Annotated in this window: 80 protein-coding genes and 1 tRNA gene; 42 read left to right on the top strand and 39 right to left on the bottom strand. The window is 66.2% G+C overall.

From position 1 onward, the window contains the following. Positions 1-290: 290 nt before the first annotated feature. Entirely contained in the window at positions 291-1,079 is a 789-nt protein-coding gene (locus HNO88_RS16890; RefSeq protein WP_312857100.1) for a tyrosine-protein phosphatase, read from the bottom strand. 249 nt (positions 1,080-1,328) lie between these two features. On the opposite strand from HNO88_RS16890, the gene HNO88_RS16895 reads away from it, so the two are divergent. Beyond that, complete coding sequence (locus HNO88_RS16895) at positions 1,329-2,030, top strand: TolC family protein (protein WP_246381920.1); 702 nt, start codon at positions 1,329-1,331, stop codon at positions 2,028-2,030. 28 nt (positions 2,031-2,058) lie between these two features. On the opposite strand, the gene HNO88_RS16900 is transcribed toward HNO88_RS16895, so the two are convergent. Continuing rightward, on the bottom strand, positions 2,059-2,250 hold the full coding sequence (locus HNO88_RS16900) for a hypothetical protein (RefSeq protein ID WP_184248263.1): 192 nt from the start codon (positions 2,248-2,250) through the stop codon (positions 2,059-2,061). Between the two features lie 249 nt (positions 2,251-2,499). Here HNO88_RS16900 and HNO88_RS16905 point away from each other — a divergent pair, with 249 nt between their 5' ends. Then, the gene (locus HNO88_RS16905; RefSeq protein WP_184248471.1) at positions 2,500-2,931 is read left to right on the top strand and encodes a winged helix-turn-helix domain-containing protein; all 432 of its coding nucleotides are present in this window, start codon (positions 2,500-2,502) and stop codon (positions 2,929-2,931) included. A gap of 450 nt (positions 2,932-3,381) precedes the next feature. On the opposite strand, the gene HNO88_RS16910 is transcribed toward HNO88_RS16905, so the two are convergent. Continuing rightward, positions 3,382-4,155, bottom strand: a complete 774-nt coding sequence (locus tag HNO88_RS16910; RefSeq protein ID WP_312857101.1) for an enoyl-CoA hydratase/isomerase family protein — start codon at positions 4,153-4,155, stop codon at positions 3,382-3,384. 232 nt (positions 4,156-4,387) lie between these two features. Here HNO88_RS16910 and HNO88_RS16915 point away from each other — a divergent pair, with 232 nt between their 5' ends. Next, on the top strand, positions 4,388-6,157 hold the full coding sequence (locus HNO88_RS16915) for a putative bifunctional diguanylate cyclase/phosphodiesterase (RefSeq protein ID WP_184248266.1): 1,770 nt from the start codon (positions 4,388-4,390) through the stop codon (positions 6,155-6,157). A gap of 131 nt (positions 6,158-6,288) precedes the next feature. On the opposite strand, the gene HNO88_RS16920 is transcribed toward HNO88_RS16915, so the two are convergent. Beyond that, positions 6,289-6,564 carry a hypothetical protein gene (locus HNO88_RS16920; RefSeq protein ID WP_184248269.1) on the bottom strand — a complete coding sequence of 92 codons (276 nt, stop codon included), beginning with the start codon at positions 6,562-6,564 and terminating at the stop codon, positions 6,289-6,291. Positions 6,565-6,750: 186 nt separating this feature from the next. Here HNO88_RS16920 and HNO88_RS16925 point away from each other — a divergent pair, with 186 nt between their 5' ends. The 3 genes from HNO88_RS16925 to HNO88_RS16935 all read left to right on the top strand — a co-directional run bounded on the left by HNO88_RS16925 (position 6,751) and on the right by HNO88_RS16935 (position 8,417). Continuing rightward, on the top strand, positions 6,751-7,632 hold the full coding sequence (locus HNO88_RS16925; RefSeq protein ID WP_184248272.1) for a hypothetical protein: 882 nt from the start codon (positions 6,751-6,753) through the stop codon (positions 7,630-7,632). Positions 7,633-7,737: 105 nt separating this feature from the next. Then, positions 7,738-8,076: a type II toxin-antitoxin system RelE/ParE family toxin gene (locus HNO88_RS16930; RefSeq protein WP_184248275.1), complete on the top strand. Its 339-nt coding sequence runs from the start codon at positions 7,738-7,740 to the stop codon at positions 8,074-8,076. Between the two features lie 47 nt (positions 8,077-8,123). After that, complete coding sequence (locus HNO88_RS16935) at positions 8,124-8,417, top strand: helix-turn-helix domain-containing protein (protein WP_184248279.1); 294 nt, start codon at positions 8,124-8,126, stop codon at positions 8,415-8,417. Positions 8,418-8,465: 48 nt separating this feature from the next. On the opposite strand, the gene HNO88_RS16940 is transcribed toward HNO88_RS16935, so the two are convergent. From HNO88_RS16940 to HNO88_RS16950, 3 genes are all read right to left on the bottom strand, one after another. Further along, a complete protein-coding gene (locus tag HNO88_RS16940) occupies positions 8,466-10,313 on the bottom strand; it encodes an NACHT domain-containing protein (protein ID WP_184248282.1) in 1,848 nt (615 codons plus the stop codon). Between the two features lie 297 nt (positions 10,314-10,610). Continuing rightward, positions 10,611-12,413, bottom strand: a complete 1,803-nt coding sequence (gene lepA, locus HNO88_RS16945) for a translation elongation factor 4 (RefSeq protein ID WP_184248287.1) — start codon at positions 12,411-12,413, stop codon at positions 10,611-10,613. Between the two features lie 31 nt (positions 12,414-12,444). Further along, a complete protein-coding gene (locus HNO88_RS16950; RefSeq protein ID WP_246381922.1) occupies positions 12,445-15,228 on the bottom strand; it encodes an EAL domain-containing protein in 2,784 nt (927 codons plus the stop codon). 190 nt (positions 15,229-15,418) lie between these two features. On the opposite strand from HNO88_RS16950, the gene HNO88_RS16955 reads away from it, so the two are divergent. After that, positions 15,419-16,726 (top strand): FAD-dependent oxidoreductase, encoded by a 1,308-nt coding sequence (locus tag HNO88_RS16955; RefSeq protein WP_184248290.1) that lies wholly within the window; start codon positions 15,419-15,421, stop codon positions 16,724-16,726. An 867-nt stretch (positions 16,727-17,593) separates the two neighbouring features. Here the strand turns inward: HNO88_RS16955 and uvrC are convergent. Next, a complete protein-coding gene (gene uvrC, locus HNO88_RS16960; protein WP_184248293.1) occupies positions 17,594-19,537 on the bottom strand; it encodes an excinuclease ABC subunit UvrC in 1,944 nt (647 codons plus the stop codon). A gap of 79 nt (positions 19,538-19,616) precedes the next feature. Then, positions 19,617-22,229 carry a TonB-dependent receptor gene (locus tag HNO88_RS16965; RefSeq protein WP_312857102.1) on the bottom strand — a complete coding sequence of 871 codons (2,613 nt, stop codon included), beginning with the start codon at positions 22,227-22,229 and terminating at the stop codon, positions 19,617-19,619. A 221-nt stretch (positions 22,230-22,450) separates the two neighbouring features. Here HNO88_RS16965 and infA point away from each other — a divergent pair, with 221 nt between their 5' ends. The 9 genes from infA (at position 22,451) to HNO88_RS17010 (ending at position 32,409) form a co-directional block, all read left to right on the top strand. Beyond that, positions 22,451-22,702 carry a translation initiation factor IF-1 gene (gene infA, locus HNO88_RS16970; RefSeq protein WP_159869383.1) on the top strand — a complete coding sequence of 84 codons (252 nt, stop codon included), beginning with the start codon at positions 22,451-22,453 and terminating at the stop codon, positions 22,700-22,702. Positions 22,703-22,761: 59 nt separating this feature from the next. Next, on the top strand, positions 22,762-23,361 hold the full coding sequence (locus HNO88_RS16975) for a Maf family protein (RefSeq protein WP_184248299.1): 600 nt from the start codon (positions 22,762-22,764) through the stop codon (positions 23,359-23,361). A gap of 28 nt (positions 23,362-23,389) precedes the next feature. Next, complete coding sequence (locus tag HNO88_RS16980) at positions 23,390-24,370, top strand: Rne/Rng family ribonuclease (protein WP_184248302.1); 981 nt, start codon at positions 23,390-23,392, stop codon at positions 24,368-24,370. Then, positions 24,367-24,534, top strand: a complete 168-nt coding sequence (locus HNO88_RS16985; protein ID WP_184248306.1) for a DNA gyrase inhibitor YacG — start codon at positions 24,367-24,369, stop codon at positions 24,532-24,534. Before HNO88_RS16980 ends, HNO88_RS16985 begins: the two co-directional genes overlap by 4 nt. A gap of 135 nt (positions 24,535-24,669) precedes the next feature. Beyond that, positions 24,670-24,745, top strand: a tRNA-Phe gene (locus tag HNO88_RS16990). Between the two features lie 227 nt (positions 24,746-24,972). Beyond that, positions 24,973-26,268: a cation:proton antiporter gene (locus tag HNO88_RS16995; RefSeq protein ID WP_184248309.1), complete on the top strand. Its 1,296-nt coding sequence runs from the start codon at positions 24,973-24,975 to the stop codon at positions 26,266-26,268. Positions 26,269-26,523: 255 nt separating this feature from the next. Continuing rightward, positions 26,524-27,708: an efflux RND transporter periplasmic adaptor subunit gene (locus tag HNO88_RS17000; RefSeq protein WP_184248480.1), complete on the top strand. Its 1,185-nt coding sequence runs from the start codon at positions 26,524-26,526 to the stop codon at positions 27,706-27,708. Positions 27,709-27,715: 7 nt separating this feature from the next. Then, positions 27,716-30,946 carry an efflux RND transporter permease subunit gene (locus HNO88_RS17005; protein WP_184248313.1) on the top strand — a complete coding sequence of 1,077 codons (3,231 nt, stop codon included), beginning with the start codon at positions 27,716-27,718 and terminating at the stop codon, positions 30,944-30,946. Continuing rightward, positions 30,943-32,409 (top strand): efflux transporter outer membrane subunit, encoded by a 1,467-nt coding sequence (locus tag HNO88_RS17010; protein ID WP_376768784.1) that lies wholly within the window; start codon positions 30,943-30,945, stop codon positions 32,407-32,409. Before HNO88_RS17005 ends, HNO88_RS17010 begins: the two co-directional genes overlap by 4 nt. Positions 32,410-32,434: 25 nt before the next feature. Here the strand turns inward: HNO88_RS17010 and HNO88_RS17015 are convergent, their stop codons facing one another. From HNO88_RS17015 to HNO88_RS17025, 3 genes are all read right to left on the bottom strand, one after another. Next, positions 32,435-33,481, bottom strand: a complete 1,047-nt coding sequence (locus HNO88_RS17015) for an NAD(P)H-dependent amine dehydrogenase family protein (RefSeq protein ID WP_184248316.1) — start codon at positions 33,479-33,481, stop codon at positions 32,435-32,437. 150 nt (positions 33,482-33,631) lie between these two features. Then, on the bottom strand, positions 33,632-35,980 hold the full coding sequence (locus HNO88_RS17020; RefSeq protein ID WP_184248320.1) for a TonB-dependent receptor: 2,349 nt from the start codon (positions 35,978-35,980) through the stop codon (positions 33,632-33,634). A gap of 129 nt (positions 35,981-36,109) precedes the next feature. After that, a complete protein-coding gene (locus HNO88_RS17025) occupies positions 36,110-37,765 on the bottom strand; it encodes an MFS transporter (protein ID WP_184248324.1) in 1,656 nt (551 codons plus the stop codon). Positions 37,766-38,023: 258 nt separating this feature from the next. Here HNO88_RS17025 and HNO88_RS17030 point away from each other — a divergent pair, with 258 nt between their 5' ends. After that, positions 38,024-39,277: an acetyl-CoA C-acetyltransferase gene (locus tag HNO88_RS17030; RefSeq protein ID WP_184248327.1), complete on the top strand. Its 1,254-nt coding sequence runs from the start codon at positions 38,024-38,026 to the stop codon at positions 39,275-39,277. Continuing rightward, positions 39,274-39,795 carry a MarR family winged helix-turn-helix transcriptional regulator gene (locus HNO88_RS17035; RefSeq protein ID WP_312857103.1) on the top strand — a complete coding sequence of 174 codons (522 nt, stop codon included), beginning with the start codon at positions 39,274-39,276 and terminating at the stop codon, positions 39,793-39,795. Before HNO88_RS17030 ends, HNO88_RS17035 begins: the two co-directional genes overlap by 4 nt. Positions 39,796-40,069: 274 nt before the next feature. Here HNO88_RS17035 and HNO88_RS17040 read toward each other — a convergent pair whose 3' ends face one another. Continuing rightward, positions 40,070-40,381: a hypothetical protein gene (locus HNO88_RS17040; protein ID WP_184248330.1), complete on the bottom strand. Its 312-nt coding sequence runs from the start codon at positions 40,379-40,381 to the stop codon at positions 40,070-40,072. A 331-nt stretch (positions 40,382-40,712) separates the two neighbouring features. Here HNO88_RS17040 and HNO88_RS17045 point away from each other — a divergent pair, with 331 nt between their 5' ends. The 5 genes from HNO88_RS17045 (at position 40,713) to HNO88_RS17065 (ending at position 46,774) form a co-directional block, all read left to right on the top strand. Beyond that, the gene (locus HNO88_RS17045) at positions 40,713-41,942 is read left to right on the top strand and encodes a CaiB/BaiF CoA transferase family protein (RefSeq protein ID WP_246381946.1); all 1,230 of its coding nucleotides are present in this window, start codon (positions 40,713-40,715) and stop codon (positions 41,940-41,942) included. Positions 41,943-42,110: 168 nt separating this feature from the next. Next, complete coding sequence (locus HNO88_RS17050) at positions 42,111-42,401, top strand: hypothetical protein (protein WP_184248333.1); 291 nt, start codon at positions 42,111-42,113, stop codon at positions 42,399-42,401. Positions 42,402-42,438: 37 nt separating this feature from the next. Further along, a complete protein-coding gene (locus HNO88_RS17055) occupies positions 42,439-43,938 on the top strand; it encodes a class I adenylate-forming enzyme family protein (RefSeq protein ID WP_184248336.1) in 1,500 nt (499 codons plus the stop codon). A 221-nt stretch (positions 43,939-44,159) separates the two neighbouring features. Further along, positions 44,160-45,353, top strand: coding sequence for a CoA transferase (locus tag HNO88_RS17060; protein ID WP_184248339.1), 1,194 nt, complete (start codon positions 44,160-44,162; stop codon positions 45,351-45,353). Next, entirely contained in the window at positions 45,347-46,774 is a 1,428-nt protein-coding gene (locus tag HNO88_RS17065; RefSeq protein WP_184248342.1) for an amidohydrolase family protein, read from the top strand. Before HNO88_RS17060 ends, HNO88_RS17065 begins: the two co-directional genes overlap by 7 nt. Here HNO88_RS17065 and HNO88_RS17070 read toward each other — a convergent pair. Then, a complete protein-coding gene (locus HNO88_RS17070; RefSeq protein ID WP_184248490.1) occupies positions 46,673-47,650 on the bottom strand; it encodes an enoyl-CoA hydratase/isomerase family protein in 978 nt (325 codons plus the stop codon). The genes HNO88_RS17065 and HNO88_RS17070 overlap by 102 nt on opposite strands. A 256-nt stretch (positions 47,651-47,906) precedes the next feature. Here HNO88_RS17070 and HNO88_RS17075 point away from each other — a divergent pair, with 256 nt between their 5' ends. Then, a complete protein-coding gene (locus HNO88_RS17075; RefSeq protein ID WP_246381924.1) occupies positions 47,907-48,710 on the top strand; it encodes a helix-turn-helix domain-containing protein in 804 nt (267 codons plus the stop codon). Between the two features lie 218 nt (positions 48,711-48,928). Here HNO88_RS17075 and HNO88_RS17080 read toward each other — a convergent pair whose 3' ends face one another. Next, positions 48,929-50,269 (bottom strand): amidohydrolase family protein, encoded by a 1,341-nt coding sequence (locus HNO88_RS17080; RefSeq protein ID WP_184248345.1) that lies wholly within the window; start codon positions 50,267-50,269, stop codon positions 48,929-48,931. Between the two features lie 31 nt (positions 50,270-50,300). Further along, positions 50,301-51,113, bottom strand: a complete 813-nt coding sequence (locus HNO88_RS17085; protein ID WP_184248348.1) for a DUF2889 domain-containing protein — start codon at positions 51,111-51,113, stop codon at positions 50,301-50,303. A gap of 153 nt (positions 51,114-51,266) precedes the next feature. Here HNO88_RS17085 and HNO88_RS17090 point away from each other — a divergent pair, with 153 nt between their 5' ends. After that, positions 51,267-53,456 (top strand): acyl-CoA dehydrogenase family protein, encoded by a 2,190-nt coding sequence (locus HNO88_RS17090; RefSeq protein ID WP_184248351.1) that lies wholly within the window; start codon positions 51,267-51,269, stop codon positions 53,454-53,456. 100 nt (positions 53,457-53,556) lie between these two features. Then, positions 53,557-54,378: an enoyl-CoA hydratase/isomerase family protein gene (locus tag HNO88_RS17095; protein WP_184248354.1), complete on the top strand. Its 822-nt coding sequence runs from the start codon at positions 53,557-53,559 to the stop codon at positions 54,376-54,378. A 191-nt stretch (positions 54,379-54,569) separates the two neighbouring features. On the opposite strand, the gene HNO88_RS17100 is transcribed toward HNO88_RS17095, so the two are convergent. The 10 genes from HNO88_RS17100 to cysD all read right to left on the bottom strand — a co-directional run bounded on the left by HNO88_RS17100 (position 54,570) and on the right by cysD (position 66,146). After that, positions 54,570-55,307, bottom strand: a complete 738-nt coding sequence (locus HNO88_RS17100) for a TetR/AcrR family transcriptional regulator (protein WP_184248357.1) — start codon at positions 55,305-55,307, stop codon at positions 54,570-54,572. A gap of 17 nt (positions 55,308-55,324) precedes the next feature. Beyond that, positions 55,325-56,815 carry an aldehyde dehydrogenase family protein gene (locus HNO88_RS17105; RefSeq protein WP_184248361.1) on the bottom strand — a complete coding sequence of 497 codons (1,491 nt, stop codon included), beginning with the start codon at positions 56,813-56,815 and terminating at the stop codon, positions 55,325-55,327. 61 nt (positions 56,816-56,876) lie between these two features. Then, positions 56,877-57,614 (bottom strand): SDR family oxidoreductase, encoded by a 738-nt coding sequence (locus HNO88_RS17110; RefSeq protein ID WP_184248364.1) that lies wholly within the window; start codon positions 57,612-57,614, stop codon positions 56,877-56,879. A 136-nt stretch (positions 57,615-57,750) separates the two neighbouring features. Further along, positions 57,751-58,224 (bottom strand): nuclear transport factor 2 family protein, encoded by a 474-nt coding sequence (locus tag HNO88_RS17115; protein WP_184248496.1) that lies wholly within the window; start codon positions 58,222-58,224, stop codon positions 57,751-57,753. A 68-nt stretch (positions 58,225-58,292) separates the two neighbouring features. Next, positions 58,293-59,999: a class I adenylate-forming enzyme family protein gene (locus tag HNO88_RS17120; protein ID WP_184248367.1), complete on the bottom strand. Its 1,707-nt coding sequence runs from the start codon at positions 59,997-59,999 to the stop codon at positions 58,293-58,295. A gap of 250 nt (positions 60,000-60,249) precedes the next feature. Further along, positions 60,250-61,245, bottom strand: coding sequence for an acrylyl-CoA reductase (NADPH) (gene acuI / locus HNO88_RS17125; protein WP_184248372.1), 996 nt, complete (start codon positions 61,243-61,245; stop codon positions 60,250-60,252). A gap of 135 nt (positions 61,246-61,380) precedes the next feature. Continuing rightward, positions 61,381-62,061 carry a TetR/AcrR family transcriptional regulator gene (locus HNO88_RS17130; protein ID WP_184248375.1) on the bottom strand — a complete coding sequence of 227 codons (681 nt, stop codon included), beginning with the start codon at positions 62,059-62,061 and terminating at the stop codon, positions 61,381-61,383. A 150-nt stretch (positions 62,062-62,211) separates the two neighbouring features. Continuing rightward, positions 62,212-62,964 (bottom strand): 3'(2'),5'-bisphosphate nucleotidase CysQ, encoded by a 753-nt coding sequence (locus HNO88_RS17135; RefSeq protein ID WP_184248378.1) that lies wholly within the window; start codon positions 62,962-62,964, stop codon positions 62,212-62,214. A gap of 142 nt (positions 62,965-63,106) precedes the next feature. Then, complete coding sequence (gene cysN / locus HNO88_RS17140) at positions 63,107-65,029, bottom strand: sulfate adenylyltransferase subunit CysN (protein ID WP_184248382.1); 1,923 nt, start codon at positions 65,027-65,029, stop codon at positions 63,107-63,109. Between the two features lie 205 nt (positions 65,030-65,234). Continuing rightward, positions 65,235-66,146: a sulfate adenylyltransferase subunit CysD gene (gene cysD / locus HNO88_RS17145; RefSeq protein WP_246381927.1), complete on the bottom strand. Its 912-nt coding sequence runs from the start codon at positions 66,144-66,146 to the stop codon at positions 65,235-65,237. 74 nt (positions 66,147-66,220) lie between these two features. Between cysD and HNO88_RS17150 the strand changes: the two genes are divergently transcribed. Next, complete coding sequence (locus tag HNO88_RS17150; protein ID WP_184248388.1) at positions 66,221-67,318, top strand: helix-turn-helix transcriptional regulator; 1,098 nt, start codon at positions 66,221-66,223, stop codon at positions 67,316-67,318. Positions 67,319-67,325: 7 nt separating this feature from the next. On the opposite strand, the gene HNO88_RS17155 is transcribed toward HNO88_RS17150, so the two are convergent. Further along, the gene (locus tag HNO88_RS17155; protein ID WP_246381930.1) at positions 67,326-70,205 is read right to left on the bottom strand and encodes a DUF2339 domain-containing protein; all 2,880 of its coding nucleotides are present in this window, start codon (positions 70,203-70,205) and stop codon (positions 67,326-67,328) included. A 121-nt stretch (positions 70,206-70,326) separates the two neighbouring features. On the opposite strand from HNO88_RS17155, the gene HNO88_RS17160 reads away from it, so the two are divergent. Together HNO88_RS17160 and HNO88_RS17165 are read left to right on the top strand one after the other, a co-directional pair. Continuing rightward, entirely contained in the window at positions 70,327-71,466 is a 1,140-nt protein-coding gene (locus tag HNO88_RS17160) for a sterol desaturase family protein (protein ID WP_184248391.1), read from the top strand. Position 71,467: 1 nt separating this feature from the next. Further along, the gene (locus tag HNO88_RS17165; protein WP_184248394.1) at positions 71,468-72,073 is read left to right on the top strand and encodes a TetR/AcrR family transcriptional regulator; all 606 of its coding nucleotides are present in this window, start codon (positions 71,468-71,470) and stop codon (positions 72,071-72,073) included. A 7-nt stretch (positions 72,074-72,080) separates the two neighbouring features. Here the strand turns inward: HNO88_RS17165 and HNO88_RS17170 are convergent, their stop codons facing one another. Beyond that, entirely contained in the window at positions 72,081-72,734 is a 654-nt protein-coding gene (locus HNO88_RS17170; protein ID WP_184248397.1) for an alpha/beta hydrolase, read from the bottom strand. Next, positions 72,735-74,213, bottom strand: a complete 1,479-nt coding sequence (locus HNO88_RS17175) for a protein adenylyltransferase SelO (RefSeq protein ID WP_184248400.1) — start codon at positions 74,211-74,213, stop codon at positions 72,735-72,737. A gap of 130 nt (positions 74,214-74,343) precedes the next feature. Between HNO88_RS17175 and HNO88_RS17180 the strand changes: the two genes are divergently transcribed. Continuing rightward, positions 74,344-74,646 carry a hypothetical protein gene (locus HNO88_RS17180; protein ID WP_184248404.1) on the top strand — a complete coding sequence of 101 codons (303 nt, stop codon included), beginning with the start codon at positions 74,344-74,346 and terminating at the stop codon, positions 74,644-74,646. Positions 74,647-74,895: 249 nt separating this feature from the next. On the opposite strand, the gene HNO88_RS17185 is transcribed toward HNO88_RS17180, so the two are convergent. The 4 genes from HNO88_RS17185 to HNO88_RS17200 all read right to left on the bottom strand — a co-directional run bounded on the left by HNO88_RS17185 (position 74,896) and on the right by HNO88_RS17200 (position 79,551). Next, entirely contained in the window at positions 74,896-76,341 is a 1,446-nt protein-coding gene (locus HNO88_RS17185; protein ID WP_184248408.1) for a M48 family metalloprotease, read from the bottom strand. A 125-nt stretch (positions 76,342-76,466) separates the two neighbouring features. After that, positions 76,467-77,702, bottom strand: coding sequence for an MBL fold metallo-hydrolase (locus HNO88_RS17190; RefSeq protein WP_184248411.1), 1,236 nt, complete (start codon positions 77,700-77,702; stop codon positions 76,467-76,469). Next, positions 77,702-78,709, bottom strand: coding sequence for a zinc-dependent alcohol dehydrogenase (locus HNO88_RS17195; protein ID WP_184248414.1), 1,008 nt, complete (start codon positions 78,707-78,709; stop codon positions 77,702-77,704). The genes HNO88_RS17190 and HNO88_RS17195 overlap by 1 nt, the downstream gene beginning before the upstream one ends. 50 nt (positions 78,710-78,759) lie before the next feature. Further along, entirely contained in the window at positions 78,760-79,551 is a 792-nt protein-coding gene (locus tag HNO88_RS17200) for an SDR family NAD(P)-dependent oxidoreductase (RefSeq protein WP_184248417.1), read from the bottom strand. A 165-nt stretch (positions 79,552-79,716) separates the two neighbouring features. Between HNO88_RS17200 and HNO88_RS17205 the strand changes: the two genes are divergently transcribed. The 3 genes from HNO88_RS17205 (at position 79,717) to HNO88_RS17215 (ending at position 82,730) form a co-directional block, all read left to right on the top strand. Continuing rightward, positions 79,717-80,595 (top strand): helix-turn-helix transcriptional regulator, encoded by an 879-nt coding sequence (locus HNO88_RS17205; RefSeq protein WP_184248420.1) that lies wholly within the window; start codon positions 79,717-79,719, stop codon positions 80,593-80,595. 330 nt (positions 80,596-80,925) lie between these two features. Beyond that, the gene (locus HNO88_RS17210; RefSeq protein WP_184248423.1) at positions 80,926-82,092 is read left to right on the top strand and encodes a sulfotransferase family protein; all 1,167 of its coding nucleotides are present in this window, start codon (positions 80,926-80,928) and stop codon (positions 82,090-82,092) included. Between the two features lie 167 nt (positions 82,093-82,259). Continuing rightward, positions 82,260-82,730, top strand: coding sequence for a VOC family protein (locus HNO88_RS17215; RefSeq protein WP_184248427.1), 471 nt, complete (start codon positions 82,260-82,262; stop codon positions 82,728-82,730). Positions 82,731-82,770: 40 nt separating this feature from the next. Here HNO88_RS17215 and putA read toward each other — a convergent pair whose 3' ends face one another. Then, positions 82,771-86,370 carry a trifunctional transcriptional regulator/proline dehydrogenase/L-glutamate gamma-semialdehyde dehydrogenase gene (gene putA, locus HNO88_RS17220; protein WP_221420080.1) on the bottom strand — a complete coding sequence of 1,200 codons (3,600 nt, stop codon included), beginning with the start codon at positions 86,368-86,370 and terminating at the stop codon, positions 82,771-82,773. A gap of 107 nt (positions 86,371-86,477) precedes the next feature. Between putA and HNO88_RS17225 the strand changes: the two genes are divergently transcribed. The 3 genes from HNO88_RS17225 (at position 86,478) to HNO88_RS17235 (ending at position 88,274) form a co-directional block, all read left to right on the top strand. Next, positions 86,478-86,936 (top strand): Lrp/AsnC family transcriptional regulator, encoded by a 459-nt coding sequence (locus HNO88_RS17225; protein ID WP_184248434.1) that lies wholly within the window; start codon positions 86,478-86,480, stop codon positions 86,934-86,936. A 63-nt stretch (positions 86,937-86,999) separates the two neighbouring features. Continuing rightward, a complete protein-coding gene (modB, locus tag HNO88_RS17230) occupies positions 87,000-87,683 on the top strand; it encodes a molybdate ABC transporter permease subunit (RefSeq protein ID WP_184248502.1) in 684 nt (227 codons plus the stop codon). An 81-nt stretch (positions 87,684-87,764) separates the two neighbouring features. After that, positions 87,765-88,274 carry a CinA family protein gene (locus HNO88_RS17235; RefSeq protein ID WP_184248437.1) on the top strand — a complete coding sequence of 170 codons (510 nt, stop codon included), beginning with the start codon at positions 87,765-87,767 and terminating at the stop codon, positions 88,272-88,274. A gap of 252 nt (positions 88,275-88,526) precedes the next feature. On the opposite strand, the gene HNO88_RS17240 is transcribed toward HNO88_RS17235, so the two are convergent. Further along, on the bottom strand, positions 88,527-88,775 hold the full coding sequence (locus HNO88_RS17240; protein ID WP_184248441.1) for a hypothetical protein: 249 nt from the start codon (positions 88,773-88,775) through the stop codon (positions 88,527-88,529). A gap of 320 nt (positions 88,776-89,095) precedes the next feature. Here HNO88_RS17240 and HNO88_RS17245 point away from each other — a divergent pair, with 320 nt between their 5' ends. Genes HNO88_RS17245 through HNO88_RS17255 form a run of 3 tightly spaced genes read left to right on the top strand, consistent with a single transcriptional unit; the run spans position 89,096 to position 91,778 of the window. Beyond that, the gene (locus HNO88_RS17245) at positions 89,096-89,773 is read left to right on the top strand and encodes an SRPBCC family protein (protein WP_184248444.1); all 678 of its coding nucleotides are present in this window, start codon (positions 89,096-89,098) and stop codon (positions 89,771-89,773) included. After that, positions 89,773-90,954, top strand: coding sequence for a zinc-dependent alcohol dehydrogenase (locus HNO88_RS17250; protein ID WP_184248447.1), 1,182 nt, complete (start codon positions 89,773-89,775; stop codon positions 90,952-90,954). Before HNO88_RS17245 ends, HNO88_RS17250 begins: the two co-directional genes overlap by 1 nt. Positions 90,955-90,956: 2 nt before the next feature. Continuing rightward, positions 90,957-91,778: an SDR family NAD(P)-dependent oxidoreductase gene (locus HNO88_RS17255; protein WP_184248450.1), complete on the top strand. Its 822-nt coding sequence runs from the start codon at positions 90,957-90,959 to the stop codon at positions 91,776-91,778. Positions 91,779-91,972: 194 nt separating this feature from the next. Here HNO88_RS17255 and HNO88_RS17260 read toward each other — a convergent pair whose 3' ends face one another. Both HNO88_RS17260 and HNO88_RS17265 read right to left on the bottom strand, forming a co-directional pair. Then, positions 91,973-93,019: a glycosyltransferase family 4 protein gene (locus tag HNO88_RS17260; RefSeq protein WP_184248453.1), complete on the bottom strand. Its 1,047-nt coding sequence runs from the start codon at positions 93,017-93,019 to the stop codon at positions 91,973-91,975. After that, complete coding sequence (locus HNO88_RS17265; protein ID WP_184248456.1) at positions 93,019-94,617, bottom strand: alpha-amylase family glycosyl hydrolase; 1,599 nt, start codon at positions 94,615-94,617, stop codon at positions 93,019-93,021. Before HNO88_RS17265 ends, HNO88_RS17260 begins: the two co-directional genes overlap by 1 nt. A gap of 211 nt (positions 94,618-94,828) precedes the next feature. On the opposite strand from HNO88_RS17265, the gene HNO88_RS17270 reads away from it, so the two are divergent. From HNO88_RS17270 to HNO88_RS17280, 3 genes are read left to right on the top strand one after another with little or no spacing between them, the layout of a single operon-like run. After that, positions 94,829-95,017 (top strand): DUF3008 family protein, encoded by a 189-nt coding sequence (locus HNO88_RS17270; RefSeq protein ID WP_184248459.1) that lies wholly within the window; start codon positions 94,829-94,831, stop codon positions 95,015-95,017. Further along, positions 95,017-95,910 carry a glycosyltransferase family 9 protein gene (locus tag HNO88_RS17275; RefSeq protein WP_246381937.1) on the top strand — a complete coding sequence of 298 codons (894 nt, stop codon included), beginning with the start codon at positions 95,017-95,019 and terminating at the stop codon, positions 95,908-95,910. The genes HNO88_RS17270 and HNO88_RS17275 overlap by 1 nt, the downstream gene beginning before the upstream one ends. After that, positions 95,907-96,338, top strand: a complete 432-nt coding sequence (locus HNO88_RS17280) for a DUF6165 family protein (protein WP_184248462.1) — start codon at positions 95,907-95,909, stop codon at positions 96,336-96,338. The genes HNO88_RS17275 and HNO88_RS17280 overlap by 4 nt, the downstream gene beginning before the upstream one ends. Positions 96,339-97,181: 843 nt before the next feature. Here the strand turns inward: HNO88_RS17280 and HNO88_RS17285 are convergent. After that, the gene (locus tag HNO88_RS17285; RefSeq protein ID WP_184248465.1) at positions 97,182-99,914 is read right to left on the bottom strand and encodes a DUF3857 domain-containing protein; all 2,733 of its coding nucleotides are present in this window, start codon (positions 99,912-99,914) and stop codon (positions 97,182-97,184) included. A gap of 564 nt (positions 99,915-100,478) precedes the next feature. Continuing rightward, entirely contained in the window at positions 100,479-103,952 is a 3,474-nt protein-coding gene (locus HNO88_RS17290) for a class I SAM-dependent DNA methyltransferase (protein ID WP_184248468.1), read from the bottom strand. Between the last annotated feature and the right edge of the window lie 105 nt (positions 103,953-104,057).

A 104,057-nucleotide genomic window follows, 5' to 3' on the forward strand; every position in this document is an offset into this window, starting at 1 on the left:
GCCATCCGGCCACGGCTCGCTCGGGTCCACATCCCGAGCTTGAATCACGCAACCCGCTGTCGCTCAACCTTTTAGCAAACGGGCTCTAAGGCCTTGAAGAGCGCACACTAACGGCGGCAAAGAAGCGCAGGGACTTCGTCAGTTCGGAGCCGCCAGAAGGGACAGGCGGCTCTGATCAAGTTCCCGGTCGCAGGCCTGCTTGAGCATCCGGAAATCGACAAGACGCCCATTAGCTGACGGCTCGATATCCCCCGCTTGGTGAAACCTGAACGCACGACCGGTGCTGGGTATCACTCCACCAGTGCGCCCCGCAGCCGCTCGCGCTTGGCTCCGTCCGCGCCGAGGGCTGCTTCCAGGTACGCGTCGATCGAGCCATGGTCCCGCTCGATCGCGGCGAAGGCGGTTTCCAGGTACTCCGCTTCCACGCCCATCAGCACGCGCAGGGAGGCTTCGTCGACCTGGCCGGTGACCGCGCGGATCGTCTCCATGCCGGACGCGATGCGGGCTTCGACATCGCCCGCGGTGTTGGTCATCAGGTAGTCCTCGACCACGTCGTCGCGGTGGACGCCCGCGGCGAGTTGCAGCATCGCCACGGCCACGCCGGTGCGGTCCTTGCCGGCCATGCAATTCACCAGCGTCGGCCCCTGCCCGGACGCGGCGGCATCGATCAGCCGCGCGGTCATGTCCTGCAGCTCGGGGCGAAAGGCAATCCGCTCGTAGTTGCGCCGCAGCCCCTCGCGCGTGCCTTCGGGCGTGCGCTGGCGGGCAGTCTGCGCAGCGGCGATGTGCGGCGCGCTGACCCTTGCGGCATCGGGCGAGGGGTCGGGCGCATGGTGGATCCGGGCGGCGAAACCGATCGGCCGGCGACACGGGTGGCTGCTGCGCTCCCGGCCGGAGCGCAAGTCAAACACGGCGGCGAGGCCCAGCGCGGCGATCGCCTCTAGGTCGGCGTCGGTGGCGCCATGATGCTGGCCAGAGCGCCACAGCGCGCCCCGCTTCAGGCGGCCACCGCCGACCACCGCATAGCCGCCGTAGTCGCGAAAATTGTGCACGCCCTGCAGGGCCAAAACCCGATCCACAGTCACTCTCCCCATGGCCTCTTGCCGATGCTAGCCTAGCTTAGTATCGCCCGTCGAACCGGGACAGGAAAAAATCGATGAACGCGAAAAGCGCCATGGCCTTGGAGAGGTCGCCGGAGGTGGAGCCTCCCAGCGACCAGGAACAAGCGCGCCGGCACTGTGGTGGAAGTGCTGGCCGCGCAAAGCTAGCTGGCCCTCGACCGCCCGGACCTGCCCTCGCTGGAACAGGACATCGCCGAGGGCCGCGCCATGCTTTCGGTGCTGCTCGGCGTGTCGCCGGCCGAGCTCGGACCCGCCGACTTCTCGCTCGCGCAGTTCGCGCTGCCGTCAACGATCCCGGTCGCGCTGCCTTCGCAGCTGGTGCACAAGCGGCCGGATATCCTTGAGGCCGAGGCGCGCCTCCATGCCGCTACCGCCGAGATCGGCGGCGCCACCGCCGCGCTCTATCCCGACGTGACGCTTGGCGCATCGCTGACCCAGTCCGCGGCCAAGCCGGGAAACCTGGTCGGCAGCAACTTCAACGCGTTCGACGTGTTCGCGGGACTGACAGCGCCGATCTTCCACGGCGGCACACTCAAAGCCGAAAAGCGCGGTGCCGAAGCGGGCGCACGTGCCGCGGTGGCAGACTATCGGCAAGTGGTGACGGAGGCGTTCGCACAGGTCGCCGGCTTGCTGTCTGCGCTAGGCACCGACGATCGCGAACTGGAGGAACGGCAAGCGGCCGCTGAGATCGCAGAGCGTTCGCTTTACCTTTCGCGGCGCAGTTTCCAGGTGGGCAACAGCGGGGTCTTGCAAGTGCTGGATGCGAGCCGGGCCTCGCAACGTCCACAGCGCTCGCTCGTGGATACGCGGGCGCGCCAGTACCAGAACGCGGCACGGCTGATGATTGCGACCGCCGGGGGCTGGGAAACTGCGCCGGTCGGCGAAACCGGCGCGCATCTTGGCAGCTAGATTGCGGAGCCTGGACCCCGGCGCCTGATCAGAGCAGAAACGCGAGCGCGACCCCGGCCCAGCATGCCGCGCTCATCGCGACGGCCAGCACGAAACCACGCGCATTGTGCATCTGCAGCTGCGGCTGAACATGAGCCCTGGAGAAGGGCGGGCGGCGGTCGTTTGCGGCAACGGTTTCGGCAGTGGCGGCGAAACCTCTGAAATCGTTGATGGCCTTCATCTCACATCCTCTAACGTCGGCGTCCTTTGTTTCTACATCCTGAACGCGGAGTCACTTGGCTTGTTCCGGACACTCTGATCGGAAGACGTCAAATAGCCGTTAAACGTCGCGGGCTTGGCGGCTCTTCGGCAGCATCGGTCATCGTGGATCGAGCGACCTGCTATTCGTCCGGTATATCCTACCGTCCGCGCGAACATGCCGTACGCTGCGGGCGTTGCCCTTTGCACCATGCAGGCCAATGCTGACGACATGGCCGAAGCGGACTCTCTCAAGCTCAAGATCCAGCTGCTGTGCGGCGAGGAGATCGCCATGGGGCCGGGCAAGGCCGACCTGCTCGACGCCATTGTCGCGCAAGGCTCGATCTCGGGCGCGGCCCGGGCCATGGACATGCGCTATCGCCGCGCCTGGCTCCTCGTCGACGCGATGAACCGCTGCTGGCGCGAGCCCCTGGTGGAAACCTCGCCCGGCCGCGCCAAGAGCGGCGACGCCCGGCTGTCCGATGCCGGCCGGCGCGTGCTCGACCGCTACCGCGCCTTGCAAGCCGCCCTCGACAACACCGCGCATGGCGACCTGCTGGCGGGCTTGAACGCGGAACTGCGCCGGGAACCGCAGACGCCCGCGATCAAAGCCCAAGCAAGATCCTCCCCTGCAAGGGGAGGGGGACCGTCAGCCGCAGGCTGATGGTGGAGGGGTGTCACTCTATCGTTCGCACACTCCGCAGGCGGTGACACCCCTCCGTCACGCGGCTGACGCCGCGCGCCACCTCCCCTTGCAGGGGAGGATCCGAGGGGGGTGCGTGGGGCTATGGTCGTGAGCTATCGCCGAGCGCTTACTCGTGTGGAGCAGGTTGGCGAGTACGGCCCGCAATGCGCTGCCAGTCGCCCTCGATTGCACCGTGCGCCGACCTCGTTGCCCTGATTGAACCCGGGACTGCGCCCAAACCGAAGATGCCCGCGATCAAAGCCCAAACCAGGATCCTCCCCCTGCAAGGGGAGGGGGACCGCTCGCGTAGCGAGTGGTGGAGGGGTGTCACTCTATCGTTCGCAAACCACTCTGGCGGTGCCCCCGTCACGCGGCTGACGCCGCGCGCCACCTCCCCTTGCAAGGGAGGATCTTGTCGGCGGCGCTTCCTCAACGCCCCAGCCAACGCGCCTCCCGCCGCTCGAAGACCGACGCCACGCCCTCGGCGTAATCCGCGGTCGGTCGCAGTGCGGTCTGTTCGGCATGCTCGTGTCGCATGGCCGCGGCGACAGCATCGGCAAGCCCGGCGTTGGCGGTCGCACGCACGGCCTTCAACGCCAGCGGCGCATTGGCGGCGATCTCCGCGGCCATGGCCAGCGCCACCGCGCGCTCGTCGCCAGCCTGCGCCAGCCGGTCGACCAGCCCCCAGGCCAGCGCGACGTCCGGCTTCACCCGCTCGGCCGAGAGCATCATCCACGCCGCGCGCTGCGGGCCCAGCAAGCGCGGCAGGGTGTGCGTGAGGCCGAAGCCGGGATGGAAGCCCAGCCGCACGAAGTTGCTCGAAAGCCGCGCCGCCGGACCTGCCACCCGAAAGTCCGCCGCCAGTGCCAGCCCCAGCCCGGCGCCGATCGCCGCGCCCTGCACTGCCGCCACCATCGGCTTGACCCGGCGGAACAGGCGCTCGGCCTGCACGTAGAGACCGCCGATCGCGTCCATGCCGGCCTCCCCGGCAATGGACTCGTCGCCCGCCAGATCGGCGCCCGCGCAGAACGCCTTGCCCTCGGCGACGAGCACCGTCGCGCGCACCGCATCTTCGCCATCGAAGCGGTCGAGCGCATCGGCGATCCGGCGCAGGAGCTCGGGGCAGGCATAGTTGAACGGCGGCTTGGCGAAGCGGACCTCGGCCACTGCGCCATGAACATGCGTGCTGACTTCGATCGCCACGACCACTCTCCTCGCTACCATCGCCGGTACGCCGCCCATGCCTGCGATCGGCGCGCGCCGCCACGAGAAAGATGGTTAACCACGCCCCAAGCATCTGCTTGCCAGTCTTGCAGGCTTTCTTCGGCTATACTGCCCAAGCATGGTTACCATGACGTGCGGTTTGCCCTTTCGGACCGGAGGTCACCCGCCGAAACTTGAGACCTTGTTAACTGGCGGCTCCTAAGTCATGCCGATGCCGCGTCGTATCCTTCCCAAGGTTTCTCCGCCTCCCGAGACGGGCAGTGCCGACGAGGACGGCCGCGTCAGCCGCGAGCGCTCGACGCTGCACTTCGGCAGCTTGCGCGCGCGGATCGCCGTCATCCTCGCGTCGCTGTTCGGCATGCTGGTCGGGACGCTGGTGGTGCTGTTTGCCGTCGGCATCATGCGCATCGACAGCGACGCCATCGGCGCCACCGTCAGCCAGTCCGGCCTGCTGCTGTTCGTGATCGGGGCCGCGGAGCTGATGGTCGTCCTCGCGCTCGGCATCGCGCTCGCGCGCACGATCACCGCGCCGCTGGCGGACCTGCTGCGCGCCACCCGCAGCGTCAGCCGCGGCCGCAAGGCGCACGTCCAGGTCGAGAGCGGCGACGAGATCGGCAAGCTGGCGGAAAGCTTCAACGCCATGGTCGATGCGATCGAGGCGCGCGAGCGGCGCATCACCCATGTGGCGCTGCACGATGCGCTGACCGGATTGCCGAACCGCAAGTACTTCGTCGAGCAGCTCGACCAGGCGCTCGCCCGCCGGCGCGACGGTGCGCGCGTGCTGGTGGCCTATATCGACCTCGACGACTTCAAGATGGTCAACGACACGCTCGGCCACGCGGCAGGCGACCGCCTGCTGTGCGATGTCGCCCGCCAGCTCCAGGCCGAGCTGCCCGAAGGAGTGATCGCGCGGCTGAGCGGGGACGAGTTCGCCGCGATGATCCCCGCGATCCCCGCCCGCGCCGACCTTGCCGCCTTCGGCATGCGGCTGCAGGGCTGCTTCGCGCGCGACATCGTGCTGGACGGACGCAAGGCCGAGACGTCCGCCAGCATCGGCATCGCCGTCGCGCCGGAGGACGGGGCGGAGGCCAGCGTGCTGCTGAAGAACGCCGACCTCGCGCTCTATCGCGCCAAGCAGCAAGGCAAGGCCGGCCACCACTTCTTCGAGACCGCGCTGGACGAGCGCGCGCGCATGCGCCGTCAGCTGGAGCTCGACTTGCGCGCCGCCATTCGCGACGGCGGGTTCGCGCTGCACTTCCAGCCGCTCTACAGCCTCTCCGAGGAGCGGCTGACCGCGTTCGAGGCGCTGGTGCGCTGGCCGCATCCGACGCTCGGGCTCGTGGCGCCGGGCGACTTCATCCCGCTCGCCGAGGAAACCGGCCTCATCATGCAGATCGGCGAGTGGGTGATGCGCGAGGCGTGCCGGCAGGCGATGGCCTGGCCCGAGCCACTGTCGGTAGCGGTCAATCTTTCGGCCAAGCAGTTCCTCAGCCCCGCCCTGCCCGCGATGGTCGTCCATGCGCTCGCCGCCTCGGGCCTGCCGCCGCAGCGCCTGGAGGTGGAGATCACCGAGAGCGCGTTCGCCGCCAATGTCGAGAAGACGCTGGAGACGCTGCACGCGCTGCAAGGCCTGGGCGTGCGGATCACCCTGGACGACTTCGGCACCGGCTACACCTCGCTCGGCCACCTGCGGCTGTTCCCGTTCAACAAGCTGAAGATCGACCAGAGCTTCGTCCAGGACATCGCCCCCACCGGCAACGCCCATGCCGTGATCCGCGCGATCACCACGCTGGCCGACGCGCTGGGGATCGAGACGCTGGCGGAAGGGGTCGAGGAACCCTCGCAGCTGGCCGTGCTACGGCGCGAGGGGTGCCAGCAGATCCAGGGCTACCTGCTCAGCCGGCCGATGGACGGCGCCGAGGTGCGCGCCTTCATCGACGACCAGCGCGCCCGGGCCAGCGTCATCCGCCTGCGCGCCTGAGGCGCCCTCCCCGGACGAACCGCGCCCCCGAACGAACCGCACCCACGCAAGAACGCGCGGCACTCCAGCGAGTACCGCGCGTTCGTGATTCGCTAGCGAGAGGGCCCGGCCGCAGCCGAGCCCCGTCTCGATCAGCCCGGGCTGCCGTTGTTGTCGCCGCCGCCGCTCACCGCGGCGATCCGGCCGACCACGGCGATCAGGCCGACGATCGGCACCCAGATCGGCAGCGTGCCGAAGCTCTTGTCGCGCTTGGCGACGGAGGGCGTCGCCACCGCAGCCTGGGCGCTCGCCACGTTGGCGGCCGCCGGAGCCGAGAACGCCATGTAGGTGGGGCGCTGCTCACCCGCCATGGCAGCGGACGACATCAGGGTCGTTCCCACGACCAAACCCAGCATCAACTTCTTCATGACGATTGCCCTCACATCACAGGAATTCTGAGCCTCTCCTATCTCAGTACTTTCCCTGATCGTCAACTCACAAGACTCACACGTGCGACATTTCGGCACCAAGCGCATGAACAAACAAAGAACTTTCCTACACACCATCGCCCGAGCCATGGTGCGCGCCCTCTGCCCGCAAGGAGCGCCGCCCCCATGATCGACAAGTCCCGTCCCCCTCTGGACCCGAAGCGCCGTCGCAAGCGCCAGACCCTGCCCGCCTTCACCCCCGTCCCGCGCCTCACCACCCGCCACGACGGCTGGACGCCCGAGCGCCAGCGCGGCTTCATCGAGGCGCTGGCCGACACCGGCAGCGTCAAGCACGCCGCGCACGCGGTGAACATGACGCCGGAGGGCGCCTACCTCCTGCGCCGCCACCCGGAGGCGACCAGCTTCCGCCGCGCCTGGGAGGCCGCGCTCAGCCTGGGCGTGCAGCGCCTGGAGGACGTGGCGATGGAGCGCGCCCTTCACGGCGTCGAGCAGCCGGTCTACTCCTACGGCAAGCTCATCGGCACCCGCCGCGTCGTCAACGATGCGCTGCTGATGTTCCTCCTGAGGAACCGCGCGCCCCACCGCTTCACCGCCGACAGCGTGCAGACGCTCGACGCCGCCAGCCAGTCGAGCCTCAAGCGCCTCAAGCGCGAGTGGCGCGCCGAATGGGAGAAGGAGCGCACCGAGCAGGCCGCCCGCGAGCAGGCCCCGGACGCGATCGCCGACCGGCTCGACCAGCGCATCGCCGGCCTGCACACCCAATGGGTGCAGGACATGAACCCGGAGACGCTGCGCTACTACCTGGCCTTCCGCCTCGCCCTGCGCGCGCAGCGCAACGAGCTGTCGCTGGCCGAACTGGAGGTCGACCCCCTCGCCCCCGACTTCGACGCCGGCGCCATCCTGATGGCCAACGAGGCCAACCTGCCGACCCACATCCGCGAGCGGACGCAAGAGCTGGGCGGGGACATGGACACGGCGCGCTCGTACTGCGCGCCGCGGTTGAGCTGGCGGGATGAGGAGGATGATGATGAGGAGGAGGAGGAGTGAGCGGCCTGCCGTCTCGAAAGCGCACAAGCTTAGAAGGCTCGCGCTCTGTGCACCACAATAGCGCCCCTTGAATATCGTACGGCAATGCCGTACATAGATGCGTAGATGCAGACCGTCATCGAAACCGAAAGCTACCTGCGCGCTGCGAAAGACGCGGGCATGGCCGAGGACGAGCGGGCCGCGGCCGTCGATCTGATCGCCACCGATCCCGAAGGTGGCGACGTGATGCAAGGCACCGGCGGCGTCCGCAAGGCGCGGCTCGCCGGTCGCGGCAAAGGCAAGTCCGGCGGCTACCGCGTCGTCTGGTACTTCGGTGGCGGCGACATACCGGTCTTCCTGCTGACCGTGTTCGGCAAGGGAGAGAAGGCGAACCTCACCCAAGGCGAGCGCAACGCGCTCCGCTCGCTGACGGCGACGCTGCGAAAAAGCTTGGGCGCGAAGTGAACGGCGCTGGCGATTGAGGCCGGCCCGATGGTCAAGGACCGACGAAGATGAGCACAGCATTCGACAAGATCGCGAGCGGCCTCGCCGACGCTATCGCCTATGCGGACGGGGACACAACCAAGGGCCGCGTGGCCGCCGGGCCGGACGTGAAGGCGATCCGCGCCAAGACGAAGCTGAGCCAGGCGAAGTTTGCCGAGAAGCTGCGCGTGCCGGTGGCGACGGTGCGCGATTGGGAGCAGCACCGGCGCTTGCCGGACGCGCCCGCGCGGACGTTGCTGGGGATGGTGGATGCTGACCCGGTGGTGGCGTTGGGGTTAATTGAGATGATGGTATCTTCGTAGACTACTGAAGTGTCTTACGATGTTTGCGGAACTTGTGAGTAGACTACCCTAAATCAAGTCTTCATCTGCAACTTCATAAGCCTTCAACTGTGCCTCCAGTTGTAACTTCGCGCTTTCCGCTGCTGAACAAAGCTCATCCATAACAGCGACAATGTTTGTGTGAACTAGCCAGTAGTTATCTTCTTGATCAAACCGACAATTTATGACACCTTCACGTGCATTCAATTGCCTAATCCTTTGCCGATAATGACTTAACTTCTCAGGGTCAATTTTCGACTCAATCGCTTTTTGATCATCTTTGGAGCCAAAAAGTAGGTTAGATTTGAGAAAAACCGTAAGCCCGAGCTCATAGAACCGATTGAGATTTAGTATGTCGCGGCCAAGTGATCCAATCCCATATCCTCGGACTTCCCACGCGGTTTCAAAAAATAAATCACCACAGACGTTTGTTATGAACAAAGCGGGATCTGAACTTCCATCGAATACCTTAGTCCCATCGACAAGTGATCGTACTTTGGGAAGAGCCCAGTGCTTGAGAACAGCTATAGGAGCCATATCCTTGAGTATACTACCAGCATTTTCAGTCACTTGAGAAGACATTATGCTTAATGTATACTCTTCTAATCTGTCCCCTCGATAATTGGATACAAATAGGGCAGCAATGTACTCCTGGAATGATCTATGCACAAATGTGAACAGAAGCCCTTCTTCTTGTATTATACATACACTCTCGCGCAAGTCTTTAAGAATCAACTGCGAACTCACCACGATGCCGCAGTATTTTGATGCCTTATCGATGTAGCTTATTATCTCTTGTCTAGAAAACGCGTACTTATTCTTAGCGTATGTTGAGAAACAGAAAACCGAAAACAACCGCTTGAATTCATCTACCGCAATATCAGTGTAGCGCTTTCGCTCGTAAACCCCTTTTGATATATCGTGCTTAAAAAAGAGAGCCTCAAAAGCTTGATCATAGAAAATATGAATTTTGTGGCTGGCGTTTCCGAATTGATCATAACGCAGCAGCATAATAGTAGCCAACAGTGGATTTGTTAGGAAGCTTTGATGCTTTTCATACAAGCCCGACCCAAGGTCCTTTAAGAACTTCTGCTTAATCGCTTTGTCAAACTCAATTTTTCGTATGACAGATGATACTTGACGCTTATCAAGCGGAAGAACGCTAAAGTTATAAAACTGTGTCCAACCATCGAGTGCTGGATCCTCGCGGGAAGACAAAATCAAGACGTTTTCAGGATAGCGCTCCGGCATTTTCATAATTTGCCGGTGCATCTTTTCTCTGTGCTGTGGATCAACCTCGTCAAGCCCGTCTAATACAATCAAAAATATGCCAGCAGAAAGAGCCTTTTCAAACTGCTCAAAAGACAGACGACTTTTTTTTGATGCAGAGTCTTCATAAACTAGTTGCTCAAGGCTTTTTCCACTTGCGTAATCGATCGTTCTAAGTTCCACAAAGATCGGAATTCTGCCTCGAGGATTCTCGAAGCGTGACAAAGCAAGATACTTCATGAACATCGTCTTGCCAGACCCACCGCTACCTTGAACGATGATGTTCTTGTACTCGTCGAGTTTCTCTATTAAATAGTTATCTGTAACTTTAGATCGGCCCTTTTGTAGCTTTATTGAAACATATTGCGACAAAAGTTCGACAGGCTCATCACGATAGATAAGCGTCTTTATCTTATAACACTTACTAAATGTCGTTTGTAGATGATCGGTATATGCTAGGCCGAGCGCTTGCGACAGTCGCTCTGGTGCCTTCTTAACTTCAGTCGCTACCGAATTCGCTATTTTAGGTGCGGCTCCAGCAAGTGCCTTGGTGATGACTGAGGCGGCGTCAAAATGCGCTAACGCGTCCGTGAGAGCCTTCGCCACCATCTTGCTTGTCCCGCCCTTAAATCGCTAACGCACGGTGCCTACTTGAACGAGCTAGTCTTGAACCGCAAACTGCCTTTCGAAAGCTACGCTCATCTAGATTTCCACAGGTCTGCAGCAAAATGAGCGCATCGAAGCTTCCGCTGGCGTCGCGTGCTGGCCTTCCGCCCTCATGGCTGGCGCCATGACGTCGAACCTCGCCGGAGGCGAGGCCGGCCGGGTCGACCGCTGCGCTATGCGCACCGGCTTCTAAGATTCCGTTTGCTCTCGCAAACGTCGCTTAGGCGCCTGCGGTCTCCTCTACTCTTCACCCATCCTAAGCGCTGCAATGAATGCTTCTTGGGGAATAGAGACGTTGCCATACTCCCGCATCCGCTTCTTGCCTTCCTTCTGCTTGTCGAGCAGCTTCTTCTTGCGGCTGATGTCGCCGCCGTAGCACTTGGCGGTCACGTCCTTGCGCATGGCGCTGATGGTCTCGCGGGCGATCACCTTGGCGCCGATCGCGGCCTGGATCGGCACCTTGAACATGTGCCGGGGGATCAGCTCCTTGAGCCGCTCGACGAGGCCGCGGCCGCGGGCTTCGGCCTGGCTGCGGTGGACGATCATGGAGAGCGCGTCGACCGGCTCGTTGTTGACCAGGATGTTCATCATCACCAGGTCGCCCTCGCGCAGGCCGATCTGCTCGTAGTCGAAGGAGGCATAGCCTCGCGAAATCGACTTCAACCGGTCGTAGAAATCGAAGACGACTTCGTTGAGTGGTAATTCATAGGTCACTTGCGCCCGGCCGCCGATGTAGGTGAGGTCCAGCTGGATGCCGCGGCGATCCTGGCACAGCTTGAGGATCGAGCCGAGGTATTCGTCGGGCGTGTAGATCGTCGCCTTGATCCAGGGCTCTTCCATCTCGGCGATCTTGACCGGGTCGGGCATGTCGGCCGGGTTGTGCAGTTCCTTGATCCCGCCGTCGGTCATGGTCAGGCGGTAGACCACGGATGGCGCGGTGGTAATGAGGTCGAGGTCGTACTCGCGGCTGAGGCGTTCCTGGATGATCTCCAGGTGGAGCAGGCCGAGGAACCCGCAGCGAAAGCCGAAGCCGAGCGCGGCGCTGCTCTCCATCTCGAAGCTGAAGCTGGCGTCGTTCAGGCGCAGGCGGCCGATGGATTCGCGCAGCTTCTCGAAGTCGGCGGCGTCGACCGGGAACAGGCCGCAGAACACCACCGGCTGCACTTCCTTGTAGCCGGGCAGCGCCTGCGTCGCGCCGCCCTTTACCGTGGTGACGGTGTCGCCGACCTTGGCCTGTTCGACTTCCTTGATCTGCGCCGTGATGAAGCCGATCTCGCCGGGGCCCAGTTCGGGCAAGTCGATGCGCTTGGGGGTGAAGGCGCCGACGCGGTCGATCAGGTGCTCGGTGCCGCCTTGCATGAACTTGACCTGCAGGCCCTTGCGGATGACGCCGTCGATCACGCGCACCAGGATGACGACGCCCAGGTACGGGTCGTACCAGCTGTCGACCAGCATGGCGGTGAGGGGTTTGTCGCGCATCCCCTTGGGGGGCGGGATCTTGGTGACGATGGCTTCGAGCACTTCGTCGATGCCGATGCCGGACTTGGCGCTGGCCATGACCGCCTCGGACGCGTCGATGCCGATGATGTCCTCGATCTCGGCGCGGACCTTCTCGGGCTCGGCGGCGGGAAGGTCGATCTTGTTGATGACGGGGACGATCTCGTGGTCGTGCTCGATCGACTGGTAGACGTTAGCGAGCGTCTGCGCCTCGACCCCTTGCGCGGCGTCGACTACCAGCAGCGCGCCCTCGCACGCGGCGAGGCTGCGGCTGACTTCGTAGGCGAAGTCGACGTGGCCGGGGGTGTCCATGAGGTTGAGGGCGTAGGTCTGCCCGTCCTTGGCGGTGTAGTTCAGGCGGACGGTCTGGGCCTTGATGGTGATCCCGCGCTCTTTCTCGATGTCCATGTTATCAAGGACTTGCGCGCTCATCTCGCGGTCGGAAAGGCCGCCGGTACGCTGGATCAGCCGGTCGGCCAGCGTGGACTTGCCATGGTCGATATGGGCTATAATGCTAAAATTGCGGATCAGCGAGAGTTCGGTCATTGCGCGCCGTTAGCAGGCACTCGCCAAGCTGTCAGCCTGCCTTGCGCAAGCCCGCCGCTTCGGCCTTCTCGCGCACCGGTCGCGGCGGGGTGAACGAGACGGCACCGCTGGCATCGACCGGCAAGGGCTCGTCGAACCCCACGCCCATGCGGTCCTCGCTGCACCAGCGGCACGTCGCCCGGCGCCTGAGGCTGTCGGAAAGCTGGACCTCGAAGGTGGTGCCGGTCGGCACGTTCCACAAGCCCTCGACGAGCGCCCCGGAGCGCGAGATATTGCGGATGGTGCCGGCATACTCCTGCCCGCCATGCTCCAGCGTGACCTTGCGCAGCATCGTCTGGCGCGGCGCGCGGGCCGAGCGCGGGCCTTGCGCGATCGCGGTCAGGCCCCTGGCGAGGCGTTCCGTCGCGGCGGCTGGCGGCAGCGGCTTCTCGTAGATGTAGCCCTGTACGTGGCTGCAGCCGAGCATGCGGATGAGGTCCAGCTCGTCCAGCGTCTCCACCCCTTCCGCGGTGGTTTCCATCCCCAGCGCTTCGGCGAGGCTGACGATCGCGGCGATGATCGCGCCGTTGCGGCTGCCTTCCATGGTGGCGCCGCGCACGAAGCTCTGGTCGATCTTGATCTTGTCGAACGGCGCGCTCTGCAGGTAGCCGAGCGAGGAATAGCCGGTGCCGAAGTCGTCGAGCGCCAGGCGCACGCCAACGCCTTTCAGCGCCGCGAACATCGCCTCGGTCGACGCATCGTCGCCCATGAACACGCTCTCGGTGATCTCCAGCTCAAGCCGACCGGGCGCGATGCCGGCGGCGGCGATGGCGCTGGTGACGATCGCGGGCAGCGCCGGATTGGCGAACTGCAACGGCGAGACGTTGACGGCGACGCGCACCTCTTCCGGCCATTTCGACAAGTCGTGGCAGGCGGTGCGCAGCGCCCATTCGCCGATCTGCGGGATGAGACCTGCCTCCTCGGCCACGGGCACGAACTTGGCCGGCGAGAGATAGCCTTGGCGCGGATGCTTCCAGCGCAGCAGCGCCTCGAACCCGGTGATCTTCTCGGTCGTGACGCGGACCTGCGGCTGGTAATAGAGCTCCAGGCCTCCGTGCGCGATCGCGTCGCGCAAGTCCTGCTCCAGCTGCTGGCGCTCTTGCGCGTCGCTGTGCAGGTCCTGCGCGTAGAAGTGGTGGCGGCCGCGCCCCCCGTCCTTGGCGGCATAGAGCGCCAGGTCGGCGTTGCGGATCAGCGCCTCGGAGCTCGTGCCGTCATCGGGCGAGAGCGCGATCCCGACCGACGCGCCGATGGTCACCCGGCTGCCCTCGATCGAGTAAGGCTGCGACAGGTTCTCGATGATGCGATGCGCCAGGTACGCCAGTTCCTCGCGGGCAATGCGCCCGGGAAGCACGACCTGGAACTCGTCGCCACCGAGCCGGCCAACCTGTCCGCCCTCGCCCACCGTGCTGCGCAGGCGATCGGCGACTTGCTTCAGCAGCGCGTCGCCCGCGGGGTGGCCCATGGTGTCGTTGACCTGCTTGAAGCGGTCGAGGTCCAGCAGGAACACCGCACAGGCCTTGTTCTCGACGCGCGGCGCGCTCAGGATCTTTTCCAGCCACTCGGCCATCTGGAAGCGGTTGGCCAGCTTGGTGAGCGAATCGAAGCGCGCCAGCTGCACCACATGGCGCTGCGACTTGCGCGTCTCGGTCAGGTCCGAGCCCGAGCCGCGAAAGCCCAGGAAATTGTCGAACTGGTCGAGCACCGGGCGGCCGCTGATCGACCACCAGCGCTCCTCTTCCTCGCGGGTCGCGGCGCGGACCTGCAGCTCGTGGAAGGACGAGCGGGTCGAGAGGTGGAACACCAGCGTGCGCTCGCTCTCCTGCTCATGCCCGGGCTCCTGGCGGTCGAGCACGAAGAGGTCGGTAAAGGGACGTCCTTCGAGCTCGGCCTGGTCCTTGCCCAGAAGCTTGGCGATGCGACGCGAGACATAGGTCAGCTGGCCGCGGCGGTCGGTTTCCCAGAACCAGCCCTGCCCGGTCTCCTCGTACTCTGCGAGCAGTTCCTCGGCCCGGCGCTGTTCGTGCTCGCGCGCGGTGCGGGCCTCGGCCCTGCGGCCAAGCCGGCGAGCCTCTTGATAGGCGATGACGACAGCGATCGCAGTCCACAGCGCCATCATCGACTGGGCTCCCGGGTTGCCGCCGTAGAGGCATGGGCCCAGCCAGAGCCCGCCGGTCGCGGCGATCTTCGGGATGATGCGCCCGTCGAGAATGCAAGCGGCGTAGAACGTCATCATCACCAGGGCGGCGATACTGCTTGCCCAGGCCGAAGCAGGACCATGCGCCGCCCAACGCGCCAGCGCCAGGCCGAACAGGATCAACGGCAGGGTGATCGCCGCCGACATGATCACGTAGCGCGTCCAGATCGGTCCGAACGTGTCCTGGTAGCGCACGATGAACGGAGCGGCGGCACAGATCGCGATGGCCGCAGTCGCCAGCACGAAGCCGATCAGATCCGGAAGCGAGAGGGTGTTGAACGCGACAAGCCCGAACGCCAGCGTCAGAAAAGCCGCCATGAGGCGCCAGCGCGCGGGCACCAGGTGGCGCAAGGGATCCTCCACCTGGCTGCGTGCCGCGGCCGCGGCGCGCATGCGGGTGGAACGGCGGCGATCCTGCGCGGCGCGCTCTACCGTGGGGCGATCCGCGTCCTCGCCGCTGTCCGCCTCGGGACGCGGGCGAAATACCCCTGGCGCGCGCCGGGGCGCGCGTTGCGCCACGTCGTCCGGCACGTCCGCGTGTCCACGCCTGGAGATCGAAGCTGCCCGCCTGCTCTTCATGCCGGCTACATGCGCTGCGGGCCATTGCCAATCTGTTAAGCCGCGCGCCTAGTCACGAGGATTGTTGCACAATTCGCCGTGTCGCGCGTCGCGACTTCGTTTCTCCACGGCGATTTGACCTTGCTATGCCTGGCGGCCCTATGCTTGCTTGCGGACGAGAGCCGCAGCGCCCTCACGGGAGACAGGACAGATGAGGCACATCGCGATCGTGGGGTCGGGCCCGGCGGGCTATTACACCGCCGAGGCAGCGCTCAAGCAGTGGGGCGACGACGTGCGGGTCGACGTCTACGACAGCCTGCCGGTGCCCTTCGGCCTGATCCGCAGCGGCGTCGCGCCCGATCACCAGTCGATCAAGGCCGTGTCGCGCCGCTACGAGGCGACCGCGCTGACCGGCAACGTGCGGTTCCTTGGCAACGTGACGATCGGCCGCGACGTGACCATTCCCGAGCTGGAGGCGCTCTACGACGCGGTCGTGCTGGCCACCGGCGCGCCGCATGATCGCAAGCTGGGCTTGCCGGGCGAGGAGCTGCGCAACGTCTTCGGCAGCGCCGCCTTCGTCGGCTGGTACAACGGACATCCCGGGTTCGCCAGGCTCGACCCGCATCTGGCGCACCACACCGCGGTGGTGATCGGCAATGGCAACGTCGCCCTGGACGTGGCGCGCATCCTCGCCAAGTCGCAGGACGAATTCGCCGGCAGCGACATCGTCGCGCATGCGCTGGACGCGCTGCAGGAGGCGCGGATCGAGCGCATCGTCATCCTCGGGCGGCGTGGTCCGCACCAGATCGCGATGACGCCCAAGGAACTGGGCGAGCTCGGCCACTTGTCCCGCGCCTGCCCGATCGTCGAGGCGGCCGACCTGCCCGACGAGAGCGAGGACGCCGCGCTCGATCCCGGCCAGCGCAAGTCCGTCGCCCACTTGCGCGCCTTTGCCGCCAGGCCACCGGAGGACTGTGCGGCAAAGGCGATCCGGGTGGAGTTCGACTTCTTCGCCTCGCCGGTGGCGATCACCGGCGCCGAGCGCGTGGACGCGGTGCAGGTGGAGCGCACGAAGCTGGTGGATGGACGCGCGGTCGGCACCGGCGAGACGTACGAGATCCCCGCCGGTCTGGTAATCGCCTGCATCGGCTACCAGACCTCGCCGATTCCGGATGTGCCGTTCGACGAAAAGGCCGGCCGCTTCGCCAACGCCGAGGGCCGTATCAGGCCGGGTCTCTATTGCGTCGGCTGGTCGCGCCGGGGGCCGACCGGGACGATCGGCACCAATCGGCCCGACGGGTTCTCGATCATCGAGAAAGTGGCGGAGGACATCGGTGCCGGCACAGGCAAGCGTGGGGGCGAAGGCTTCGACGAAATCGCCCAGGCACGCGATCTCAAGGTGGTGCGCTATCGCGACTGGAAGAGGATCGAGGAAGCCGAGATCGCCAATGCCCGCGCAGGCTCCCCGCGCGAGAAGTTCGTGCTGGTGCAGGAGATGATCGCCGCCGCGCAGGGGTGAAGCCAATCAGATCCTCCCCTGCAAGGGGAGGGGGCCGCTCACGCAGTGAGTGATGGAGGGGTGTAACCCTCTCGGTCGAGCACTCCGGCAGCGGTGACACCCCTCCGCCAGCCGCTTCGCGTCTGCCACCTCCCCTTGCAGGGGAGGATCTGCGAGCTTGACATTTAGAACCACATCGGTTACTTGGCCTCGCAGGTCGGATGCAGACGAGCGGCTTTCAGGCCTGTCGCTCTTGCCCGCACCACCTGCGGCCGGCGCTCCAGACGGGCGTCTGCAACCATGCGAAGCCTTGCTCTCGTTCACCCGAGAGGCCGGCGGCAAGCTGCGAGCCCGTCTCGCCGGCGCTTCGCGTATCAGGGCCGAGCCGGTGGCGCTTACGCCTTCCCACGCCGGACGTTCGCAATACTGGAAGCTGCGAGCCAACCCTGTCGCGCCAGGGCTGCGCCGGCCGCTTACGTCCGACGTCGCGATCTCACCCGGCGTTATCCCGCACTCGCCAGCGGGGGATCAGCCGTGCCTTCCAGATCCTCCCCTGCAAGGGGAGGGGGACCGCCGCCGCAGGCGGTGGTGGAGGGGTGTAACCCTCTCGGTCGCGCACTCCACCAGCGGGGACGCCCCTCCGTCACGCCTTGCAGGCGCGCCACCTCCCCTTGCAGGGGAGGATCTGAGCGCACCTTGTCCTCCCCGGACCGGGGAGGGGGACCGCTCGCGCAGCGAGGGGTGGTGGGGACTCGGGTCCTTACCCGCGCTTGCCGGCAAGGTCAGGAGATGCCGAGATTCCCCTCCACCACGCTGCGCGCGGTCCCCCTCCCCGTGCCGGGGAGGACAGCCCGGATCCTCCCCATGTTGGGCAGGGGCAAAAACCCCTTACCCGCTTGGATGGTAGAAATCGTAGATCGCCTGCGCCACCGTGACGCTCACGCCCGGGGCGCGCTTCAGGTCGTCGAGGCTGGCCGCCCTGACCTTCCCCGCGGTGCCGAAGTGCAGCAGCAGCGCGCGCTTCCTTGCCGGGCCGATGCCTGGGATCTCGTCCAGCGGCGAGGCGCTGATCGCGCGGCTGCGCTTGGCGCGGTGGGCGCCGATGGCGAAGCGGTGCACCTCGTCGCGCAGGCGCTGGAGGTAGAACAGCAGCGGCGAGTTCACCGGCAGCATCTTCTCGCGCCCGTCGGGGAAGTGGAACACCTCGCGACCCTCACGCCCGTGGTGCGGGCCCTTGGCGATGGCGATCAGCGCGATGTCCTCGACGCCGAGTTCATCGATCACGCCCTTGACCGCGCTCATCTGGCCCTTGCCGCCGTCGATCAGCACCAGGTCGGGCCAGGTCCCGCCTTCGCGGTCTGGGTCCTCCTCCAGCACCCGGCCGAAGCGTCGCGCCATGACCTCGCGCATCATCGCGTAGTCGTCGTCGGTCTGGGCGGACTTGATGTTGAACTTGCGATACTGGCCCTTGATGAAGCCCTCCGGCCCGGCGACCACCATAGCTCCGAGCGCCTTGCTGCCCGAGATGTGGCTGTTGTCGTAGACCTCGATCCGCTGCGGGATTTCCGGCAATTCGAGGAACTCGGTCAGCTCAGCCATGACCTTGGCCTGGGTGCCGCGCTCGGCAAGCCGGCGATCCAGAGCCTCCACCGCATTGCGCGTCGCCTGCGCCAGCAGGTTGCGCCGGTTGCCGCGCTGGGGGACCGAGATCTCGACCTTGCCGCCCGCCGCCTCGCGGAACGCCTCGGCCAGCAGGTCCGCCTCGGGCAGCTCGCGATCGACCAGGATCGTGCGCGCCGGCGGCACCTCCTCGTAGAATTGCGCCAGGAAAGCGGTCATGATCTCCGCCTCGGACAGCCCCTCGGTGTGCGTGGGGAAGAACGCCCGGTGGCCCCAGTTCTGGCCGCCGCGAATGAAGAACGCCTGCACGCCGACATGCCCGCCCTTGCAGGCCATCGCGAAGATGTCGGCATTGTCCATGCCCTCGGCGTTGATCGCCTGGCTGCCCTGGATGAACGTCGCCGCGCGCAAGCGATCGCGCAGCATGGCCGCGCGCTCGAAGTCCAGGTTCTGCGCGGCCTCTGCCATCTGGCTCTCGATCTTCTTCTGCACGGCGTTGGACTTGCCGCCCAGGAAGTCCTTCGCCTCGCGCACCAGTTCGGCATAGCCCTCCTGGTCGATGCGGCCCACGCAGGGCGCCGAGCAGCGCTTGATCTGATAGAGCAGGCATGGCCGATCCCTCCGCGAAAAGAAGCTGTCGGTGCAGCTCCTCAGCAGGAACAGCTTCTGCAGCGCGTTGATCGTCACGTTCACCGAACCGGCGCTGGCGAACGGGCCGTAGTAATTGCCCACCGCCTTGCGTGCCCCCCGATGCTTGGTGATGCGCGGGAACTCGTGCTCCGAGCGCAGGAGGATGAACGGGAACGACTTATCGTCGCGCAGCAGCACGTTGTAGGGCGGGCGGAAGCGCTTGATCAGCTGCGCTTCCAGCAGCAGCGCCTCCGCTTCCGAGTTGGTGGTGACGATGGTCATCGACCGCGTCTGGCTGACCATGCGCTGCAGGCGGCCGGACAGGCGCTCCCACTGGGTGTAATTGGCCACCCGGTTCTTCAGCGCCCGTGCCTTGCCGACGTAGAGCACCTCGCCCTTGGCATCCTGCATGCGGTAGACGCCGGGGCGTGGCTTGAGCGTGCGCACGGTGTCGCGGATCACCTCGACGCCGGCCTTCAGGTCGGGCTGGTCGGAGCCGCGCACGGTGTAAGTGGCGCGCTCCTCGTGGAAGCGCTCGGTGCCTTTGGGAAGATCGGGACGGCCGGCAGGGGTACGGGGCATGCGCGCGATTTAGGAGTGCGGGATCGAAAAGGGAACAGCGCACGCGTCGTCCCGGGCCGAACCCGGGACGACGCTGACCCTAGAACATCTTGCGGAAGTCGATCCCGACCACCCGGCCTTGCGGCTGGCGATAGGCAGCCTGGTACGCCAGCGGCACCTGGCCGTTCTCGTCCGTCACCCGCTGGCGCTGGTCGAGCAGGTTGTCGACGGTGAACGACAGCCGCGCATTCTTTAAGAACGGCACCTTCTGCACCAGCGATTCCTGCTGCCCCAGGTTGACGAACGCCCGCAGGCTCAGGTCGAAGGTGCTGCCGAAGCGCAAGTCCGAGCTGCCGGGCAAGCCGCTGCCGTTGACCCGCGCCGGAGCGTTCCACTCGCCCTGGAGGCGCAGGCCGTAGCCGTTCTTGAACAGCCCGCCTTCGAACTCGATGGCGTGGCGCGGCACGCCGCCGGCGCCGATGGCGTTGCCGTCGAGCTGGTCGAGCTCGGCCGAGCCGGGGGCGATGCGCACCGTGTCGGTGAAGCGCCAGGTGTGGTAGACCGCGATGTTCCAGCGGCCTCCGCGACCGCCCGGCCCGCCGGGTCCGCCGCCGAAGCCGCCGCCAGGCCCGCCCCGGCCACCACCGCCGCCGCTCGCGTTCGAACCTCCGCTGGGAGGCGGGGGCGGCGGGGGTCCGCCAGCCCCCGGTCCCAACGCCTGGCCCAGCATCCCCATGGGACCGCCTCGCCCGCCGCGACCGCCGCCTTGCGCCTCCGCGCTGCCCAGGCGACCGCCGAAGTTCAGGCCCCAGCGCATGCGCGAGCTGGCGATTTCGTCGAAAGTCACCGGCCGGCGGTCGATCGTGACGAGCCGTCCCGAAGCGTCACGCGTCACCCGGCCGGGGAACGCCGCCTCGATCGCCGGCGTCAGCAGCGGGAACGACTGCGTCACGTCGCTCGAGCGATTGCGGAAGTACTCGACGACCACGTTCGACCGCTCCAGGAAGCTCGCGATCGGTGGCAGCTGCCAGTTGACCGAAAGCTTGATGTCGCGCTGCTTCTCCGCGATCAGGTCCGGATTGCCGCCCGAGACGATCGTCACCAGCGCCGTCTCGCCGCGGGTGAAGTCGTAGGTGCTGACGTTGTACGACAGCACGTTGGGACTGCCCAGCTGGCTGAGCGACGGCGCGGCCTCGTTGACGATGTAGCTGGCCTGGAAGCTGAGCTTGCTCGTGGGGTTCCAGGTCAGGCCCGCGCTCCAGTCCGTCAGCGTGCCGAAGTCGGAGAGATGGTCCAGCCCGCCCGAGAGGTTCAGCGTCCAGTCGCCGACCGCGCCCAGCACGTTCTCGCGCTTGCTGGTCAGCGGCAGCGAGAGGTTGACGCCGGCGGAGGCATCGCTGCGGTCGAGCACGAAGGCGCCCAGGTCGTTGCGGGTGTCGCGGTTGTCGCTGCGGCTATAGTCGAACCCGGCACGCACGGTCGCCGCTGCCTCGCCCGCGGGCAGGCGCAGCAGGTTGCCGGCCACGGTCACCAGCGAGCTGGCGGTCAGGTCTTTCGAGCGTGCGGTGTCGAAGCCGTTGTCGGCAAGGCTCGGCAGCGGTCCGGCAACCGCCAGCGTGCCCGCGGCTGCGGCGTTGCGCAGCCCGGCCAACTGGTCGGACGTCAGGCGACGGTCGACCTTGGTGGTCGCTTCGGTGTAGCCGGCATCCAGCGTGCCGGTGAGCTGCCAGCTGCCAAGCGGGCGGTTGTAGGCCAGGCCGGCCTGGAAGGCGTCCGAGGCCACCCGGGTGCGCAGCGGATCGTCCAGGCTGCGCAGCGCCGTGGAGCCATCCGGCGCGGTCAGCCGCACCGTGTCGAGGCCGGAGAGCGAGCGGGTGTCGGTGCGCGTGTAGGCGCCATTGACGGTCAGCGAGCCGCCCAAGCCGTCCTTGCCCAGACCCATCGCCGAAGTGCCGCCCAGCGTGATCACCCGGCTCGCGGCAGCCAGGCTGCGATTGCGCGCCGGATCGGGATCGCCGGCAACGGTCGGCACCGTCGCAGGGTCCTGGATCACGTTGCGCTCGGCTTCGGTGAGCAGCGAGGTGTCGGTGATCTTGGCCTCGATCGTGGTGCGCCGCTGGCCATCGATGCGGAAGGTGCCGGCCTCGACCTCGTAGTTCGAATATCCGCCCCGCGTCGGGTAATTGAACTCGCCCGAAGCCTGCTTGCTCTGGTACTTGTCCTTGAGGATGATGTTCACGACGCGCTGGTTGGGCGGATAGCCGAAGCGCAGCGCCACTTCCTCGGGCAGCACCTGCATGCGGCGGATCGCCTCGGGCGGGATCGAGCGCATTTCGCGGAAGCTGGAGATGCGCTGGCCGTTGAGCAGGATCACCGGGCGACCCTCGCCCCGCCCTCGCCCGCTTCCGGTCTGCGGTGAGATCGCTTCGAGCAGTTCGTCGATCGAGGCGGCGCCATATGCAGCGATCTCCTCCTCGTCGAACACGGCGACCGGCTGCTGAGGGGTCTGCACCTCGCCCTTGATGCGTCCGGCGACGACGACGATCTCGCCCGAGGCATCGACGCCGCTGCGCAGTTCTTCCTCTTCGTTTTCGTCCTCGTCAGCCTCGTTAGGCAATTGCGCCGTAGGCGGCGCCACCTTGGCCACCTCTTGGGCGAATGCCGCAATCGGGCTGACGCCGATCAGCAGGAAAGCGGTAAAAAGGGAACGCACGCCAGTTCTCCGAAGGTCTGCAGACTTCTCTGCGGATTTGCCTTGAACCAGCCCTTGCCGTGCGAGCCGGGCCAGCGACAAGCCGCGGAGTGCACCAAATTGTCGCAAGTGCGAACAAGTTCCCCTTAATACCGCAACTTTGCAGCGACACTTCCCTTTTGCACGCGTCATGGCTATGTCGCGCGCCGATGATGACCATGAAAAACGGAAACTGATCGCCGATGGCGAAAGAAGAACTCCTCGAGATGCGCGGCAAGGTAGTCGAGCTGCTACCCAACGCGATGTTCCGGGTGGAGCTGGAAAACGGCCACGAAGTGCTCGGCCACACGGCCGGCAAGATGCGCAAGAACCGCATTCGCGTGCTTGTCGGCGATGAGGTGCTGTGCGAGCTGACCCCCTACGACCTGACGAAGGCACGCATCACCTACCGGTTCATGCCCGGTCGCGGCGGCCCCGGACCTGGCGCCTACTGATCCCTGACGTCCGATCCGACGCCTGCGACGTGAACGCTCCCGCGGCAGCCGCGAACTCCATGTCGGCACCTGCATCGCCCCTCGCTGCGTCGCCCCGGCTGATCCTGGCCTCTGCCAGTCCGCGGCGGCGAGAGTTGCTGGGACGTCTCGGGCTGACGGCCGATGCAGTGTCCGCTGCCGACATCGACGAGACTCCCGCGCCGCGTGAGGAGCCCCGTGCCTATGCCCGGCGCATGGCACGCGAAAAGGCGGCGGCCGTGGAAAGCGAAACCGCGTGCGTATTGGCGGGCGATACCGTGGTCGCGGTCGGTCGGCGCATCCTTCCCAAGGCCGAGGACGAGGCGACTGCACGCGCCTGCCTGGAACTGCTCTCCGGCCGGCGCCATCGCGTCCTGTCCGCCGTGGCGCTGCGCGCGCCGGACGGCACCGTGCGTGAGCGTTTGTCGGAAACCGTGGTACGCTTCAAGCAGCTCAGCCGCGAGGAGATCGCCGCCTATCTCGCCGGTGGCGAGTGGGAGGGCAAGGCCGGTGGCTACGCCATCCAGGGCGCCGCCGAAGGGCTAATCGCCTGGATTTCCGGCAGCCATTCGGGCGTAGTCGGGCTGCCCTTGTTCGAGACGCGCGCCTTGCTGCGCGCCGCCGGGTTCGCGATCGCCTAAGTGACTGGGCCAGCGTGACGGGGCGAGCGTGACGGGGCGAGCGTGGCTGGTCGAACACGGCATCGGCGAGGATCGCGCGGTCCTGGTCGACGCGAGCGAGATCCTTGCCGCGCGCTGCCAGCGCCATGACGGCCTCACCGCAGGACTGATCGCCGAAGCCAGGCTGATCGCGCGCACCAGCCGCGCGAGGCGCGGCACCGTCCTGTTCGACACGGGCGAGGAGGCGCTGGTCGACGGCTTGCCCTCCGACGCCCGCGAAGGCGCCGCCTTGCGCGTACAGGTCACCCGCGCGCGGCTGGCCGAGAAAGGCCGGTTCAAGCGCGCGCAAGTCCGAGCGACGGACGCGCCGTCGCGCGCGGCGCCCACGCTTGCCGATGCCTTGCGCAACACGGGTGTTCCGGTGCGCACCGTGCGCCGCTTTCCCGAGGATCCCTGGCCCGAGCTGCTGGGCGAAGCACTCGATGGCATTGTGACTTTTCCCGGCGGCAGCCTCGTGCTCAGCCCCACCCCGGCGATGACGCTGATCGATATCGATGGCACTCTCCCGCCCGCCGCGCTGGCCCGCGCTGCAGTCCCGGCGATCGCCGGTGCGATCGGCCGGCTCGACCTCGCGGGCTCGATCGGCATCGACTTCCCCTCGATCGAGAGTCGCGAAGATCGCCGCGCGCTCGACGAGACGCTGGCCGATGCGCTGGCAAGCTGGCCGCACCAGCGCACGGCGATTAACGGCTTCGGCTTCGTGCAGATCGTGTCGCGGCTGGAGCGCCCCTCGCTGCTGGCCATGGTCCAGCACGACCCCTGGCGCGCGGGCGCCCTGCTCCTGCTGCGCCGCCTGGAGGACGAAACCCGCCCCGGCTTGCTCCTGGCGCTGGCGCATCCGCGGGTGATTGCCGCGGTCGAGCCAGGCTGGCGCGAGGAGGCCGCAAAACGCACCGGTCGCACCATAACGTGGCAAGCCGATGCCACGCTTGCACCGCTCGGCGGCTTCGCGCAGGCACTTGCATCATGAGTCGCACCGATCGCCCCTGCCCCATCTGCCGCAAGCCCCGTGTGCCCGAGCACAGCCCGTTCTGCTCCACCCGTTGCCGCGACCGCGACCTGCTGCAGTGGCTCGACGAAGGCTACGCCGTTCCCGGCCGCGCCGCGCCGCCGGCCGAAGCGGACGAAGATTGAAGCGGCCGCCCGGCAATCCCGCGATCAGGTGCGAAAGATCGAGTGCCGAAAATCGGGGTTGCCAAGCTGGATCGCCTTCGCCATAGGCGCCTCTCCAATCGCTCGCCGGCCTCTCGGGGCCGCCGCCGAAGCGATGCCCGGGTAGCTCAGTTGGTAGAGCACATGACTGAAAATCATGGTGTCGGCGGTTCGATTCCGTCCCCGGGCACCACTTCCTTCCAGCTTTCGCGTCTTTCCTTGAGCTCCCGCTTCGGGGAGATCGCGTGCCGGACAGCTCTCGAGTTCGCCATTCCGCAGTGATGGAAGAACAGTCGCGGCATCGGCGTCTGGCCGAAGTTGGCGACGGAACTGCTGAGCGCACCACCGCGCTCCCGGCCGCCGGTTCATCATGCTGAAATAACTTCGGAACGCTGCACTGCGGTAGCCGTTGCGTCTCACATGCTCGGCTTGTCGCTGCCCGAACCCTATATCCTCTGGCTGGCCGGCGCGGGCTTTCTGATCGCGCTGGTGGCCTGGCTGCCACTCGCGTTGAAGCGGCTGCCGCTGTCATTGCCGATCATCTGCATCGGCATCGGCGCCCTGGTCTTCTCGCTTCCCGCAGTCGGCTTTCGGCCGATGCCGATGGACATGCCCAAGGTCACCGAGCGGCTGACCGAGTTCGTCGTGATCATCGCGCTCATGGGCGCCGGGTTGAAGCTCGACCGCACGTTCAAATGGCACCGCTGGGGCGTCACCTGGAGGCTGCTCGCCGTTACCATGCCGCTGAGCATCGCCGCCATCACCCTGATCGCAGGCTGGGGCCTGGGCCTGAGCTGGACCGCGGCGCTGCTGCTTGGCGCGGCGCTTGCGCCGACCGACCCGGTTCTTGCCGCCGACGTCCAGGTCGGCCCGCCCAAGTGCGGCGAAGAGGACGAGGTGCGCTTCGGCCTTACTTCCGAAGCCGGGCTGAACGACGGCCTGGCGTTCCCGTTCGTCAATCTCGCGCTGGCGCTCGCACTCGCGGCCAGCACAGGCAAGCCCTGGCTGCAGGAATGGGTCCTGCACAGCGTGATATGGGAGATCGCGGTCGGCATCATCGTCGGCTGGCTGATCGGCAAGATGTTCGGTTGGCTGACCTTTCATGTGCCCGCCGAAACCAAGCTGGCCCAGACCGGCGACGGGCTGATCGCCATCGCCGCCACCTTCATCTCCTATGGTGTGGCGGAGATCCTGGATTGCTACGGCTTCCTCGCCGTCTTCGTGACCGCTCTGGCGCTGCGGCGCTCGCACCGCGATCACGACTTCAATTACCAGATGCACGCGCTGACCGAGCAGGTGGAGCGCATCGCGATGATGGTGCTGCTGATCCTGTTCGGCGGGGCGGTGGTCGGTGGCATGTTGGCGCCGCTCCGCTGGCAGGACTGGCTCGCCGCGATCGCGATCATCCTGGCGGTGCGGCCGATCGCCGGCATGATCGCGATGATCGGCTTGAAGGCGGACCTGTCGGAGCGCCTGACCCTCGCCTTTTTCGGCATACGCGGGGTCGGCTCTTTCTATTACCTGGCCTATGCGCTCAACCACGGCAAGTTCGCGGAAGGCGACCGGCTGTGGGCGATCGTCGGACTGGTCGCGCTGCTTTCGATCCTGCTGCACGGGCTGACGGTAACCCCGATCATGCGCACGCTCGACCGCTTGCACGGGCGCGACCCGGACGAAGATGAGGCGAAGCCCGAACCCGCCGGTGCGCCGGCTTGACGACCCGGCCCCGTTTCCGAGCCCCACAGCACCCGACGGCGACACCGGTCTCCTTCAAGACGGCCGCACTACGTCCCCGAAGGGCAATCCCGTCGCAAAATGTCGCGTTTGCGAGATCGCTTCTTGCCGGTGTGAACAAAGGTCGGATAGTCCGCATCGACCATTAGGACCAAGGCGATAGATTTGACGTCAGCTTGCCCAACCCTCGGCCCGCGCCGGAACACCGTGCGCGGCCTCGTTCCCGTGCTTGCTCTCATGGGCGCCGTGCTGCTCGCGGGCTGTGGCAAGTCGGAGGATGAGGGCAAGGGCCAGCGCCCACCGCCCAAGGTCGGCTTCATCGTCGCCGCGCCAAGCGCCGTGCCGCAACCGGTGACGCTGGGCGGCCGCACCGTCGCCTTCGAAACCAGCGAGGTGAGACCGCAAGTCGCCGGCGTGATCCAGCGGCGCCTGTTCACCGAGGGCAGCTACGTGCGCGCCGGGGAGCCGCTGTTCCAGATCGATCCCAGCCTCTACCGCGCCAGCGTGAACCAGGCGCAGGCGAACGTGGCCAGCGCGCGCGCCAGTGCCGACGCGGCCGTCGTGCGGGCGCAGCGGCTCAAGCCGCTTGCCGAGATCCAGGCCGTGGCCGCGCAGGACTATACCGATGCCGCCGCGCAGGCCCGCGTCGCCCGCGCCACGGTGGCGCAGAACGCCGCGGCGCTGGAAACCGCGCGCGTCAACTTGCGCTTCACCACCGTGCCCGCGCCGATCAGCGGGCGGATCGGCCGCTCGCTCGTCACCGTCGGCGGGCTGGCCAGCAACAGCCAGGAAACCCCGCTGGCGATCATCCAGCGCACCGATCCGATGTTCGTCGACATGCAGCAGTCGGCCGCAGACCTTTCAACCCTGCGTCGCAAGCTGCGCAGCGGCGGGCTCGACGCCGGCAGCACGCAAGTGACGCTCAAGCTGGACGACGGCAGCGACTATCCGCAGACCGGCACCGTCCAGTTCTCCGAAGTCACGGTCAACCAGGAGACCGGCACCGTCACCCTACGCGCCCGCTTCCCCAACCCGCAAGGCACGCTGCTACCGGGCACCTTCGTCAACGCGGTGTTCAACCAGGCGATCGAAACCAACGCCTTCCTCGTGCCTCAGCAGGCCGTGCTCCACGATTTCGACGGATCGGCTTACGTGATGCTCGTCGGCCCCAAAGACAAGGCGGGGGGCAACAAGGCCGCGCGCCGCAAGGTTGTCGCCACTCGGACGTATGGGGCGAGCTGGGTCGTCACCTCGGGCCTCGCCCGCGGCGACCGCATCATCCTGCAGGGTCTCAATGGCCTGAAGCACGGCGCGCCGATCGTGCCGGTGCCGGCCAATGCGCCGCAGGATACGACCAAGGCACCGCGCGGTGGCGCGGGCGGCGGATCAGGCCAGGGCGCGAACCCCAAGCAGGGTAGCTGACCGCCCGATGTCACGCATCTTCATCGACCGGCCGATCTTCGCCTGGGTGCTCGCCATCATCGTCATGCTCGCCGGCGCCGGCGCGCTGACGCTGCTGCCGAATCAGGAATATCCGGACATCGCGCCGGTGCAGGTCAACATCCAGGCGACTTATCCGGGGGCCCAGGCCGAAGCGATCGAGAACAGCGTGACCCAGGTGCTGGAGCAGCAGCTCTCCGGCATCGACGGCCTGCTTTATTTCAGCTCGCAATCGTCGAACCGCGGCCGGGCGACGATCAACGTCACCTTCGCCAAGGGCACCGATCCCGATATCGCCCAGGTCCAGGTCCAGAACCAGATCCAGAGCGCCATCGCCCGGCTGCCGCAGCAAGTGCAGCAGCAGGGCGTGCGCGTCACCAAGTCCAACCCCGACCAGCTGATGCTGGCGGCGGTCTATGATTCGACCGACACGCGCTCGAACCAGGACGTCTCCGACTATCTCACTTCGACCATCCAGGACCCGCTTTCGCGCGTGGACGGGGTGGGCGAGGTCAACGTGTTCGGCGCGCCGCACGCGATGCGGATCTGGCTCGACCCGCGCAAGCTGGCCGCCGTGGCCCTGATGCCCGGCGATGTCATCACCGCCGTGCAGGCGCAGAACACCGAAGTCGCGGCCGGCGAAGTGGGCGGCACGCCATCCCCCGCGGAGCAGGCGCTCAATGCCACCGTGACCGCGCAGTCGCGGCTGCAGACGCCCGAGCAGTTCCGCGCCATCGTGCTCAAGACCCAGCCCGACGGCTCGACCGTCACCGTGGGCGATGTCGCGCGCGTAGAGATCGGCGCCGACAACTATGGCGTGGTCAGCCGGGTGAACGGGCACCCAGGCGCCGGCATCTCGATCTCGCTCTCGCCCGGCGCCGACGCGCTGCGCACCGCCGAAGCGGTCAAGGCGCGAATGAACGAGCTGACCCGCAGCATGCCCGAGGGCCTCAAGCACGTCTACGGCAGCGACACGACCGCGTTCATCAAGCTCTCGGTCGAGGAAGTACAGAAGGCGCTGCTGGAGGCGATCGCGCTCGTCGTGGTCGTCATGTTCGTGTTCCTGCAAAGCTGGCGCGCCACCTTGATCCCGACGATCGCGGTTCCGGTGGTGCTGCTGGGCACGTTCGCGGTGTTCTATGTCGTCGGGTTCTCGATCAACACGCTGACGCTGTTCGGGCTGGTCCTCGCGATCGGCCTGCTGGTCGACGATGCGATCGTCGTGGTCGAGAACGTCGAGCGCCTGCTGGACGAGAACCCCGGCATGACCCCGCGCGAAGCGACCATCAAGTCGATGGACGAGCTGACCGTGGCGCTGGTCGCCATCGCCCTGGTGCTATCGGCCGTGTTCCTGCCGATGGCGTTCTTCGGCGGATCGACGGGCGTGATCTACCGCCAGTTCTCGCTCACCGTCATCACCGCGATGGTCCTGTCCGTGCTGGTCGCGCTGATCCTCAGCCCGGCGCTGACCGCGACGCTGCTCAAGGCCAAGAGCGAGGAAAAGCGCCCCGGCCTCCTGCGCCGGCGCTTTCCCGCGGTCGGAGATCGACTGGTCCGCCTGAGCGAATGGTTCAACCACGGCTTCGATCGGTTGAGCGATCGCTACGCCAACACCGTCACCCGCGTGGTCGACCGCAAGTGGATCTTCCTGCTGATCTACGCCGCGATCGTCGCGATCATGGCGATCCTGTTCTTCCGCCTTCCCAGCGGCTTCCTGCCGACCGAAGACCAGGGCACCGTCAACGTCCAGTTCCGCTTGCCCGCCGGCACGACCCTCGGCCAGACGCAGAAGGTGCAGCGTGAGATCGAGCGCTATTTCCTCACCCAGGAAAAGGCGAACGTCGATGTAATGTTCACCGTGGCGGGCGGCGGCCAGGGTGCGGCGGGGCAGAACACCGGCAACGGCTTCGTCAAGCTCAAGGACTGGGCCGAGCGCAAGGGCGAGGAGAACAGCGCCAACGGCATCGTCGAGCGCGCCTCGCGCTCGCTCCGGGTGCTGCGCGATGCGCAGGTGTTCGCGCTGGTTCCGGGCGCGGTGCGTGGACTGGGTCAGTCGTCGGGCTTCACCATGGAGCTGCAGAACACCAGCGGCATGCCGCGCGAGAAGTTCCTGGAGGCGCGCGACAAGCTGCTGGCGGCGGCGACGGCCGATCAGCGGCTGACCGGCGTGCGGCTGAGCGACTTGCCCGATGTCTCGACCCTGCGCATCGACGTCGATCCGCAGCGCGTCACCGCCTATGGCATCACCCCGGCCGACGTGAACAACACGCTGGCGACCGCCTGGGGCGGCCGATACGTCAACGACTTCATCGACAAGGGCCGCGTCAAGCGCGTCTACGTCCAAGGCGACGCACCCTATCGCATGCGGCCCGAAGACCTCGCGCAATGGTACGTGCGGTCCAGCAGCGGGGCGATGGCGCCCTTCTCCGCCTTCGCGCGCACCGGCTGGTCCACGGTGCCCAGCACCACCTCGCGGTTCAACGGCATCGCCTCCTACGAGATCTCGGGACAGGCTGCGCCGGGCATCAGCTCGGGCACGGCGATGGACATCATGGAGGACCTCGCCTCCAAGATCCCCGGCACCGGTGTCGCCTGGGCCGGTACGTCGTTCCAGGAGCGGCTGAGTTCCGGTCAGGGCCCGCTGCTTTATGGCCTTTCGCTGCTGGTCGTGTTCCTGTGCCTGGCTGCGCTTTACGAGAGCTGGTCGATCCCGGTCGCCGTACTGCTGGTGATCCCGCTGGGCCTTGTCGGCGCGATCTTCGCGGTGACGCTGCGCGGGCTGGAGAACGACGTTTATCTGCAGATCGGCCTGCTCACCACGATGGGTCTTGCCGCCAAGAACGCAATCCTGATGATCGAGTTCGCCGAACAGGCGGAGAAGCAGGGCAAGCGCGTGATCGAAGCCGCCGTCGAAGCGGCGCGGATCCGCCTGCGCCCGATCCTGATGACCAGCTTCGCGTTCATCTTCGGCGTGCTGCCACTCGCCCTGGCGACCGGCGCCGGCGCCAACAGCCGCGTCGCGATCGGCACGGCGGTGATCGGCGGCATGCTGACCGCGACGATCCTGGCGCTCTTCTATATCCCGCTGTTCTTCGTGCTCGTCCGCCGGGGCGTGCGCGACGGACTGCGCGCAGCGCGCGAACGCATCGCACCCTACCGCAGCAGCCGGGACGAGGCAGCTGGCAAAGCGCCAGGCGATGCCGATGGAGAGCCGGCATGATGCGTCTTCGCCTTGCCGTGTCGATGGCCTCCGCCCTGGCGCTCGGCGCCTGCTCGCTTGCGCCCAAGTACGTGGCACCGACTCCGCCGGTGCCGCAAACCTGGCCCGCGGGTGACGCCTATCTCCTGCAGAGCGAAGCCAGCCTGCCGGTCGTCTCCTACACCGAGATCTTCCGCGACCCGCGCCTGCAGCAGCTGATCGCGCAGGCGCTGGACAACAACCGCGACATACGCGTCGCCGCCGCCAACCTCGCGGCCGCGCGGGCGCAAGTGCGCGTGATCCGCGCCGACCAGTTCCCGGCCATCGGTGTCAGCGGCTCGGCGACGTATACGGATCGCGGTAGTACCAGCACGAACAATGTCGGTACTGGAGCCGGCACGGGCACGACCACGCGCGGATCGGGCAGCGGCTGGTCCTACGGGCTGCAAGGCGGGGTCTCCAGCTTCGAGCTCGACTTCTTCGGCCGCTACGCCAACGCCACCGAGTCCCAGCGCAACACCGCTCTGGCGACCGAAGCGACGGCCCGGACCGTGCGGCTCGGCCTGATCGCCGACCTTGCGCAAACCTGGGCGACATATGGCTCCGACGTCGACTTGCTCAAGCTGGCCGAGGCGACCGCCGCAAACGCGCAGCGCAGCGTCGAGCTGACCAGCGCGCGCCTCAAGGGCGGGATTGCGCCGCGCACCGACTTGCGTCAGGCCGAGCAGATCCTGGAAACCGCGCGCGGCGACCTGGCCCAGCAGAAAACGGCGCTGGCGCAGGACGCCAACGTCATGCGCCTGCTGGTCGGGGCGGAGTTCGACCAGTCCCTGCTGCCTGCCGGCATCGCGCAAGTGAACCAGACGCTTGCCACCCTGCCCGCCGGCACCAGCTCGCAAGTCCTGCTGCGCCGTCCCGACGTGGTCGAGGCCGAGTACCAGCTGCGCGCCGCCAATGCCGACATCGGTGTCGCCCGGGCTCAGCTGTTCCCCTCGATCTCCCTGACGGGGCTGCTCGGCGTGGCGAGCAACGCGCTGGGCTCGCTGTTCAGCGGCGGGGCGTTCAACTGGTCGGCGGGGGCGGATGCCTCGTACTCGCTGTTCAATGCAGGCGGACGCCTGGCCAACGTGGAAGTCAGCCGTGCCCAGCGCGACGCCGCCTTGGCCAGCTACGAGCGCGCGATCCAGGTGGCGTTCCGCGAGGTCTCGGACGCACTTGCCGAACAGGGCACGATCGGCGAGCGCCTGCGCGCCGCCTCCGCCAATACCGCCGCCGCCGCCGACACCGCCAAGCTGACCGAAGCGCGCTACCGTGGCGGGGTCGACAGCTTCCTCGCCAGCCTCGATGCGCAGCGCAGCCTCTATGGCGCGCAGCAGTCCGAAATCGCCACCCGCCTGGCGCAGGCGAACAACCGGATCACGCTGTATCGCGTGCTCGGCGGCGATGCGGCGACTTCCACCGCAGCTTTGCCCCCGCGCAGGTAACGGCGCGCGGGCAAGCCTGCGGCGTTCAGGCGAACACCGGAACGATCTGCGGCAGGTCCACCGTCGTGCGAATGCCCGGCTCGGCGGCGCAGACGGCAGCGATCGCATTGACCGGGCGATGCGCCGTAAGGCCAGGCGTGAAGGCGGCGTAGTCCTCCTCGGGCACCGGAAAGTGGATGTCGACCAGCACCGGGGTGTCGCCTTCGGTCCGGATGCGCCAACCCGAATCGCGCAGGTTCCATCCTGCGTCGGTGATGTCGGTGGTGACGTACCAATTGGCGCGGAAACGCAGCACCGGGCGGCCCTGGTGCTTGCAGGTGATCGTCGTGCGCATGGCGCCGACCGTGCCGGCCATGACCGTACCGGCGGCGATCTGCAGCGTTTCCCTGGTGGCCGAGACTTCGCCGAACGCGTCGATCTCGTCGACAGGCAGGCCGATCGCCTCGCCGATCTGCGAGAGCGAGCTGCCGAAGTCGCCCTTCAGGTGCTCCGCGCGGCGCTGGTCGTAGGGGCCGACGGGCTCCCCAAAGCCCATGATCTTGAACAGCATGTCGGGCGAATTGCGGCTCGATACATCGGCGTATTCGTCGATGGTGATGAGATCGTGCCGGCGCGCGAGCGAGAGCAGCGGGATCGTCAGCGCTTCGGTCACGAAGCCCGGGCTCGATCCCGTGCTATAGATCGACGTCTGCCCCTTCCGGCAGGCCTCTTCCACCCGCGCTCGGTTTTCGGGCGCTATCATCGCCGGATGGTGAAAGTCGCCGCGCGTGGTGACGACGTTCTTGCCTGACGCGAGGATCGCGGTCAGCTCGTCCCAGTCGGTGCCCTGGCGCATGTAGAGCACGCAATCGGCGTCGAGCGCGATGAGATCGGAGGCCGCATTGGTCGCGTGGATCCCAGTGACCTGATCCAGCCCCGCAAGTTCGCCCGCGTCCTTGCCGACTTTGCCATCGGAACTGACCCATAGGCCGACAAGCTCCATCTCGGGATGCTCGATCACGCTGCGCAGGGCACGGCTACCGATGTTGCCGGTTGCCCACTGGATCACGCGATACTTGCGGCGCTCGGTCATGTCAGGCTCTCCTCGACGGCTCTTTGGCCCTGTGCGAAGCGCGGGAACGGCGCAAAGCGCCGGAACGGGCAGTCCCCCTCCGGCGCCGTGCATTGTTGTCGCGAGTCGCTGCGTTCCGGACAATACCCGCCTGGGAACACCGGTTTCCAATCAGAACTTGAAGCCGACCTCGCCGCCGAACGTGGTCGGCTTGCTCCAGTTCGAGCCGATGCCGAAGTTGGAGTATTGCACCTGCGTCAGGTAGCGGCTGTTGGTGACGTTGTCGCCGTAGGCCGCCAGATACCAGCGATCGTCCGGCGCGGTCCACTGTGCGCGCAGCGACAGCGTCTCGTACCCGCCTTGCCTGAACTGGGTACCCGACGGTCCGAAGAAGAAGCTCGACGAGTAGGACAGGTTGCCCGACAGCGCCAGTTCGCCACTTGCCACCTCGGTCGCATAGCGTGCGCCGATGTAGCCGGTGAACTCCGGAGTGCGCTGCATCGTCACGTTGTCGAGATTCTGGCCCAGCACCAGGAACGAGATGCCGTTGGCATTGCACGTCGCCACCGTCGCGGCGCCCAGCGCCGAGCAGGGCGTGTAGATCGGTGCGTTGTTGAAATCCTTGTAGCGCGCATGCACCCAAGAAGCGCCCGCCGACAGCTGAAGCCCCTGCACGGGCCGGACATGCGCCGCGCCCTCCAGTCCGTAGATCTCGGACTGGGCGGCGTTGACGATCCGCGCCGTGCCAGCCTCGAAGATCGAGATCTGCAGATCCTTGTAATCGTAATAGAAACCCGCCGCTTCGAGTGAGAAGCCGGGCTTCTCGTACTTGGCGCCGATTTCGTAGGCGTTGACCGATTCCGGGCTGACCCGGCTGCAAACGAAGGGCGGGTTCTGGCACGAGCCACCCACGTCGACGACCGCCGCCTTGTAGCCACGCGTGAACGAGGCATAGATGCTCGATCGCTCGTCGGGCTTGTAGCGGATCACGGCGCGCGGCGTCAGGCGGCCGCTGTTGGCGAAATCGATCGCGCCCGGATCGCATTCCTTGAGGTAGACGCGCCCGCCATCGGCTGAGCAGAACGTACCGTTGGGAAGCGCGACAGGTGCCGGGTTGAGAAACCGGGTGTTGTAGTAGGCGTCGTCCACCTTGTCGTAGGCGTATCGCACGCCGCCCGTCAGGAAGAGCTTGGGGGTGATTTCGTACGTGGCATCGGCGAAGGCGGCATAGCTGCGCACGGTCGTGCTCGATCCACCGAGGCGGATGCGATTGGCGGTGCCGAAGTTGTCGATGCCGGTGATGTACCGGTCTGTGTTCTCGAAGTAGAACAGGCCGGCAGTCCACTGCAGCCGCGTCCCCGTCTTCGAGGTCAGCAGCAGTTCCTGGCTCCAGGTCTGGTTCCGGTTCGGCAAGCCCAGCTGGAACCCGACCGAGGCTGTCGGCGGGATGCCACGCGCGGCGCGCTGTGCCGCGGTGGCGAGCTCGACACCCGAGTAGTCCAGATCCTGCGAGGCTGAGACCCGCTCGTTGCGATACTGCGTGTAGGAGGTCAGGTTCGCGAAGCCGAGGTCCACCGTGAGCGTCGCCTGCAGCGAGTCGGAGTTGCTCCGGAAGAACTCGGGCACATTACCCGACGCGATCTCGTTCTTGCGCGTGGTGAACGTGCCGGGGATGCCGCCGAAGGGCGCGCCGAGGCCGACGTCATTGCCGACGTAGCTGGACGCCAGCAGCGGCGAGGGATCGTCCACCTCGCCATGCTTGTACCGCAACAGCAGCGAAACATCGTCGGTCAGGTCGGCCTTGAGGCTGACGCGCGCCGACCAGTTCTCGTACTCGCCGACCCGGTCGCCGGTAGAGATATCCCTCTGCCATCCGTCGCCGCGGCGGTACTGCCCTTCGACGCTCAACGCGACCCGGTCCGAGATGACGAAGTTGCCGATGCCCTCCACCCGCGCCTCGTTGTAGCGGCCATAGCTGGCCCGACCCTCGAACGAGTTGGCAGTCGTGTTGGGCTCCCGGGTGGAAACCAGGATCGCGCCGCCGGTGGTATTGCGGCCGAACAGAGTGCCTTGCGGGCCCTTGAGCACCTGGATGCTGCTGACGCTGATCAGGTCGAAGTCCGCCGCCAGCGGGTTGGGCGAATAGAAGCCGTCGATGTAGATGCCGACGTTGCCGCCGCCGCCCGAGGTCGTGACCGCCGTGCCGATGCCCCGGATCGTGGGCTGGAAGAAGCCGCCCGCGAAGTCGAACCGCAGCGCCGGCGTCACCTTGCCGATGTCCGACAGCTGCTGGACGTTGGCCGTGTCCAGCGCCTCGGACGAGAGGGTGGTGATGGAGATCGGCACGTCGACCTGCGCCTCCGCACGACGCTGCGCGGTGACGATGATGACGTCATCGTCGCTGGTGGCGGTTTCCTGTGCCTGTGCCTGTGCCTGTGCGAGCGCCGGAACGGCTACAAAAACGGTGCTAGCCAGAATGGCTCCGAATGCCGTCGACGCGCGAAGCTGCTTTTTCAGCATGTCTCTCTCCCCTGTTTGCATTGTGCTCTTTGGCCACTTTTCTAACGCGCCACGCAGACAAATCCAGCGCCGAGTTGGACGAGTGTCAAAAGTCGTGGATGCCGCAGCGATCGTGCAACACTGCCGTTGTCACGGGCCAATGTATCCGACTGTCTCCTGCTGCGGATCGAGCGAGTCCGCCTTCCAGCGCACCGACCCGAATGGCCGCTCCAAGCGGCGGGTGACCCGGCGCCCGCGCTGCCGGTTGAAGGAATCCGCCTCGGCCTGGATCTGGTACTCCGGCGCGGCGTAGCGGTCGCGCATGCGTAAGTAGTCCCCCCAGGTCGGACAATGGTAGCGCTCGGTCCAAAGGGCCGGATTCTCGATGTCGCGCGCCAGCGACCAGTCGAAGCCGCCGAGCCGCTTGCGCACGCGCTGGAGGTTCATCATCGTGTCGTAGAACTCGCGCGCCTGCCCCGGTTCGACGTCGTACTCGACCTCGACGACGATCGGGCCGGATCGCAACGTCAGCGCCAGCGCCACTTCGGGCTCGTAGCCGATCTCGACCATGGAAGTGTCGCTGTCCTCGTCGGGCAGCGGCAGGACGAAGCCGAGCAGCACCGTCGCCGCCACCGCGACTCCGGAGGTGATGAACGCGAGCGCGACGCCGATCTCACCCGCGATCTCGCCCCAGGCGTAAGCGCCGATGCCGATCCCGGCCGTGATCGCCGAGGAGTAGAGCGACAGCGCCCGCGCCGTCACCCAGCGCGGGGCCGACATCTGCACGGTCACGTTCAGGATCGCCACCGTCAGGATGTTGCTCATGCCGATGACGAAGAAGCCCGCGCACGTCAGCACGGTGTTGGTGCTGAAGCCGATGACGATCAGCGCGAGACCCGTGGCGACGGCGAACAGGCGCACCGCCGACTCGGTGGTCAGCCGCTGCTTGATCTGGGCGACGAACAAGGCGCCGAGCACGGCGCCGACACCCTGCGCCCCCAACAGGATGCCGTAGATCGCGGCGTCGCCGCGCAGCAGTTCCTTGGCGACGAGCGGCGCCAGGCCAGACGCGGTCGCCGTGCACAGGCCGAAGGCGAAGATGCGGGTCAACGCCGTGCGGATACCGGGCGAGTGCAGCGCGTAGCGAGCGCCGCCGATCATCGCCCGGTCGATCCGCTCTGGCGGCAAGCGCGAAGGTACGTGCCGGCGCTTCCACAACACGAACGAGAACAGCAGCGGCAGGTACAGCACCGAAGTCAGGCCGAACACCGCCTGCGCTCCGGCCGCCAGCACGATCACGCCGCCCAGCGCCGGGCCGAAGCTGCGCGCGACGTTGTAGCTGATGGTGCCCAAGGCCACGGCGGCCGGCAGATTCTCGCGCGAGACCTGCTCGGGGATCGAGGCCTGCCACGATGGCGAATAGAGCGCCACGCCCGCGCCGATCAGCGCGCAGAACAGCAGCAGCAGCCAGGGCGTCGTCAGACCCATGAACGCGATCGCCGCCAGCACCGCGGCCATCACGGCGGAGAACGCGAGGCCGGACACGGCGATGCGCCGGCGATCGAACATGTCGGCGATGGCGCCTGCTGGCAACGTCACGAACATCAGCGGCACCATCAGCGCGGTCTGCACCAGCGATACCATGGTCGCCGAGTTGCTGAGCTGCGTCATCTCCCAGGCCGCGCCGACGCCAAGGAACAGCTGCCCGAAGTTGGAAAGAAGGCTGGCGCTCCAGATCCGGCGGAACACCGGTTCGCGCAACGGGGCGAACGCTCCGCCCGGTGCCTCCTGACCGCTGTCCGCCATGCTGCCCAAGCCCTTGTCCCCTGGTCCGTTCTGGCCCCGCCACGCTGTCGACGTAGCGCGGGTTTGCGTCACGCTGGCATGGGCAGTCGCCGGGCACAACCCGCACGCACCCTGAGGCTCTGCATAATCCTTGTGGCGAAGTCGCGTTGCAATATGCTAACCTTTGAAAGCAATCGCATGCGCGATGCCCTGCCCGATTGCAATTTCCCCGCCCACCTCGCATGTCCCGGGCACACTAGAGATCCGCAGGAGACCACCGTGGCAGAGGCCTATATCATCGACGCCGTTCGCACCCCCCGGGGCCTTGGCAAGATGGGCAAGGGAGCGCTCTCGACGATGCATCCGGAGCATCTCGCCGCGACTGTGTTCGCCGCTCTGAAGGAGCGCAACGACCTGGACACCGCCGATGTCGACGACATCATCTGGGGCACCTCGGCCACGCTGGGCCTGCAAGGCGGCGCGATCGGCCGGATGGCGGCGATGGACGCGGGATACGACGTGCGCGCCAGCGGCGTGAACCTCAATCGCTATTGCGGCTCGGGCCTTACCGCCACCAGCCTGGCAGCGGCGCAGATCATGTCCGGCATGGAAGACCTGGTGATCGCCGGCGGTTCCGAGCAGCTCAGCTACGTCAATTACTATAGCGGCAAGATGCGCGAGGCCGGCATGAGCGGCGGCGGCATGGGGGTCGGCAATCCCCGCCTCCAGGCCAAGCACCCGCAGACCAACCAGGGTGTCGCCGCCGACGCCATCGCCGCGATGGAGGGCATCGGCCGCGAGGAGCTGGACGAGCTCGGCGCGGAAAGCCAGCGGCGCGCCGCGATCGCCATCCGCGAGGGACGCTTCGCCAAGTCGACGATCACGGTCAAGGACGACGACGGCAACGTGATCCTCGACCACGAAGAGTATCCGCGCCCCGAGACGACCAAGGAGACGCTGGCGCAGCTCAAGCCCGCGTTCGAGATGTTCTACGACATGCCGAGCGAGAAGGACGGCCCCACTTACGCAGAGCTGATCAAGAAGAAGTACCCCGACCTCGAGTTCGCGCCGCTCCACCATGCGGGTATCTCCTCGGGCGTTGTCGACGGCGCCGCCGGCGTGCTGCTCGCCTCCAAGGAGTACGCCGAGGCGCATGGCCTCAAGCCACGCGCCCGTGTCGTCGCGACCGCCAACGTCGGTGACGATCCGACGCTGATGCTCAACGCACCCGTTCCCGCGGCCAGGAAGGTGCTGGCCAAGGCCGGCCTGACGAAGGACGATATCGACGTCTTCGAGATCAACGAGGCCTTCGCCGTCGTCGTCGAGAAGTTCATCCGCGACCTCGACCTCGACCGCGCCAAAGTGAACCCCAACGGCGGATCGATCGCGCTCGGTCATCCGATCGGCGCAACCGGCGCGATCCTGATCGGCACCGCGCTCGACGAACTCGAGCGCACCGGCGGCCGCTATGCGCTGATCACCATGTGCGCCGCCGGCGGCATGGCACCGGCCATGATCATCGAGCGCGTGTGAGCAACGAGGACAGCAGCACCGTTACGGTGTCGGGCGATCTGACGCCCGGAACCAAGGGACAATCCGCCGAGCCGGCTTGCACCGATTCGGCGCACGAGGCGCGGCGCCATATCGGCCTGCGCTTCACGATCATCGCGCGTCTGCTGCGCAACAACTTCGATCGCCAGGTCGTCAACCTCAACGTGACGCGCTCGCAATGGGCGATGATCGCGGTCGTCTCGCGCGTGCCCGGGGCGACGCAGCGCACGATCGCCGAAGCTCTGGAGATGTCCGAGGCGTCGGCGGGCCGACTGATCGACCGGCTGTGTGCCGACGGGCTGCTGGAACGTCGCGACCGCCACGATGATCGGCGTGCCCGCGCCGTCTACCTCACCCCCGCCGCGGAGCCGCTATTGGAGAAGCTCGCGTCCATCGCCCGTGAGAGCGAGAAGCGCATGTTCAAGGGCTTCAGCGAGGACGATCTCGAAGCGCTGGGCAGCTATCTCGACCGCATCTACGACAACATCAACCGCGGTTGACCTTCGCCACATGGTCGCTGGTCCGAGCAGCGATGTGCTCGACCAAGCCTTAGCAGGTTGGCGGGCGAGCCGGTGCGCTATCCTTTCGCCGAACCCATCCGACCCAGCGGTTCGGTCGGGCTCCGCCGGTCCTGAGCCGACCTGAACGCGCAAGGCCCAGTCGCGAGTGACAGCGTCCCGGTGTGCGCGCCACTCGCAAGGACTGATGCACACAAACGAAAATGGGCGGCGCCCCCCGGCACCGCCCTTTTTTCGAAAACCAGCTTGGGCCGAATTACTTGGCCGAAGCGACTTCCTTCTTGGTGAGCGAGGTGGTGACCTTGCCACCGACCGACGAGATCGTCGAAGCGGGGACGGTCACCAGCTTGCCGCTCAGGATGATCTGCGGGTTGCCTTCGGCATTGACGCGGTAGATCGGAGCAAGACGTGCACCGTTGCTGTAAAGCATCTGGCCGGCGTTCAGCTTGGCAACGGGAGCGGCCTCCTCGGTGACTTCGCGGACCGACTGCGAGGTCTCGGCAAACGCGGCCGGGACGGAGAAGGTGGCGACAGTGGCAACGGCGGCGAGAGCGATGATCTTCTTCATGATGTATTCTCCGATATCAAATCGGGTCTGACCCGGTAGGCTGAAGCTGTCTGCTTGCCTTACTCACCTAGGTTAGGATTGCGACTCACGCAAGTCAATTGCAAATGCTGCAAACGCGAAACAGATTTGCTCAACTACCTTAGTGTGCCCGTGGAACTGGCGTTAAGTACGTATGCAGCTGCGGCATACCTGCGGATCTGCCAAGGTTAGACACTCAGATCATCGTCGCCACGATGGCCAGGAGAGTTGATCGGCTGTGCGATTCCGCGCAAACCCGCCCGATGGGAGCGCGAGCCTCGCCTCGCCCGGGAACAGCAGGGACATGACGAATATGGCGACCAAGGTGATGCAGGGCGTGAAGGTACTGGAAGTCGCCCAGTTCACGTTTACGCCCGCGGCCGGCGCGATCCTCGCCGACTGGGGCGCGGATGTCATCAAGATCGAGCACCCGGTGCGCGGAGACACGCAGCGCGGGTTCCTCAACATGGGTGGCGTCAAGCTGGACCCGCTGCGCCATACCCTGATCGAGCATCCGAACCGCGGCAAGCGCTCCGTCGGCATCGATCTGGCCACTGCAGAGGGCCAGGAACTGCTTTATGAACTTGCCAAGCAGTGCGACGTATTCCTGACCAACTTCCTCCCGCAAGTCCGGCAGAAGAACAAGTTCGACGTCGAGCACATCAAGGCCGTCAACCCCAGCATCATCTACGCACGGGGCAGCGCCTGGGGTGATAAGGGGCCCGAGCGCGAGAAGGGTGGCTTCGATGGCACCGCGTTCTGGTCGCGCAGCGGCATAGCCGACTGCATGACGCCGCCCGAGCTGCCGGGACCGCTCTCGCAGGGCATGCCCGCATTCGGCGATTCGATCGGTGGCATGTTCATCGCCGGTGGCATCTCGGCGGCGCTGTTCCATCGTGAGAAGACTGGCGAAGGCGCCGTCCTGGACGTCTCGCTGATGAGCACTGCAGCCTGGGCCTCCGGCGCCAACATCGCGCAGGCGCTGGAAACCGGCATAGTCACCAGGAACTCGATGCCGACGTCGGGCGGCGCAGGCACCAACCCGTTCATGGGCAACTTCTGGACCTCGGATGGACGCACGATCAACTTGTGCATGGTGAGCCCCACCGGCCTGATCGAGGACACCTTCATCCACATCGGCCGCCCGGAAGCAGCCAAGGATCCGCGCTTCGCCGACGTGCTCAGCCTGATGAAGCACGCCAAGGAAGCCAGCGAGATCCTGGTCGAGGCCTTTGCCGAAAAGCCGTTCGCCTACTGGCGCGAGCACCTCAAGACGCTTAAGGGCCAGTGGGCGCCGATCCTCAACCTGATCGAGCTTGCCAACGACGAGCAGGCGATCGCCAACGACACGATCATCGAGGTCGAAGCGTCCGACGGCGGCGCGCCCATCAAGCTCGTCCGCAATCCGGTCCAATGGAACGGCGAGCCGGTCGAGACCACCCGCGCTCCCCAGGCCAGCGAGCATACCGAGATCGTGCTCATGGAAATGGGTGTCGAATGGGACAAGATCGAGGAGCTCAAAGCCAAGGGCGCGATCGCCTGAGGGCTCTCCTCGTCGGCGGACTGCTTGGTTCTTGCGGCCGTGTCACCGTGAGCTGGGAAGAGCCTCGGTCTTGATCGATCCTGTCGCTTGCCTAAACAGTTTGCCATCAACCGATGAGACCGACGGCCGATCAACCAGGATCGGCCGATCAATCAAGAGGAATGCCCGATGAAGCCCGGTACCCGACTGAAGAGCCAAGCCGACGACACCGAAGTCATGGTGATCCGCACCGGCGGCGGCACGATCGAGTGCGGCGGCGCGCCGATGGCCGAAGCCAAGCCGGCCGAACTCCTGCCGCTCGCGGCCGACTTCTCGGCCGGCACCTTGATGGGCAAGCGCTACGTCGATGCCGATGGGGCCTACGAACTGCTTTGCGTCAAGCCGGGCAAGGGCTCGCTGTCGGTCGACGGCATCGCGCTCGTCACCAAGGACGCCAAGCCGCTTCCCGCGTCCGACTGATCTTCAACCCTCGACCCCTGGGGCCTGCCAAACTGCCATGAACATCGCGCTTCTCCTCGAAATGGCGGCCGAAGCCGCGCCCGATCGCGTCGGTCTCGTCTGCGATGGCAAGCGCTGGACATATGGCGAACTGCTGAGCGCGGCACGCGGCGCATTCGAGCTCATCGTCGAGAGCGATGCGCAATATGTCGCCCTGCTCGACGAGAGCAGCGAGGCGGCGCTGATCGCCGTCTTCGGCGCGGCGCTGGCCGGGGTGCCCTATTGCCCGCTGAACTACCGCCTGCCGGACGCCGATCTGGCTGCCCTGCTCGGCCGTATCGCGCCAGCGCTGGTGATCGGCGACGAGGAACGGGTGATTCGCGTCGCCGGCGATCAGGGCCACACGATCATGGCGCGCGAGGAGTTCGCCCAGAAGGTCCAGGAGATCGTTCCCGGCGAGGACACGCGCGAAACCGATGCGGGTGAAGGCGTGGCGATCCAGCTGTTCACCAGCGGCACGACGGCGGCCCCCAAGGCTGCGATCCTGCGCCACTCCAACCTGCTGGGCTACATTCTGGGCACGGTCGAGTTCGCCAGCGCTGACGAGGACGACGCGGCGCTGGTGGTGGTGCCGCCTTATCACATCGCCGGGATCTCCGCCCTGCTCTCCTCGATCTACGCGCAGCGCAAGATCGTGATGCTGCCAAGCTTCACGCCCGAAGCCTGGCTCGCGCTGGTCGCCGAGGAGCGCATCACCAATGCCTTCGTCGTGCCGACCATGCTGGCGCGGATCGTCGATGCGATCGAGAGGGGCACGCCGGCCCAGGTCTCTTCGCTGCGCGCGGTAGCCTATGGCGGGGGCAAGATGCCGTTGGAGGTGATCCACAAGGCATTGGAGCTGTTCCCGACCAGCGGCTTCACCAACGCCTATGGCCTGACCGAGACGAGCTCCACGGTAGCCCTGCTCGGCCCGGACGAACACCGCGCCGCGCTCGCGTCCGACGATCCCAAGGTCCGCGCGCGCCTCACCTCGGTGGGCAAGCCGATCCCGACCGTCGAGTTGGAGATCCGCGGCGAGGACGGCCAGGTCCTTCCGGTCGGCGAGGCCGGCGAGATCTACGTGCGCGGCGACCAGGTCTCGGGCGAGTACAAGGAGAAGTCGGCGCTGGATGCCGAAGGCTGGTTCCCGACTCGCGACGCGGGCTACATGGACGAGGAAGGCTACCTGTTCCTCTCCGGCCGCGCGGACGACGTGATCGTGCGCGGCGGCGAGAACATGAGCCCAGGCGAGATCGAGGACGTGCTGCTGACCCACCCCGCCATCGCCGACGCCTGTGCCTGCGCGGTGCCCTCGATCGAGTGGGGCGAGGCCGTGGGTGTCGCCGTGGTCACCCGCGAAGGGCACGAGCAGCCGGACGAGGATGAGCTCAAGGAGCTGATCCGCGGCCGCCTGCGTTCGAGCCGCGTGCCCGAGCGGATCGCCTTCGTCGCCGAGCTGCCTTACAACGAGATGGGCAAGCTGCTGCGTCGCAAGGTCAAGGACGTGCTGGCCGCCTGAGGCGCGATGCCCGGCCAACTCGGGGTATGTCATTATCCGCACCCATCACCCTGAACTTGTATCAGGGACCATCTTCCGCCTTGCCCCGCACCTCGACACAGCAGACTGCGCTGCCGGGTGGCGACGCAAGCCAATGGTTGACACTGCGGAACGGACCCTGAAACGAGTTCGGGGTGACGAACGAGCAAACGCAAGCGCGGCGATGCTCAAGAGAGCTCCTTGTGAACCCGCCTGGTGACTACGCCCTCGCGATCCCGCTCGCGCGATGGGCGAACCGCCGGCTGCAATTGCTCGCAGCCGAGACCGGCAGCGCGCGCCTGTCCGAACTCCACGGTACCACTCTGGTCGGCGAGCGCGGTGCGAACAACGGCTACCGGATCAACGGCCGCGTGTCAGCCGGGCTTGGCGGCAGCCGCCTGATGCCGACTCGGGACGGAGGCTGGTTCGCGCTGACCCTGATCCGGCCCGAAGATCGCGAATTGCTCCCCGCCCTGTTCGGCGATGCCGATCTCGCCATCCACGACAACGACGCCATCGCCGCAGCCGCGCTCCGCCATAACTGCGCCGAGCTTGTCGCGCGCGGACGCGATCTTGGCCTGCCGGTCGCCTCGGCCGATGAAGTGCCGGTCAATCCGCCGGTCGAGATCCTGGTTCGTGGCCCCATGCGCCGCCGCGCGCGGGGACAGCGGCTGCTGGTGATCGACATGTCGGCGATCTGGGCCGGTCCGCTCGCCGGGCATCTGTTCTGGCTGGCCGGTGCGCAAGTCGTGAAGGTCGAAAGCCTCACCCGTCCCGACCTCATCCGCCGCGACGATCCGGCCACCTTCGACCTGATCAACCAGGGCAAGGCGAACGTGGTGGTCGACTTCGCGAGCGACCCGCAGAAGGCCGCCCTCGTCGCGCTGATCCGGCGCGCCGATGTGGTGATCGAATCCTCGCGACCCCGCGCGCTCAAGCAGCTGGGGATCGATGCCGAGGCGCTCGTGCGCGAAGTGCCCGGCCTCGTCTGGCTCTCGGTCACCGGGCATGGCGCGAGCGGCGAGGCAGCGAACTGGACCGGCATCGGCAACGACTGTGCCGTCGCCGGCGGCCTAGCCCGCGCGCTGGAGGACGCCAGCGGCGAGATCGGCTATGTCGGCGATGCGATCGCTGACCCGCTCACCGGCATCACGGCCGCTCTGGAAGGCTGGCGGGCGCTCCAGTCCGGCGAGGCGCAGCGCGTCGGCCTGTCGATGAGCGCCATCGTCGCGCAGGCGCTCGCGCAGGAGCGCGCGCACGATGCGGCTGCTCTCGAATCCGAATTGCAAGGCTGGGCGGCGGCGAACGGCAAGCTCTTCCCGAAGTTCGCTCGCCGCACGCTGCTGGCACCGGTGCATGCGATCGGCAGCGACAACGCGCGCTATCTGCCATGCTGATCCGCGAGGGCGAAGTCCGGGGTCATGGCCGCTGCGACGTGCGCATCGCGCGCGGCAGGATCGCCGCCATCGGCCGCCTCGCCCCGGAAGGCCGCGAGCCCGTTATCGACGCCAGCGGTGGCGCCCTGCTGCCCGGATTGCACGACCACCACCTCCACCTGGCCGCGCTCGCCGCCCGCGACGCCTCGATCGCCTGCGGGCCGCCCGAGGTGCGTGACGCGAGCGGCCTTGCAGGGGCCTTGCAGTCCGCGCCGGGTGAAGGCTGGATCCGCGGCATCGGTTATCACGAGAGTGTCCTTGGGCACCTTGCCGACGCGCTGGAATTGGACAGCTTCGTCGCGGCAAGGCCATTGCGCATCCAGCATCGCTCGGGCCGCATGTGGCTGCTGAACAGCCTAGCGCTAGAGCAACTGCTTGCCGTCGCCGAAGCGCCACCCGGTCTGGAGCGCGCGGGCGGCGGCTACACCGGGCGTCTGTTCGATGCCGACTCCTGGCTGCAGACAGCTCTGGCCAGCGCACCGCCGGCGCTGGACCGTGTCAGCACGCAGCTGGCACGCTACGGAGTCACCGGCGTGACCGAGATCTCGCCGCGCAACGATCCGATGATGGCCGCACATTTCGCATTCGAGCGTGGGCGGGGCAGCTTGCGCCAGCGCTGTCTCCTGGCGGGTGCGCTGTCGCTGGCGGATGCGCCGCCTGACGGGTGGTCGATGGGCCCGGCCAAGCTGCACTTGCACGAAGCGGCAATGCCCGATTTCGACGCTGCCGTCGCCTTCGTGCGCGATGCGCACCGGCAGCATCGCCCGGTGGCGGTGCACTGCGTCAGCGAGGTCGAACTGGTCTTCGCGCTCGCCGCGATCGACGAGGCGCGCCCCCTGCCGGGGGATCGCATCGAGCACGTGTCGGTGGCGACGCTCGGCCTGCTCGATCGCATGGCCGAACTCGGCCTGCATGCCTGCGTCCAGCCCAGCTTCGTGCATGAGCGCGGCGATCGCTACCTCGCCGATGTCGAGGCACGCCACCAGGCAGACCTCTATCGCCTGCGCGCTCTGGTGGACCGCGGCATCCCGCTCGCCGGCGGTAGCGACGCGCCCTATGGTAGCGCCGACCCATGGGTCGCGATGCAGGCAGCCGTGTCCCGCCGCACGGCGAGCGGTGCGCCCCTCGGCCTGGAGGAAGCGCTCACCCCTGACGAGGCGCTGGCGCTGTTCCTGGCCGATCCGCTCGATTTCACCGGCAGGCGGCGGCTCGCGGTCGGCGCGCCGGCGGATCTTGTCCTCCTCGATCGCCCGTGGCGCGAGGCGCGGCAACGCCTGACCTCAGCCGATGTCGCCGCCACCTTCATCGACGGCGAGCTCGTCCATGATCGCATCGATCAATCCCCAGGCGAGCGCCTGGCGCGCACCGATCCGGCGACCTGAGAGCATCAGCAAGGCGGCGCGTTGCCGCCCGATGCGACGCGAGACGGACACGCAACCGCCTGCTCCAGGAATGATCCCCATCGTCAGCTCCGGCAGCTGGAACCACGAGCGTGGCGTGGCGACGATCCGCCTGGCGAATGCCGCAAGCTCGAGCCCCGCTCCGACGCATGCACCATCGATGCGTGCCTCGAGTCGATCCGCGCAGGCGATCGCGGCACGGGCGGGAAGCGTCGTCATGCGGATGGCATGCGCCGTCGCGGGATCGTCGGTCGTACCGAATTCATCGAGATCGGCGCCGACACTGAACGCCTTGCCGTGCGCCTCCAGCACCACTTTGCGCAGGCCGGGATCGATCGCCGCGAGTGTAAGCGCCTCGCGCAAGCCATCGCGCATCGGCCGGTCGATCGCATTGGCGGCGTGCGCACGATCCATCGTGATCACAAGGCTGTCGTCCTGGCGTGAAAGCCCGACTCGTCCCGCAGCCGAACCCGGCCCGGCGATGCGGGCATTCTTCCATCGGGCATGACCCGCGCTTCCCTGCAGCATGGCATAAGCCATCGATTCGACGTTCAGGGCATCCATGGCGCTCATCCGTTCGGACACGCGCAGCACTTGCACCAGCGCTGTCGCGGCGTGTGGCTGCGCGAGGATCGCTTGAGCCAGCACGGGCAAATCCGCCCCGATTTCCAGCAGCACGTCGACCTGGTCGGCAAGTGGATGCCGGGATGGCCCCACACCTATCAACGGGCATGCCGGGAGATGGAGGTCGGACGCGGCGGTCGCTTCATCCAGCGCCAGCACCGCCAACGGCTGCATCCATGGCTCCTCCAGCAGCGACAAATGCGCAGGCGTAATCGTCAGCTGCTCCAGATCCATGCCGCCAACCTTGGCGCCTGGCACACGCTTGTCACGCAAATTTGCGAATCACCGAAGTCTCGCCACACCGCACGCCGGCAACGGTTCCGCCGTCCTAGTGCCTCTTGCCCATGATCCCCTCTTGAGCATCGCGCGAGTCAAAGCTAAGCAAGCTAAGGAAAAAACGAAAGGCCCTCGGTTCTCTGTTGACGCGAGATGCCAAGCGAGTGATGCTGGCAATTGACGTCACGGCGATGGCGGGTTGGAGGAGATGTGTATGCCTATGACGATGGCAGGCTCTAACAAGGCGAAGATCGCCCGGCGCGTGATCGAAGTGCTCGAATTCTTCGATGACAGCCACCGTGAAGCGACGGTGATGGACATCGTTCGGCGCTACAATCGCCCGCAGTCCAGCACGTCCGAGCTCCTGTCGAGCCTCGTGGAACTCGGGCTGCTGCACAAGGATCCATATACGCGGTCCTACCGCCTCACCCCGCGTGCTGCGCTGCTCGGCAATGCGGGCCAGTCCGGCGTGGTCCGGGATGGACGCCTTATACGGTTGATGGATCGTCTGAGCGCCCAGACTGGCCTTACGGTCACGCTGATGGGGATGGTCGGGCTGGATTCGCAAGTCATCGTGTGGCGCCATGGCGCCCGCGCGCCAGCCTGCACGCGCGATCTTCATGGCGGCCGCAAGGAACCGCTGGCACGCAACAGCGCCGGGCAGCTGATGCTTTCAACCGTGTCCCCGTCGCGTTGCGAAGGCATGGTGCGCCGCCTCAACGCAGAGGCGGACGCTGCGCACAAGTTCTCGGCGGCCGAGATGCTGGCGCGCATCGAGACGCTGCGTGAGCGGCGCTATGTCTTCGGGCCGGTCGGCTTCGGATCGGAGGCGGAATCGCTCTGCGCGTTGATCCCGCGTCAGCTGGAGGATCACCCGCTCGTCATCTCGCTGGTCTATGGACGCGAGGACAAGGTGAACACCGACGGCTTGCTGCAGTGCGTCAGCGAAGCCATGCGCGCCTGCCTGCCCGACCCGGACACCGACAACGTCGAGACGTTCCAGAAAAGCGCGGCCTGACGATCCTTGCCCAAGCGATCGTACCCTACCCCTCTCCCCTTCAGGGGAGAGGATAGCGCAGCTTGCTCCGTCAGGAGCTAGCGAAGCTTGGAGAGGGGTTCGGCGCACGATAGCGCACATCCCCCTCTCCAACTGCGACTAACCAGCAAGCTGGCAAGCCTCGTATCCTCTCCCCACACAGGGAGAGGTACCCCCCCTTCCCCGCACAGGTTCGTTACTCAAGCGTCGGCCGTGCTCATGCGCGACATGCGGTCACCGTCTTCGTGGCGCATGAACATCTTCATGATGTCGCCCGAAGTCACCGGGCGCACGTCCCCTTCCTCGAGCGGCCGCTCGCCGAGCGAGGACTTGGGGGTGATGTCCACCTTCGCCGCCGCAGCCTTGGCGCGCAGTGCGCCGACCGTCAGGTCCTCACGCGCATAGTGCTGGAATGGATCGAAGCGGAACCAGCGCATCGCGTTGCCATGCGTGATCTTGTCGATCTGCGCCTCGGTCAGGTGGTTGATCGTCGGCCACAGACGCTCGGGCACTTCGGGCCACAGCGTGTCGGAGTGCGGATAGTCGCACTCGTAGGCGATGTTGTCCTCGCCGATGAACCGGATGTTCTGCAGCCCGAACGCGTCATCGATGAAGCAGTTCAGGAAGTGGCGGCGGAACATCTCGCTCGGCTTCTTGTCCTGGAAGCGCGAGTTGGTCCAATACTTGTGGCGCGAGTTCGAGAAGTCCGCGCGCTCGGTGAAATAGGGCACCCAGCCGATCGAGCCCTCGGACAGCGCGATGCGCATGTCGGGGTAGGTGTTGAGCGCATCCAGTTGCAGCCAGTCCGAAGCGGCATAGGCAATTGTCATCGGCATGGTCGAGATCCACGCCTCGATCGGCGTCTCCATCGAGGCATGCGGCGCCGGATTGCCGCCGCCGATGTGGAGGCAGATCGTCATGTCGAGGTCGTTGATCGCCTTGTAGAACGGATCCCAGTATTCGTTGTGGATGCTGGGAAGGCCCTGGCAGGTCGGGTTCTCGCTGATCGAGACGGTGTGGCAGCCCTTGTCGGTCACCCGCTTCAACTCGGCGATCGTTGCATCCATGTCCCAGGTCGGCAGGATGGCGCAGGGGATGAAGCGGCCCGGATAGGCGCCGCACCACTCGTCGATGTGCCAGTCGTTGTAGGCGGCGATGTGGGTGACGGCCAGCTTCTTGTCCGGCACGCGGTGCAGGCGGCCACCGGCAAAATCGAATACCGAGCCGAAGTTGAGCGAGGCGGCGATGCCGTTGACGTCCATGTCCTTCACCCGCTCGTGCACGTCGTAGACACCCTCGCGCAGCTGGTCGAGCGAGGTCGGCTCCATGCCGTACTCCTCGAACGGACGGCCGACGACCGCGTTCAGCGCAACCGATGCGAAGGTCTGCCCCTGGTAATGCCAGACGTCCTTGCCGTTATCGTCCTTGAGCAGCTTGGGCGCGGTCTCCAGCGCTTCGCCGGACAAGTGGTTCTTGAACATGTCAGGCGGCTCACTGATGTGATCGTCGACCGAGATGATCACCATGTCGTTCATTTCCATTGTCGCTCTCCCGTTCGTGTCTTTTGGTGCTTCAATCGACTGCCGCGAGCCCGAGCTCGCGGCTGAAAGTCTGTCCTGGTGTCAGTCCGTCGGCGCTGAAATCGATCACGCGACCCACCCGCTCTGCCAGCGCTGCGCGCTCGGGCTGAAAGGTATAGCAGTTGGGCGGAATGCGAGTGGCATCGCTTTGGTGCGCCAAGGGAATGGTTCGCCCGTGCGCCACGATCCCACCCCACTGCAGCAGCCGTGCCGCTTCCATGCGCTCGGCTGGCATCCCGGCAATCGCTTCGCGCAGGTTGTATAGCGTGCGTCCGGCCAACTCGGGCGGAGCAGCGAGCACTCCGTCCTGCTCGGTCCAGTGCAGCAACGGCGAGCCATCGCGCTGGAGGGTCAGCTCGCGCCGGCCGTCCACGGGATCGCTCACCGCAATGTCATAGAGCGTCGGCGCATCGTCGTGGGCGTGTGTGGCGGCCAGGACGGCAAGGTCGTGCAAGTGCGTGCAATTCGCCTTTCGCGCCAGTCTGGGACCGACCTGGGCCAGCGGCAAGCCCGTGAACGTCTCGATCAGGACCCGGGCGGCGCCGGGGCAAGTGGACCACGGCATCCGATCGAGCAGCGGCTCCACTGCCGTGACAGATCCGCCGTGGTGGCGCAGTCGGACCGCCATCGCGTGGATGTCGTCCTCCAGCAAGGCGAGCACGGCGCCGGGCGCAGGCACGATCCGGATGCGCCGGCGATAGCCAGGCGCCACGGTGGCGAGGTCATGCTTCAGTTCGTCCAGGCTCTCCAATCGCGCCACGTTCTCTCCCGGATCGGCTGCGAGATCGCACAGTATCACCCCCATGATGGCGCACCAATCGTCCTCGCTCAGGATCGCACCCGCGATGGCCCCATATGGGAAGTTGAACCGCCCTGCGGGATATGATCAGGATCGCCGCCAAGGCGGTTGCGTCTGCAATCGCGGCAACGACAACATAACTCCTGGAACGGCACACTCATGAATTTCGATCTCACCGAAGAGCAGACCATGGTGCGCGACACCTTCGCGCGCTTTCTGGACGAGAACTCGACGTCCGCGCGCGTGCGCAAGGCGATGGAAACCAGCGGCTTCGACGCGGAGCTGTGGACCGGTCTGGCCGAGCTGGGCGCCTTCGCCATCCGCGTGCCGGAGGAAGCCGGCGGCATGGGCCTTGGCGTGTTCGATGCCGTCGTGGTGATGGAAGAGGCCGGCCGCACGCTCGCCTCCGGTCCGCTCGCCGAAGCTCTGGTGGCCGCGCGCCTGCTCGGCCAGCTGGGTGGTGCAGAAGAGCTGCTGGAAAGTGCGATCGGCGGTGAAAGCGTCGTCACCATCGCCTTCCACGACTTGGCCGAGCGGCCCAAGCAGTGGGTCGCGGGTGGCACGCATGCCAACGCCGTCGTGGCGCGGCGCGGCGACGACATCGTGGTGGTGACCGTTCCCGAAGGCGCCGCCAAGGCCGAAGAAACCCTCGCCACTACGCCCATCGCCGAGATCGACCTGGCGGCGCTGGATGCGCAAGTCCTCGGTTCCGGCGAAGGCGCGCTGGCGACGTTCGCTGCGGGGCTCGACGAGTGGAAGCTGCTCATGGCCGCGGCGCTCTCCGGCCTTGGTCGCCAGGCGCTGCAGCTGGGCGCAGCCTACGCCTGCGAGCGCAAGGCCTTCGGCCAGCTCATCGGCACCTTCCAGGGCGTGTCGCACCCCCTTGCCGATCGTCTGTGCGAGGTTGACGGCGGCAAGCTGATGGTCTGGCGCACGATCCGCGACATTGCCGACGGTCACAAGGATGCCGCCGGCAATGTCTCGCTGGTCCTGTGGCACTCCGGGACCGCGGCAGCAGCTGCGGTCAGCCAGGCGCTGCAGACCTTCGGCGGCTATGGCCTTACCACCGAGTACGACATCCACCTCTACAACTTGCGCGCCAATGCCTGGGCACTGGTGCGCGGCGACTTGCAGGATCTGCTCGCCGAAGCCGGCCGCCGCTTCTACGGCGAAGAGGCCGCGCACCTGCCCGAAGTGGGCGACCTGCCGATCGAGTTCGACATCGGCGAAGAGGCCCGCTCCGTGGGGGCCGAGGTCGACGCCTTTTTCGAAACCCAGATCACCGACGAGGAGCGCAAGCAGTTCCACTACAGCTGGGAAGGTTGGGTGCCCTCGGTCCACAAGAAACTGGCCGAGGCCAACCTGCTGTTCCTGGGCAACCCGGACATGGGCGGCCGCGCGCTCGGCCCCTATGCCAAGAAATACGCCCGCGAGTGCTTCAACAAGCACGGCTACGCCAACCCCGGCGCCGGCGTGACCGAGATGGTGGGCTACATGATGGTCCACTACGGCACCGACGAGCTGAAGGCCCAGGTTCTCGACCGCCTCAAGCGCGGCGAGTGCATCACCTCGCTCGGCTACTCGGAGCCCAGCTGCGGCTCGGACGTGTTCGCCGCGCAGACTCGCGCCACTCAGGCCGAGGACGGCAGCTGGCGCATCAACGGCACCAAGATGTGGACCAGCGGCGCCAACTTGTCCGAATACGTGCTGATGCTCACCCGCACCAACCCCGACGTGCCCAAGCACAAGGGGCTGACGATGTTCATCGTTCCGCTCAAGGCCGAAGGCGTCGAGGTACAGCCGATCTACACCTTCCAGGACGAGCGCACCAACGTCACCTTCTACGACAACGTCGAAGTGCCCGATACGTGGCGCCTCGGGCCCGTCGATGGCGGCACCAAGGTCATGGCGGCCGCGCTCGAGCTGGAGCATGGCGGCGGCTTCTCCAAGACGATCGAGGAAACGCTGGAGGCCTGTGAAGAAGTGCTGCGCGAAGCCGGTCGCCTGTCCGAGCCGTCGGTCCAGCAGCGCCTCGCCCGCATCCGGGCGCACATCATCACCGCCGAGATGATCGAGTTCAGGGCGATGTGGGCCAGCGTCGAAAAGAAGCCGAACATGGCATACGGTCCGATGGCGAAGATGTACTCGTCCGAGGTCTTCCTGGTCGATGCGCGCGAGATGCTGCAGCTGACCGCGCCCGCTTCGCTGTCGAAGCGCGAAGGGCCGTTGCAGCTCATCAACCAGAGCTACCGCCACGCGCACGGCACGCGCATCTACGGCGGCACCAGCGAAGTGCACCGCTCGATGATCGCGGAGCGCGGCCTTGGCATGCCTCGCACGCGCGGTTGAGGCATCGACGCTGACCGCGCCAAAGTGCTCGTCGTCCCCGCGCAGGCGGGGATGACGAACAAGGCGCGTACGATGCTCCGGGACCCGAAAGGATGACGACATGACCGAAGAAGCCCCCCACCTGCTGACCGAAGTCATCGACGGCACGATCCTCGTCGCCACGCTGAACCGGCCGGACAAGCTCAACGCCATTTCGCGCGAGATGATGGACCTGCTGACCGAAGCAGTCCTGACCTTACGCGATACGCCCGAGCTCAAGGTCATGCTGATCCGCTCGACGGGGCGCTACTTCAGCTCGGGCGCAGATCTGCGCGGCGGCAACCAGAACGTGGTTTCGCCGGTCTACAACAGCTCATCGGCGCGCGGCATTCGCGAGAACCACCGGCTCAACCTCAACAACATGCAGCAGCTGTGGGACGAGATGGAGCACGTCGAAAAGCCCATCGTCGTCGCCCACCAGGCGATGTGCGTCGGCGGCGGGCTGGAGATGAGCCTCTCGTGCGACTTCCGCCTGGCCGCGAAGAGCGCCGGCTACGCCTTCCCCGAGGGCCTGTTCGGCGTGCTGCCGGCGTCCGGCGGCGTCTCGCGCCTGTCGCGTTTGTGCGGTCCGCACTGGGCCCGCTGGCTGATCATGGCCAACAAGAAGGCGGACGCCGACATGGCCTTCACCATGGGCCTCGTCCACCAGGTCTTCCCCGACGAGACCTTCGAGGATGAGGTGATGGACTTCTGCCGCCATCTCGCCAAGCAGAACGGCGAGCAGATGGGCGCGGCGAAAATCGCGATCGAGCTGTGCTCGGAAGTCGGCCGCGAACAGGGCCGGCACGTCGAGCGCATGGCCAATTCGGCGCTGATGCTGAACCCTGACTACATCAAGGGCATGGAAGAGTACCTGAAGGGCGTGGGCGGCAAGAAGGGATAGACCTCAAGGCGCGATCCACTCGCGTGGATGCGGCACCAACGGCGCTGCGTTGGTCGCAGCCGAAACCGGCGGCGTTCTGCTTGGTGGGGCCATATCTGCCAGCGTCTTCCCGGGCTTGACCCGGGCCCGGTTTCAACAGTGACGAACCTTTCCTTCTGGGTCCGGCCCAGGACAACGCTCGATGCGATGCTTTAAGCCGACTTGCCCCGCATGTCCCGGATAGCCATTTCCAAAAGTCGTGCGCTGCAGCTGAGATAGCGTTCTTCGTCGCGGTCGAACGGTAGTCCGGTCAGCTTGGGCAAGCGCTTGTCGGTCGATAACGTGATCGAGCGTTCGATGCCGGTCATCAGCACCGTCGCCATCGAGATCTCGGGCGAACCAGGTTCACGGCCCTGGTCGGACATCTGCCGCACGATCAGCCCGATCAGGGGTCGGGTCGAGTTGATGCGGTGCAGCATCATGCGGACATCGAGTTGGTCCGCCAGGCTGTTGCGCAAGTGCAGCAGGCCGGAATGGCGAGCCCAGAACTCATGATAGGCGCGCACGAAAGCCTGGGTCCGATCGGCGAGTTCCTCGTCAAGCCAGCGGTCCCGCGCCTGCGCCAGGTAGGCAGCCTCCGCCGTGGCCATCACTGGCTCGAGCACGGCCAGCAGCAGCTCGATCTGATCCGAGAAGTAGTTGTAGAGCGAGGACATGCCTAGGCCGGCCCGGCGAGCGACGCCGCTCAGCGTAAAGGCTTCGTCCTCGTTATTCTCGATCAGTTCAAGCGCGGCAGCCAGGATCCGCTCACGCGTCACCCGCCCCTTGCGGCCCAGCTTCTGGCCCGCGAGGTTGTGGCTGACTGCCTCGCAGGACACAGCCACGGCCACGGCAAGCGGCGGCGGGAATGCCGGCTCCTGCTGTCGAGCTGCGGTCGCCGCCCTGGCCATACTTCAGCGCGCGCCGATCAAGCCGGTTCGGCCTGGCGCACGGGCCATGCCAGCATCTTGAGCTCGGTATATTCCTCGATGCCCTCGACGCCCCACTCCCGGCCCACGCCGCTGGCCTTGTAGCCGCCGAACGGAATATCGCCGGCGATGCACATGCCGTTGTTCACGCTGACCGAACCGGTGCGAATGCGCTTGGCCACCCGGATCGCGCGGTCATGATCGCCTGAGCTGACACCGCCCGAAAGACCATAGTTGCTCTCGTTGGCGATGCGGATCGCGTCCTCGTCATCCTCGAAGGGGATGACGACCAGCACAGGGCCGAAGATCTCTTCCTGGGCGATGCGCATGTCGTTGGTGACGTCGACGAACACGGTTGGCTCGATGAACCAGCCACCGCCCTTGTCGGGACGGGCGCTGCCGCCGTGCAGCAACGTGGCGCCTTCCTGCTTGCCGATGTCGATGTAGCTCAGAACGCGCTCCATCTGCCGCTTGGATACGACCGGGCCCATGATGTGCTGCGGATGCTCGGGATCGCCCCAGTTGTCGCCGAACTGGGTGTACGCGCCCTTGAGGATCTGCTTGGCTTCCTCGTAGCGGCTCCTGGGAACCAGCAGGCGGCTCTGCACCGCGCAGCCCTGACCCGCGTGAAAGACCAGCATGGTCATGCCTACGTCCATCGCGAAGTTTGGCGCATCGTCCAGTACGATCTTGGCCGACTTGCCGCCCAGTTCCAGGAACACGCGCTTCAGCGTCTGCGCCCCCTGCTCCATGATGCGCTTGCCGACGCCGGTGGAGCCGGTGAACGAGATCAGGTCTACGCGCGGATCGGTGACCAGCATCTCACCGGCAAGCGCCGGATCCTCGCCGAACACGACGTTCAGCACGCCCTTGGGGATGCCGGCCTCGTTGGCCAGCTCACCGAAGATCGCGCCCATGCCGGGCGTGTTCGGTGCGGGCTTGAGGATCACGGTGCATCCGGCGAGCAGCGCCGCCACGACCTTGCCGATGTTGACGTACAGCGGGACGTTCCAGGGCGTGATCGCACCGACCACGCCGACCGCCTCGCGCACCGCGATCCGCTTGTGGATCGAGCCGAACGCTTCCTTTTCGCCATAATCCTTCTCCCACTCGACGCGGGGGAACACAGCCAGGTAGTCGTCCCAACCATCGAGCGCCATGTTCACATGGGCGCGGAACACCGCGCCCTGCGCCGCGCCGGCTTCGTGAACGGCAAGCTGTGCCAGGCGATCGCGATTGGCCTCGAACAGCGCGCGGTACTTCTTGACGATCTCGAAGCGGTTCTGGCGGTTCTCGTCAGAGGCCCAGTCGGTGTTGTCGAAGGCGTTGCGCGCCGCCGCAATCGCTGCCTCGACATCTTCGCGGGTGGCGTCGGCCGCCTTGCCGACCGTCTCGCCCGTCCACGGACTGGTAAGATCGTAAGTTGCCCCTCCGGTCGCCCCGCGCAGTTCGCCGTCGATGAAGAGCTTGGCTTCGGGAAGTGTGGTCATGGTCGGATCCTTGACGGTTCGCTTAGGGGTGTTTTGGCGCAAACGGAAGAGTGTGGCAGCATCAGGCCTTGCTGGCGCTGACCGATATGTGCGGAAGCTGGACGTCGGGCGGCAAGTCCAGCAGCGCCCGGAATACCCCGGTCACGTTCTCGCAGTTGGAGATCGGCCGCTCACGCAAGTTGACCCCTGCCGCTATCGAGCGCTTGTAGAACTCCTGCGCCGCCGCGGGATCCCAAGCCGGCGCGTCCTTGCCGACCTCGAACATCTGGCCCGCCCGCACGGTGGTGACGCGGATGCCGAGTTCCTCGACCTCGGCGCCTAGCGCCTCGCTGAAGCGCTCCAGCCCGGCCTTGCTGCTCTGGTACAGCGACAGCATGGCGAAGGGCACGACGATGGATTCGCTGCTGACGTTGATGATCTGGCCACCCGCCCCCATCATCGGAATAGCCGAGCGGCAGCAGTAGATCGGGCCGGCGAGGTTGGTCGTGACCGAGGCGGCGATCTGCGCGTCCGTGGCATCGACCACCTTGAACGGTTCGTAGACCGCGGCATTGTTGATCAGCACGTCGATCTTCGCGAAGCGCTCGGCGATGCGGGCAAAGGCCGCGCGCACGGAGTCTGGCGAAGCGACGTCGCACTCGACCGCCAGGTGCCCTTCTCCGAGCTCCTGCGCGAGCGCCTGAACCTTGCCGAAGGTACGACCGAGCAGCACGACAGTTTCGCCCTCGGACGCGAAGCGACGCGCCAGCGCGCGCCCGAGCCCGAGACCTGCTCCGGTGATGACGATCGTCTTGGCCACACACTCTCCCGACATGCTTTGCGCTATGTTCGCGCTCATCATATCGGCAGAACGGGAGAGTGCCTATCGCAACCGCAATCGTTCGGGCGATATCGGGAACGGCGTTCCCCGGCACTGCGGCGAAGGGCGGCTGTCGTCAGCCCGGCGCCGTCGAGCCGGGTTCCGCCGCGCCGTTCATCGCCGATCCGCTACGGACTTCGAGGATCAGGCGCGTCAGCACCTGAGACTTGATACGCCAGCCCTCGGCGGTGCGGACGTAGCGCTCATGATAATGGCCGGTGCCCCATAGATCGAAGCTGTCCTTGATGACGCGATCCTGCATCGCCCACACCACGTCCACCGCATCGGGCCCGTCGAACGTCATCTGCGGCTGATGGACGTGGTGCGTAGTCCTGGCATCGGCCAAGCTGGCACTGACGTATTCGACCATCTGCGCCCTGCCCTCCACCCTGGTGCCGCCGCTGTCGGTCGTGTCGGACACGCAATCGGGAGTGAAAAGCTCTGCCCAGGCGTCCCACTGCTTGGTGTCGAGCAGGCGGCAGTAAGCAGCCTTGACGTTGCAGATCGCAAGCCAGTCGGCGAAGTCAGGAATAGTGGTCGGATGCGTCATGAAAGTCACCGATCTGTCCTAGAGACGTGCGATGGTGAAGGCCGCCTTCCCCGCACATGCGGGTGCCCTCAACCCGCCGTGTCCAGACGTTCCGCCGCGAGCTTGCGCAGTTCGGACGTCTTGATCTTGGCGCTGCCGGTCGTCTCCAGGTCATTCTCGGCCACGAACAGGATGCGCCGGGGCACCTTGTAGCTGGCGAGCTTCTCCTTGGCGAAAGCCTTGATCGCCTCGGCGCTGGGCGACGTGCCGGCGACCGGCACGATACAGGTCACCACCAGCTCGCCCAGCAGCTCGTCCGGAACGCCGACCGTCTGCGAGACCTTCACCTCCGGATGGTCGCGGATCACCGCATCGATCTCCAGCGGGGAGACGTTGGCGCCGCCGGTCTTGATGATGTCGTTCAGCCGCCCTTCCCAGTGCAGCCGTCCACGCTCGTCGATGTATCCGCCGTCGGCAGTGCGCAGGAAGCCTTCGGAGTCCAGCGACTCGTCGAGCGGGATGCCGATGTAGCCCAGCATCAGCGTCGGCCCCTTCACGGCGATCTCGCCGCGTTCGCCGATCGGCACGGTCTTGCCGGTTAGTGGCTCGACGATCTTGATGGTGGAGCCGGCCGTGGGCACGCCGTGGCTGTCGCCGGCGACCTCGGGCGGCGTGCCGGTGGGGAAGACCGAAATCAACGTGAAAGTCTCGGTATTGCCATAGGCTTGGCCCGGCTCCATCCACTCGCTGTGGATGGTGGGGTGCTGCGCGATGGGCATGTGCTTGTCGACGTAGCGCATGGGCGACAGATCGACCTGGAGGTAATTGGGCGCGGCGGCCAGCTGTGGCCACTGGTGTGGCCAGGCGATCGGCAGCGTCGCACGCTCCTTCTCCATGATCTCCAACGCTTCAGCCGGATCGAACCAGCGCTGTAGCAGCAGGGTGCCGCCAGTCGACAGCGTGGTGCCCAGCGCCATGGTGAAGTTGCCCGACCAGAAAAAACCGTTGGCCGACCAGGTGCGCGGCGGGTGCGCCGGGTCGATCGCGTACCACTTGGCCCACCGCCAGATCTGCAGGGTAACGGCCCGGTTGGCGCTGAGGATGCCCTTCGCCTTCCCGGTCGAGCCAGAGGAGAACAGAAGGATGCCGGGATCCGCCGGTGCAACGGTTTCGGCACGTGCCAGCACGGTGGCATCGGCGATGTCGCGGCCTCGCGCCAGGAACGCGCTCCAGCTCTCGATCATGCCGATCGGCTCTCCGCCGTCGATCGTCGCGAGATAGCGCAAGAACGGATAGCGCTCCGACTGCAAGGCGCCAGGCTCGGCCTTAAGCGCCAGCGGCTCCAGCTCGAGCAGCGCTTGCGCGAAGTCCTTCTTGAGGACGTGGCGCTCCAGCAGGAGGCACGAGACCCCAGAGGCCTTGAGCACGACGTCCAGCTCACTCGGCGTGTAGAAGGTGCTGATCGGCGTCGCGACGCCGCCCGCCAGTGCGGCACCGAACGCAGCGGCGAGGAACTCGTGCCGATTGGTCATCAGGATGCCGACGCGGGTGCCCTTGCCGATGCCGAGCGCCACAAGCGACTTGGCGACATCCATCGCGCGGTCGAGCAGGTCCTGGTAGGTCCAGCGGATCACCTGATCGCCCAGGTGCAGGACCGCCGCCTCGCGCGGGCCATAGCGCTCGGCGACCTCACGCACGAAGCCTGCGAGCGTCAGCGCTCCCAGCCCTTCTTCCTCGGCAAGCGGAATGCCGCGCACTTCGGACACGCCGCCGACGATCTCAGCCAATTGCGTCATCGTTTCCCCTTCCCGATCTCGGCCGCGCCGCTTCTTCCAGGCTCATCCGGGAGCAGCCCAGCCGACGAATTCAACCAGCAGTGTCGTCGTTCCCGCCGGAGGCGTGCATCCCACTTCCTTTCCCGCATTGACGGAGGAGCGGGGCGCCGGATCGGCGAGGCCAACGGTCAGAAGCAGAGGGCCGTCCTCCCCTGATGCTGGCTGCGTCGCGGCGCCGCGGATCTTGCGTCCGCTTGCGCCGCTTTGCACCTCAGGCGTTCACATCGACGATGTAACGGCCCTTGACCTCACCAGACATGAACTTCTTCGACGTCTCGATCGCATCACCCAGACCGATGGTCTGCGCGATCGAGTCGAGCTTGGCAGGGTCGAGGTCCTTGGCCAGGCGATCCCAGGCCTTGAGACGCTTGGCCTTGGGTGCGTTGACGCTGTCGATGCCCAGCAGCGAAACCCCGCGCAGGATGAAGGGCATGACCGTCACGGGAAGGTCGAAGCCTTGCGCCAGACCACAAGCGGCCACCGCGCCGCCATAGCGAGTCTGCGCACAGGCGTTCGCCAGGGTGTGGCTGCCCGCAGTGTCGACCACGCCTGCCCAGCGCTCCTTCTGGAGCGGGCGGCCCTTCTCGGAGAACTCGGCACGGTCGATGATGGTCTCGGCGCCCAGATCCTTGAGATAGGCTTCCTCGCTGGTCTTGCCGGTCAGCGCGGCGACCGAGAAGCCCAGCTTCTTGAGCAGGATGATCGCAACCGAGCCGACGCCGCCGGTGGCGCCGGTGACCAGCACCTCGCCTTGCTCGGGCGTCACGCCCCAGTCGACAAGCGCATCGACGCAAAGCGCGGCGGTGTAGCCGGCGGTGCCGATCGCCATCGCCTGTGCAGGGCTGAAGGCGCTAGGCAGCGGGATCAGCCACTCGCTCTTGAGGCGCGCCTTCTGCGCCAGGCCGCCCCAGTGTCCTTCGCCCACGCCCCAGCCGTTGAGCACGACGGTATCGCCGGCCTTGAACTCGGTGCCGCTGCTCTCGCTCACGGTGCCGACGAGGTCGATGCCGGGCACCATCGGATACTTCTTGGCGATCGGCGAACTGCCGGTGATCGCCAGCGCATCCTTGAAGTTCAGCGTGGAGTAGGCAACGTCGATGGTGACGTCGCCTTCGGGCAGCGCGCCCTCGTCCAGCTGCTGGAGTTCAACGGTCTGCGGCCCCTTGGGATCGCCACCGGGCTTATCGATCACGACTGCGGAAAACATCGCATTCTCCTGGCTGGCCGGCGCAGCGCACCGGCGTGATGCCCCCTTGGGGCTATGAACCTATGCGCCCGCACAAGAGCCAAGACCCGCTTCGCGTCAATGACGCGCACGCAGGTCATCGCCCGAGCGAAGGCATTATTCGCCGGTCTGCGGTCGCACCCGCTCGACGATCTCGGGAAACGCCTCTTCCCGCATCGTGCCGAAGAGCGACAGGCGCACGATCTCCTGGCTGAAGCGCCGGCTGAGCTCCAGCCGCTGCTTGTGCGTGTGCGCATGCGCGCGGGCCAGGATCGGCCAGAAGAACACACCCGCCAGATTGACGACCGAGAGCACTTCGACGTCGATGCCCGGCTCGGCCATGCCGGTCCGGGCGAAGCGGCCGAACGAGCCGGCATACTCGCGCCAGAAGGGATCCTGGCGCGGATCGGGCGAGGCGAGCACCTGCTGCAACCAGACCCGGCACATGTCCGGATTTTCCATGGCGAAATCGCACAACCGCTCGACCATGGCGAGCGGATCGACGTCCTCGACGCGGCGCTCGCCCAGAGTGGCAGGATCGCCGAACACCGCGCGAAACAGCCTGTCGGAAACCCACTGCACGGTCGCCTCGATCAGGCGCTCGCGCGTTTCGAAATGCTGATAAGCAGTGCCGCGGTTGACGGCGGCAAGGTGCGCGACTGCCGAAAGGCTGACGCCCTCGGGACCGTCCTTTGCCAGCAGGTTGCTGGCCGCTTCCAGGATCGTTTCGCGCGTGGCGATCGGATCGCGTACACGTCGACGGGTCTTGGCCTCGACGGCGGATGCTGCTGCGCTCATCGGGCGAGCATAGCCGGAGTGTGACTAATCGACAATGTTGATCACGTCTGACTGTCCTCTGGCGTGATAGCTTAGTCCAAGGTCGATCCAGCACCGACCAGGGTACGGTTTCGGCACGTCACCGCCGAGCCGTCGGAACCTTATGGCGCGCTATCGGGCGGCAGGCGTCAGCGCCGCGACTTCGGCCAGGATCCGCGCGGCGTGTTCCTTGCGGCAGATGAGCAGGTCCGGCATGTAGACGTCCGCCTGATTGTACACCAGCGGCGAGCCGTCGATCCGCGACGCATGCAGCCCCCAACCCAGCGCCACCGCGACCGGCGCGCAACTGTCCCACTCGTACTGCCCGCCAGAGTGCAGGTAGATGTCCGCCTCGCCGCGCAGGATCGCCATCGCCTTGGCACCGGCCGAGCCCATCGGCACCAGTTCCGCGCCGAGCTTTTGCGCCACCTCGGTCGCCTCGCGCGCGGGACGGGTGCGGCTGACCACCATGCGCAGGACCTCAGGCGCAGCGGGCACTTCACCGGGCCGATCGGAGCGCAGCACCACGTCGCAACCCGGCAGTGCCACGGCGCCGAGCGCCGGGCGCCCGTCGACCGCCAGCCCTACGTGCACCGCCCAGTCCTGCCGCTCCTCGCCGTACTCCCGAGTGCCGTCGACGGGATCGACGATCCACACCCGGCTCTGGCTCAGGCGCTCGGCATTGTCCTTCTCCTCCTCGGAGAGCAGTCCATCGTTAGGCCGCTGCTCGCGCAAGGCGTGGACCAGGAACTGGTTGGCGGTCTGGTCGCCCGCCTTGCCCAGCGCCTTGCCGCCGAACACGCCCGAGGCGCGGACCTGCAGCAGGATCTTGCCCGCCTGCTCCGCCAGATGCGCCGCGAGATCACCGTCGTTTTGGATTGTCATTGTCTCTCTCCCTGTCCTTCTCCCCTCCCCAGCGGGGAGGGGTCGGGGGTGGGGGAGCGGGACCAAAGGTCACGCGTCCACGCCAGCGTCGGTACACCCACCTCCCAACCTCCTCCCTCGAGGGAGGAGGGGCTTGCTCATATCACGCGTCGCCTAGCAGCCGGTCGATGATCAGGTCGGCCGCCTCTTCCGCGGTGATCGCCTGGGTATCGATGCGCAGTTCCGGATTGCGCGGCGCTTCGTATGGGCTGTCGATCCCGGTGAAGTTCTTGAGCTCGCCCGCTCGCGCCTTCTTGTAGAGGCCCTTCACATCGCGGCTCTCGGCCACGCGCAGCGGGGTGTCGATGAACACCTCGATGAACTCACCCTCCGGCAGCATGCCGCGGACCATGTCGCGCTCGGCCTGGAACGGCGAGATGAACGCGGTGATCACGATCAGGCCGGAGTCCGTCATCAGCTTGGCGACCTCGCCGACGCGGCGGATATTCTCGATCCGATCGGCCTCGGTAAAGCCCAGGTCCTTGTTGAGCCCGTGGCGCACGTTGTCGCCGTCCAGCAGGAAGGTGTGCCGGTTCATCCGGAACAGCTTCTTCTCGACCAGGTTGGCGATCGTCGACTTGCCCGAACCCGACAATCCGGTGAACCACAGCACCGCGGGCTTCTGGTTCTTGAGGTCGGCGCGTTGCTTGCGGCCGATGTCGAGCGCCTGCCAGTGCACGTTCTGCGAACGGCGCAGCGAGAAGTTGATCATGCCCGCCGCGACCGTTGCATTGGTCATCTTGTCGATCAGGATGAACCCACCGAGGGTACGGTTCTGCTCGTAGGGCTCGAACACCACGGCCTTGTCAGTGGTCAGCTCGGCGACGCCGATGGCGTTCAGCTCGAGCGTCTTGGCCGCCATGCGGTCCATGGTGTTGACGTTGACCGTGTACTTGGGCTCCTGCACCGTCGCCGAAACTTGCTGCGTGCCGAGCTTGAGCCAATAGGCGCGGCCCGGCACCATCGCCTCGTCGGCCATCCACACGAAGGTCGCCTCGAACTGGTCGGCGGTCTGCGGCGGATTGTCGGCGGTGGAGATCACCGAGCCGCGTGAGCAGTCGATCTCGTCGGCGAAGGTCACGGTGACGGACTGACCCGCGACCGCCTCGTCGAGATCGCCGTCGAACGTGACCACCTTGCCGATCGTGCTCGTCTTGCCCGAGGGCAGGACGCGGATCTTGTCGCCCGGCTTGACCGAACCAGTCGCGATCAGGCCCGAGAAGCCGCGGAAGTCGAGGTTCGGACGATTGACCCACTGCACCGGCAGGCGGAACGGCTTGTCGGAATCGACCGAGCTCAGGACTTCCACCTTCTCCAGGTGCTCGACCAGCGTCGGGCCCTTGTACCAGGGCGTCTTGGCCGAAAGCGTGGTGATGTTGTCGCCCTTGAAGCCCGAGATCGGCAGCGCGGTGAAGCTGTCGATGCCGATCGAATGCGCGAACTCGGTATAGTCCTTCACGATCGCGTCGAACACGGCCGGATCGTAGTCGACCAGGTCCATCTTGTTCACGGCCAAGACGATGTTCTTGATGCCGATGAGGTGGCACAAGTAAGAATGGCGCCGCGTCTGCACCAGCACGCCCTTGCGCGCATCGATCAGGATCACCGCGAGGTCGGCGGTCGAGGCGCCGGTGACCATGTTGCGGGTGTACTGCTCGTGGCCAGGGCAGTCGGCGACGATGAACTTGCGCTTCTCGGTGTTGAAGAAGCGGTAGGCGACGTCGATGGTGATGCCCTGCTCGCGCTCAGCGGCCAGGCCGTCGACCAGCAGCGCGAAGTCGATCTCCTGCCCTTGCGTGCCGACCTTCTTGGAGTCCGCCTGCAGTGCGTCGAGCTGATCCTCGAAGATCATCTTTGAATCGTACAGCAGCCGTCCGATCAGCGTGGACTTGCCATCGTCCACGCTGCCGCAGGTGATGAAGCGCAGCATGGTCTTGTGTTCGTGGCTCTCGAGGTAGGCGTTGATGTCCTCGGCGATGAGCTTGTCGGTGACGTAGACGGCGTCTTTGGTGTCTTGGTCGGCCATGGGAGTTCTCCCTTGTTCGTCTTGCTGCATCCACAACCCTGTCCCGTCGCCCCCGCGGAGGCGGGGGCCCCGCTTCCTTGCGGGCGCCCGCTGGCCTTCAAGAAGGAAGCGGGGTCCCCGCCTGCGCGGGGACGACGTGCGTAGGATCGATGGCCTAGGAACTGACGACGGTTGTTTGCTTGATGACGGGTTCGAGGCCAATGCCTCAGAAGTAACCCTGCTGCTTCTTCACTTCCATCCCCGCGCCCCCGGCATCCTTGTCGATCACGCGGCCCTGGCGTTCCGACGTAGTGGTGAGCAGCGTCTCCTGGATCACCTCCTCCAGCGTCCTGGCCTCGCTCTCGACCGCGCCGGTCAGCGGGAAACAGCCCAGCGTGCGGAACCGGATCGAGCGCTCGGTGATCTCGGGGCGCTTGCCCAGCACCTTCTCCAGCCGCTCGATGTCGTCGGCCATGAACAGCTGGCCTTCCCACTCGAAAGTCGGCCGCTTGTCCGCGAAGTAGAGCGGCACGATCGGAATGTCGTTGAGGTGAATGTACTGCCAGATGTCGAGCTCGGTCCAGTTCGAGATCGGGAAGACGCGGATCGATTCGCCCTTGTTCTTGCGGGCGTTGTAGAGGTTCCACAGCTCGGGCCGCTGGTTCTTCGGGTCCCAGCCATGCGAGGAGGTGCGGAACGAGAAGATGCGTTCCTTCGCGCGGCTCTTCTCCTCGTCGCGGCGCGCCCCGCCGAAGGCTGCGTCGAAACCGTACTTGTCGAGCGCCTGCTTCAGCCCTTCGGTCTTCCACATGTCGGTGTGCAAGGGGCCGTGGTCGAAAGGATTGATGCCTTTCTCCGTCGCCTCGGGGTTCTGGTAGACCAGCAGCTCCATGCCGGACTCGCGTGCCATCCGGTCGCGCAGCTCGTACATCGCCTTGAACTTCCACGTCGTGTCGACGTGGAGCAGCGGAAACGGCGGCGGCGAAGGATAGAACGCCTTGCGCGCCAGGTGCAGCATCACCGCGCTATCCTTGCCGACCGAGTAGAGCATCACCGGCTTCTCCGCCTCGGCGACGACTTCGCGGAGTATGTGGATCGATTCGGCCTCGAGCCGTTCCAGGTGCGTGAGTGTGGGCAAAGATGCTCTCCGATAGCCGGGTCGCAGCCTCATCGCATTGATGACAGCAGGACAAACCTCCCATATGGGAGGGCATGGCTCTTACCAGCAGGGACGAGACGGATCTGTTGCTGCCGCTGTTTGCCGGCAGCAGCGAAGCCGCGCCTTTCTCGACTTTCCTTGAGCGCTTGCGGCGGAGGGCCGCAGCCACCTTCGTCGCCATCCTGATCCGACCTGCCCATGGCGGCGAACTCACCCAGCTGTTCGTCGGCCCCGACATCCCCCGCCGCGCGCGCGAACTCGGCCTCGACGAGCTGAACCTGGCCGATCGCATCCAGTACGATCGACTGAGGCCCGGCCGCGTCTACAGCGGCGACGAGTTCGACGACCATGATCCGGTGCGCCAGGCCCGCCGCCGCCGCGATATGCGCAAGCTCGGCCTGACGGACGAGCGTGCGGTGCGCCTGCTCGATGATCCGGCGGCAAGTGCCTGGCTGGTGCTGGCGAGCGAGCGCCCGTGCACGGCTGCGGACAGCGCGCTGCTGTCCGCGCTCGCACCCTATGCGGCGCTTGCCGTCCGTGCGTTCGTCGCAGCGGCGCACGGCGCCTTGCTGGACGCAGCCGGGCGCGATGCCTTGGCGCGGGCGGGGTCGGGTTGGCTTGTGCTCGACAAGGCGGCACGGCTGCTGGCCGTGGCGCCCACGACCGAGCGGCTCCTCACGCGGACCTTCGGTCACGCACCTCGCCTGGGCGAACGGGTGCGCGAGTTCGGTCCGGCGGCCGAGCGGACGCTTGCCGAAGCTGCCGACGCTTTCGCGCGGCAGCCTGGCTCGGCCGACCGAGCGATGCTGCTCTTGCCTGAACCGCGCATCGAGGCGCTGCTCGCTCCGGCTTCGCCTGGCAGCAACGGCCTGCTCGGCCGTCCGGCGCTGATCGCGCATCTGCGCCAGCCACGTGCGTCGTCCGCGGCAAGGGCGGAGCATCTGGCGAGACTCCACGACTTGCCGCGGCGCGAGGCGGAACTGGCGGTGCTGCTCGCCCAAGGCCAGTCACTCGCCGAGGCGGGTGCCAGGATGGGGCTGACCCTCGAGACGACGCGCAACTATTCCAAGCGCTTATTCGCCAAACTTGGCGTGCGAGGTCAGGCGGATGCTGTCCGCCTTGTCCACGAAAGTTGCGCCATGCTGGGCTGACCCACCGCTACGCCGCCTCTTTGACCATCGGCTTGAGGTAGCGGCTGTAGAGCCAGCCGACACCGATCAGACTGAAGCCGAGCGCCAGGAACGAGGCGATCCGCAACAGGCCTTCCAATCCGGACGCATCGAGCAGGAAGACCTTCGCCACGGCCACCAGCATCAGTCCAAGCGAGACGAGCCTCCAGTCCCTTCCGCCCCGGCGAATGCCGTGCACCAGGAACCCGACGGCGAGGCCGATCGCCAGCACCGACCACAAGATGCTCTCGCCCTCGCCGATCGAGGCATGGACGAGCACGCTGCCGGCGAACAGCTGCCGCAGGGTGGCGAAGGCGAACAGCAGCACGGTCGCCATGCGCAAGGCATCGGCCGGGCGCCGCAGCCGGATCATCCGCTCGGGTGCGATCCGCTCGGCCAGCACGAGCGCCGCCGGCACCAAGCCAAAGGCGGGGATAAGCCAGTTGACCAAGGGCCAGCGGCCCACGGCCTGCTCGGCCCAGAGCGGATCGTGCAGCACCACGGTATAGGTGACGCCATGTCCGAGCGCAGCGGCGATTAGTGCCAGGGCCGCGCGGCCCTGCTCCAGCCAGCGCCACAAGGCATAGGCAGCAGCGAGCAAGCCGATCTCCCACAAGCACCGCTCTGCCAGGCCATGCTCGACGAAGGCGGTCCTATCGGCCATCGCGAACAGCTGCTTGTAGAGCACATGCACGCTCACCAGCGCGATGGCACCTGCCACAGCCGCGCCGACCTTGAACGTCAGGGTCGGCAGCCGTTCACTCAGGCGCCAGACCGCGAAGAGTGCCGCGATGCCGGGCACAAGCAGCTGGCGCATGGCCATGTCGAGGGCCGGAAGGTCCGTCACCAGCACCGGGTCGGCAGCAAGCGAGAACAGGGCCGCGCCGAGCCAGCGCGCAAGCGGCTCGAGCGTCCAGAGCACGAGCAGCGCAGCAAGCGTCGCCAGTGCCGACTGAAGCCGCAGCATCGGCGTCCGGCGATACGCTTCGGCGAGCAGCAGCAATCCGGCCGCACTCGCGACCGCCAGCCAGGGTGCCGGCACGACTTGCGCCACCAGCCCGTAGCCGAGCAGCACCGCAAGCGGCTGCAGCGCCAATCGCAGCGACGCTCCGGCACTGCGCCATGCGTATCCCGCCGCGACGAGCGCGAGCGCGCCCCATCGCAGCACGGCGTGACCGGGGTGCGGGGCATTGGCGATCTCGAACAAGCGGTCGAGCTCGCCAGCGCCGGTCACCACCAGTGCAAAGACGCTCGCGGCGACAAAGCCGAGACCACCCAGCAGCACGCGCGGATCGCGCGCGGCGATGGACAGGCCCAGCAGGCAAGCCGCGACGGCCGCGATCGCGATCGGTGCGCTCCAGCCTGGCAGCCCGATCAGGCCGGCGACGGCTACCAGCACGCCGGCGCCGCTTGCCAGGAGTGCGAACCGCGCATCGTGGTGGCGGGCCGCCTTGTTCCAGCCGAGCGCCACCCCGCTTGCTGGGACAAGCGCGAACAGTAGGCCGAGCATGGCGAAACGCACGTCCTGCCCGGCCATTCCCTCGTAGAACTGCAGCAGCGATATGGCGTAGCTTCCTAGCCCTGCCGCGCAGAGCAGGCCCACTTCGTCGAACCGCGTGCCCTCACGCCAGAGGTGGCGCAGCGCATAGCCGCCGAAGATCAGTGTGGTTCCGGCGATCACTGCGGCGAACAGGCCCAAGTCGGGCCCGGGCCAGCCGGCGGCGAGGCCGATCGCGGTCAGCAGCGGCACCGCGACCGTGCGCTGCAGCGTGGGCGTGCGGTTCGCCAGCCAGACATAGGCCAGCGAAAGCAGGCCATAGAGCCCCCAGGTGAGCGGGGCGAAGTTGCCGTTCGCCACCAGCACCGCCAGTTGCACGGCGCCGACCACGGCTGCGCCAGCCCGCAGCAGCGGCGCCGCGCGTCCGTCCAGCGTGAGTGCCGGCAAGCCCAGCGCGAGCAGCACGACGAGCAAGCCCATCGACACGGTCGCGCCGGCGTCCAGCCCGCCTATCGCGATGGTGAACAGGCTCCAGCCCGCCCCGCCGACCAGCGCGCTCAGACCAAGCCAGATCCAGCGCTGACGACGCGACAGCAGGGTGATCGCGCCGATCACGAGCGCCAGGTACCCCGCGAGCAGGGGAACGCTCGGCGAGTCCGACTGCACCAGCGCCGGCGCCGCCAGTCCGCCGACGAGACCGAGGACGGCACATGGCGCCCCGAATCGCAAGGCAAGGGCAAGCGCCAGGGCCGTGACCATGGCCAAGCCGACGAACGCCGTTCCGGGTCCCACCAATGCGTAGAGGTTCGCTGCGGCGAGAACCGCCGCATAAAGCGCGCCCACGCCCGCGCCGGCCAGCGCCTGGGCCACGCGCGGGTCCCGGATCGCCGCCTCGCGATGGCGCGCCACTTCGGCCATGACGATCATCGCGCCCCCGAACAACAGGCCCAGCACGACGCGCACACCAGGCGAGAGCAGCCCACTGTCTATCGAGTACTTCACCAGTAATACGGCCGCAACAATCAGCGTAAGGCCGCCGGCCCAGATCGGCAGCTTGCGGCCGAACAGATCCTCGAAGCCGATGCCGGCGAGGCGCGATCGGACTCGCTCTGCCCGTGGAGCAATGGGCTCTACTTTGGGCTCGAGTCGTGGCGGGGTCGGCGCAGCCCGAGGCTCCGGACGCGGGCTGACGAACTCTAGCGGAGGCTCCGGTGGTGCCGGTCGAGGCTGAAGCGCCATCGGCTCCGGCGCCATCGCTGCGGCTTCTTCACGTAAACTGTGAGCCCAGCCCTCCAAGGCCTTGAGCCTCCGCCGTGCATCGTAGAGCAGCGCCCCCATCACCATGGTCGCCAGCATCAGGATTCCCGTCATGACTCGCCTCTCGCTTGCGTCACAGCGAAAGGTAAGCCGAAAATCGAACACTGTACAATAAATAATTAGACAGCGTTCGATTCCGCCGGTAGGAAGGCTGCATCAACCAGGGGGCACCCTCATGACCACATACCTACGCAAGCTCGTCAGAGACCTGGAGGCACCGATTGAGGCGCGAGGCTTCGGCACCGGATGGTTTGCCGGCTTCTTCGCGCTGCTGCTTGCGGTGGTGGGCCTCTGCTTCGTTGCGGCGCTGCGCTGGCCCGACTGGATGGCGATGCCCGAACTCGCGCGCATACTGGCGACATCCGGCTTTCGCGTGATGGTGCATGTCACCCTGCTGAGCGCCTATGCCCTGGCGCTGCTCAGCCTGCTGCTACGCCCGCGCAAGGTCCTTGGACTAACCGCGCTGCTGGTTGCCCTCGTCGGCACGATCCTGGGCGGCGCATCTGTGCAACCGCGCGAGATGCACGATTGGGGCATCTTCTTCGGCGTCGACTTCTTCGCGGTGAACCTCGTCGCCACCGGCCTGATGTTCGCGCCCCTGGAGCGCATTTTCGCTCACCGCGGCGAGCAGCGCCTGTTCCGCACCGAGTGGCGCGAGGACCTGTTCTACTTCCTGATCAGCTCCATGCTGGTGCAGCTGATCACCTTCCTGGCGCTGGCACCGTCGAGCTACCTCAATGCGCACGGCACGGCGCTCGCCGATGTGCGTGCAGCGGTGGGCGGCCTTCCCTGGATCGTGCAGTTCGCCCTCGCCATGCTGCTGACCGACCTGACGCAGTACTGGTTCCATCGCACGTTCCATCGCGTGCCGTTCCTCTGGGGCTTCCACGCGGTGCATCACTCGGCCAAGTCGATGGACTGGCTGGCCGGCGGACGCATGCACTTCATCGAGATCGTGCTGCTGCGCGGAGTCACTTCGCTGCCGCTGCTGACGCTGGGCTTCCTGCCCTCGGTCATGCAGGCCTACATCGGCCTGGTCTACGTCTACTCCTCGCTGGTCCATGCCAACATCCGCGGCGACTTCGATCGGCTCGGCAAGTGGATCGTGGTGCCGCGCTTCCATCACTGGCACCACGCCCTGGAGGCGGAGGGCGTGGACAAGAACTTCGCCATCCACTTCCCCTGGCTCGATCGCCTGTTCGGCACCCACTACTTCCCCAAGGGCAAGTGGCCGCAGGGCTATGGCGTGCCCGAGGCGGTGCCCAGCGGCTACCTCGCGCAGATGCGCTATCCCTTCGTGCGCAAGGCAGACTGAGATGGGACGAAGGTCCGATCATGGGCGCGACGAACTCGAAGCGCTGATCCTCGAAGCCGGGGCCGCGGTCTTGGCGGAAGGCGGCTACGCGCGCTTCTCCGCGCGCGAGGTGGCCAAGCGGATCGGCTACTCCGTCGGGACTGTGATGCACGTGTTCGGCAACGTCGACCGGCTCGTCATGGAGATCAACGCCCGCACCTTCGCAGCCTGGACGCTATGGCTGGAAGAGAGGCTGGCACACGCACAAGGCCGCCAGCGCATCCTGGTGCTGGTCGACGGCTACTTCGCCTTCGCCCGGGAGCATCGCAACTTGTGGTCGGCGATCTACGAGCACCGCCTGCCCGACGCCATGGACTTCGCCGAGACGCTCGTCACCCATCGCCGAAAGCTGACCGGAGTGATCGCGCGGGAAGTTGCGGCGGTACTACCCGAAGCCACGGAGACGACGATCACGACCCTGACCGGCTCGCTGATTGCCACCGTGCATGGGCACTGCGCCTTCCTGCTCGGCGGCACGTTCGCGCTGATCGGTGTCGAGCACCCTCAAGCGCTGGCCGAGACGCGGGTGCTGGAGATCCTGGCGGCAAACGGCGCCGATCTGCCCTGAGTTGCCGTCAGGCGACGCCCAGCGCCTTGCCGACGAACTCCTGCCCGAGCCGCAATCCGACGGGATCGACGGTATGGCCGATCCCCGGTGACACATGCGAGGTCACCTCTACCCCCAGGCGCCTGAGTTCGCTTTCGGCGGCATGGAGCGCGGCCACCGGCACGACCGGATCGGCCGAGCCATGGACGAGCAGCACCGGTGGCTTGGCGCCCTGCCCGTGCCGTAAGTCCGCAGTGCCGGTGAGCATGCCCGAGTAGCCGACGATGCACGCTGGCGGTTGTCGGCGGCGCAGGCCCACTTGCAGCGCCATCATCGTGCCCTGGCTGAAGCCGACGATCGCCAGATCCGCTTCGCTCAACTCGTACTGCGCCAGCTTGCGGTCGATAAAGGCGTCGATCACCGGAGCAGCGCCGCTGGTGCCGGCCGCCAGGGCTTGCGGCGTCAGGTTCGCCAGTCCCCACCACTGATATCCGCCGCCGCCGGTCCGCTCGGGCGCGTGCGGCGCGAGGAACAGAGCGTCGGGGAAGCCGTGCTGCCAGGCGGGCGCGAGCGAGATCATGTCGCTCCCGCTCGAGCCGAAGCCGTGGAGCAGCAGGACGATCTGCTTGGGCGCTCCGCCCGAAAGCGGTTGCAGGCTGGCGCCGTTGACGATCTTGGTCATTCAGGTTCCACAGAATGTCGCGAGCACGCGTTCGTGCTCGAGCGGGGGCTGCGCGTAGTCCGCATGGTCGGGCTGGTCCTCGAACGGCCGTGAAAGTACGGCCAGAAGCTCCTCGAAAGGCGCAAAATCCTCATTGTCCGTGGCAGCGGCGATCACGGCCTCGATCCGGTGGTTTCGAGGAATGAAGGCGGGGTTGATCCCGTCCATGCGAGCGCGGCGACTGTTCGCCTCCTCCGGCTCACGCGCCAGCCGCTCGCGCCAGCGCGCCAACAGCGCATCGGCGGCAGTCGGGTCGACGAAGAGCGAGCGCACCGGCTCGTCCGCCACGCCCGGGTCGATCGCCGCGGAGAGGCGGCGGAAGAACAAAGTGAAGTCGACCTGGTTGCCCGACAGATCCTCGAACATGGCATTGGCAAACTCGGCATCGCCTTCGCCTGTCGAAGCGAGCCCGAACTTGGCCATGACACCGGCGCGGTGGGCCTGCGTGAACTGCGGGCCGAACGCGCTCAGCGCTTCCTGCGCGATCGCGATGGCTTCGTCCTCTTGTGGATGCAGCAGTGGCAGCAGGGTTTCGGCCAGCCGGGTCAGGTTCCACAAGGCGATGTTCGGCTGGTTGGCATAGGCGTAGCGGCCCATGCGATCGATGGAGCTAAAGACCGTCGCCGGATCGTACGTGTCCATGAAGGCGCATGGCCCATAGTCGATCGTCTCGCCGGAGACGGCCATGTTGTCGGTGTTCATGACGCCGTGGATGAAGCCGACCAGCAGCCACCGCGCGACCAGGCTCGCCTGGGCGGCAATGACCGCTTCGAGCAAGGCGCGGTAGGGCTGCTCGGCTTGTGCCGCCTCCGGATAGTGGCGCGCGATCACATGGTCCGCCAATGCGCGAACGCCGTCCGTATCCTGCCGCGCGGCGAAGAACTGGAACGTGCCCACGCGGATGTGGCTCGACGCCACCCGCACCAGCACGGCGCCCGGCAGCATGGTCTCACGATAGACCGGCTCACCCGTCGCGACAGCCGCCAGCGCGCGCGTGGTGGGCACGCCGATCGCGGCCATGAACTCGCTGACGATGTACTCGCGCAGCACCGGCCCGAGCGCCGCGCGCCCGTCGCCCCCGCGCGAGAAAGGCGTTCGCCCTCCGCCCTTCAGCTGGATATCGAAGCGGCGACCGGTGCGATCCAGCACTTCGCCGAGCATCACGGCGCGCCCGTCACCCAGCTGCGGCACGAAGTTGCCGAACTGATGCCCCGCATATGCCATCGCGATCGAGTCCGAGCCCGGCGCGATGACCTGACCCGAGAGGAAGCCCAGTCCCTCGGCACCCGCCAGCCATTCGGGATCGAGTTGCAGGTCCTCGGCAAGCGCGGTGTTGAGCTTGATCAGCCTGGGCGCGGCGAACGGTGCCGGCGCGATGCGGGCAAAAAAGCGGTCCGGCAGGCGGGCATAGCTGTTGTCGAATATCGGACCAGGCGGCACTGCATTTCCCTTCGAAGTCGCACCCCCAAGTAGGTCGGGAGGGCTCCTGCGCAAGGCTCGCGCATCCGGTGACCTATTCGCCCGCGCTGCGTTACAGACACCAACGGCCGATCAAGCGAAGGATACCCACATGACCGAAGCGACCTGGGACAAGAGCAGCACCTCACCCGCCATCGACTGGCGCATGAGCGTGGCGCTGGAGAACGTGCCGCGCGGAGAGGCGGAACTGGCCGAGGTGACCAGCCTGGAGAGCGCGGTGCGTGCCTGGCTGAGCCTGGATGCCGCGCATCAGAACAGCGCGGTGCTCACGATGGAGCACCCGGTCATCATCGACGGTGCGAACCATACGTCCTTTACCGGCGATGGAATCCGACAGCTCGCCGAACGACTGCCGGGCGGCTCCGCCGAGGATAACGACGACGACGGGGTTTGAGGGCACTGTAGATACGTGCGCCTCTAACCCACCATCGTCGCCCCCGCGCAGGCGGGGGCCCCGCTTTTTGCGAACGAGAGCGGCGCGAGGAAGAACAAGCGGGGCCCCCGCCTGCGCGGGGGCGACGATAGTGTGGAGGAAAACGGGACAGCATGGCCCCCCGCCTGTGCGGGGGCGACGATGGTGTGGACGGAGATGGGCCAGCATGCGAACGCTCGGATCATCGAATGCCCGCGTCCACCGCCATGCTCACCGCGCGCCGGCGTAAGTCACGATCTTGACCACGCGGCCAGGCGCGAGCGCACCCTTCGCATCGCCGTTCAGCAGCGCGAACAAGGCGCGCGGGTTGCGGTCGACGGTCTGCCGAGTCAGCGTCTCCACGGTGTCGCCGGCCCGTGTCTGCACAGTCCGGATTACCCGCGGCCGCAGCGATGCCGCCTCCTGTTCGGACAATCGGCGGAAGGAGCCGAACAGCGCCGACAGCGCGGCCGCGTGCGCGTCGGACGGCGGCGAGAGCATGATGAAGTGATAGGCCTGCCCACCCCCTCCGTCGTAAGCCGCGATCGCGAGCGGGACCGTGCCTTGGCGTGCCTGCAACGCCACTTGCACGAGCACGGCGGGCAAGCCGTTGACCCGCGCCGCCTGCGTGCTCAGCACTTGCGCGGGCGCCTCGCCCACGACTTGCGCCACCAGCGCCTCGGCATAGCGCGTCACGCCACCCGCCGGCATCGGGCCGCCACCGAACTCCCCACGCACGCCGTCAGGGCCGTTCAGCCCCACCGCCTGCGGGCTGTTGGTCAGGGTGAATCCCGGCGGTGCCTCGAACGCGATACGCATGATCGGATGCGCGAAGCGGCGGCCCAGCACGAAGCCTTGCTGCGGATCGTCGCCATAGAGCAGGCCGTCCACGCGGCCGTAGTACGCGGCAGCGTTCTCCGGCAAGGCGTCGTCCTGCAGCCCGGTCGCCTCCGCTCGCTCGCGCGCACGCTGGATGCGGTTCTGCGTCAGTGGATGGCTGAGCGCCCATTCCGGAATGCTGCGCGCGGCATCCCGGCCGCCCGTCGCCTGCATGAAGGCCTCCTGCCGTTGCAGGTCGCCCAGCATCTCGGCTGCGGCGTACGGATCATATCCGGCCTTCTCCAGATAGCCGACGCCGAGGTCGTCCGCCTGGTACTCCTGCGAGCGGGAGTAGCGCAGCCCGAAGTACTGCGCGGCCTGGCTGGCGAGTTGGGTGAGGCGCTCCGAGCCGGTCAGGCTGACGGCGATCACTCCCAGGGTGCGCCACACCGAACGACGCTCCTGACGCTGGGAATGCTGCGCGACGACGTGACCGACTTCGTGCCCCAGCACCGATGCGAGTTCCGCTTCGCTGGTCACCACGGCGAACAGCCCGCGCGTCACGTAGATGTAGCAGCCCGGCACGGCGAAGGCGTTGACGACATCGCTGTTGACCATGGTGAAGGTGCATTGTCCCTCCAGTCCCGCCGCCGTCGCCACCCGCTCACCCACAGCCTTCAGGTAGTCGGCCTGGCTGCCGGGATAGGCGCCGCCGAACTCCGCCAGCAGCTGCGGGTGCTGTTGCGCGCCGTAGTCCCGGTCCTCGTCGCTGATCGACGCCGCCGGATCGCCGCCCGGCCCGCCCGAACAGGCGGCCAGCCACAGCGGCACTGCGCAGGCGAATGCGCGCAGCTTCACAGCCACCCCTGGCCTGTTAGATAAGAGAAAGAACATGCGGTCTCCAGGCGTCGCTGAGCGCAACGGCCGAAGCCGCGTTCGGTTCTGAACTCCGGGTGCATTTTCGACCGCTGATCAGCCGACTGTCAATCGGCGAGCTTGGCCTCCACCTCGGCGATCTCGGAGCGCAGCCACATCGTCTCGGAGAGATTGCTTCCGCCCGATGCAGCCAGCAGCGCCTCGCTCGCCGCCTTCTTGACCCGCAGCGATGCCTGGTTACCGGGCTCGGCGCCAAGCGCGATGGCGACGAGGTGCAGGGCTTCGAGCGGCTGACCGGCATCCAGCTTCGCCTTCGCACGCTCGGCCAGGTTGTCCGCGCCGCCGGCGAGCTCGACCAAATCGGCATCGACGCTGGAGCGCGGAACGCCATAGAGTTCGGTGGTGCCGTCCTCGTAGTGGAACCAGCCGGAGTATTCCTCCCAGATCGTCTTCACCGCCCAGCTTGCCTTGCCGTGGAACTCGCCGATCTCGAGGTCCTCTGGCCAGGCGAATTCACGCATCAGCTGGTGAACGGTCTTGCCGGCCTTCATGCCATCGAGCGTATAATCGCGCACATAGCTGACCGCTGCATGCATCTTGTCGAGATCGGCACGGATGCGCTCGGCGCCACGGATCGCATCGCCATGCCCGGTGACCACGATCTCCGCCCCGAGATCGCGCACCTTCTCAAGCGACGTAAGGTACTGGCGCACCGATCGCGGCTTGTCCCCGCGCAGGGTGCACAGAAAGGGCATCGACAGCCAGACCGGCCCAAACAGGTTGCCGGTGAAGGCGATCCTCTCGCGGGGGAGCCAGACAGTGAGCCCGTCGATCGTCTCGCCTTCGGGCGTGTGGATGATCTCGAAGGTGCGCTCGCCCAGTTCGAGCGTCAGCTTGCGGTCGACCAGGATGTCGGGCGTGATCATCGGCGCCGGCTTGGGCGTTGCCCCGCGCTTCAGGGTGGAGCCCCAGAGCTTGCCGCTGCGTGGGCCGAAATAGCTTTGCAGCCCCAGCATGTCGGCATTGGCTTCGACGAAGCCGGGGCCGCCGATGACTTGCGTGCCCTCTTCCACGAACTCGGGCACGCCGCCGAAGTGATCGGCATGGCTCTGCGTCAGCACGATGAAGGCGAGCGGCCCGGTGCGATGCGGCGCCAGCAGCGCCTTGGTGCGCTCGGCATTGTCCATGAAGCCGGTGTTGACCATCACGTCCCCGGCCGAGGTCGTGACCAGGTAGGCGTTCGAGATGTCGTTGGCCTGGAACACGAACGGCGTGATGGCGATCGCATCGGTCTGGGCGTCACCCGAGCGAACCAGGTTTGCGAGCTTGGGATCACTGGCCATTATGCGTCCTCGAAACCGATCATGACTTTGGCGGATTGCGGCGTGGCGGCGATCTGCAGGCCTTCCAGCACGTTGCCGAAGGGCAGCTTGTGGCTGATCATCGCCGCGATCTTGTCCTGCAAACGCGGCATGGCGGCGATCACCTCGGGCATTTCGGTCGGGTAGCCGACAGCAGTGGTGATCGTCATCTCGCTGGTCAGCATGCGGCCGACGGGAAATTCGATCGGCTTCATGTAGGCCGCGGTGATGACCAACCTGGCGTGCAGCTTGGCCATCATGATCACGTCGGTCAGGATCGAGGGCGCACCGGCGGCATCGATATAGGCGTCGGTCCCCACACCCACGCGGCCATAGCTGGGCACTTCGCCGTGGAGCCTGGCGAGTTCCGCGCGGACATCGACTTGCGCCGGATTGAGCGCGGCTTGGACGCCAAGCGCACGCGCGCGCTCCAGGCGTTCCTCGGCAAGATCGAAGGCGACCACGTCCTCGATCCCGCGATCCACCAGCCATAGCAGCATGCCCAGACCGATCGGGCCGCAACCGAACACCACGACCTTGTCGCCGGGCTTCACCTCGGCTCGGTTGACGCCGTGCATGGCGACCGCGAGCGGCTCGCACATGGCCGCGACGTCATAGGAGATGCCTTCCGGGATCGGCAGGATGGAGTCGCCCAGCCGCGCCTCGCGCACCAGCAACTCCTGTGTGAACGCGCCTTCAGGGCCACCCGAGCCGATGTTGCCCGGCGTCATCATCGGGTTGACGATAACCGCATCACCCACTGCGATGCCGGTGACTTCGCCGCCGACCTCGATCACTTCGCCCGCGCCCTCATGACCGAGCGCCGTCTCGACGCCCGGCGGGATACCGCCCATCTTGATGTAGGAAAGGTCGGAGCCGCAGATCCCGACCGACTTCATCTGGACCACGACATCCTTCGGGCCGGCGGCCGGACGCTCGTATTCATCGACGCGTACATCCCCGGCACCGTGGATCTTCAGCAGTTCCATGTTCTCTCTCCCGAACCTTGCCTACGCGTTGGCATGAGCGTGTCCGATGTTCACGGCCGCACCATGTAGCCGCCGTCGATGGTGATCGTCTCGCCGGTCATGAACGACGAGGCGTCGGAACAAAGGTATGCGCCGATGCCTTCGAAGTCCGCCGGAAAGCCGGTGCGCTTCATCGGTATGGTGGGGGCGAAATGCGCCTCGACCTGCCTGGCCTGCTCGCCGCCACCCATCATCGGCGTAATCACCAGCCCGGGCGCGACCACGTTGGCGCGGATGCCGAGCGGGGCCAGCTCGATCGCCAGGCAGCGCACGGCAGCGGCGATCGCCGCCTTGGAACTCGCATACTCTATCTTGCCGGCCAGGCCTTGGAACAGCGAGAGCGAGCCGCACGCCACCAGGCTGCCGCCGCTCCGATCACCTGCCTCCACGCGTGCCTTCATGTGCCTGGCGCCTTCGCGCAGAGTGAAGAATGCGCCGTGAAGGGCCGTCCTCTGGAACTGGTACCAGTGCTCGGTCGGCATATCGAAGACCGAGTTGTAGCGCGGAGATGCACCCGAGTTGGCGAAGACGCAGTCGACCTGGCCGAAGTCGGCCATGACCGTCTCGAAGCCCGTCACGATATTCTGCTCTTCCGACACATCGATCTGATAGGCGATCACCTTGCCTGCGCCGGCTGCTTCCAGATCGGCCTTGGCAGCGGCGCTCTTCTGCGCATTGCGAGCCCAGATCGCGATGTCGCCACCCATCTTGGCTACGCCCATCGCAAAGCCCAGGCCGATGCCGCCATTGCCGCCGGTCACCACCGTCACTTTGCCGGTGCAGTCGAAAAGGCCCGCGGCCATTGCTCTCTCCTCAGATCCCACAGGTGCGCGCGTACCGCACTTCGTCGCCTGGGTGTCGCCCGGCACGCGGTTGCGCCGCAACCCCTTGCCTTGTAGAGATCGGGACGAAATGTACGATCGGGGACACAATGCTGGGCCGCGATTCCGGCCCCGGGCGAGCCGCCGATGACGGACCCAGCGCATGCCACCATGGTGGTCGATGCCGAACTGGCGGTGGCTTCGATGACCGCGCAGATCGTGCGGTTCGACATACCCCAGCCGACCTCGACCATGCACGCGATCGAGGACCGCTATCACCTCAACATGTGCCTGACGCCGCGCCCGCTATCCAGCCGCGGCGGGTACGCCAAGCGCTGGGGGCCGCACCGGCTTGAGCGGCTGGGAGACATCTTCCTGCTGCCACCGGGAGAGTCGCTGTTCGTGAAGGGCGGAAGTGGGCGCCAGGCGTCGCTCATCTGCCATCTCAATCCTGGGTTGGTGCACGGGTTGGCGGGGCAAGCGCTGGCATGGGATGACCAGCACCTCGCCACGACGCTCGACATCGGCAGCGCCCGCATCCGCGCCATCCTGTTCCGCGTGACCGAGGAAGTGCGCCATCCCGGCCTGGGCTGGGATCGCATGCTGGGCTTCCTGGCGGGAGAATTGGCGCTGGAACTGGCCCGGCACTGCCTGGAAGCCGCCGAGCGCCCGATCACCGGCGGCCTCTCCGGCTGGCGCTTGCGACTGATCGACGAGCGGCTTTCCGACGAGAGATGGGCCGAAGACCGGCGCGCGCCGACGCTGCAGGAGCTGGCGGCGCTGTGCAATCTCTCGCCCCGGCAGCTCACCCGCGGCTTTCGCGTCAGCCGCGCCTGCTCGATCGGCGACTACATCGAGCAGCGCCGCATGGAGAGTGCCAAGCGCCTGCTGATGGCGGGCGAAAGCGTGAAGAGCATAGCTTTTGCGATGGGGTTCGCCTCGCCCTCCAGCTTCACCTTCGCCTTCCGCCGCGCCGTCGGTGCGAGCCCCAGCACCTTCCGCCAGCGCCAGGGGCGCGCGATTTGACGCCTTCCTCCTCTCCCCTTGAGGGGAGAGGATAGCGAAGCTTGCCGCGTAAGCGGCTAGTGCAGCTTGGAGAGGGGTTTCCGACGTTCGAGAGCGTACAGACCCCTCTCCAACTACGCCTAGGCAGCAAGCTGCCAAGGCTCTGCATCCTCTCCCGTACGGGAGAGAGGCAAAGTATCCTCACGTCGACGGTACCGTCCCACACTCGACACAGCGTCCCATCCTCGACACGCAACCGCGTTGCCCTTCGCCATCGCGACAGGTCACCTCGCACGTGAGAAGCCGGACCGATGGTCCGGACCGCCACCTTTGGGAAAGGAGCAGCCACGAATGGCCCAGCAACACCTCAACGCCGATGCGCTCGTCGAGAGCGCCACCAAGTCCACCGGCCTCGACCGGTTCGACGCGGATACCTATCGCGAAGGCCTCGAGGTCTTGGTCGACGACGTCAATGCCGGCATCGACAAGGGATGGTTCATCGACAGCGGCATCGAGTCGATCGAGAAGGATTGCGTTCACTACCTGGCGACCCGGCTCAAGATCGCGGACTACCTGCGCCGGAACCCGGAACTGGAAAGCCGCACGATCGAGCGGCCCGTCTTCGTCATGGGCGTGCCGCGCACCGGCACCACGCTGCTGTCGAACCTGCTCGCCGCCGATCCGGCCCGCCGCTCGCCGCTGACCTGGGAGATCGACGATCCGGTGCCGCCTGCGACCAGCCAGACGCTGACCACGGATCCGCGCGCGCTCGCCAGGCTGGAGCAGGAGCGCAAGATGCTCGAGGCGATGCCAGAGATGGGCAAGTATTACCGTTCGTCCGCGATCTATCCGAACGAAGACGTCTTCATCATGGCGGGCGACTTCAAGACGCTGATGATCGAGTCCAAGGGCCGGCTGCCGGGCTACAAGGACTTCATCTTCTCCTGCGACATGACCAGCTCCTATGCCTACCACAAGAAGTTCCTGGCTGTGCTGCAGCACCACGCACCGGGCGTGTGGAACCTGAAGAAGCCCAGCCATGCGCTGTTCCTGGACTATCTGTTCGCCGCCTATCCCGATGCGCGCGTGATCTGGACCCACCGCGATCCCTTTGCCGCGACCGGCTCGCTGTGCTCGATCATCTCGCTTTCGCACAAGCGCCACATGGGCAAGCCCGACATCGATTGGCTGGCGCAGGACTACCCCTGGCAAGCGGCCGAGCACGCCAATCGCATAATGGATTTCCGCGACAGGCACGGCGAGGACAGGATCATCGACGTCCACTACGATGCGATGGTGAACGATCCGCTCGGCACGATGAAGACGCTGTACAAGACGCTCGGCGACGAGTGGACGCCCGAAGCCGAACAGGGCATCTCGGGCTGGCTCGCCGACAACCCGCAGGACAAGTTCGGCCGGCACGAATACAAGCTGGCGCAATACGGGCTCAGCAAGGCTCAGCTCGACCCGTTGTTCGAGCGCTACTTGTCGCGATACGACGTCGCGCGGGAGGGTTAGCCTATCCAACTGACGTGACCGCAACCACCCCCGTCGTCCCCGCGCAGGCGGGGACCCCGCTTCCTTCTTCAGAATCGTGATGCGCTAAGAAGCAGCGGGATCCCCGCCTTCGCGGGGATGACGGGGTCATTTGACGACGAGAGAACAGCTTCCGGAGGAGACAACCGATGCTCGAGGGCTTGCACTATCAGAATGCCTATGTGTGCGACGATCTCGAAGCGGGCATCGACCTGTTCCGCGGACGAGGGCTGGCCAAGGAGCCGATGATCATCCCGGTCGACCAGGACGTCATGACGCCGGATGGTCCAAAGCGGCAGAAGGGCCGGATCTGCTTCATCTGGATCGACAACCTGCAATACGAGCTGATCCAGATGGAGATCGACGAGGTCGGCATCTACGCCAATTGCCTGTCGAACGGTGGCGCCCTGCGCTTCCATCACGTGTGCTACCGGATCGATGACTGGGCCGACTTCCGCCGCCGGGTGGACGAACAGGACCTGCCGATCGCCATGGAACGCGCCGGCGCGGGTGAGGACGAGTTGAAGTTCCTCTACCTCGATGCGCGCAAGGTTTTCGGGCACTACCTGGAATACACCTGGATGCCCGAGCCGACCTGGCAGCACATCAAGGGCATGTGACAAGTCCCAGGTTCTCCCCTGGAAGGGGCGGACCTGGGCGTCACCCAATCATCATCAGACTGGCATTGCCGCCCGCTGCGGTGGTGTTGATCGAAATCGACACCTCCTCCAGCAACCAGTCGCAGGTCCATTGCCCGTCCGCCGCGAGCGCATGCACCGGCACGATGGCGCCCGGCAGGTCCGCCGCGTCGCGCGTGGCGGCGGCAATCCTCTCGGGCCCACCTTCCACCAGCACGCCCGCAAACGGTTCGTCGACGGGAGCAAGGATCGAAGCGACACTGGCCGGCAAGCCTGCGGGCAGCGCCATGCCTTCGACGGCCGCGCGGTTCCCCGTCGCCAGCACCGCGGCGATCTGCGCGAACAGCCCGCGCTCGGTTTCCGGCTTGAGCAGGATGCGCCCGCGCGGGTGAAGCGCGTAGAGGTTGCGCTCACCCACCGGTCCCGGCAGCAGCGTCTCCATACCCAGCGCCGAGCGTCGCCCATACCCGACCGCCTCGCTCGCCGCATCGCGCTCGCCCTTTGCTTCAAGCCAGGCGACGAAATCCTCCAGCGGCGTGACGGCATCACCGCCCGCTACCGGCAGAGCCGACGGCGTGCTCACCAGGCGCTTGAGATAAAGCGGTCCACCGGCCTTCGGACCGGTGCCCGACAGTCCACGCCCGCCGAACGGCTGCACGCCGACGACCGCGCCGATCACGTTGCGGTTCACGTAGAGGTTGCCCGCCCTCACTCGCCGGGTCACTTGCGCCACCATCTCGTCCAGGCGCGTGTGCAGCCCGAAGGTAAGACCAAAGCCCGTCGCGTTGATCGCATCGATCAAGCTGCCAAGCTGATCCCGCTTCCAGCGCAGCACGTGCAACACCGGCCCGAACACCTCGCGCTCCACATCGGCGATCCGGTCGATCTCGATGATCGTGGGCGCGACGAAGGTGCCGTGCGCGGTTTCGGGCTCGAGCGGCAGGCGCTCGATCGAGTGGCCGCGCGCGCGCATGCTCTCGACATGGCGCTCGATGGTGCCACGCGCTTCGGCGGTGATCACCGGCCCGATGTCGATGGCGAGGCGGTCCGTGTTGCCCACCCGCAGTTCGGCTAGCGCGCCCTTCAGCATGGCCAGTGTCCGGTCAGCGCAGTCTTCCTGCAGGCACAGGATGCGCAGTGCCGAACAGCGCTGCCCTGCACTGTCAAAGGCAGACGCGATGACGTCCGCGATCACCTGTTCGGCCAGCGCGGAGGAATCGACGATCATCGTATTCTGCCCACCAGTCTCGGCAACCAACGGGATCGGCGTGCCGGCCGGCGAGAGCCGCCCGGCCAGTTCGCGCTGGATCACCCGCGCGACATCGGTGGAGCCGGTGAACATGACCGCCATCGTCTCAGGCGCCGCGACGAGCGCCGCACCGATTTCGCCATCGCCAGGCAGCAGTTGAAGCGCGTCTTCCGGCACCCCTGCGGCGTGCAGCAGGCGCAAGGCTTCGGCGGCGATCAGCGGCGTTTCCTCGGCCGGCTTGGCGAGCACCGGATTGCCCGCCACCAGCGCCGCTGCAACCTGGCCGGTGAAGATCGCCAAGGGGAAGTTCCATGGGCTGATGCAGGTGACGGGGCCTAGCGGCACTTGCGCCGGCCCCATGGTGGAGCGTGCCTGTGCCGAGTAATAGCGCAGGAAATCGATGGCCTCGCGTACTTCCGACACGGCATTGGCGGCCGACTTGCCCGCTTCGCGCATGGCGAGGCCCATCAGCTGCGGCAGGCGCGCCTGCATCGCATCGGCAGCGCGCTCCAGCATGGCGGCACGCTCGGACACCGGAACCTGGCTCCAGTTCGAAGCCGCGGCGATGCGGGCTGCCTCGCGCGCCTGCTCGGGCGTCGCTTCCACCACATGGCCCACGACGTCGCGGTGATCCGCCGGGTTGCGCACCACGCGCTCGCCTCGAACGGGCTGTGCCGGCGCGGCGCTCCACTGCGTGCGGGCGCTCTCCTGCAGCGCCTCGGAAAGCCGTGCGAGCGCATCCTCGTCGCTGAGATCGAGGCCTGCCGAGTTCGTCCGCTCGGGATAGAGGTCGCGCGGCAGTGCGATCAGGTCGTGCCTCGCGCCGGGCCGCGGCATGGCGCGCACCACCTCGACGGGATCGGCGATCATCTCGTCCACCGGCACCTTGGGATCGGCGATGCGGTTGACGAACGAGGAGTTGGCTCCGTTCTCCAGCAGCCGCCGCACAAGGTAGGCGAGCAGCGTCTCGTGCGTGCCCACCGGCGCATAGATGCGGCAGGGACGATCCAGCTTGTCGGCCCCGACCACTTGTTCGTAGAGCGCCTCGCCCATGCCGTGGAGGCACTGGAACTCGTACTGGCCTTGCCTGAACCCTGGCCCCGCCAAGTGGTAGATCGTCGCCAGCGTCTGCGCATTGTGCGTGGCGAATTGCGGGAACACCGCGTCGCCCGCCGCCAGCAGCAGCCTCGCGCAGGCCACATAGGCGACGTCGGTGTGGACCTTGCGCGTGTAGACCGGAAAGTCGGCGAGCCCATCGACTTGCGCGCGTTTGATCTCGGCGTCCCAGTAGGCGCCCTTCACCAGCCGCACCATGATCCGCCGCTTCCCGCGCCGCGCCAGGTCGACGATCCATTCTATCGTCGCGGGGCAGCGCTTGCCATAAGCCTGCACGACGAAGCCCAGACCGTTCCAGCCGGCCAGCTCGAAATCGAGCGCAAGGCTTTCCAGCAGGTCGAGCGAAAGCTCCAGCCGATCCTGCTCCTCGGCATCGATGTTGAAGCCGATATCGTAGGACTTGGCGAGCAGCGCCAGAGCGCGCACCCGGGGCAGCAGCTCGGCCATCACCCGGCCGGCCTGGCCGCGCACGTACCGGGGGTGCAACGCCGACAGCTTGATCGAGATGCCCGGCCCTCCGTACACGCCGCGACCGGCCGAAGCGCGACCGATGGCATGGATCGCCTGCTCGTAGTCGCGATAGTAGCGGTCGGCATCGCCGGCGGTCATCGCCGCCTCGCCCAGCATGTCGTAGCTGTACTGGAAACCCTTCGCTTCCATCGCCTTGGCACGCTTGAGCGCTTCGCCGATCGTCTCGCCGGTGACGAACTGCTCGCCCATCATCCGCATGGCGAGGTCGACGCCGCGGCGGATCACCGGCTCGCCGGCACGGGCGACCAGCCGTGTCAGGGCAGAGCCCAGGCCCCGATCGTCGACGCTGTTCACCAGCTTGCCGGTGACCACCAGGCCCCACGTCGCCGCATTGACGAACAGCGACTTGCCGCCGCCCAAGTGCGCCGCCCAGTCCCCGTCGGCGATCTTGTCACGTATCAATGCGTCGCGGGTGTCGTTGTCGGGGATGCGCAGCAGCGCCTCGGCGAGGCACATGAGCGCGACGCCCTCCTCGCTGGAGAGCGAATATTCCTGCACCAGCCCTTCGACCGGAGAGCTCCTGCGGTTCGTGCGCAGGGAGGTGACGAGATCGCGGGCCGTCATGCGCACTGCGGTTCGCGTGGCGTCATCGATCGTGGCGGCATCGAGCAGGGGCTGCATCGCCTCGATCTCCGGCCGGCGATAGGCAGCGGTGATCGCGGCGCGCAGCGGGGTGGTCTGCGAAACCGGAGGTGCGAAGCGGGCGAACGGCGTGGTTTGATCCATGCCGGCAATATAGGCCTTGCGCTCGCGACGTTCCGACTTTTCGGCGCCCACAGATGCACCGATCCGCCTTATTGCAGCGGGTCTGCCAATCGGATTAGACTGCCGGAATGACGCAGATAGTCGATTTGGACGATTTCGATCGCAAGATCGTCAATGTGCTGCGTACCGATGGGCGGATTTCCGTCACGGATCTGGCGCAGCGGATCGGGCTTTCCAAGACCCCGTGCCAGGTGCGACTGCGACGGCTGATCGAGGCCGGGGTGATCCGAGGCTTCACCGCGCTCGTCGATCCCGCCAAGCTCGGGCTCGACCATGTCGCCTTTGCCGAAGTGAAGCTTTCCGACACGCGCGAGGCGGCGTTGCGCGAGTTCAACGCAGCGGTCCAGCGCATCCCCGAAGTCGAGGAGTGCCACATGCTCGCCAGCAGCTTCGACTACCTGCTGAAGGTGCGCACGTCCGACATCCGGCGCTATCGGGCCGTTCTGGGTGAGAAGATCTCGGCCTTGCCGCATGTCGCCAGCACTTCGACGTTCGTGGCGATGGAGACGGTGAAGGAGCGCGGCTAGGCGCCGGCCGATCGCTGGATTGCTCCAGGCGCGGCCACACCATATACGGCCAGATACATGACGATGCTCAGCCCCGCGGAATGGGAGGTGATCGGCCTTTCGCTCAAGGTCAGCGCCGTTGCCATCGCCTTCATGCTGCCGGTGGCCTTCGCGCTCGCCTGGGTGCTCGCCCGCACGCGCATGCCTGGCAAGCTGCTGCTCGACGCGCTGATCCACTTGCCGCTGGTGCTGCCGCCGGTGGTGACGGGCTGGCTGCTGCTGCTGGCGTTCGGCACCAATGGCCCGATCGGTGGCCCGCTTGCCCGCTGGCTGGGCGTGAGCCTGATGTTCCGCTGGACCGGCGCCGCGCTGGCCGCCGCGATCATGGCGTTGCCGCTGATGGTACGGGCGATGCGCATCTCGATCGAGAACGTGGACCGGCGGCTGGAGAGCGCCGCACGCACGCTCGGCGCATCGAAGATGCGTGCGTTCGCGAGCGTGACCCTGCCGCTCGCCCTTCCCGGCCTGCTGGCGGGCACGGTACTGGGCTTCGCGCGCTCGATCGGCGAGTTCGGCGCCACGATCACCTTCGTGTCGAACATTCCGGGCGAGACGCGCACGCTGCCTCTGGCGATCTACACGGCGTTGCAGCTGCCGGGGGGCGAAACCGCGGTGACCCGGCTCGCCGTGATTGCCGTGGTGCTGTCGCTGCTGGCGCTTGCCGCGTCGGAATGGCTGGTGCGTCGGTCGCCTCGCAACGCCATCTGATCTAGACGCTTAACCCAGGTTGCATTGCGGAACCGAAGCGTCCTGCCAGCCATTGATCCGCCATAACACATGAGTGGATGCATGGCCGAGACGCTCGAGGAAACCTTTCGCGATGAAGCACTTGGCACGGTCGAGCGCCTCCTTGGCCGTGCCTGCAAGCGCGACCTGTCGATCGCCACGGCGGAGAGCTGCACCGGGGGACTGCTTGCGGCACTGCTGACCGATATCCCCGATTGCAGCCACGCCTTCGAGCGCGGGTTCGTGGTCTACACGCCCGAAGCCAAGAGCGAACTGCTGTCGATCCCGCTGGAGCGGATCGAGCGATATGGCGTGGTCAGTCGCGAGATCGCCGAGGACATGGCGCAAGGCACGCTGAAGGCGTCGCATGCGGACATAGCGCTGTCGGTCACCGGCTTTGCCGGCCCGGGCGCACCGGAAGACGAGGAAGGCCTGGTTCACCTCGCCTGCGCGCGCCGGGGCATGAACATCGATCACCGCGAGAACCACTTCGGCGCGATCGGCCGGGCCGGGATCCGCCGGGCGACGATCGACGTGGCGCTGGACATGCTCGAGCGTGCGGTGGAACTTTGAGATTCGATACGGGCACCCGAAAATAACTCGTTGCCAGAGTAACTCGTCGCCCCCGCGAAGGCGGGGGTCGCGTTGCTTGGTCTAGCCCGACCTGGAAAGAACAAGCGGGCCCCGCCTGCGCGGGGGCGGCATGAGAATGACTGGTAGGCGACTTCGGCCTAGCTGTATCGGCCTCGCCGCTTCAGACTAGAACCTGGACCCCGCCTCGCACATGCTTGCCGACCACGCGAAAGCAGACCCGCAATCCCCTCTTCAGCGCGAAGCGTCGGGATCCGGCTGCTTCGACGTATCGCCGTTCACGCGGGGCGGACGCTTGTCGCTGTTCTTCCAGCGGTCCACATCGTTCGCCGCTTGCCCCGTCACGTTACGGCTGTCGACCGGCTCGTACTCACCACGCTCTGCACGTGGGTCCTCTTCCTCGCGCCATGACTTTTCAGGATCGCCCTTGGTACCGACAACCCGGCGCGAGTCCTTGGGCTCGTATTCTCCGCCACCTGACATGCCTTGCTCCTGTCACTGATCACCTGACGACCAAGCGCTCGTTATGCGTGAAAGTTGCCCGCCCGCGATAGGACGAGCACGCCGCGCGTCGGTTCTCGAGCAGCCACATAAACCTTTGTTAAATCAACTGCTTTGTAGCTTGCGTCGTTGCCGACGAGACGTTCCCTGGCTGCGACTTGAGACATCGCCGAAGGGCAACTTCGCACCCCTCCGCCCGGTTACTTTGGCAACAGCGCCGCGCGCCTCGCTTGGAGGGTCGTGACGCTTACCGATTGAAGGATCGCCCGCATCGGCGGTCCGCACCCCAGCAGGAGCGCACAATGGAAGACGCCAAGAAAGGCCTAGGCGTGGCAGGGCTGGCGGGCTTGATGCTCGCCGCCGGAGCGGGAGCCTATCTCTCCACGCGCAAGGACAAGCGGCACACCTCGCCCGACGATGCCCCGGGCCACACGGCACGGCGTGGGTTCGGCGCGTACGACGTGATCGGCCGCACCGTAACGATCGCCCGCCCGCGCGAGGAACTCTATGCCTTCTGGCGCGACTTCTCCAACCTGGCGACGTTCATGGAGAACATCGTCTCGGTAAAGCCCACCGGCGACAACGGCCGCGCCGTGTGGACCATCCTCGCGCCAGCCGGCCGCACCGTCGAAGTCGAAACCGAGATCGTCAGCGAGCAGCCGGGCGAGCTGATCGCCTGGCGCTCGGTGCCCGGATCGCAGATCGACACCGAGGGCCGCGTCACTTTCGCCGATGCTCCGGGAGAGCGCGGCACCCGTGTCGGCGTGCGCGTCGCCTACAAGCCGCCAGCGGGCGAGCTGGGCCGCGTCGTCGCCAAGCTGTTCATGCGCGAGCCCGAAATCCAGGCGCGCCATGATCTGAAGCGCTTCAAGATGCTGATGGAGGCGGGCGAGATCGCCACTTCCGCGCGCCGCAAGGATCAGACGCGGGCCGCCAAGCAGGAACAATCCCCAGCCTACAAGAACGAGGAGACCGCCTGATGCGCGCGCTTACCTGGCAGGGCACGCAGAACGTGCAGGTCGACACTGTCGACGATCCCGAGATCATCAACCCGCGTGACGCGATCATCAAGATCACCTCGACCGCAATCTGCGGTTCGGACCTTCACCTCTATGACGGCGTGATTCCCGGCGTGCTCCCCGGTGACGTGCTCGGCCACGAGTTCATGGGCGAAGTGGTCGAGACCGGACCCAAGAGCACCTTGCAAAAGGGCCAGCGCGTGGTGGTGCCCTTCACCATCAGCTGCGGCCAGTGCTTTCACTGCAACATCCAGCAATTCTCTTGCTGCGACAACTCGAACCCGGTCGAGAAGCAGGACATGGGGGCCGCGCTCTACGGCCATTCGATGTCCGGCCTGTTCGGCTACTCGCACCTGACCGGCGGCTATTCGGGCGGGCAGGCCGAATACGTGCGCGTACCCTATTCCGATGTCGGCCCCATCGTCATCCCCGACCACCTGGAGGACGAGAAGGTCCTGTTCCTTTCGGACATCCTGCCCACCGGGTGGATGGCGGCGGAGAACGCGGACATTCAGCCCGACGATACCGTCGCCGTGTGGGGCTGCGGTCCGGTCGGGCTGTTCGCCATCCAGTCGGCGCTGGTGATGGGCGCATCGCAGGTCATCGCGATCGACCACTACCCGCATCGCCTGGAACTCGCGCGCAGCCTGGGCGCCAAGGTCATCAACTTCCGCGAAACCAACGTGCAGGAAGCCTTGATGGAGATGTCGGGCGGGATCGGTGTCGATGCCGTGATCGACGCGGTCGGCATGGAGGCGCACGGCTTTGCCATCGACAACATGCTTGACGTCGCGAAGCAGAAGATCGGCATCGGCGCCGATCGTGCCAGCGCGCTGAAGCAGGCGATCATCGCCGTGCGCAAGGGCGGACGCGTGTCGATCCCGGGCGTCTATGGCGGCATGACCGACAAGTTCCCGCTCGGCGCGGTGATGGAAAAGGGCCTGCAAGTGAAGACCGGCCAGACCCACGTGCAGAAGTACCTCAAGGAACTGCTGGCCAAGATCGAGGACGGCACGCTCGATACCACCTTCCTCATCAGCCACCGCCTCCCGCTCGAACAGGCGGCGGAGGGCTACAAGAACTTCAAGCAGCAGCAGGACACCTGGACCAAGGTGGTGCTGAAACCCGGAATGGAGGCCTGATCATGGGCAAGCATAGTGTCGAGGCCCTGTCGGGCTTCGTCGTCGTCACCGGCGCGTCGAGCGGCATCGGTCTGGAACTGGCCAAACTGGCGGCGCAGGATGGCGCCTCGCTCCTGCTTGTGGCGGACCGCGACTTGACCGAAGGCGTGGCCGCCGCCCGCGCCGCGGGTGCACCGGAGGTCGAGAGCCTGCAAGTCGACCTTGCGACCGATGAAGGTGTCGAGCAGGTCATCGCCAGGATCGGCGGCCGCCGGGTCGCGGCGCTGTTCGCCAATGCGGGTCATGGCCTGGGCAAGGGCTTCCTCGACCAGGAATGGGAAGAGGCGCGCCATGTGATCGACACCAACGTCACCGGCACCGTGCACCTGATCCACGCCGTCGCACGCCAGATGCGCGCGCGTAATGAAGGGCGCATCCTGGTGACCGGGTCGATCGCCGGGCACATTCCGGGCACGTTCCAGCTGGTCTACAACTCGACCAAGGCGTTCATCGACGACTTCTGCAACGGGCTGTCCAACGAGCTGAAGGACACCAACGTCGTCATCACCTGCCTTGAGCCCGGCCCGGTCGACACCGAGTTCTTCGAGCGCGCCGGCATGTTGGACACCAATGCCGGCCAAGGCAGCAAGTCGGATCCCGCCAAGGTGGCGCGTGACGGCTACAAGGCCCTGCTGTCCGGCGACCTGCAGATCACCAGCGGCTTCATGAACAAGGTGCAGTCGTTCTTCTCCGACATCCTGCCGGACGAAGTGGTGGCGCAGATGCATCGCCGGATGGCGGAGCCGAAGTCCGGATCGACGCAGCCGGTACACGCAAGCAGCTGAACGCGGGCAGGTGGGAGTGTTGGAGCTCCCACCTGCCGCCCTGATGCTCTCTATCGTGTGTTAGTCGTCATTCCCCGTTTGCGTCGGGCACATGCCGGGCTTCGTGAAGATCGAACGGAGCATGCACATCCTCCTGAAGACTTCGCCTCGACAACCAGTCGCCGAGCGCGATCGATCCGCAAGTCTCTGTCGGATCAGGCGAATTGCGCCGAGGCCAAGGGCAGTGCCCCCCCTTCGCCATTGAGGATGCGCCGGTAGAGCGCGATGTATGCATCTGCCATGCGATCGACATGGAAGCGCGCCGCCACGCTCTCGCGCACCTTGGCACGATCCAGCCGGCCGATAGACTCCACCGCCGCGATCGCTTCCCCGGGGGTTTCCACCAGGAAGCCGTTGACGCCATGTTCGATGATCTCGGCCATCGAGCCGCGCCGCGTGGCGATGACCGGCGTGCCGCACGCCATGGCTTCAACCACCGATAGCCCGAATGGTTCGTCAAAGTCGATCAGATGCAGCAACGCGCGGGCACTGCCGAGCGCACGCAGGCGATCGGCCCCGCCCACCGGCCCGTGGTATCGGGCCAAGTCGCCAAGCCTTGGTGTCACCTCGCGCTCGAAGTAGCCCTGGTCCTGCACGATGCCATAAAGGTCCAGCGAACGCCCCGCGGCGCGTGCCACCTCCAGTGCATGGTGCGCGCCCTTGTCCGGGTGCATTCGGCCGAAGAACAGCAGGTCGTCGCTGCCCACCGGATCGAACGGGAAGCTGTCGATGTCGATGCCGTGGTGGATCGTCGCCGCATAGCGCAGTCGCGGGTGCCGGTCGGCATCACTGATCGCGACGTAGTGCACACGGTCCTGGTAGGGCTCGTACATCGGCAGGATGCGATCCGACGAAAAGCCGTGGATCGTCGTCACCATCGGCGTGGTGACTAGGTTGGCGAAAGCATGTGCCGGGAAGTCCGCCTGGTTGTGGATCAAGTCGAAGCGGTCCGCCTGCCCGAACAGATGCGCCAGGTGGCGATGCTCCCACACCTTGGCATCGATGGACGGATCTTCGCTGTAAGGCGCGGGGACCACCCCGTCGAGCGTGCCGGCGGTGAGGCTGTCCTGCGTGGCGAACAGCGTCACGTCCACGCCCTTGCGCACCAGCGCCTCGGTGAGCAGGCTGGTGACCAGCTCCCAAGGCCCGTAATGCCGCGGCGGCGTGCGCCAGGCGATTGGCGCCAGCATGGCGATGCGCATCAGTGTTCCCCCTCAAGTCGCAAGATCAGGCCCTCATCCGGTTGGACGGTGCCGTCGGATGCTCGGTCGGGCTTGGTAGAGGCGAGCGTCTCGCGCACGACATAACCAGGCGGTAAGGTGTAGCGCCGCTGCTGCGAGCCCAGGTTGAGCACAACCAGCAGCGTCTCGCTGCCAGCCTCGCGCATGTAGGAAAGCACCTCGTCCTCGGCCTCAGTCAGCGCGAAGATGCCGATCGCCAGCGCCGGATGCTCTCGCCGCAACTTCAGCAATGACCGGTAGAACTGCAGCAGCGAGCCCTCGTCCGCCTCCTGCGCGGCGACGTTGCGGGTACGCCAATCGTCGTTGAGCGGCAGCCATGGCTCGACCGTGCTGAACCCGGCGAACGGCGCATCGCTCCACGGCATCGGCGTGCGTGAGCGGTCCCGGCCGATGCCCCGCTCGGGCTCGCGCAAGTGCTGCGGATCACGCATGCGGTCTGACGGGATCGTCACCTCGCCGATACCCAGCTCGTCGCCCTGGTAGAGCGTCGGCGTGCCGCGCAAGGTCAGCAGCAGCATGGCAGCCACCCGCGCCTGCGCCTCGCCGATACGCGCGGCGATCCTGGCGGCGTCGTGGCTGCCGAGCACCCAGTTGGGCCAGCCATGCCCGGGCAGCGATGCTTCGTACTCGCCGATGACCTGCCGCAGCGAGCCCGCGTCCCATTCGTTTTCGACCAGCTGGAAGTTGAACGGCAAGTGCACCTGCGGACGCTCAGGGGTGCCGTACCATCGCGCGTGCCGGTCGTTGGGCAGGAAGATCTCGCCGATCAGCACTCGCTCACCGTAACTGTCCGCGAGAGCGCGCATCTCGGCCGAGAAGGCATGCGCCTCGGGCTGGTCGGTGGAATGGTGCTGCAGCAGCTTGTCCCGCTCGCGTACCTCGGGCGTCCAGGCCGGGTTCACCGGATTGTCGAGCAAGTCGGCGTGCTTGACGATGTGCCACAGGACATCGATGCGAAAGCCGTCCACGCCGCGATCGAACCAGAAGCGCATGACGTCCATCATCGCCGCGCGCAGCGCCGGATTGCGCCAGTTGAGGTCCGGCTGCTCCTTCAGGAAGGCATGCAGGTAGTACTGACCCGTTGCCTCGTCCCACTCCCAGGACGAGCCGCCGAAGTCGCTCACCCAGTTGTTGGGTGGGCCGCCATCGGGTGCCGGATCGCGCCAGATGTACCAGTCGCGCTTGGGATTGTCGCGCGAGGAGCGACTTTCCTTAAACCAGGCATGCTGGTCCGAACTGTGGTTCGGCACGAAGTCGAGCAGCAGCTTCAACCCCCGCGCATGCACCGCCTCCAGCAAAGCGTCGAACGCGGCGAGATCCCCGAAGATCGGCTCGACCCCGCAGTAATCCGCCACGTCGTAGCCGAAGTCCGCCATCGGCGAGGGGAAGATCGGCGACAGCCAGATCGCATCGACGCCCAGCGCCGCCACGTAGTCCAGCCGTGCGGCGATGCCGGCAAGGTCGCCGATGCCGTCGCCGTTGGAGTCCTGGAACGATCGCGGGTAGATCTGGTAGACCACCCCCCGCTCCCACCAGGGCGTGTCGCGTGCCTGTGCCATCAACCGCACGAAAGGCGTGGAGCGCAGGATGGTTCCTTGCAGAGCGCATTACCGTCCGGATGGCGAGTGGCCCACACGAACCACGCCGTCACCCTGAACTTGGCAAGTGTCTCTTCTTCAACCCAGCCAATCGCACATCCTTTTTCCCGCATCCATCGAACCGCCGCGATTCCCGCGCGTTGACCCGGCATCATCGCAGGAGGTGCAGGACGTGCCGGCAAAATCCGCTGCCCAGCAAAAGGCCGCAGGCGCGGCGCTCTCCGCCAAGCGCGGGGACACGCCCAAAAGCAAGCTTCAGGGCGCCTCCAAGTCGATGGCGGAGTCGATGAGCGAGAAGCAGCTGGAAGAGCTTGCCCATACCAAGCGCAAGGGCAAGCCCGAGCATAACGCCAAGAGCTGATGGGCACGCTTCACGACGAATGGATGGAGGCGATCCGCGCGGGAAACCACGAACGCGCATGGGCGCTCAATGCCCGGCAAGCGGCGCTTAGACCGCTGGCCGAGCGTGACAACCCCGCCCTGCCCTATCACTTGCGCTGGGTCTGGGACATGGCGCCAGTGGACGGCTGCGACGTGCTGGTGCGCTGCTACCATGGCCTGGGCGACACCATCCAGTTCCTGCGCTTCCTGCCCGAGCTGCGCCGTCGTGCTCGCTCGGTCACGCTCGAGATCCAGCCACGCCTGATCCCGCTATTGCCCGCGAACATCGCTGACCGCGTCGTGCCCTTCGACCCGGCCCATCCGCTCGCGCCGGCCGAGCGCGACGTCGAAATCATGGAGCTGTCGTTCGCGCTGCGCGTGCCGCCGAGCGAGTGTGCGCCCCCTTATCTCCACGTCAAACCGTCAGACCTGCCTTCGGGCACGATCGGCCTGTGCTGTTCCTCGGGAGACTGGGACGCGCAGCGCTCGATTTCACCCGACCTGCTCGGCCCGCTCCTCACCGGACGCGAGTGCGTGACGCTCGATGCCCAGGCCACCACGCTGCCGGTCCGCAATCCGCAAGGCTGCTCGTTCGACATGGCCGAGACGGCGGCGCTGGTCGCCGGTTGCGCGTTGATCATCACGGTCGACACGATGATCGCGCACTTGGCCGGCGCGCTCGGCAAGCCGGTGTGGCTGCTCCTCAAGCACGCGCCCGATTGGCGCTGGGCGCCCGAAACCGGCCGCAGCGAATGGTACCCGAGCGCGCGCCTCTACGCGCAGCCGGCCCCTGGCGACTGGGCCGGCGCGGTCGCCGCGCTGGCGCATGATCTTGACCTGACGTTCCCCCTGCAACCGGAGTTTGCCCGATGAGCCCGATCGACTGCTGCCCCCGCGTGCCCGTGTCGTGGGGCGAACTCGTCGACAAGATCACCATCCTGCAGATCAAGTCCGAACGCATCGCCGATCGCGACGCCCGCGCCAATGTCGCGCACGAACTCGCCTCGCTGCGCCGGGTGGCGGGCGAGGCCATTGGAGACGTGCCCGGGCTGATCGATCAGTTGCGCGCGGTGAACGAGGAGCTGTGGGAGATCGAGGACAAGATTCGCGAGCGCGAGGCGAAAGGCGACTTCGGCCAGCGCTTCATCCAGCTAGCCCGCGCCGTGTACAAGAAGAATGACCTGCGCGCGGCCATCAAGCGCCGGATCAACGACGCCCTGGGATCGGAGCTGGTAGAAGAGAAAAGCTACGCCAACTGGGCCGCGTCCGGCACTGCGGTGGCGCATAGCCCGGCGGTGTAGGACTGCGTTGTTCCGGCACGTAACCTGAGGGTCATCGCTGCCGCAACCGGTCCCGGATCAACCCCGGCACGACGCAGCCGGCTAATCCGCTACTATCTTGGGGAGACGCCGCGCCTGAAAGAAGGCAAAGTTCACTCCCTCCATCCCCGTCGCCCCCGCGCAGGCGGGAGCCCCGCTATCGTCGAACACGCGCAGTAGCAGGAAGAACAAGCGGGGGGGCCCCGCCTGCGCGGGGCCGACGGTGGATGGGCAATCTTTAGCGGTACAGGGTGAGACAAAGGCCGCAGGCTCTGGCCACAGTCGCCCCGATTGCGGCAACACCTTTCGCTCCGCGACCTTGCAAATCCGCACGCCTCGTCCGGCAGAGAGGCGGCGCCTCGCAGACTTGGCGCCAAGCGCTTGGCAAGGTGATCGTGCGCGACATGACGACGCAGGCCCATTGCAACGGGGATGTTAACTGAAGCGGCACGGATGCGCAGCGTGCCACCGTTGAGCGGCAGCTTGACGACATGCGGCCTGGGCATCCGGTTCTGGAAACCAGCTGAGAGGCTCAAGTTTCGAAGTCGCCAACTTAGCCGCCGCTGGACGCCTCGAGAGGATTAACTCAAAGCTGCGCTCCGTTCATTGGGCTATCGTGAGAAAGCGGCCGATGGCTTTTGCAAGCCGTCGTTCTTCACTCTGCTTTTGAGCGGCAGCGTTGGCATGAGCCGGCGACAGAAATGCGGACCGTGACAAAGAGCGATGAAGCGTGTGCTACCAAGAGGCGTGCACAGCCAGCGATATCCCGATTCACTTATCCGGACGGGACAGAAGGAAGGCGTGGATCAAGCCGCGCCCCCCGCATTACTTCAATCCGTAGCGTGCGTACTCCTGCACGAGGCCGGGCATCACTTTGCGGAAATAGGCAAGGTCCGACTGCGCATCCGATCTGCCCATCGCGTTCGCGATCCACGCTCTAACGTATTGCGTCGAGACCTGCCCCGGCGCAATCTTCAGCGCGGCCTCGGCATCGGCGAGCGCTGCGGCGAGGTTGCCGCTGGCGATCCCGGCCATCGCCCTGCTGTCGAGCACGGCGGGAGCATTGGACGCCCTTTCCACCGCCTGGTTACAGATCTGCATCATGCCATCCACGCCCACGCGGAACCGCGCGCGATACCAGCAAGAAGCGTTGAGCAGCGAGGTATCGCCCGGCTTTTCCTCGATCAGCGCGTCGATCTCCTTGACACCGTCGTCGCCCTTTCCGGCATAGGCCAGCACGTCCGTGCGGACCTGCACCACCGCGCTGTGCTCGTCCCCCATGTCGTCATATTCGGCGAGCAGCTTGAGCGCTTCCTCGCTCTGGCCGGCGTAGCCGAGCGTGTCCGCAAGGGCCATGGCGCTGTCGACCGATGGCGAGAGCTTTAACGCTTCGCGCAAGTCCGCGATCGCGGCGTCCACCCGGCCAAGCTGCCGCTTGAGGTAGCCGCGGCGACTATAGCTTTCCGCATCGGGTTGGATGGCGATGGCCTTGTCGTAATCGGCGATCGCGCCTTCAAGATCATATGTACCGCCGCGAAGGCTCGCTCGCCCGACTAACCCGGCGCCCCGCTCGGCTACTGGAGCACGGGCGATAGCCTGGGCATAAGCCGCCTCGACAGGCGCCAGTCGCGTCTTGAGCGCGGCGGACTGGTAACGCCATGCGCGCGCGGCGGTCACCGGCGCGGTCAGGAACGGCGTGGTGTTCTTCAGGCGAAGCGCCTTGGCCTTCTCGACCGGGATGTCGGCCGAAGGCAGCTCGCCACCAAGTGCCGCATGCTCCTCGGACACGATCAATCGCTGCCCTTCGAGCACGCCCTTTCGCGTCGCGGTCTTACCCGCATAGAACACTTCGTAGTCAGGCTTGCCGCCCAGCTTGAAACCCGGCTCGTCCACCGGCAACAGCACTTCCACTTCCTCGCGCATGCGGCGCGCGGGTCCAAGGTCTACCGGAAGGGTCTTCCAGGTCGCGCGGCTGCGATCGAAATCGAAGGTCTCGTTGGCGCTGGCAAGGGCCGAAAGGTCCATCCGCTTGGTACCGTCGCGATCGCCGAACCGGGTGGATACGATCCCTTTGACGGTGATCGTGGCCATGCCGGTTTCCGGATCGAAGCTCATCTCGCCGTCGGACACCAGTCCGCCGGTCTTTGACAAGGTATTGAATACCGAGCCGGCGAAGGAATCGATCAGTTGCTTCTTCTGCTCGACGCTCGCCTGCCCGAGCACGGCGCCCATGTTGCTGCCGAGCACGCCAGAGAAAGTAGTCGTCGCCGTCACCAGCGCGGGAATGTCGACCCCGCCGCGCTGGTCGATCACCATCTTGACCGTAGCCATCGGCAGTTGCGGTACGCGCGGCGCGATCGCCGTCAGCGACGCGCCGTCGACACGGATCGGCAGGGCATTTCGGAAGGGCGGCACATCGGCCAGCGTGGCCAGCCGCGTGCCGGTGGCAGTGCCATCCAGCCAGTAGGTCTCGCCCGCGATCTGCGCCCGCACGATGACGTGATCGAAAGCCGCGGGCATCGGCAGCAGGTCCGGCAAGGCATCCCCTGCCCGGCTGTTCACCGCGACGACTTCGGCCTCGATCCCGAGCGCTTCCAGCATCGAGAGCAGCAGCAGCGACTTGGCCTTGCAGTCGCCGTAGCGAGAAACCCACGTCTGCGCCGGGGCCTGTGGCACGTAGTTGCCACCGGACATGCCGTTCATCAGGTAGCTCACCTGATCCTGCACCAGACGAGTGGCGAGCGCTGCGCGGGTCAGCGGATCGGGGCTCTTGTCCGCGATCTTCGCCACCTCCTTGGCCAGCGGACTGCCGGGCGCAATCGCACCCTTGATGGAATAGAGGGGCGCGAACACGCGCGACACCTCATCCCAGCTCGCGAACGTGGTCGCTTCGAGCGAAGGCGGGCGCGTGAAGCGCGACGGCACGCCTTGTGGCATCTCCTCACGCTTGGGCAGCGGAAGCGGCACGGAGACGGTGTGCCAGCCGTCCTCGACGGTCTCGCGCGGGCTGCCGGCAGCCGGCCCTGCCCGCCATTTCACGGCCATGCCCTTGGGCCACGATACGGTGGTGCGCGCGAATCCGGCTTCTACCGGGAGGGTCAACAATGTGCTGTTGACCTGCACCTTGCCCTGCAAAGCCTTGTCGCGGATGCTCTGGCTGTAGGCGATGCGCAACACGTCGCCGACCTGGAGGCCGGGTATGGCCAGAGTTGCAGTCAGCATGCCATCGAGCTGGCGCTGTTCCAGCCCGGGTTCGCGCCGCAGCACTTCGTAGCGCGCACCGCCCTTGAGGACGTCGATCACTTGGCCTGCGCGCAGGATTTCCACTCGGTGCACGGTGAGATCGCCCTTGTCGGGCATCCACGAAGCCGTGCTCGTCCCGCTCTGCGTCAGCGACTCCGGACTGGCTAGCTTGAAGGCTTGATCGACATAGATGGACAGCGTCTCCCCCTCGATCCGCTGTTGCACATCCAGAAGCGTGATCGCGGTGTTCGATGCGGTATCGATCTTCGCACGATCGCGATTTTCGACCCATTTCGGGGCTGGACCATAGAGCACTGTTTCGCCGGCAAATGCCGGCGCAGTGGTGGCAAGAAGACCTATGACGAACGACGCGTATCTTGCGACCACAAAACCCCCCGGGAAACCCAGGGAGTAGATGCCTTATGTCGCTTGCGCTGACAATCGCCCTGCTCGCCTGTTGCGCGACCTTACGCGAGACAACACCAGTTCGCCTGCTCCTTCCGAAGAAACCGGCAAGTCATGCATGTAATTGGCGGCTTGATTGCAGACCGACGTCTCATCGCTGCGACTGCAGTGGAGCCAGCGTCGCGCGACAGTAACGGACATTCGTCGATAGCCTTCCAGCGGCGCATCCGAGTGCAGGCCGATGTCCGCTTCATCAAGGATCACTGCCATTGCCTGGCGCCGGCACTGTTTAACGACACCAACCAACTTGGGCCACTTCGATTCACTCACTGCATCTTGCGCAGCTGGACCAGCCAGGAGCGGCTTCTTGTTTCCCAATTTGAAAAAGCGAAAGGACGACGCGTGGAAGAGCCATCGCACCGCCTGGCAGCTCGGACACGCCGGATGGAGTGGTGCGGAACGGCTTGAGGTCGCTCATGCGGCGTAGCGTCCGTCATTGAGGCGGCGCGCCATGCCGAGGCCGGCGAGCGCATCGAGCACAGGGCGCACGGTGGCGGCGCGCTTGCCCTTGAAGCTGCGGGCAATGTCCGCGGCGCCGAGGGGGGCGGGCGCGGCGGCGAGGATCGACTGCACCGCGCCGACCTGCTCGGGCAAGGTCGCGGGCCAGGGGATGACGTTGCTGACCGGCGCCACCGCCGCCTCTCCGAGGTCGAGCGTGGTCGCGACCGGCGCGCGATAGCCGGGGTCCTGGAACTCGGGCCGCAGATAGCGCACCAGCCCGCGCGCCTCCTCCGCCGCTCGTTCCTTGTTGAGCGCGACGAGGCGGGTGAGGATCGTCTCCTCGTCGAGCGTGCCGGCGCGATGATCGTCGCCCCAGCCATAGGCATCCGCCACGCCCTCGTCGATCGCGTCGTGATGCTGGCGGATCAGCGTCACGAGCCCGCGATCGTGAATGTCGCGCTCCTGCGGCGTCAGCGCTCGGCCTTCGCGCAGCACTTGAAGGACGTTATAGAGCTTGGTGAGCGTCAGGTCGGCATGCTCGGCCAGCACGCGCTTGCGGAGCGCGTCGAGGGCTTCGGCTTCACTACTTATGAGATCGTGCTGCCAACAAAGAATGTCTGCCGGAAAAGGGAAAGGATCGAAGCAGGCCGCTTTGAGGTAGCGAGCGTCGTCTCCGACCCCTAAGCGTCCTCCATTAGCTAATGCCCAAATCAAATGGATCGAGCTCGATAGAACCCCGTGATGATAGCTGTCACCAATCCCGATCATGACGCACGTACTATCTGGACGCGTCGTCACGGGTAATCTGACGAAAATCCTATGCTTAGCAGTCAAGGGTGTCACAATCTGTTGGCTGATGCCTTTAAGCGTGGGACGAAAGGTGTTTCTTGCTTCACCGTATATCCACCAGTTATCTCGCACAGACGAACGCGCGTTTGTGTCACGCTCAGGTTTAACAGACGTGTACAGACGCTGAAAGACTGCGCCGCTGGCGTTCTTCAAATCGTCCGCGGTGCGAAAATGGCACGCGTCGATGACCCTGCGATGCTGGGCCTTCTGAACAATCTCGCGTGCGCCAATCAGGTCGTGTATAAACTCCCCTTTCTCAGCATACGTGAGAGCATCCACGAATTCGTCATCAACAATAAATCCACTTCCAGTCAGCTGAAAGCCAACCGAGCATAGCCTGGCGTTTGATTGCAAGCTCATCGCCTGCTGTAGATCGACCCTCGTGCGGAATCCCGCGCTGATTATGCCAAGCTCTTCAGCATATTGAACCTCAAACTCCCCGTTTTCAGCTGGCTTCTCCTGGGCCACAGTCATAAGTCTACCCACGCTTTTCCCCTCGCAGGCAACCGTGAAGGCGACTCTCACCGATGCCCCGTTTGATTCATCGATCCACGGATGATTAGGAATCGCGTACACCAGAGAAATAGGGTTGGGACCGTCCAAGTGGTGAGACATAACTGTGCGGGAAAAGGTCTGCGTTATACTTTTGGTGGTAATGAACCCAAATCTACGAACGCTATTGCGCTGAAGGAGCACGGCCGCTTTGTGCCACCAGAACATGACAAAGTCTGCGTGGTCGGGAATGCTTGGATAACTGATGCGGACTGCCTCGATGTAGCCGCCGTTATTGTTTGAGCGCACCGTACGCGCACCGTGGAATGGAGGATTGCCGAGGATAAAATCCGCCTTCGGCCACGCCGCCGCGCGCGGGTTGACGTAGCGGTAGACCTCCGCCCGCGCCGTCTCGTCGGGCACCGGCTTGCCGGTGACCGGATGGGGCTTCATCGTCTCGCCGTCCCAGCGGGTGACGGGGGCGCCGTTCTCGTCGCGCTCCAGCACACGGTCGTCCCATTCGATCAGCGCGTCGCGGTTCTCGATGGTGCGGATGTCACGCAGGATCGGCTCGGGCGGCGGGCGGTCGGCGCCGTTGACGCGGAAGTGCCACTGGAGATAGCCGATCCACAGCACCAGCTGCGCGATGGCCGCGGCGCGCGGGTTGATCTCGATGCCCAGAAAGTTCTCCGGCGTGATCGTGTGGCCGGTCAGCTCGGCAAGGTACTGGTCGTCGCCGAGGTCTACCAGCAGGTCGAGCACTTCGCCTTCCAGCTCCTTCATCCGCGCCATGGCGACGTAGAGGAAGTTGCCCGTACCGCCGGCGGGATCGAGGACTCGGGTCTGCGCGAGCCGGGTGTGGAAGGTCTCCACCGTGCGGCGCGCGTCCTCGGCCTTGCCCTGGTCGATCAGCTCCGACGCAGCGACGCGCACGCCAGCCCAGTCGGCGCGCAGCGGCTCGATGATCGTCGGCCCGACCAGCCGCTCGACATAGGCGCGCGGCGTGTAGTGCGCGCCCAGCTTGGCGCGCTCCTTGGGGTTGAGCGCCCGCTCCAGCAGCGTGCCGAAGATGGCGGGCTCGACTTCCGTCCAGCGATGCTCGGCTGCCTGGATCAGCACCTCCAGCTCCTCGGCATCGAGCGCGATGGCCGTGCGGTCCTTGAACAGGTAGCCGTTGAACCGCTTGAGCGGCACGCCGAGCGCAGGCGAGAACTCGCCGCGGTCCATCGCCGTCCACAAGGCGGTCAATTGGTGCTCCAGATGCTGCGGCGCCGCGCGCTGGTTCTTGAGCAGGTTGGTGAAGCTCTTCTCCGGGATCAGCCCGCTGTCTTCGGCGAACATCGTGAAGAGCAGGCGCATCAGGAAGCCGCTGGTCCGCTCTGCGGTGTGGCCCTGCTTCTCCAGCCGGCGCGCGACGGTGGCGAGCAGGTCTGCGATCTCGCGGGTGACCCGCGCTGCGCGGGCGGCGGGATCGAGGCTGGCGGGTGCGTCCCAGATCGCCGCCAGCCGCTCGCGCACTTCCGGATCGCGCAGATCGTCGAGCATGATGCGATAGCGCGAGCGGTCCGGGAACTGCGCATAGGCCTTCCCCGTGCCGGAGAAGTCGGCATAGACTTCGATGCAGTAGCCCACGTCCGCGACCAGCAGGAACGGCGGCCAGCCATGGTCCGCGGGCAGGGCCTTGGCATAGCGCTCGGCCTGGCCCTTGGCTTGCACCATTGCCTTCGCCCAGCCCGGCGTGCCGCGCCGCGCGGTGCCGCGCTTCAGCCGCGTGGACGCGGTCTGACCGAACAGGTCGAGATCGTCCTCGCCACGCTCGGCAGCGGCGCGATCGGCATCGCTTCCCTGCTTTGCTTCAAGGATGAACGCGCCGCGCTTGTAGCAGTCGATCCGGCCGAAGCTGACCGTTCCGTCACCATTGTCCTGGAACACGCGACGCTCGAAAACATAATCGTTCAGTGCATCATCGGTACGGCTCCCGTGCGGCGGCTCGACACCGATCAGCCGACAGAGGCCATTGATGAAGCTTTGCGTATTCGCGAGTTCAGATCCACCGGTGTCGCGCCAGTGTGCGATGAAGCGCTCGATGTCAGAATCTTCCCCCATGCAAGCACCTTAGGTCACATACCCATAAACAGGATTCCCAAAGGGGCGGCGATCTGATTCATTCTCCGAGAAGGGGATTGATATGGCGCGGTTTGATTTGACGGA

Source organism: Novosphingobium chloroacetimidivorans (assembly GCF_014204535.1).
GTDB lineage: Bacteria > Pseudomonadota > Alphaproteobacteria > Sphingomonadales > Sphingomonadaceae > Novosphingobium > Novosphingobium chloroacetimidivorans.

Excerpts from the sequence above, each read along its gene's own strand:
- HNO88_RS17015 (WP_184248316.1), bottom strand. The coding sequence starts at position 33,481 with ATGACCGAGCGCCGCAAGTATCGCGTGATCCAGTGGGCAACCGGCAAC.
- HNO88_RS16935 (WP_184248279.1), top strand. The coding sequence starts at position 8,124 with ATGAGCACAGCATTCGACAAGATCGCGAGCGGCCTCGCCGACGCTATC.
- HNO88_RS16995 (WP_184248309.1), top strand. The coding sequence starts at position 24,973 with ATGCTCGGCTTGTCGCTGCCCGAACCCTATATCCTCTGGCTGGCCGGC.
- HNO88_RS17025 (WP_184248324.1), bottom strand. The coding sequence starts at position 37,765 with ATGGCGGACAGCGGTCAGGAGGCACCGGGCGGAGCGTTCGCCCCGTTG.
- HNO88_RS16930 (WP_184248275.1), top strand. The coding sequence starts at position 7,738 with ATGCAGACCGTCATCGAAACCGAAAGCTACCTGCGCGCTGCGAAAGAC.
- HNO88_RS17240 (WP_184248441.1), bottom strand. The coding sequence starts at position 88,775 with ATGTCAGGTGGCGGAGAATACGAGCCCAAGGACTCGCGCCGGGTTGTC.
- HNO88_RS17095 (WP_184248354.1), top strand. The coding sequence starts at position 53,557 with ATGACCGAAGAAGCCCCCCACCTGCTGACCGAAGTCATCGACGGCACG.
- HNO88_RS17260 (WP_184248453.1), bottom strand. The coding sequence starts at position 93,019 with ATGCGCATCGCCATGCTGGCGCCAATCGCCTGGCGCACGCCGCCGCGG.
- HNO88_RS17080 (WP_184248345.1), bottom strand. The coding sequence starts at position 50,269 with ATGGAAATGAACGACATGGTGATCATCTCGGTCGACGATCACATCAGT.
- putA (WP_221420080.1), bottom strand. The coding sequence starts at position 86,370 with ATGGATCAAACCACGCCGTTCGCCCGCTTCGCACCTCCGGTTTCGCAG.
- HNO88_RS17050 (WP_184248333.1), top strand. The coding sequence starts at position 42,111 with ATGAAGCCCGGTACCCGACTGAAGAGCCAAGCCGACGACACCGAAGTC.
- infA (WP_159869383.1), top strand. The coding sequence starts at position 22,451 with ATGGCGAAAGAAGAACTCCTCGAGATGCGCGGCAAGGTAGTCGAGCTG.
- HNO88_RS17100 (WP_184248357.1), bottom strand. The coding sequence starts at position 55,307 with ATGGCCAGGGCGGCGACCGCAGCTCGACAGCAGGAGCCGGCATTCCCG.
- HNO88_RS17070 (WP_184248490.1), bottom strand. The coding sequence starts at position 47,650 with ATGGATCTGGAGCAGCTGACGATTACGCCTGCGCATTTGTCGCTGCTG.
- HNO88_RS17165 (WP_184248394.1), top strand. The coding sequence starts at position 71,468 with ATGGGACGAAGGTCCGATCATGGGCGCGACGAACTCGAAGCGCTGATC.
- HNO88_RS17215 (WP_184248427.1), top strand. The coding sequence starts at position 82,260 with ATGCTCGAGGGCTTGCACTATCAGAATGCCTATGTGTGCGACGATCTC.
- HNO88_RS16920 (WP_184248269.1), bottom strand. The coding sequence starts at position 6,564 with ATGAAGAAGTTGATGCTGGGTTTGGTCGTGGGAACGACCCTGATGTCG.
- HNO88_RS17005 (WP_184248313.1), top strand. The coding sequence starts at position 27,716 with ATGTCACGCATCTTCATCGACCGGCCGATCTTCGCCTGGGTGCTCGCC.
- uvrC (WP_184248293.1), bottom strand. The coding sequence starts at position 19,537 with ATGCCCCGTACCCCTGCCGGCCGTCCCGATCTTCCCAAAGGCACCGAG.
- HNO88_RS17090 (WP_184248351.1), top strand. The coding sequence starts at position 51,267 with ATGAATTTCGATCTCACCGAAGAGCAGACCATGGTGCGCGACACCTTC.
- HNO88_RS17255 (WP_184248450.1), top strand. The coding sequence starts at position 90,957 with ATGGGCAAGCATAGTGTCGAGGCCCTGTCGGGCTTCGTCGTCGTCACC.
- HNO88_RS16900 (WP_184248263.1), bottom strand. The coding sequence starts at position 2,250 with ATGAAGGCCATCAACGATTTCAGAGGTTTCGCCGCCACTGCCGAAACC.
- HNO88_RS17085 (WP_184248348.1), bottom strand. The coding sequence starts at position 51,113 with ATGGGGGTGATACTGTGCGATCTCGCAGCCGATCCGGGAGAGAACGTG.
- HNO88_RS16985 (WP_184248306.1), top strand. The coding sequence starts at position 24,367 with ATGAGTCGCACCGATCGCCCCTGCCCCATCTGCCGCAAGCCCCGTGTG.
- HNO88_RS17235 (WP_184248437.1), top strand. The coding sequence starts at position 87,765 with ATGGCCGAGACGCTCGAGGAAACCTTTCGCGATGAAGCACTTGGCACG.
- HNO88_RS17155 (WP_246381930.1), bottom strand. The coding sequence starts at position 70,205 with ATGACGGGAATCCTGATGCTGGCGACCATGGTGATGGGGGCGCTGCTC.
- HNO88_RS17045 (WP_246381946.1), top strand. The coding sequence starts at position 40,713 with ATGGCGACCAAGGTGATGCAGGGCGTGAAGGTACTGGAAGTCGCCCAG.
- HNO88_RS17000 (WP_184248480.1), top strand. The coding sequence starts at position 26,524 with ATGGGCGCCGTGCTGCTCGCGGGCTGTGGCAAGTCGGAGGATGAGGGC.
- HNO88_RS17205 (WP_184248420.1), top strand. The coding sequence starts at position 79,717 with ATGACGGACCCAGCGCATGCCACCATGGTGGTCGATGCCGAACTGGCG.
- lepA (WP_184248287.1), bottom strand. The coding sequence starts at position 12,413 with ATGACCGAACTCTCGCTGATCCGCAATTTTAGCATTATAGCCCATATC.
- HNO88_RS17115 (WP_184248496.1), bottom strand. The coding sequence starts at position 58,224 with ATGACGCATCCGACCACTATTCCTGACTTCGCCGACTGGCTTGCGATC.
- HNO88_RS17160 (WP_184248391.1), top strand. The coding sequence starts at position 70,327 with ATGACCACATACCTACGCAAGCTCGTCAGAGACCTGGAGGCACCGATT.
- HNO88_RS17250 (WP_184248447.1), top strand. The coding sequence starts at position 89,773 with ATGCGCGCGCTTACCTGGCAGGGCACGCAGAACGTGCAGGTCGACACT.
- HNO88_RS17180 (WP_184248404.1), top strand. The coding sequence starts at position 74,344 with ATGACCGAAGCGACCTGGGACAAGAGCAGCACCTCACCCGCCATCGAC.
- HNO88_RS17150 (WP_184248388.1), top strand. The coding sequence starts at position 66,221 with ATGGCTCTTACCAGCAGGGACGAGACGGATCTGTTGCTGCCGCTGTTT.
- HNO88_RS17020 (WP_184248320.1), bottom strand. The coding sequence starts at position 35,980 with ATGCTGAAAAAGCAGCTTCGCGCGTCGACGGCATTCGGAGCCATTCTG.
- HNO88_RS17075 (WP_246381924.1), top strand. The coding sequence starts at position 47,907 with ATGCCTATGACGATGGCAGGCTCTAACAAGGCGAAGATCGCCCGGCGC.
- HNO88_RS17210 (WP_184248423.1), top strand. The coding sequence starts at position 80,926 with ATGGCCCAGCAACACCTCAACGCCGATGCGCTCGTCGAGAGCGCCACC.
- cysN (WP_184248382.1), bottom strand. The coding sequence starts at position 65,029 with ATGGCCGACCAAGACACCAAAGACGCCGTCTACGTCACCGACAAGCTC.
- HNO88_RS17170 (WP_184248397.1), bottom strand. The coding sequence starts at position 72,734 with ATGACCAAGATCGTCAACGGCGCCAGCCTGCAACCGCTTTCGGGCGGA.
- HNO88_RS16915 (WP_184248266.1), top strand. The coding sequence starts at position 4,388 with ATGCCGCGTCGTATCCTTCCCAAGGTTTCTCCGCCTCCCGAGACGGGC.
- HNO88_RS17040 (WP_184248330.1), bottom strand. The coding sequence starts at position 40,381 with ATGAAGAAGATCATCGCTCTCGCCGCCGTTGCCACTGTCGCCACCTTC.
- HNO88_RS17105 (WP_184248361.1), bottom strand. The coding sequence starts at position 56,815 with ATGACCACACTTCCCGAAGCCAAGCTCTTCATCGACGGCGAACTGCGC.
- HNO88_RS17195 (WP_184248414.1), bottom strand. The coding sequence starts at position 78,709 with ATGGAACTGCTGAAGATCCACGGTGCCGGGGATGTACGCGTCGATGAA.
- HNO88_RS17190 (WP_184248411.1), bottom strand. The coding sequence starts at position 77,702 with ATGGCCAGTGATCCCAAGCTCGCAAACCTGGTTCGCTCGGGTGACGCC.
- HNO88_RS16950 (WP_246381922.1), bottom strand. The coding sequence starts at position 15,228 with ATGAAGAGCAGGCGGGCAGCTTCGATCTCCAGGCGTGGACACGCGGAC.
- HNO88_RS17275 (WP_246381937.1), top strand. The coding sequence starts at position 95,017 with ATGGGCACGCTTCACGACGAATGGATGGAGGCGATCCGCGCGGGAAAC.
- HNO88_RS17130 (WP_184248375.1), bottom strand. The coding sequence starts at position 62,061 with ATGAGCGCAGCAGCATCCGCCGTCGAGGCCAAGACCCGTCGACGTGTA.
- HNO88_RS17290 (WP_184248468.1), bottom strand. The coding sequence starts at position 103,952 with ATGGGGGAAGATTCTGACATCGAGCGCTTCATCGCACACTGGCGCGAC.
- HNO88_RS16940 (WP_184248282.1), bottom strand. The coding sequence starts at position 10,313 with ATGGTGGCGAAGGCTCTCACGGACGCGTTAGCGCATTTTGACGCCGCC.
- HNO88_RS16895 (WP_246381920.1), top strand. The coding sequence starts at position 1,329 with ATGCTTTCGGTGCTGCTCGGCGTGTCGCCGGCCGAGCTCGGACCCGCC.
- HNO88_RS17200 (WP_184248417.1), bottom strand. The coding sequence starts at position 79,551 with ATGGCCGCGGGCCTTTTCGACTGCACCGGCAAAGTGACGGTGGTGACC.
- HNO88_RS16925 (WP_184248272.1), top strand. The coding sequence starts at position 6,751 with ATGATCGACAAGTCCCGTCCCCCTCTGGACCCGAAGCGCCGTCGCAAG.
- HNO88_RS17245 (WP_184248444.1), top strand. The coding sequence starts at position 89,096 with ATGGAAGACGCCAAGAAAGGCCTAGGCGTGGCAGGGCTGGCGGGCTTG.
- HNO88_RS17265 (WP_184248456.1), bottom strand. The coding sequence starts at position 94,617 with ATGGCACAGGCACGCGACACGCCCTGGTGGGAGCGGGGGGTGGTCTAC.
- HNO88_RS17065 (WP_184248342.1), top strand. The coding sequence starts at position 45,347 with ATGCTGATCCGCGAGGGCGAAGTCCGGGGTCATGGCCGCTGCGACGTG.
- HNO88_RS17055 (WP_184248336.1), top strand. The coding sequence starts at position 42,439 with ATGAACATCGCGCTTCTCCTCGAAATGGCGGCCGAAGCCGCGCCCGAT.
- HNO88_RS16975 (WP_184248299.1), top strand. The coding sequence starts at position 22,762 with ATGTCGGCACCTGCATCGCCCCTCGCTGCGTCGCCCCGGCTGATCCTG.
- HNO88_RS17280 (WP_184248462.1), top strand. The coding sequence starts at position 95,907 with ATGAGCCCGATCGACTGCTGCCCCCGCGTGCCCGTGTCGTGGGGCGAA.
- HNO88_RS16955 (WP_184248290.1), top strand. The coding sequence starts at position 15,419 with ATGAGGCACATCGCGATCGTGGGGTCGGGCCCGGCGGGCTATTACACC.
- acuI (WP_184248372.1), bottom strand. The coding sequence starts at position 61,245 with ATGTTTTCCGCAGTCGTGATCGATAAGCCCGGTGGCGATCCCAAGGGG.
- HNO88_RS17010 (WP_376768784.1), top strand. The coding sequence starts at position 30,943 with ATGATGCGTCTTCGCCTTGCCGTGTCGATGGCCTCCGCCCTGGCGCTC.
- HNO88_RS17135 (WP_184248378.1), bottom strand. The coding sequence starts at position 62,964 with ATGACAATCCAAAACGACGGTGATCTCGCGGCGCATCTGGCGGAGCAG.
- HNO88_RS17225 (WP_184248434.1), top strand. The coding sequence starts at position 86,478 with ATGACGCAGATAGTCGATTTGGACGATTTCGATCGCAAGATCGTCAAT.
- HNO88_RS16905 (WP_184248471.1), top strand. The coding sequence starts at position 2,500 with ATGGCCGAAGCGGACTCTCTCAAGCTCAAGATCCAGCTGCTGTGCGGC.
- modB (WP_184248502.1), top strand. The coding sequence starts at position 87,000 with ATGCTCAGCCCCGCGGAATGGGAGGTGATCGGCCTTTCGCTCAAGGTC.
- HNO88_RS17120 (WP_184248367.1), bottom strand. The coding sequence starts at position 59,999 with ATGACGCAATTGGCTGAGATCGTCGGCGGCGTGTCCGAAGTGCGCGGC.